This is a genomic window from Selenomonadales bacterium 4137-cl (assembly GCA_032334055.1).
GTDB classification, from domain to species: domain Bacteria; phylum Bacillota; class Negativicutes; order Sporomusales; family UBA7701; genus Anaeroselena; species Anaeroselena agilis.
On the sequence record JAUOZS010000001.1, the window covers coordinates 686,971 to 799,440 of the forward strand.

The following is a 112,470-nucleotide window of genomic DNA, read 5'->3' on the forward strand; positions in this document are numbered from 1 at the left end:
GCTGTCTGGCAGCGGCGTCTTCTTTGAAAAGATTATTTAGCCGGTCAGCATTGACGCGGGCGTTGTCCCGGTTAGCCAGGGCCTGGTTGCGGTTGGCCAGCGATTGATCGATCTGGGCGCGAATTTCCGCGGTCTCAAGCTCGACCAGCGTTTGGCCGGCTGAAACAAAAGTGCCGTCACTTACCCCCAAGAATTGAATACGGCCGGATGTTTTGGCGGCAATGGTGGCTTCCTGGATGCCTTGGACGGTACCGGTGGTGCTGATGCTGGCGGCAATGGGGCCAAGCACGGCTTTTTTCACTTCCACGGTGGTGACGGCTTTGCCCGGTTTGGCCGTATTGGCGTTTGCTTTGGCATAATTGCCGTAAATTCTCCAGCCGATAACGGCAAGCACAAGTAAGGCAACCCCGGCCCACACTAATTTTTTATTGTTCATATCCCTTAATCCTTTCGCTGCTGTCAAGAGTTCCCGCCGCTTTTAACAATTTGGCATAACTGGTATGGTAATCGAACTGCGTCTGGATGAGGCTGTTTTTGGCGTTAAGAAAAGCTACATGAGAATCCAGAACTTCCACGTTTGTGCTAAGTCCTGACTTATAGCGGAGTTGGCTGATACGGAAATCATCATCCGCCTTCGCCGCCGCTTTGCGGGCGGTGGACAGGCGTTTGGCGGCATCTTGGACGTTGAAGTAGGCCTGGGTGACTTCTAGTAAGATGTTGTCCATAAGTTGGCGCTCTTGCGACTGACTGATATTTAGGTTTTTTTGGGCCTGGGTCACCCGGCTGGATGTTATTCCACCGTCAAAAGCGTTCCAGTTTGCGCTGATCATAATGGACCATGAGGTATAACCGGGTGGAAAAGGGTTGCTTTTCGAGTCGCCGTTCCATTCGTAAGCGCCGGTCAGATTAACAGTTGGCAAATTTCCGCTTTGAGCGGTGGTAATCGCCGCTTTCGCTCCGCTTATCTGGGCACTCATGGCTTTAAGTTCGGGGCGGTTTTGGCGGGCGATGCCGAGATAGCGATCCAACTCTTCCAGCTGATAAGTAGCTGACAGAATATTGCTGACGGTGAAACTAGTATTTAAATCAACACCCATCACATTGCAAAGACTTGTTCTGGCCAGTTGGACATTATTTTCGGCCTTGGCCAGGCTTTGTTCGGCAGCGGCCAATTCCACTTCGGCCCGCAGTACGTCGGATTTGGCGACAATGCCGTTTTCGTAATTGAGGGAGGCATTTTTTAGATGGGCCTGCATTTGCTCAAAGGACTGGCGGGCCAGATCAAGTGAGTTATAGCTTTGTAGCAGAGTGAAGTAAGCTGTGGTTGTATCCAAAATCAAGTTTTGTCGGGTTTTTAGTGTATTGGCCTTGCTTTGTTCAATGTTTTGAGCAGCCTGTTCCCGGTTGGCTTCCAGACGTTGCCCGGAATACAACGGTAATTGCAAGGAAAGTTTGGTGCCATAACTGTTTTGCAGCTTTTCATTGGTAGAAACTGTTTGCCACTTGTTGGAACTAAAGTTATAGGCTTTTGTCTGATTGCTTTCAACATACTGGCGACCGGTTGTTTCGGATATCGCCAATTGCGGGTTAAAGGCGTTTTGGGCTTCTTGATAGCGGGCGGAGGCAAAATCAACTGACAGCTTGGCCTGGAGGATGCTCTGATTGTTTGCCAGCGCGGTATTGATTGCTTCCGTCAGCGTCAACACGCCAACTGACGTTGGCATATCCGCCGGAGCGGCTTTTACGCCCAGTGGGATGACTGTTAAAAGCAGCAGCTCAAGGAATAGCAGCATAAGTTTTTTTCGCATGGCTTGATCTCCTTCTCGCGGTAGTCGCCAATAACCCTCGCGCTATGCGAGGGTTATTGGTTTATGGTTTACTGATTAGCTGGCTGCTGTTGCTGCCACCTGGGGCCGTAACCAGGGCCTCTGCCTTGACCGGGACCCATCATGCCAGGGCCTCTGCCCATGCCCGGACCGCCGACAATACCGTTTTGCATGCGGTAGTTCATACGCTCCTGCATCCAGGCGGCGCGCTGGTCGGCGTCGGTCTGCGTCATCACGCCGTCAGCCACGAATTTTTGCAGAATCTGCTTCTTGATCTCCATCATCTGGTTGAACAGCGGGACTAGTTCCTGTTTCTGCGCATCTGTCAAGTTGACTTGCTGAGCGTAAGGTTGAGTCGGTTGTGGCGTGGGTGCTGCCGCCCAGACCAGCGATGCGGCGAATGTTAGTGCCAGTAGACCCACAACGGTTAAAAGTAAGGCTTTTTTCATTTGTATGACCTCCTAAAATTTTGTATCTGAAGTTGGAGTTTCTCCAACGGTTTTTAGTATAAACGGCAAATGCGCTAAAAGTGTGCCTCAATTGTAACGGAATTGTAAAACTGCGTGGACTAGCAGCAGGGTTTTCCGGACCGCAAATCGTTATACAGCCGGGCCGCGAGCGAGGCGATAAAGTCGCTGGCATAGTCACTGCCTTGGTCGGTCCGCGTATAGATGCTGATGAGGATTTGGCTCTCGCCGTCATCCACCACGCCGACATCACAGAGAATATCATCCAGTTCGCCGATTTTGTGCATCACCGTGCCTGGTAAAAAACGAGGGAGTTCGTCATTAAATATGGTGTTGGCCAGTGCTATTTTGAGGGTTTCGGATTTTTCTCTGTCTAAGAAGGTATCCCGATAAATGCGTTCAAATAGAGCAGCCATTTCATATGGTGTGGTAACACTGGAATATTGGTACTGCTGGAAGGATTCCGAGTTGTGGATTTTCGTTTGCATTAGGCCTAAGTCGGTTACCAAACGGGATAGGGGTTGGCAAGACCGGGCATCGATTTCGTCCAGCAGTTCATAAAAGGATTCATTGTCGCTGATGCGCATCATGCGGTCAATCGCTTCGTCATACCTATTTTTGGCGGCTGCGTCCGCATAGGGGTACAAGTATTTATAGGTAGCCAGGGCGACAGCCAGTTTGCTGGTGGACGCGGTGGGGAAGATCAGTGTTTGGTTATAGCCAATCGTCTGGCCGGTCTTTAAGTTTTTGGCAAAGAAGCCGACAGTACCATCAAAATCAGAGGCTGGGGTGGATTGAGGAGTATATTGAGACTCAGGAAAAGGTTTTGAAAGTGTGGGCGCTTCCGGCTGATGGAGACTAGCCTGGATATAATCATTTGTTTGATTTTTCATCGCCGGCGACAAGGGATTGGATAATGCTGTACTAGCGGCGATATAGAAAACGAAAGCCATGGATAACAACAGTAGTCGTTTTCTTTTCATTTCTATTTTTGTGATCATCTCTATCATCCATCCTTAACTAGAAAATGGTGTATTCCACTCAATACTGCTAACATACGGCGAAACAAATTGCTGTTGCTGAGACTGTCAACGCAGTAAACTTTTTGCCGGACAACAGGTGAGCCGTAGGTTTATACCGGAAGAATGCAATCAAAGAGAGGAACAGCGCGGCGTAATAAAAAACCAAAAGATATGTCGCCTCGGCAGGAGTTGCAATGAACCCGGCTGACTTATATAAACTGGGGACCGACAGAAGACGTAACCCTATGGCTGCATATATGGAAATAGTGATCACAGTCGCGATGTCCAAGAGCAAATCCATACTGTACCAACGCATGCCATTTACCTCCTTGTTTGTATGTTGAGGCTTGTTTGTATGAGGCCTGCAGCCCCGCCCATACGCTAAAGTGCTTACTTCTCGTTATATTGTTTGTTGATTATATTATAATATTATAATATAATCAACAAACTTTAAGTGATTTTTCTAAAAGGATACGGATGCGAAAGCCGAAGGGTGTGACGATTCCGGTTGAATTATATACACTGCTGTTTATAATCGTGCATGCCATTGATTTTAGGATAGGATAAAAGTTTCGCGAAAGTATGGCAAAATTGTAACAAAAGTGTAAATTTATCAATCTGCAGACAAAAAAGAAGAAGGCTTAGCCTCCTTTAAAAAATACCATTATTTACAAATTAAACAAAAGCTAACCAACCGGAAAAAGGATAGTAAAGGTGGTGCCCTGGCCGGGGTTGCTGTCCACGGAAGCTGTTGCCTTGTGCCGGTCGATAATTTGCTTGGCGATGGCCAGACCTAAACCGGCTCCGTTTTCTGTCCGGCTATGGGATTTGTCTACTTTGTAAAAACGGTCCCAGATATATGGAAGGTCTTCCGCCGGGATACCGCTGCCAGAGTCGGTTACCGCAAGTATAACGTTACCTTGGCCTTGGGTTACCGAGATCATAATATGGCCGCCAGCAGGGGTATATTTGAGCGCATTATCCAAGAGGATGAGCAATAGCTGTGTTAGCCGGTCTCCGTTTCCCAGAATATTGGATACGGTATCTTCGCCTGAAAGGCACAGGGTGATACTTTTTTGCGTAGCGGCTTGTTTTAGCATATGAATGACACTATCGGCAATTGCCGGCAACGGAATGAATTCCACATTCCAGGCCACTGTCTCACTTTGCAGGCGGCTCAAGTCCAGTAAATCTTTTACCAAATGTTCGAGGCGCACCGTCTCATCCCGCATAATACGGAGATATTTTGTTGCCTGCCCGGGGTCATCGACAGTTCCGTCCAGAAGCGCTTCAGTGTAGCTTCGCATGATGGTGAGCGGGGTCCTTAGTTCATGGGATACGTTGGCGACAAAGTCGCGCCGCAGCTTCTCCGTCTTTTCCATTTCGGCCATATAGCAGCCCAAGTCTTGCGCCAGCGCGTTAAAAGCGTGACCGAGGCGGCCGACTTCATCGCCGCTCGTCACCGCTACCCGAGCGGTATAATCTCCTGTGGCCATCGTACCGGCCGCTTCCTGCATCGCTTTCAGCGGTTTTACTATGGCACGGGTGAGACGATTTACCACCAGCAGGGCAAGGAGCAGGGCAGCGATACCGCCGCCGCCGACATAATAATAAATACGCTGCATGAATGCGTTGATGCCTGTCACCGGCGAGTTGAGCAATACTGCGCCGCTTACAGTGCCGTCGACCTGCTTGATGGGAACGGCCACCACCACCATTTTTTCGCCGTAGTAAGGCTGTTCCATGGTTTTCGTCACGACCTGACCGTTATATACCGGGTCCAGTTCGTTAATCAGCGAGCGCATGCCGCCGATGGGCTGCAGGCCCATGCCGCCACCCATCGGCCCATGGCTTCCCGGTCCGAAGCCGGGACCGTACGGATGGTTTCCGGCCATGCGCCGTCCGGACATGGCCACGATTTGGCGGGAATCGTCCAATACCCATATCCGGGCATCCAGATATTGATCGGCATTGGCGAGATAGTCGCCAAGTCGGTCCAGGCCGCCGGATTCATCCTGGAAAGTCTGTACCGTGTGGGCCAGCTCCGTTCCTTTCTTAAGCAGTTCCTGCTGTTTGCCGGACAGTATCTGGTCCTTGATAAACAGCGAGATACCGCATAGAACAATCCCTAGCGTCACCGTAATGACCAGCATAAAACCGGCCAGCAATTTTAACTGCAGGGTGTTTCTCATGATTTCACCTCGAAACGGTATCCGATTCCCCATACTGTTTTTATATCCCACGGCGTAGTTTCATTGGCTTCCATTTTTTGCCGCAGACGGCGGATGTGGTTGTCTACCGTGCGGGTTTCACCGCAATAGGTATAACCCCAGACTTTTTCCAGCAGTATTTCGCGGGAAAAAGTCCGTCCCGGCTTGGACGCCAGGCACCACAACAGTTCCATTTCCTTGGCCGTCAGCGGAACGGACCGGCCAAAGGCAGTAAGGGTGTAATCGGCGATGTTGATGTCAAGGCTTGGGAAATGCAGCCAGTCGGCGGAGGCAAACTCGGTATTCGGCACCCGCCGCAGCACGGCGTTGACTCTGGCGACCACTTCACGGGGGTTGAAGGGTTTGGCGATGTAATCGTCGGCTCCCAGGTCCAGCCCTATAATCCGGTCTTCATCTTCCGCCCGGGCCGACAGCATAATGATGGGCACTTGTGAGTACTTGCGGACCTGGCGGCAAACCTCAATACCGTCGAGTACCGGCATCATAATGTCCAGGATGATTACCCCCGGTTTGACTTGTTCCACTTTCCGGATGGCTTCCACGCCGTCCGCCGCTTCTTCCACCTGAAAGCCTGCTTTAGTAAAATACGATCTCATGACTTCGCGGATTTTATCGTCATCATCTACGACGAGTATAGTCTGACTGCTCATGGCATACCCTCCTTGACTGGTTTCCTTTGACCTCAAGTGTAAAAGGAGAAAATACACGATTTTGTGCCCTAACTGTAAAAAATATGTGAAATTTATTATTTTGTCGGATTTACACATTGCCGGAAGAAGGGCGTTAAGTGTTCTAGGTTACAAGTTAGGGAAGAAGCAGGCCAGCAAGTTGTCCAGAGCTATGTCGTGGATGGGGTGTTCAGCCAGCCATGCCGCAATAATTTTACCGAGGGACTCTCGGGAATAGGCTGTGCCACTGAGCGCCGCTTCCAGGTCATCTATGTCGCCGGTGGCGAAAAAATCCCCGAATATTTTGCAGTGCTGAATGGTTTCATTTTGTATGTTAAGCAACACTTGCACAGTACCACCGGCAAATTTTTTCTTGGAGGAACGGTTATAGGGAGGGAGTGTGCCGTAATTCCAGGCGGGGTCCTGATAGCGGCTGCGGGCGAGAGCCTCAATAGACTGGCAGTCGGCAACCGAAAGTGCGTATTTGCGATAGTCGGTTCCGGCGTGTCGAAAGACGGCCTTGAGTAAGATGTCCTCAAACTCCGTTATGGTGATAGGCTGCTTTAGATAGGGGCGAATGGTTGTAACTCGGCTGCGCACGGACGGAACAGCGGGGGGGCTATATTTCGCTTCAGGGCCGGCCAAGGCTTGGGCCAATATTGTCAGGTCGGTATCAAATAGCAAAGTGCCGTGGTGCAACAAGCGGCCATGATGTAGGTACTGCGCGTTGCCGGAAAACTTTTGTCCGTCGATGGTCAGATCATTGCGGCCGGAAAACTTGGCCTTTACGCCCAGAGTAGCCAGGGCATCGATAACTGGAACGCTGAAGCGGAAAAAGTCCTTGTTTCGGTTGCCGGAAGCAGCAGTGATGAAGGTAAAGTTCAAGTTGCCCAAATCGTGATACACCGCGCCGCCGCCCGAGAGGCGGCGTACGACTTGGATGTGTCGGTCGGCGATAAAGGGCTGATTGATTTCGGCAGCGGTATTTTGGTTTCGGCCGACGACCACCGTCGGAGCGTTGCGCCATAGAATGACCAGGTCATTGGCGGCAGGCTCGTTTTTAAGAAAATATTCCTCCAGGGCCAGATTGAAATAGGGATCAGTGCAAGGGTTGACAATATGCAGCATAGGGGTTAGCCTCCTCCGTACGCAAAAAAATGTGTTAAAAAATAGACAAAGTGAATTGACAGAGAAACGATTTCGGCATATTATGATGTTGAATATATTATAATTTTATAAAATAATAATATAATAAGCAAGTTGTATTTTGTGGTGAGAGGTGAGTGAAATATGGCGCAAGTATATGAAGTGAAGCTGGCTATTTTAGGCGGAGGGCCGGCTGGCTATCTGGCGGCCGTTCGGGCCGCGCAGCTCGGAGCCGATGTCGCCATTGTCGAGCGCGACCAATTCGGCGGCGTGTGTTTAAATCGTGGCTGCATTCCCACCAAAGCGCTGTTGCGTACGGTGGAACTGGCGGCCCTCGGCGGCAGGGGGCAGGAATTTGGCGTTACGGGCCAACCATCTGCAGTGTCCTGGTCTGCAGCGCACAGCCGGAAGAGCCGGGTAGTTAAGAGTTTACGACTGGGTGTTGAGCATTTGTTAGGAAAGGAACAGATTCATATCTTCAGGGGCCAGGGGAGCATTGTAAATTCCGCGAGGCTGGCAGTTGAAACGGATGAAGGTACGGTAACCATAAACTGCAGGAACATGCTGGTGGCTACCGGATCTGTGCCGGCGCGGCCCAATATTCCCGGTGTACCATCGGCGGCAGTGTTGACTAGCGATGAACTGTTGTCCCTGGAAGAAGTACCAAAGCGTCTGGCGATTATCGGCGGCGGAGTAATTGGCCTGGAGTTTGCCCAGATGTTTAACGGACTGGGAACTAAGGTCTCCATCATCGAAATGGCGGAGCAGGTGCTGCCGCAGGAAGATGCGGAGATGGCCGGAGAAGTGCTTAAAAGCTTGAAGCGGCAAGGCATGCAGGTCCATTTATCAAGTGCTGTCACCGAAATCATTACCGCCGAGACGGGGACGAAGGTCAAGTTTAAGACAAAAGACAAGGATAACCAGGTAGAGGCCGATTATGTACTGCTGGCGACTGGGCGCAAACCGGCTGTGCCGACGGAATTGGTCGCTCTTGGCGCGGCTACCGGTGCGCAAGGGGCGCTGGTCGTGAATGCGCAGATGGCGACCACCATCCCAGGAATCTACGCGGCAGGCGATGTGACCGGTGGCAAACTGCTGGCCCACAAAGCTTACGCCGAGGGCCGGGCGGCAGTGGAGAATGCGTTGGGCTCTTCTTGTGGCGTGAATTATCAAGCAGTTCCGTCCTGCGTGTATATCCAGCCGGAACTGGCAACCGTCGGACTCAATGAAAACGAGGCTGCCCAGCAGGGGCGTGAGGTAAAGCTGGGGCGGTTTTATTTCCGCAACAATGGTCGGGCGTTATGTCTTGGTGAGAGGGACGGGCTGGTGAAGGTAGTCGCCGACAGCCGGACCCATGGTATTCTGGGTGCGCAAATCTTTGGCCCGCAGGCGACTGAGCTGATATCCGAACTAACCTTGGCGGTGGCAATGGGCATTAAAGCCGAGGTGTTGGCCGACCTTGTGCATCCGCATCCCACATTAAGCGAGGCGGTGATGGAGGCCTGCGCCGATGTCGTTGGCCGGGCTATTCATAAAGGATAAAAACGAATAAAGCGGAGGTGAGAAGATGTCGGTCCAATGTTTGCAGTGTGGGATAGCTTCTAAAAGAGAGAGTGGGCTTTGGTGTGAGAAATATCAGTTTTCGGTAACAGAGGTTGACCAAAATGCCAAAAGCGACTGCCGTTACTTTATGGAGGTTGTCATAGAAGATGGCGAGCCGCTAAGCGCCCGACAGCATCTGATGCTGAAAGAAAACGAACTGGCGTCGCGCAAAATGCGCGGTACGGTTTAATTTATGGAGGGATGACATTATGGGAGAAGAAGAAAAAAAACTACCTGGTTTTATTATGTGCGTTTGCACCGGCAAGTGCCCCGGCTTCAGCCAGATGGATATCTGGGACTTTATCAACCAGGTACGGGTCGAACTGCCGGTGGAATACGGTTTTATTCACCCACAGCTGTGCGAGGAGGATGGGGACCGCTTTTTGGCCGACATGCTGCAAGCCGACCGGCCCATGGTTATCGGGGCCTGCGCCAAAAACATGCAAATCAAAATGTTCCGGGATGCCTTTAAAGCGGCAGGCCTTGATGTCAACAAAGATTTGGTGGCTCTAGACATTCGGGACATGACAACCGAGAAAGCCGTCCAAAAGGTATCCGAGGCTTTGGAAGCGATGGGGGGAGAGGTATGAGCGAAGAGACTTTCATGGGGGTGCCAAGAGACAAGATCGACTGGAAGCCCACGATTGACTACTCAAAATGTAACTATTGCATGGAATGTGTTAAGTTCTGTCCCCACAAGGTTTATCAGGTGCAGGAAGAAGCAGAAATCAAGCTGATTGTGGCTAACCCGACCAACTGTGTTGTCTTTTGCCGGGCCTGCGGCAAGACCTGCGGCCTGGATGCATTGTCCTTTCCTAATAAAGCGGAAGTATCCAAAAAGATTAAAGAAATGCGCACGGGAGGAAATGGCAATGACTAAGAAATATGCCGTACTCCCCTGCAACGGGCTGGATAAATGTGCCGGTCAAATGGCCAGGGAAATCGCCCTGACCGTATGCGAAAAAACGGACAGCCAGCTCATCTGTCCGGTCTTCTACCGGGTGGCCGACGCAAGATATAACAAGATCGCCAACGAGAATCCGCTATTGGTGATCGACGGCTGCGCAACCCGTTGCGCGAGCAAACTTGCGGCGGAAAAGAACTTGAAAATTTACCGAAAAATGACTGTAACCGATGAAACGCAAAAACATGGCGTAACACTGGCGATAGAACCCTTACGGCTTTGGGAGGATGAAATAAACTTGTGTGCGGCACTGGCCGCCGAACTGATCAAAGAAGAGGACGTTGCGGAAAGCATGGCGGCTGCCGTTATCTATCCGGTTCCCGGCGATTATCTCATCCATACCAAAGATAAATTTATGTTTCGCATTCCTCCGGAAGGCTTCTACTTTACCGAGAATGACTGTTGGGTACAGCCTGTCGGCAACCGTGCAAGAATTGGCGTCGCGGATTATGTGCAGCAGAGCCTGTCTGACATCATGTTTTTCACGCCGCCGCCGGTCGGGGTCGAGGTAGAGCAGTTCGGTGAAGCGGGCGCCATCGAGTCCGGTAAGGCAGTGTTCGAACTAGTCTGCCCGGTCAGCGGCAAGATTGTGGCAATCAATAAGGAACTGCTGAATTCCCCGGAGAAGATCAACGAGAACCCTTACGAGCAGGGCTGGATAGCCGAATTGGAATTGACCAATTTTGATGAAGAGAAGGACTTTCTGCTAGATGCGGATGGTTACTTACAAGTACTAAAACGAAAGGTGGATGAGTTTCATGTCAATCAACGAAAAGGTTAAAGTCATACCCTGTAGCGGAATGGGCAAAGTTTTCGGCTTGATGGCCAGGGAGGCGGCACTGCGGACTGTTGGCCAGCTATGTCCGGATAAGGCGGAGACCATGTGCCTGGCATATGTCGTGACCGGGGACGCCGAAGCGGAGGCCGGCATTGACGGAAAACCCTGTATTACGATTGACGGTTGTCCCAAGATGTGTTCGGCTAAAAGCGTAGCGATCATCGGCGGTGATATCAAGGAGGAGTTCAAGGTCTTGGACATCATGAAAGAGCACAAAGGCGCCCAGCCGGGCACTGCTACCGAATTGACAACGGACGGCTGGACGATTGTAGATAAGATTGCAGCCACATTGCACGAGCGCGTACAGCAAATTCATGGAGAGGGGAGATAGGAAGATGGCGGAGGAACTGAAAATCGGCGTGGTATCTTGCAGCGGGGAAGATTGCCTGGGAGGGACGATTTCACGTCTGGCCACGCGCAAGATGCTGGATGAAGTACGTCCGGACAAAACGGTCACTATATGCTTGCCGCTCTTTTTGGCCGGCGGGCAGGAGGAAAGGATGTTTGCCAAGACATTTCCGACAATCGCCGTGGATGGCTGCAACAAGGCGTGCGCCAAGCGAGCGACGGAGAAATATAGCGGTAAGGTTAACGGTACAATACTTGTATCGGATATTATCGGCGATACGGTTTCCGAGTCCGCGGCTCTATCTACGAGGGACGTAACGGCCGAGCATCAAACCATGGTGGATAAAGTGGCGGCGGAAATTACCAAGCAGTTTGACGCAATATTGAATGCAAACAGTAAAAACCAAGCCGGCTCGACAGCTACTTCCTGCGGTTGCAGCTGCAGTGGCGGTTGTGGTTAAAGAACGGTAGTATTGCTATATAAATTGATGCGAATAGAACAATCGGGTAATAGTGCAAATATATCGTAAGGGAAGGATGAGCTAATGATACAATTCAGCACAAGAAAACGGATGGCTATAACCGTGGTAATTGGCCTGGTAATGGTATTCACTTTTTGGGTTGTTGATAACGGAAATAAGGCCCAAGGCATGGAACAATTTGAACAGGTTTTACATAACGGCCAACCTACGGTGCTTGATTTAGGCTCTGGCACTTGTGTGCCTTGTAAGATGATGAAACCCATTCTTGACGAACTGGGTCAGGAATATGAAAACAGAGTCAATGTGGTTGTACTGGAAATTGGCGATTATCAATATTTAGCCCGCCAGTATCGGATAAGGGTAATTCCTACCCAAATCTTTTTTGATAAAGACGGAAACGAATATTGGCGGCATGAAGGATTTTTACCGAAAGAAGTGATAAAGACAAAACTTAGGGAATTAGGAATCGATTGATGGAAACAATTTTGACGTTTCTTTCGGGCTTACTATATTCGGCGCCGATCGTCGCTTTGGCGGCGGCTTTTGCCTGGGGTATTTTAAGCGTTGTTTTAAGCCCCTGCCATATGGCCAGCATTCCGCTGGTTGTCGGCTTTGTTAGTCAGAAAAACGGTAAATCACCAGGCAAAGCTTTTCGCATATCCTTTCTATTCGCTATTGGCATCTTAGTTGCAATCGCCGTTCTTGGTGCGATAACGGCCGCCATGGGACGGTTAATGGGGGATATCGGAAGCTGGATTAATTATTTGGTGGCAGCGGTATTTCTGTTTGTTGGTCTGTATTTGTTGGAATGGATTGAATGGCCTTGGGCAGGTAGGGAAATGAAGTCAGACATCGGGGCAGGATATATGGCTGTCTTGGGTATGGGACTGTTGTTCGGGATGAGTTTGGGTCCCTGCACTTTCGCCTTTATGGCGCCTATATTGGGGATTGTCTTCGGAGTGTCGGCGGCCCAGCCTGTTTTTGCCATGGCAATGCTGGCCGCTTTCGCTCTGGGGCATTGTTCCGTAATTTTGTTAGCCGGTATGCTAACCGATCAAGTTCAGAGGTATTTGAATTGGACGGCGCGAACCAAGGCAGCGATAGCAATACGGAAGGTTTCGGGACTGCTGGTGATTGTGGTTGCCGGTTATCTTATTTATCTCGCTCTTTGACTGTTCGGCCAACTGTCCTAAGTCACAGCCACCCGTTAAACGGATGGCTGTGACTGTATTGGGGGGAACACTTTAATATGCTATCAAGAATCACATTGTGTTTTTTGATAGCATATATTATAATATGATAAAAAGCTAATATATTTAATTTGAAGATTAGTAGATGAGGAGGAGATGTTTATGCACAATCACGGACAGGATCATCGCGATCACGACCACGACCACGGTCATACTCACGGCATGCGGCGTGAAGGCAACAAAAAAGGTCTAACTATTGCGTTGTGTATTACCTTTGGAATTATGATCGCTGAGGCGATAGGCGGGTGGATGACCAATAGCCTTGCGCTACTTTCGGATTCAGGCCATATGCTTAGTGATGTAGGGTCGCTGGCATTAAGTCTCATGGCGGTCTGGTTCGCCGCGAAGCCGGCGTCGCCCAGCAAAAGTTATGGCTACCACCGATTTGAAATTTTGACAGCTTTCTTGAATGGCTTGGCCCTATTCGCCATTGCCGTAGTGATTATTTGGGAATCATACAGCCGGTTTATGGAGCCGCCGGTGGTTGATAGCGGTCCCATGATGATTATCGCCTTCATCGGGTTGGTAGCGAACATGGTCAGCGCCTGGGTGCTTTTACGCCAGGGTGATGTAAAAGGAAACATCAACCTTCGTAGTGCCTATTTGCATATGATCAGTGACGCTCTCGGCGCAGTCGGGGCTATTCTGGCCGGCTTTTTCATGTATCAATTCGGCTGGTATATCGCCGACCCCATCATCAGTGTAGTGGTATCACTGATGATTTTGAAAGGAGCCTGGTCAGTGGTCCGGCAGTCTATCCATATTTTGATGGAAGGTACGCCGGGCAAGACCGATATTGCTGAGATTACCGCCGTGCTCGCCGCCATTGACGGGGTGGTCAATGTCCATGATGTCCATGTATGGACGGTGACCTCCGGTTATGAAGTATTCAGTTGTCATATGCTAATCCGCAAAGGATTCAGTCCGTCAAAGGTATTGGCCCAAGCTGTGCCGCTAATGGAACAGCAGTTTGGTATCCGCCATACGACAATTCAAGTGGTGGAGGAGGATGCCGACGTGAGCTGCTGGGGCTGCCAAGGCGGAGTTTGCACCTTCTCGGTGGCGCAGTAAACTGATCGAGGTTTGAGGTGGAAGTCAGTGGATATTTTGTTCTTTTATGGGCTGGCCGCAGTCGGGGTATTGTGGTCCTATACGAAAGACCGGCAGAAAACGAAGCAGTCACTAAAAAAAGCATGGAAAGCTTTTGATACGATCCTGCCGGCTTTTGCCGTAATATTGTTGTTAATTGGCATAATCCTAGCCGTGGTTTCGCCTGCTGTCGTGACGGCGTTATTAGGAGCTAATTCTGGCATTTACGGCATGATTATTGCTGCTATAGTCGGGTCGATCGCTTTGATTCCAGGCTTTATCATTTTTCCTTTGGCTAAAACGGTACTGGGAATGGGAGCAGGCATTATGCAGGTGGCAGTATTCATATCAACGCTGATGATGGTCAGTGTCGTAACTGCACCAATGGAAGCGCAGCTATTCAATCGCAAGGTTGTGCTGCTACGTAATGGGTTGAGCCTGCTATTTTCCTTTGTGGTCGCAATTGTCCTGGGGAAGGTGGTGGGATAACATGGCCATATTGAAACGCTATAAGTGGGCATTGTTATTGCTGATAGCTGACGGAGCGATATATGCTTGGAACCACTCGCTGGGGATGAATATTTTCATGCAGACGTCCGATAGTTTTGTTCAGATGTTAAGTTTCATCCCACCGGTTTTTATTATATTAGGATTACTCGATACTTGGGTGCCCCGGGAACAGGTGGTCAGTCACCTGGGGCCTGGCACGGGCATCAAAGGTATGGCGCTTGCTATATTGTTGGGAGTTGCTAATGCCGGCCCTTTATACGCTGCCTTTCCAGTAGCGGCAGTGATGCTGAAAAAAGGCACCAGTTTGTTCAATGTAATTGTGTTTATCGGTGCGTGGGCAACCCTAAAAGTCCCGATGTTCCTGTTTGAAACCCAATTTCTCGGTGGATTGTTTTCGGTAACCCGTTGGATATGCAGTTTGACCGGTATTATATTGATCGCTTTTGTCATTGACAGACTGTTGTCTGACGCTGAAAAACAAGCAATCTATGCTAAACATTAGCAATCATAAAGCGAGTTTCTGAACCGCATAATAATATTAGAAGATTATCAAGCTGTAAATCCGGGTCATAGAACCCAGAAATATAAGGAGGCAATATTTATCATGATGCAGGCAAAAGACTATTTCGAGGTAGGGCTCAAATTCCACGGGCATAAATGCCCGGCTATGCCGCTGGGACTTCGGGCAGGGGCGGCGGCCATGAACGCCCTTGGCGTGGAACGCTCTCAAGACAAGGAACTGGTAATGGTGGTGGAGACTGGCAATGATCACGCCGCCGGTTGCTTTGTCGACGGGCTGATGACCGTTACTGGCTGTACTTACGGGAAAAGCAACATCAAGAAAACTTATGTTGGAAAAATGGCGTTCACCTTGATTGACACCAAACGGCAAAAAGCAGTACGCGTCCAGCTTAAACCGGAGTTTTTCGGCAAGATGCTGCAGTCGCCCTTTGTTCAACAACGCAAGCAGGGTGTGCTGCCGCAAGACGTGCCGGCAACGATCACCGACCCATTGGTTGACGGGGTTATGAAACGGGCCGAAGAAGAATTTTTGGATATCAGTCCTGTATTTGATTATGTGTTTGAAAAAACCAAAGGCACATTTGACACCGAATTGTGCGAGGCATGCGGTGAGCGCGTATTTGTGCACAAACTGCAAAATGCAAATGGGAAAAAAGTCTGTATCCCCTGCGCGGAAAAACTGAAATAAACATAGATATGATAAGGTCGCCAGTTACGCTGGCGGCCTGTAATGGCGGTGAATGACAATGATTGAATTATGGGCTGGCCTAGTCACTTTTACGGCGACCACAGTATTGACGGTCGCCGGGGTAGGAGCCGCATTTATTTTGGTTCCGATTTATCTGGCGTTGGGTATTGAACTCCATACGGCCATGAGCACGGCGCTGTTACTCAATGGTATTTCCATGATTTTTGCTTCGATCACTTTTGCCAGGGAAAAGCTGATTTTATGGCGGCTTGCTCTACCTATTATACTTGCGGCCACGGTATTGTCGCCGGTCGGTGCTTACGCCAGCCAGTATGTTCCGCGCAGTAACCTGTTGCTATTATTTATTGCATTTCTTATATTTGCCGCATCGATGATGCTGTTTTATAAACCGGGTGGTAATAAAGGTAATAAAAAGGATGAGCAAGCTGTAGCGCTTATCAGCCGCAATGTTAGCAGCAATGAGACAGAAGGCGTAAAAGGCATGTGGACCATAGGCGCGCCGGTGGGTGGCGTAGCTGGCTTTATCGGTGGACTCCTGGGGGTGGGCGGCGGCAACATCATCGTGCCGGCATTAGTTTGGCTGGGTATCCCCGCCAAGAAAGCTTCGGCCACCAGCTCGTTTATTGTTATCTTTTCGTCGCTGGCGGGGTTTGCCGGGCGGGCCTCTCTTGGCAATCTGGACGGCGGGCTCTTGGCCTATACAGTGGCCGGTTCAGTGGCTGGGGCGCTGCTCGGCTCCTGGCTGATGAGCAAAAAACTGCAGAATAAACACGTTAAGGTTATTATCGGTATCTTGCTGTATGCGATTGCCGGTAAAATGCTGTTTGACCTATGGCGCTGAAATAAAACCAAGTTTGGGAGGAATGAGGCATGGAACTTCGTATTGAGCCAGCGGCTCGGGAATATATTAAGGCGAAGTCGTCAGACAGTATAATCATGCTGGATGTGGTGGAACGTCCGGGCGGGGTTTGAAGCGGCGGCAATTGCGGGCAAGCACCCCGCTACCCGTCCGTGCGACTGGGTAAGCCGAAGAATCCGGAAAACTATGACAGGATTGAAATCGAAGGGATTAACATATATTTCAAGGCAAGTTTGACTGATTTATTTAGCAAGATAACAATAAAGCTGGAAAAACTGCTATTCATTAAATACCTGGTGGCAAAAGGCGATAAGTAAGGCCGCAGAGATTCTACTATACACTTGGGGGTATTTTTGTGTTACAAGATTTTGCAAATATATTGGTATATCAATGGATAGGACTTGTACCCGGAACAACACTAGGGGAAGCGTTAAACTTCTTCGTTTATGACACTTTGAAAATTTTTATTATGTTGACGGTGATTATTTTTGCTGTTTCGATCCTTCGTACTTATTTCCCGCCGGAAAAAACCAAGAAGATTTTAAGCCACAAAAGTGAGTTCTTTGGAAACATTGTCGCTGCGTTACTCGGTATTGTCACACCGTTTTGCTCTTGCTCTGCCGTGCCAGTATTCATTGGGTTTATCGAGTCCGGAGTACCGCTGGGCATTACATTTTCCTTTTTGATTTCAGCGCCAATGGTAAATGAAGTAGCTTTAATCATGCTGTGGGGCTTGTTGGGATGGAAAATTGCAGCAATCTATATTGCCAGTGGTGTTACAATTGCCATTGTCGGGGGATATGTTATCGGCCGTTTCAAATTGGAACACTTGGTTGAAGATTATGTATATCAGATTAAAATGGGTGACACTGAAATTATCGAGCAAACCTTTGCTGATAGATTGTACTATGCACGGGACTATACAAAAGAAATTCTGAAGAAGGTCTGGCCGTACATTATTGTGGCAATTGCCATTGGTGGAGTCATTCACGGCTACGCCCCGGAAGATTTTCTTGCTAAGTACGCGGGGAAAGATAATCTCTTTGCCGTTCCGCTCGCCGTCTTGATCGGCGTGCCGCTATATTCTAATGCCGCAGGTGTAATTCCAATTGTTACTGCTCTTATCCAAAAAGGAATGAGTTTGGGAACTGCTTTGGCTTTTATGATGTCGGTTACAGCGCTTAGTTTTCCTGAAATGGTTATTCTGCGAAATGTGCTAAAGCCAAAACTACTTGTTGTTTTTATTGCAATTCTAGCAGTCGCTATTGTCTTTACTGGGTATTTATTTAATATTATAATATAATCATACTTTAAAATTATGGTGTAATGGTAAAGACGTTTTCTGTTAGTATCAGATACCAGTCCTTAAGGTTGCCAATACTGCAAAGTTTATTTTTGGTAGCGATTGGTGCTAATCATTGATATCGGTTATTTATTGAACCTTAATATTACAGGAGGATATTATAATGGCTGAAGAGATTGTTACTAAGCTAACTGCGGATTTTTTCAAAACGCTTTCCCATCCGGTACGGGTTAACATTCTGCGTATTCTGAAAGATGGCGAACGCTGCGTGTGTGAGATAATTGATGAACTGGACATCGAGCAGTCGAACCTGTCGCAGCACCTGGGAGTAATGAAAAAACAAGGTCTGCTGGAATCAAGGAAAGATGGTCAAAAGGTAATGTACCGTGTTGTATACCCTTCAGTATTTGAAGTAGTCAGCGCGGTGGAGAAGACGCTAAGTGAGCAGATTTCCCACAGTCAAAGTTTCCTTAAGTTTTTAAAGTAAGGTAACTGCAAGGTATTGATTTGTTGCAGTAAAATAAAAATATAAACTGGAGGTAATGTAATGAAAATCGAAATATTAGGTATGGGCTGTCAAAAGTGTAATAATCTTTACGAAAATGCAAAGCAAGCAGCGGTTGAATTGGGTCTAACACCGGAAATCGTCAAGGTGGAAGACATTAAAGAAATCATGAAATATGGAGTCATGACAACACCAGCACTTGTTGTGGATGGCATCGTGAAGGTTGCCGGTAAAGTGCCCGGGAAGGAAGAAATCAAAGGTTATCTTAAGTAAGAAGGTGTATGTTGTGGAAAGTTGCAATTGTTCAATAAAACTTCCATTGTTTTCCACCTGTTCCGGTTGCTTCAACATTCAGATAAATTGCCAATCTCGCCTGTAGGCAACTAGAGTTTGAAGGTCAAGGCAAACTATATTTGCCTTGACGGTATCGGCGGCTGCGTCAGCGGCATTGTTGAAATTGCCAAAGCATTGCAGAAGGTAGTGGCTATCGACGTGGGTGTGGCGTGAAGTGCGCGCTTAAAGCCTTGGAATCGGCATGTTCCATTTATGCATCACACATTGTCTTGACGGATTCGGGAATTAAGAAAAATCCTTCGCTTTTCCCCGATCGGGAAATTATCGCTAAACCCAAAGGTAGGATTGTTGCGATAGTTGAAGAATGACCTTGGTTATAGCAGTGTCTGGCTTTAGGGGCAAGCTAGTCTGGATTGATAAAAAGGAGGAGAAAGAATGGCTAAGATAGTGGCTGTAAAAGCATTGGAAATTCTTGATTCTCGTGGCAATCCGACAGTAAGGGTCAAAGTTCAACTGGATAACGGCATAATCGCTTCGGCTTCCGTACCTTCTGGAGCATCAACCGGGGAAAATGAAGCACTTGAACTAAGGGACGGAGATAAGCGCCGTTATGGTGGGAAAGGTGTATTAAAGGCCGTAGCAAATGTAAATGACAAGATTGCACCTCGAGTAATTGGCGAAGTTGTAACAGAGCAAGGTAAGATTGATAAAATTATGATTGAACTTGATGGGACACCGACCAAGGCAAACTTAGGTGCGAATGCTATACTGGGCGTTTCCATGGCTGTAGCCAAAGCGGCTGCTTTGAATGAAGGATTGCCGCTTTATACTTATTTGGGTGGCAAGGGCGCTAGCCGATTGCCAGTACCCATGATGAATATTTTAAATGGCGGTAAGCACGCCGATAACAGTGTTGATTTCCAAGAATTCATGGTCATGCCGATAGGCGCGCCCACGTTTGCCGAAGCCCTGCGGTATGGGGCCGAAACTTTTCATGCCTTGAAGAAAATCCTTGGGCAAAAAGAATATGTTACTAGTGTTGGGGATGAAGGCGGTTTCGCCCCGAACCTAAAAAGTAATGATGAAGCCTGCGAGGTTATCATCGAAGCTATTGAAGCAGCAGGCTATAAGCCTGGAAAAGATATTGCCCTGGCGCTTGATCCAGCAGCTAGTTCCTTTTTTGAAGGTGGCATGTATAACCTAGTAAAGTCAGGGCAAGGCAAAAAGACCAGCGCCGAAATGACTCAGTTCTATATGGCATGGGTTGAGAAATATCCTATATTATCTATCGAAGATGGCCTGGATGAAAATGATTGGGCCGGGTTTCGTGGACATACAAAAGTTCTAGGAGACAAAATTCAGATAGTCGGCGACGATATTTATGTGACCAATACCAAGTTTATCGCCCGAGGAATTGAAGAAAAAAGCACCAACGCAGTGCTGATTAAACTCAATCAGATTGGTACGGTGACCGAGACTATCGAGGCTATAAACTTGTGCCGGAAAGCCAACTGGGGCTATGTGATTTCCCACCGCTCCGGAGAAACGGAAGACACTTTCTTAGCGGATTTCGCAGTGGCGATGGGAGGCGGTCAAATCAAGACTGGCTCGGCCTGCCGTAGCGAGCGGGTAGCGAAATACAACCGGTTACTCGAAATTGAGGCGGATTTGGGGACGGCCACCGTATTTCAAAATCCTTTTAAATAGTAATTGCTAGTTGACGGTGTAGGCTGGTTACTGTTATAATTTGATCATAATTTCATGTCTGGGGCGATGGAGTTCGCCATAACCTCGCGAAGAAGCGGTAATGACTCCTACCAATAAATTTTGGTAGGAGTTTGTTTATTGCTTAGAACTGAGCAATAAACAAAGACTAGGAGGTAATGATGGAACAGAACTTTGCTATTGCTGCTGAGTGGGTTTTCCTGGCCCTCATAGCCACGGTGATATCGATTCGCTTGGGGATATCAGTGGCGCTCATTGAAATTGCAGTTGGTGTTGTTGGCGGAAATGCCATGCACATCGAAATCACATCATGGGTAAACTTTCTTGCCGGGTTCGGTGCGGTTGTCTTAACTTTTTTGGCGGGGGCCGAAATTAACCCTGACAGTTTGAAAGACAATATGAAGGAAAGCCTAGCAATTGGATTTTTCTCATTCCTGTTGCCATTCCTGGCTGGTATGGCTTTCGCTTACTATGGTTTTGGCTGGAGTATTAACGCCTCGAAGATAGCGGGTATCGCCTTATCAACTACTTCGGTTGCCGTGGTTTATGCTGTTATGGTTGAGACGGGATTGGCTTCAAGCCGTCTCGGACAGGGTATTCTAGCCGCTTGTTTTGTAACAGACCTCGGGACCGTACTGGCGTTGGGCCTATTGTTTACTGGTTTTTCTATGAAGGTAGTATGGTTTACCGGAATTATGATTGTGGCCGTTTTATTGATATCACCAATAGCGGCCAGAGTTTTTAAGTGGTATGGCGGACGGGTAAGCGAGCCGGAAATTAAGTTTATCTTTCTCGTTCTATTGGCTCTGGCCTATTTGGCAGTTATCAGCGGCAGCGAGGCGGTGCTGCCCGCTTACATCATCGGTATGGCTATGGCCCGATTTTTCCTTCAATATAAGGAAACGCTGCACAAGATGCGGGCAATTGTTTTCGCCGTTTTCACACCTTTTTACTTCATAAAGGCAGGGGCCTTGGTATCGGTTTCCGCTCTGTATACCATGTCAGGAGCGATCATGATCTTTTTAATCATAAAGGTTGCGGCCAAATTTATCGGGGTTCTGCCCGTAACAAGGTTCTTCCGTTACGATAGCCGGACGGGGATTTATACAACTTTATTAATGAGTACGGGCTTAACCTTTGGCAGTATTTCGGCTTTGTACGGACTGGCGAATAATCACATCGATGCCAACCAGTACAGCGTATTGATCGCCGCTGTTATCCTCAGTGCCGTGATTCCAACCGTCATCGCCCAAAAATGGTTTTTCCCGCTTTGGGCGGAGAGAGAAAATTATGTTGAAAATGAAGAAAAATTGGTGGAGAGAGGTGCGGAGCATGGAAATTAAAAAAATTTTAGTGGCGTACGACGGATCGGCAGGTAGTCAGAAAGCATTGGAATGGAGCATTATGCTGGCGGGTAAACATGAGAGCGAAATTGTTGTTGTTGCGGTTGTGAAGCCTCCCGAATTCAGCCCGAGCATTGATGAAGTTGATGAATTTTATGCTGACGGGGAGAAGCATATCCGGCCACTGCTAGATAAAGCCGTTCAATTTTGCGGAGAGCAAGGCGTTTCGATCCGAGCCGAAGTCCTACGGGGCCATCCGGCGGAAAGTATTGTTCGTCACGCCTATGACCAATGTTTTGACGTCATTATAATGGGAACGCGCGGTATCGGTGGATTTAAAAGCCTTGTGATTGGAAGTGTTGCGCAAAAAGTTGTTACTTACTCCAAAGTTCCGGTTTTAGTCGTCAAATAATCTGGAATTACGCGTGTGAGGAGAAAAGGATAAAATGAAAGAATTAGACGAACTACGAGAATGCCTGGACCAACTGGAAGAAGGGTATTGTTCCCTTGCTCGCGACAAGGTAGATTGTTTTATAGCAGACGCAGCGCTGATAAACACTAGGGCTAGGCTTGAAGATGTGTTGACGAGAATAGAAACTATTGTTAGAATGGCTCAGAATCTTGACGCTTAAAATATAGAACTAAAAGGAGAATCTATGGAACATCTTTGGCTAGTTTTTGGTCTTCTATCAGCTTTAACCGCTTCATTAGTTGCAGTGTTTGGAAAGATCGGGCTGCAGTCAGTTGATGCGAATACTGCGACTGCGGTTAGATCAATAATTATGGCTGCATTTTTAGTTATAGTCGTCGCAGCCCAAGGAAACTTGAGTCAAATACCATCAATTATTTCGGATAAAAAGGCAATTGCTTTTATTGCTCTTAGCGGAATAGCCGGAGCCTTGTCATGGCTATTTTACTTTTTGGCTCTTAAGTTTGGCAAAGTATCTCAGGTAGCTCCGATCGATAAGCTGAGTGTTGTTATCGCTACAATAATAGCGGTTACAATACTTGGCGAGAAGATTAGTATGTTAGGTGGCATCGGTGTTGCTCTTATCGCGTTAGGAGCTATACTAGTCGCGATAGGTTAATGAAGTGCTAGGCACGGTCATCAAATAATAGAATTACGGAGGTACTTATATGCCTAAAATAGCAAGCTCGGCTAAAAGACTAAGAATCTACATCGGGGAAACCGACCATTGGAAAGGCAAGTCTCTATATCATGCCATTGTTCTTAAAGCTAAAGAATTGGATTTAGCCGGAGCCACTGTTTTTCGGGGAGTGATGGGCTATGGCGCAAATAGCCGGATACATACGGCAAAAATAGTTGATCTATCCAGCGATTTGCCTATCCTAGTAGAGATTATTGACAGTGAGGAGTATATTGCCAAGATAATGCCCTTCTTGGACGAGGTGGTTCAGGAAGGCTTGGTAACCATTGATGATATAGAGATTATCAAATATGGCAACAAGCCTCCAAGAAAATAAGTTGATCTAGTGAGAGGTGCAGTATATGCTGAAAGTATTTGCAGTAGCTTTGGGAGGAAGTATTGGAGCGGCTACAAGGTATCTTGTTTCAACTTGGTCGGCGGAGCGCTTTGGCAGTGACTTTCCCTATGGTACTTTAATTGTAAATGTTGTCGGTTGCTTTATAATCGGGGCTTTTCTGGTACTTGTGACAGAGCGGGTTATAGCCAATCCCTATTGGCGGCTTATAGTAGCTGTCGGATTTGTCGGTGGGTTGACTACTTTTTCTTCTTTTGGCTATGAAACGTTGAAACTGCTGGAAGATGCTCAGTTGCAGTGGGCAGCTTACAACGTTATAGCTAATATGGTTTTAGGTTTTTTTGCTACGTGGCTGGGAATGACCATCGCAAGGGCTATATAACAGACCTGATTTATTTTCGAGGAGTTAACTTATGTATTTGCTATTATTCATAGGAGGGTTTATTGCGGCGGCAATTTCCGGGGCGGCTGGTTTTGGCGGAGCCTTGCTGTTATTGCCGCTTCTAACGCAAACAATCGGTCCGACCATGGCGGTACCTGTACTTACAATCGCTCAGCTTATCGGTAATCTTTCCAGGGTATATTTTGGTTATAAGGAAATAAAATGGCGACCTGTGGCTCTGTTTATTATTGGAGCAATTCCAATGAGTGTGATCGGGGCACTTTCGTTTGTCAACATTCCCAAAGAAATCGTCACGAAAATAATTGGCGTCGCGGTAATATGCTTTGTCATACTTAAGCACTATCAAATTATCAAGTTTGAGGGTAACAAGCGAACCATGATAATTGGTGGCAGCTTTGTTGGTCTTTTCTCCGGATTAGTCGGTAGTGCTGGCCCTCTTGGAGCCGCACTTTTCCTGGCACTCAATTTATCGCCGGTATCATATATATCAAGCGAAGCGGTTACTGCTGTAACAATGCATATCGTCAAAACGATAGTATATCAAAAATATCTAGATATAGGTTTGGAAGCATTAGAACTAGGCCTTTTTATTGGAGTGGCAATGGTCGCGGGAACTTGGGCCGGGAAAAAAGTTATTGAAAAATTGCCGAAAGAAATATTTGTAAAAGGGGTAACGATACTTTTGCTTATCATAGGGTTAGAATTGGTTTTATATGGATAAAAACTTATAAAGAGTCATTTGTGGCTTGTGAGGGGTCAGTTTTTTGGCTTGCACCATAAGCAGAAAACAAGCCGGTTGGGGTGGGTTATATCACCTTGACCGGCTTGTTTTCATGTCGGCATAGATTTTGGGACTGTGTTAAATGGTGAAGCTAATTTGAAAGAAAAAGCATTTTCTTTATCGGCTGTTTTTGCCTTAATCAACGAACAAAAAAAGTTGTTCCGCTGGTAGCGATATCAATAGTTCTTGTCCAACAAAAAATGCAGGTATTTTGCCAAAACTATCACCGGCAATGTCTGCTTCCAATAAAATTTCCATTTTCGTCCCCTTAGATGGCTGCAACAATAGAATCTTGCCCTTTCTTTTTTGATATATGTGCTTTACCGTGCAAAAAAACTGATTAGCACCAACTAAATGGTCGCTTTCGTCGACGGACGATTCGGCCTTAAGGACAATATTTTCCGCTCGTATCCCTACGGTAACAGCGGATTTTTTTTGCAATTGTTCGGAACTGGTATTTGTTACATGTAGAGTTGTTCCAAGACTAGGACAGAAGAGCTTCACCTTATCAGCCATTAGATCAACAACTTCGGCGGAAAATAAGTTCTGTACTCCGAAGAATTTAGCGGCTTCTGTATTTTTAGGACATTGATAAACGTGATGCTTGTTGCCCGATTGAACAACTGAGCCGCGGGAAATAAAAGTGACTGAGTCGGCAAGAAAGAACGCTTCCTCCATATCGTGGGTTACAATGAGGATGGTGATTCCGTATTGCTGCTGCAACGTTTTTAGTAATAACCATAGTTCTCTGCGCATGGCCTCATGTAGTGCTGAAAAAGGTTCATCCAATAGTAGCAGCTTATTGCCCGGAGCCAAAGCTCTGGACAAAGCAGTGCGTTGACGTTCACCACCGCTCAAATTCTTAGTGGAACGATCCAAAAGATGGCTAATTCCCAAAGAGTGGGCAAGTTTATCGATTTCAGCATGCTTGCCTGAAGAAAGGTTCTTCTGCATCCGCAGTCCGTACTCAATGTTCTCCCGAACCGTCATGTGAGGAAAGAGTGCCAAATCTTGGGGAACATAGGCCAGTTTTCTTTGTTCCGGCGGCAATGTCGTAATATCTTGACCAAACCAGTAAATTCTGCCGGATTGTGCTTTGCGCAGTCCGGCGATTGTTTCCAATACAAGCGTTTTCCCGCTGCCGGTCGCACCTACCAACGCGTGGCAACCACCCACTGGGACCGAAAAACTTATCTGTTTGGCCTCGAAACTGCCAGCTCGTAAACACAATGTCTGAATATCAAGCATAAGTTCCCCTCTTTACGATAAGCCTGGCTGCATACAATACGCTGAACCCGATAAACAGCAAAATACAAATCGAAATGACAGCACCTTCAATGTCGGATATTGCCAGTCGCATATAGACGGATATCGGTAATGTTTCCGTACGCATGGCCATTGTACCGGCAACCGTTATAGTAGCGCCGAATTCTCCGATTGCCTTCGACCAGGTAAGAATGGCAGCAGCAAAAATACCTCGTCGACAAAGTGGCAGTGTCGTCGTGCGGAAAGCGGCAAAGGACGAAGCTCCCAGTGTCCTGGCTACAGCTTCGTAACGGGGAGGGATTTCATCCAAGGCGGCCTTGACCATGCGTGCGGCCACGCCTACTACGGTTATAAACTGGGCCAGAACAATGCCGTAGACAGTAAATACAAATTGCTGGAGGTTGGTTTGTATCCACTCGCCAATGGGGGTATTAAAAAATATTAACAACATCGCGCCAATGGCGGCGGGAGAAACAATCATCGGCAATTCCAGCATTGTGTCAATCAGTGTTTTGCCGAAAAACTCATAGCGCGAGAGGGCATACGCAGTCGGAACCGCTAACAGCATTGCCAGCCCCATGGAAACTGTCGCAGCGAGAATACTTAGCTGGATAGAGAATACCATCCGCTCCGACAGCAGAACCTCCCAAAAGCGAGTCCCGGAAAAGAAATATGCTAAGGACACCGTCAATACAAAATATAAAAGGAAGGTAGCAGAAACTGCTACCATACAAAGTTGTTTTAGTTTCACTTCTTTAACCACTCTTTAGGCAACGTGTATTCTCCTCCGACCGGACGGTCTTCGCCGATGTAGGCGACTGCTTCAGCAGGAGTCATAAAGTATTGGTACTTTTTAAAGGCAGCTTTGCCTTCTTCCGATTGCAGGAAATCAATAAACTGCTGAGCCAATTCCCGGTTTTCCGTGTATTTGGAAATTGCAATGGGGATATAGCCAATGCGCAGGGTTTCAGACTGCTTTAGCTTAATAGTTTCAATTTTTTCCGGGTCCCAATACTGAAATACGCTCCAGCCGATAACCGCATCTACGGTCTTTAAAGAGACTGCGGTAGCTGTTTTTTCGCAGCTTTCGGTATAATTGGCGATGTTATCGCGAAAAGCTTGTTTCTCTTCCGGTGTAAAGGTTTTTTCAATAATCTCCACAGCATATAGCCCAACACAGACACCTTCGGGATTGGCAATGGCCACCCTTATACCAGGCCGCGTTAAGTCTTTTAGGGTCTGAATGTTCTTGGGATTTCCCTTTTGCACATTAATGGAATTAACCAGATAAACGATTTTTTGCTCTGTTTCCGGATAAACAACGCCATCCCTTTTAGCAGTCTCCATAAAGTCCGAGGAACCTGGGAAATACAGGTCGCCTTTTTTTCCAAGCTTCATTTGCGACAGCACATAACCTGAGCCGCCGAATACGGTATCAACCTTTACGCCGGTTTTTTGCTCAAACGCCTTGGCGGCAAGTTCCAGTGGTGGCTGACTGGCAGCCCCGGCGAAGACCATCAGGTGTTTTCCGGTAAGCGGAGCATTGTTAGGTGCCGGATTAGACGATTGCTTGCCGCCTGAGCAGCCGCTCATTACCAGTAGCGCCATACTCATCATTATGGCAGCGATGATTGTCGACCAATGAGATTTCAATTTAATCATACTATGCATCTCCTTGCGATAAAATTATGGATTTTTTATTCCTGATAGACCGACTGATGTTGCAGTCCGCACCTCCCTTTTCGAAATTCAGGACCATTTATGAAAGTTTCGCAAAATACTGGGTAGTTTTAACCATCTGGCTTACGTATGAGTTCTCGTTGTCAAACCACGCTGTGATTTGTATTTGATATGTATCATCTTCAATCTTATTAACCATCGTTTGGGTAGCATCAAACAGTGCGCCATATGTGATGCCAATTATATCGGACGAGACGAATTCTTCTTCCGTATAGCCGAATGAATCTGACGAGCATGCCTTCATAGCTGCGTTGATACTTTCGACCGTTATGTCCTTTCCATTAACGACTGCGATAAAAATAATCAAGCAACCTGCAGCCACCGGAACTCGCTGGGCTGAACCGCTAAGCTTGCCAGCAAGCTCCGGGATCACAAGCCCGATGGCTTTGGCAGCTTCTGCGGTGGTAGGGACGATGTTAATCGGTGCGGAACGCGATCTTCTTAAGTTGCCTTTTCTTTGCGGATCATCAACGATCATTTGCGTTGCTGTAAAGGCGTGGATCGTAGTCGAGATGCCGCTTTGGATTGGTGCATAGTCATTCAGCGATTTAGCCATTAGCGCCAGGCAGTTCGTCGAACACGAAGCGGCCGAAATGATTTTGTCGTCCGGTGACAATGACTTCTCATTAATACCGAATACAATGGTAGGTATGTCCTTCCCGGCTGGGTTAGAGATAACAACCTTCTTCGCACCGGCATCAATATGAGCCTGCGACTTAGCTTTTGACAAATAGGCACCTGAACATTCAAGTACAACATCCACGCCAAGCTGCCCCCAGGGAAGTTTTGAGGCGTCTGCTTCTTTATAGATGTTAATCTTTTTTTGGCTAACGCTGATATAGTCTTCGCCGGCTTCTACCTCGTCAGCCAGTTTATATCTCCCTTGCGTAGAATCATGCTTTAAAAGATACGCCAACATGGTAGCGTCTGTTAAATCGTTTATTGCGACTACTTCATAGCCGTCTGAATCGAAAATTTGCCTAAATGCAAGACGGCCTACCCGGCCAAAACCATTGATTGCAACTTTAATACTCATATCTCAAATCCTCCTAGAGTCCGTTTTATTTGAAAAAGGTACAGATCAAACTAATGATTTGAGGAAAAAACGTCATTACTACAACGGCACGGATAATCTGCATAACGACGATATCGGTGTTTTGCACTCCCATATCCGAGGAAATCAAGGCCATATCAGAGGCACCGGCGGGAGTGGTAATCAACATTGCTTCTTTCTCGGTAATCCCATGCATTTTGCTTATAATCTTTCCTGTAATAAAACAATTTGCAGCATATCCGATAACAATGACCAAAATAGGCAATAGGAGATAGCGCATATCCAAGATGTCTGCCATCATAATGCTGCTTCCAATATACGCGCCGCTTAAAACCTGCGCTCCTTGTTTGGCCCAGCGCGGCAGATAAGCAAAATCAAATGTAAGCTTTAGAATGAGAACAGATATAATCGAAAAGACAAACGCCCCTGCAGGTAGGCCTGAATATTTCCCCGCAACCCCAAAAATAATTGCTACTACCATTGTTGCCGCAAACGCTGCCCAGGATTTGGTTTTTGATTTTTCCCGTTTCCCGGTAAAGGCTTCTCGTCTATCATCGCTTTCTACAGTTTTTTTTCTGCTATGGTAAGCCATAATCATCGACGGAAATATGCCAATCCCCAATACTTGACGCACGATTTGCATGACCGCAACTTTCGGGGCATCGGCTCCCATGACCGCTGCGATAATCGGTGTGTCGCTGATTCCTCCGGGAACGGCTGACATAAGCGATGTTACCAAATCTAAAGGACCGATCCAGTAAATAATTGTGCCTGTAACTAAATTCAGCACCAGAAACGTAACAAGCATAACGATAGTCGGTTTCGCTATGTAGGGGAGGCGCTTTAGATCACTTTTCTCTACAGTACCGCCAATGAACGCTCCGGCGATAATCAGCGTTACGGTCTTGGTTTCACTTGGCATATAAGCGGCCCCGAATAAAATATTGATCGCAGCTACGCCGATCACAGCACCAATCATGAGTCCGCCAGGGACTTTCATTTTGTAAAAAGCGTAACCTACAATTCCTCCTGCCAGGAGTGTAAGTAATAAATTGACCATCAACACGTCTCCTCCCAATCCGGAAATGCACGAAATGATACGAAACAGCACATGATTTATAAAAAGCATGATTTAACAGGCTGTTTTAGAATGGATTATAGCACGCGAATGCGCGAAAGACAATTATTAAGTCGATAAAATTAGCCGACCATTGGAATAAATGTGCGAAATGATATATAATGGTGTAAAACAATATATAAAAATGGGACGGATGGTTGGCGATGGATCATAATAAAGGGCTGTCCACACAGCAGGTGGCAGATATTCTACATGTGAGCAAAAGCACAATCTATGATTTGATTAAAAAAGGCGAAATCACATCCTATAAAGTGGGGCGTAAGGTTCGCTTTACCCAGGAAGATGTAGATGACTATATCGCAAGGGCAAGGAGTCTGCAGGCAGCATCAGCAGCGAAAACTTATCTTCCAAATGATTTGATGGTTGGAGCCAATCAAAGTAGCCAAAATTTTATTATTTGTGGACAAGATGTTATCTTAGATGTTCTGTCAAACTATCTGCGGCTAAACGGCATATCTGCACTGCGTGCGTATATCGGCAGCTATGATAGCCTAGTCTCCCTATATCAGGGGAAGGTTCAGGTTACTGCGTCTCATCTTTGGGATGGCGACACAGACGAATATAATGTTCCTTATGTTCGGAGGCTGCTCCCTGGGATTCCGGCAGTTGTAATCCATTTGACTTGTAGGGTGCAGGGATTCTATGTTGCAAAAGGGAACCCCAAAAATATTAGGACGTGGAGCGATCTGGCACGAGATGATGTTGCTATGATTAACAGGGAAAAAGGAGCAGGCTCCAGGGTGCTGTTAGATGAAAATCTTCGACTGCTTGGCCTTAGTGGCGCTCAAATCAACGGGTACTACAATGAAACTTCATCGCATTTGACAGTAGCTAGTGCGGTGAGTAGCGGAGAAGCAGATGTTGCAATCGGAAACGAAAAAATCGCAAGGCAAGTGGATAATATTGATTTTATTCCAGTAAAAAAAGAACGTTATCAACTTATTGTAAAAAAAGAAGACCTCAATTCACATGAGGTCATGACCATGCTAAAGATTATCCGTTCCGCAACATTCAAGAAAGAATTTGCCAACATTGGGGGGTACGACACAACTGACATTGGGCAAATTGTGGCTGAAACATAAGTAATATTCTTAAGATAGAGCTGTTGTTTTTTGGTCAATTCGCCAGAGTTGATATCCTTGACAAGCATCATTTTTTGAGTGATGAATGCTTGTCAAGGAGGATAAGCGCATGACAAATGGACAAAGACAAAAGATTAAAATGTTGCGGTACCAAGGTGTTGGGTATGGAAAAATAGCAAAGGCTACAGGGCTATCAAGAGATTCGGTTAGGAATTATTGTATTAGAGAAGGCTTAAATGGCTATGCATCAGAGTTGGTGACGGAATACCGCGAAGTATTGAAAGAGGAAATGCTTTTTGTTGTTTGCCTTAATTGCGGCATGAAGCTTGAACAAAAAAGTTGCGGGCGGAAACGCAAATATTGTTCATTAAGTTGTAAAAGAGAATGGGAAAAGGACCACCGAACGGCATATGTTCTTAACTGTGAATATTGCGGGAAAGAATTCAAAGCGTTAGGGGTCAGCTGGCGCAAGTTTTGTAGCCAAGAATGTTATCGTAGAGATCGCTTTTGGCGGGAGGAAGATGCCGCAGAGGTTGCTCAGAAAATTTTACAGTTTAAAAAGATAAATCATTTGCCGGTGTGGCTTAGAGAGTTGTTGCTATCGGATGCTGAGGAATGAGTGGGTATCCTCTATTATGGAAAAGCGTGGAAACACGGTATGGTGGGTATGCGCTAATTGATTTGAAACAGTATGTGTTTAGCTGTTTTTTGTAAAACGGGCAGTTTTCGGCTATGAAGCGGCATAGTGTAAAAATGTGGTTTTTGGTGCACCCCCTTATTACCCCCGGAGCGTATATGTAGTAATAGTTATGCCGTTTTGTATCACTTATCTATCAAAACACACGTGGAGTCGGTAGTTTTGCTGCAAAGAAAACACAACCATTGAAGCCTTGCGTAGCAAGGTTTCAATGGTTGTGGGAAAATATAGTATATGCTTCCCCAGACGTAGTTAGAAAACATCGGATTTTCAGGTTTGGCGTTTTACATATTAAACAGTATGAAAATCGACTCGACAGGATGGAAATGGGAAGGGCCTATGAATCCTTGATTTATAAGGGGTTATAGGCCGTTCTATCATATCAGCCCTGAATTTACTTTCCTTTACCGGAAAGACAAGCTCGGGGTTTTTTCTTTCTGTCAATGGTCTGGATTGCCAGTTTCATTGGATGTCCTTCTAGGATGTACATTGAATTCATGATAATCGAATGAATATGAACTGCGTCTAGATGTAATTTGCAGGAAAATATGAATTAATGAAAAATCAGATTAGTAGGGAGATTGCTAGTGTGGAGGCAACTGATGTTCAATAACAATATATTTCGTTATCTAGAAACTATCGAGAGAATAAATAGATTCAGCCAAATGAGCTATTCATCTTCAGCTTATCAATATTTAAGCGGGCAATATGTAAAACAAGCCACAGAAATATTTCGAGCTTGGACCGAAAACGGTGTTTTTAGAATTACGGAAATGATGAACCAATTCCACAGAAATATAAATGAATTTGGGAATATTAATCAGCAATATTCTGCTATTATGGTCGAATTAGGATGGCCTCCTTATGGAGGACTATATATTCCAGAGATGAAGAAGATCATTAAAGCGTATAACCGATTTGGTCCAGAAGCAATACGAGAAAAGGTTGATCAATTATTCATTGAGAGATTTGATGCGGATGAAATTGAAAAGCTCTCAGGCGAGTGGGGAAAGAAAAAATGGCTTGCAAAACGTATGCCTATTATAAGACAAGCTGTTACTGCACATAACGCAGGGAATTACTATCTTTCTGTACCAGCCATTTTACCGCAGATTGAAGGTATTATTGTCGATGGATATTGTCATAATGGCAGAATGCCTGGAAAAATGCTGAAAGAATATTATAAAAAACTACTGGATGAGTCTTATCGATATTCATTTGATCAAAAGATACAAGAGTTTCTTTTTCATATCATTCTGGTTGACTTTGAACATGGCATAACACCTAAATCTTTCTTAAGTCGTCATGCAATTCTTCATGGTGGTGATACTGACTATGGTACCGTTACCAATTCCCTGAAATTAATACTGCTCTTTGATTATCTGCAGGGTAAGCTTGGTATTGTGACGCTGCCTTCCTCTCATTGCTATCATTTAGTGGGGTGTCCAGTAGTCCGGCGTTTCAAAAATAGAAATCCCCAATTGGAAATAAAACCATATGGAGAAACGTACGCAGTTGAGAAAAGGAATAAGCCATGTAAAATTTGTAAGCCCAATATCGCTATGGGATAATGTCTGTCCGATATTAGGGAGGCTATAGCTTTATAGTGATCATAGCTGCGCCTTCCGGGATTTCGTATTGGCGGGACGCTGTTTTAGGTTCTTCGATCAACTCCAGTTCTGCGGCAAGACGATAAATATGTTTGCACGGAAATTGGCGCTCATGAAAGTCCGGGCATGAACATGATTCGAGTGAAACTGAATACCCATTAATCTTGGCGAACTGATTCTCCTTCGAAAAGTCAGCAATATCGAATTCTTCTTCAAATGCTCTATGATATCGGGCTTTTTGACTCCAGACCTTGTGTACGCCAGGGTCCCATTTGCCCCAATCATCGGTCGGTTCATATGCTCGCAGTAATACCATGCTCTCATCATATTCAGTTTCTGGCTTATAAAGTTCAATATACCCAAGATAGTTTGCAAGGCTGTATATATGCTTGCAGGGCAACTTTCTTTTCACAAAATCATTACAGTTACACTTGCTTAAAGTTGTTGAATAGGGCTTTTTGCCGGAACCAGCAAAGGTACCCGTCTGTGTCTCCATATTAACTTCTAATGGTTGATGCTTAGCCTTGTTCGCGGAAATCTGTCTCTTTATTTGTTCGGGTTTGTTATGCAAATCTGTAGGCCACTGTGCCCAATGCTTAACTTTTACCAAAGTATCTATACCGGTTGTGCTCATCTTTACTCCCCTCTAACAATTAACATTTGTTGGTTGTTTTCTCCAGAATGATAAATTTACCTTTTTCTTTATAGAACAACATTGTATATTTGAAATGGCAGTATGATCAGGCATAAGAAAAAGCTTTTTAGTAATTATATGGAGGATGAAGTATTATGAGTCGTGACAATTTTGACATGACTACAAAGGAAACGCTTGCTAAACGAGTCGGTTTTAGATGCTCCAACCCTAATTGTAGAAAATTAACTAGCGGTCCGCAAATAGATTCAGCAGGATCAATTAATATTGGCGTTGCGGCACATATAAGCGCAGCATCTTTAGGTGGTCCAAGATATGATTCTCAGCTAACCTCAGAAGAAAGAAAATCAATTGACAATGGCATATGGCTTTGCCAAAATTGTGCCAAACTGATTGATAATGATTCAGTACTATATTCCAGTGATATTTTGCTTGAATGGAAGCATCTCTCAGAAAAAGCTGCTCTGTTAGAAATACAAAATAATGGCGTGATTAATCTTGTAGATGATCGAGAAATAATTAAATTTTTTGCGCAATGTTTTGACCGTCCAGCGTTTCAAGATCCATTTGATCAAGAAGGGTCAATGGAGAATTTTGATAAAGCTATAGAAGATACTATCACTGCTATTAATACAGGGGCACTAAGAGCAAGGGATGGGGGAGTACTTCAAAAATCAAAGGGGAAAGCCTATTTATCTAATCCATTATGGCGCAGGAAAATGGACGCCATTGGCGATTTACTACGCGCATTACGCGAAAGGTATGAACTAGCTGTAAGGACTAATGATATCCATCTGGGTTCGACAAGTGATGAACGACAGTTTTACTGTATTAACGACAGGCAATTAGGTGCTTGGTTTGATTTGACGCGTGCTGAAATACTAAAAATATTTTCGGAAATATGCGGTGAAGCCGGGATTTCTAGTGAGTTTCAATTCCCACGGCATAGGCGATTTTGGCGGGATAGGTAATAGATTTATTAATGCCCCAATAGTAGCAGCCACAGCGGCTGGGGTCTCTACGTATTGACCTTTTTAAAGTTCATCCTGACTTCAAAATAGTGAATGACACATTGGAAATTAACCTGAAAAGATGAAGGAAAGATAGATATGCTTCTAGCGGTAGATAAAGCCTTTCTGCGAGAGTTTGTCAGCCTTCCATATATGGGGAAACCAGTTACTGCCATAGGGCTGTATCGCGCGGGGTGTGAATGTGATGATACGGCGGTGTTAGTACATAAAAATGTTTTGCTACTGGATGAAGACAAGGCAGCCAAGAAAGCCAAAAAAGAAGGCGACTCGCCCAGAGTTCAAATCGTTGTCATTGCCAAGTTGCTAGCCGAATTTGTAGGTGGGCTAGAGGATCTAGGTGCATTATGTTTTGCGATAAAACACAGAAATAAACAAAGCATTTTTAAACGGTATGTCCTAAGTGAAACAGAACATGGGCAATTCCATCGGTTTATAATAGATTCCATTGATCAGGGCATTGAGTTGTCTGAAATGCTCAATATTCCTCATGTGGATGACTTAAAACGACAATTCGCCCACGACCCGGAAAAATACAATGGTTTTTCTCAGCTATATCAGCAATCTGCTATACAAATTATAGAAGCAGCAAAGAGATATAAAAATCTTGGAACTCATGTCGGGGATATTCCTAACCCTAGGGATTATGCCTATGTGATTTGCGATGCTCTGGATACTTTAAAACCTCAAAAGCGGGAAACGCGGGGGGTGTTGGTACGAGCCTACAATAAAATAAAACATCGATTTTTAGTTTTTGAAGATAGAGAGAGTCTACTACAAGCAATGGAGAAGCAAGATTTAGGTTTAGAAATAGGGTGGTATATGTTATCTAGAAAACCTGAAGATGTTTGGGATCTTTACAAAATGACTATGGGAGTTTCGCAGTGTTTATTTACAGTTGCTGGTTTACTGATAATCCTTGAAGATAATGGGGTAGATTTATAAAAGTGAAGAGAAGTTGATGATTCTGTATTTTAACTGCTGAAAAGTGAAAAGTTGGAGGAGAACTTTATGAATTGCAGGGGTGAGCGACGTAGACAACAAATTGTAAATAATTATTATGTTAAACCAATAGCTCATTTGAGATTATTAAATGGACAAACAAAAAGAAGTGATGCCGAAGCAAACCTTAGTGATACGTATTATATTTTTGAGTGTAAACTAAAATCTAATGTTAATAATATTGAAACTATTATCTGCGGGAGTGGTGCTGGAAAGCATTTCTTACAGTTGTTAAGTCAAGAAAGCCCAGCACTTTTTGATCCACTAAAGTTTCATGGAATGGGAGAAAGTGGTGCAGGCGGAGGAGATACTATCGAGGACAAATGGAACAGTACAGCTAAACAGTTATACAATGCAATTCAATGGTTAATTATTTGTTGGGATATTATACCTAGAGGACCAATGATAGCAATTAAAGAAGAGGTGGTTAGGCTTCACAGCCAGAAACCTACCTTTTCTCAAATTAAGGCAATAAATACTATACTATCCAAAGATCATCAAAGAAGAAAATTGACTGAGATGATTAATGAATTTCGTAAAACAAATGAAATAAAAAGATATGAGTTTGATTTGTTAACTCAAGAGTTGGAAGAGAAAAGGATTGACTCATATTTTTAACGAGAATAACGCCTAATCAGCGACTGATTTTGATTTAATGAAATGAGTTGATCTACTATCTGACTTGGGGAAAATAGTCCTTGATAGGCGGAAATGGAGTGTGCAATATGGGGTTAGTTATTCATAGCTTAGAAATGTTATCTCCTCAAGCTGACCGTGAGTATTATGTTTATATACTTGATTATGGTTGGGATGAACCTTTGTGTAATATTATTAGGGACAACTTTTATAAACTATCAGCTTTAGCATGCAAGACTAAGTCTGCGGTTATTATAGGTACTGGGGAAGATATGGGACATTTTGATGACGAAGTACTGTCTTGGCATAGTATTAATGGAGAAGATGCAACGGACTTACTACCTGCTATTTTGATTACTAAAACAAATCCACATCAATTTAAGAACCGTTCCAGAAGGGCAAGGAACTTAAGTGATAATGATGAACAGTTTAAGTTTGTTTTGATTCCTTTGAGAAAATGTTGCAAGAGTACGACTGATGTAATGCCTTTAATAACTTCAATTTTTAAGGACATACAAAACAAAAAGGATTTAAGCAGATTTCAAATAACCCAAGAACAGAAACACGGAGTGGGAAGAGCCATAGTAGATTCAATTATTTTGGAACCTAATTTCCATGGGATAGGTTTTAGTTTTAAGAAATTCAGAGAGTTTATGGGATAGGCCCTTACGTATAAGGCTAAGACAACTCCAGAAGTCGTACCTGCAAGTGGTTGGCAACCAAAAAAAGCTTGGTGCTACTTTGAATTCTTGTGATTGAATAATACCTCAAGTAGGAAATAATGGATATAACGAGAATACTTATGTACAGAATCACATAGGAGGTAAAACTATGGAATTCAAATTTACGACTTATGAGCCGAAGAAGAGAACTAAGGCTAAACAAGTTGAACCTTTGGCCGAAGTAAAGACGAATGGTCGCATCGTATTTAATAAACTTGCCGCAGCTTTATTGGAAAATAAACCTTATTGTATGCTGGCTTACGACAAAGAAAACAAAGCAATCGGGATTTTACCTATTGATGCCAAGGAACTAAATGCTTTTGCTATCCGGCATACTAACAGTGGAGCTTATGTCGGGGCCAAGAAGTTTTTAAAGGACACCGGCCTGTTGCCGAGTGCCAATGTTGCTCACACCCCGGTAAAAGCAGGACAGTACATAGCCGTAAAGCTATAGGGCGGGGCGGGAGAGATCCCGCCCCCTATCAATTATCGGATAGTAGCGGGATTTTATCGAGCAGTCCAGAAATCCACCAGCGGACCATCATAGTTTTTTGGCACTATTTCCCATGCATGCCATTAATAAGCTCTTTTTTCAGGCTACAAAGAACATTTGAAAGGTCGACTTTGACGGGATGCGGGTTAACCAGCCTGCGGGATTCGTCCCAGAGAGTTTTCAGTTCACGCGCGGTATATGCCTGAATAGCGGCGAGGTTAGCAACCGGGATGAGCCGTCTACCGCCTTGCATGACAAGGGACAGCATTTCTCGTTTTTCATAACTCCCCGCCCTTAAAGTCATCTTTTTCCATGGGTGGGTTTCGTCAGCCACTGTCAAGGTTTCTATCTCGCTAAGCGACTCCTGTCTCAGAGTAATTAGTTCAACCTTAATTTTCCCTGTTGCCTTGTCATAAATCCGATAGACGGCTTTTGTCCCCGGATTGGTAACCTTTTCAGGGTTTTCCGAGATCTTCAGTTTGGGGATTTCGTTGCCTGCCTTATCATATTCGGCGGCAAGCTTGTATACCCCGCCGAGGGCCGCACAACCATCGCCGGTAATAAGCTTGGTACCGACGCCCCATTCTGTAATTTTGGCCCCCTGAGTTTTAAGTTCTTGAACGAGATGCTCGTCAAGGTCATTGGAAGCACTGATAATCGCATTGGTAAACCCTTCGGAGTCCAACATACGCCGGGCTTCGCCGGAAAGGTAGGCGAGATCCCCGCTGTCTAAACGAATTCCGTAACGCAACAGCTTAATGCCGCGGCTCTTAGCGAGTTGGAACGCTTTTATTGCGTTCGGCACACCCGATGTTAGCGTGTCAAAGGTGTCAACAACCAGTATGGCGTTTTCGGGATAAAGCTCGATAAACCGTTCAAAAGCTTCAAATTCGCTGGCGAACGACATGACCCAGCTGTGGGCCATCGTCCCGACGACCTTTGCGCCGAACATTTTCCCGGCGAGTACGTTGGATGTAGCGTCACACCCGCCGATTATCGCCGCTCGGGCGCCAAACACACCTGCGTCCATACCTTGGGCCCTGCGAAGGCCAAATTCCAGCACAGGGTCGTCCTTGGCGGCCCAACGAACCCGGCTCGCTTTCGTAGCAATAAGGCTTTCATGATTGAGAAAGGTTGAGAGCGCTGTTTCCACCAATTGCGCTTCGATACGACGCGCCTTTACAATAAAGAGCGGTTCACCGGGAAAGGCCACCGATCCTTCCGGCATCGCATAGACATCACCAGTAAATCGAAACGACTGCAGATAGCGCAGAAAATCTTCCTGAAAGCCTCCCAGTGTTTTGAGATAGGCGATATCATCGGCGGTAAAAGAGAGGTTTTCCAAATAATCCAGGGCATGATCGACACCGGCAACGATCGTGTATGCACTCCCATAAGGATTTATGCGGTAAAACCGTTCGAACACCGTGATATCGTCGGCTTTACCGGTTTTATAATACCCCTGCATCATCCTGAGCTGATAGAGATCGGTTAAAAGCCCCAGGTTGTTAGATATTGGTCACACCTCCAGCTCGAAATTTATAACTTCCAAACCACATTCATCAGCGATAGTTTTGGGATGGTTTAGCCTGTTGGTCATTTTCTAAATAAGCAAAGTCCTTTTTACAGTTACGAAAAATTGCGTTTACCACTTCTTGCGAGGATTTTCCACTTGTTCTTTTGGCCCAAATGAGTGTCTGTATAAGCCGGTAAAATCTTATACTTTCTTCTAGGCTTCTCATGGTCAGCATACCTCACTGATCAGAAAATATGAAGTTTTTTGAATACTGCACGCCTTAAAGGCCTTTAGCCATAGCGGCCGGTAAAATTACAACAAGCGGGGCAGCAAGCGCCTGCCCCGCAATAAATAATCAAAAATATATTAGTCTACATCATCCCGTCCATGCCGCCGCTAGGCATAGGTGGCGGTTCTTTTTTCGGCTTGTCGGCAACCAAGGTCTCGGTGGTAAGAACCATGGCGGCGATGCTGGCCGCATTTTGCAGGGCAGAGCGGGTTACCTTGACCGGATCGACGATACCGGCGGCAATCATGTCGGTGTATTCTTCCGTCAGAGCATTGAACCCAATTCCCTTGCCTGCTTTTTTGGCGTTTTCAACAATGACTGAACCTTCAAGGCCGGCGTTGTTGGCGATCTGCCGCAGCGGCTCTTCTACGGCGCGTTTTACGATGGCTACGCCGGTCGCTTCGTCACCGGAAGCCGCCACCTTGTCGAGAACAGGCAAAGCATCGATAAGGGCCGTGCCGCCGCCGGGGACAATTCCTTCCTCAACCGCGGCGCGGGTCGCGTTGAGCGCGTCTTCAATACGGAGTTTCTTTTCTTTCAGTTCCACCTCGGTAGCGGCGCCGACACGGATAACGGCTACGCCGCCGGCCAATTTAGCCAGACGCTCCTGCAGCTTTTCCTTATCGTAGTCGGAGGTAGTTTCTTCGATCTGCGCTTTGATCTGGTTGACACGGCCCTTGATTTTATCAGCGGAACCGGAGCCTTCGACAATCGTGGTTTCTTCCTTGGCCACGCGAACCAGACGGGCCTTGCCAAGGTCGCTGATTTCGACACTGTCCAGCTTGCGGCCGAGTTCCTCGGTGATCACGTTGCCGCCGGTCAGGATAGCGATATCTTCCAACATGGCCTTGCGGCGATCGCCAAATCCGGGGGCCTTTACGGCAACGGCCCGGAAAGTGCCGCGGAGTTTATTGACGACAAGGGTGGCGAGCGCTTCGCCTTCGACATCTTCGGCAATGATCAAAAGTTCTTTGCCTTGTTTGACGACTTTTTCCAGCAGGGGAAGCAAGTCGGCGACCGCACCGATCTTGCGGTCGGTGATAAGGATGTAAGGCTCGTTGAGCACAGCCTCCATCTTGTCGATATCAGTAATCATGTGCGGCGATATGTAGCCGCGGTCGAACTGCATGCCTTCCACGACCTCGAGGTCGGTACCCATCGTCTTGGATTCTTCAACGGTGATAACTCCGTCTTTGCCGACTTTCTCCATAGCTTCGGCAATCAACTTGCCGATTTCCGTATCGGACGCTGAAATCGAAGCAACCTGGGCAATGGCTTCCTGGGTCTCGACTTTTTTGGCGTCCTTCTTAATCTCGTCTACCAGCGAATTGACTGCACGCTCAATACCTTTCTTAATGATCATCGGGTTGGCGCCTGCGGCCACATTGCGCATACCTTCGTGAATCATGGCCTGAGCCAGCAAGGTGGCGGTGGTGGTTCCGTCCCCGGCAACGTCGTTCGTTTTTGTGGCAACGACTTTAACGAGTTGCGCTCCCATATTCTCGAAAGGGTCTTCCAGGTCGATCTCCTTGGCGATGGTTACGCCGTCGTTAGTGATAGTAGGCGCCCCGAATTTTTTGTCGAGCACGACGTTGCGACCTTTGGGGCCCAAAGTGACTTTTACGGTGTTCGCCAGCGCATTGACGCCTCTTTCCAGCGCCCGGCGCGCTTCTTCGTCAAAAATAATCTGCTTCGCCATATTGCTTTGCCCCCCCTTATCTATTCAACAATAGCCAGGACATCCCGCTCGCTGAGGATTAAATAGTCCTGTCCATCGATTTTGATTTCGGTTCCTCCGTACTTAGAGAAAACAACCTTGTCGCCTTCTTTTACGTCGAGGGGCACGCGCTGCCCGTTTTCCAAAAGTTTGCCGGTACCTACCGCGACAATCTTGCCTTCCTGGGGCTTCTCCTTGGCAGTATCGGGAAGGACGATACCACTCTTGGTTTTTTCTTCTCTTTCCAAAGCTTTGACAACAACTCTGTCGCCCAACGGCTTGATCATATTCAGAACCTCCTTAGTATAATTTGTGTTAGCACTCCGGGCTGTTGAGTGCTAACAATTTTAATTATAAAAATTTGCCACCGCAAATCAAGAACGAAATTGCTCAAAAAGTTGGATTTAGAGCGGGTTTAGCGAAAAAAATCCACTATTTCTTCAACACGCAGACTGTGGCTAAGGAAAATTACCTCGCGCTTTTTCGTAATAAATCATATGGGACAGTACCATTTATACTGTTATCGTGGCTGTAGCCTGGTCTGCCAGAACTAGAAAGAGAGTCAATGAGGTATCCTGCGTCACGAGTTGAGAAAAATAAATTTTGTTATAAAATTAGTTTTTCTTGCTCTTGACAGGTATATTTTGGGTCGCTAAAATAGAGTTAAAATTACGTTAGCACTCACATAGCCAGAGTGCTAACACACCTCCACTGATTTTTTGTGTGATCCATTTGCATTCAAAATTGGAAGGGGTTTTTTTATTGACGACGCATTTTCAATCAAGACTGCAATGTGTTAGTAGTAATTGCAACGATAATAGTTATAGGGAATTGTTCAGGCGCTACCCCCAGAATCCTATTTTGACGATAAAAGACTGGCCGTATGCTGCAAACACCGTGTTTAACCCGGCGGCAACCAAGTATAATGGAAAGACTTTGCTTCTTGTGCGGGTGGAAGACAGACGAGGCTTTTCCCACTTCACAAAGGCTGTTAGCGAAAACGGGATTGACAACTGGCAGATAGACAGCATACCCACCTTGGAACCGGACCCGGCAAATTACCCGGAAGAAATATGGGGGATTGAGGACCCCAGAATTACCTGGCTGGAAGAGCTTAAAAAATGGTCGGTAGCCTATACGGCGTATTCCACGGGCGGTCCGCTGGTTTCGCTTGCGTTGACGGAGGACTTCACGCACTTTGAGCGTTTAGGGCCCATTGTACCGCCGGACGACAAAGACGCGGCGCTCTTTCCCCGCCGTTTCAACGGCAAGTGGTATTTGATTCACCGGCCCATTCCGGGACATTATGGCGCCATTGGCCATATCTGGGTTTCTTGTTCTCCCGACCTAAAGTATTGGGGCGATCATCATATCCTCTTGAAAGCCCGGAACGGAGGCTGGTGGGATTCCCAAAAAATTGGCCTGTCAGCTCAACCGCTCGAGACTCCGGATGGTTGGCTGATGCTTTACCACGGGGTGCGGCAGACGGCGGCCGGTGCAATTTACAGGCTGGGCTTGGCGCTGCTGGATTTGGAAAATCCATCCCGTGTCCTGAGACGAAGCGACGAGTGGGTCTTTGGCCCGTCGGCACCTTATGAGCGCGAGGGAGATGTTGACGATGTGGTCTTTCCGTGCGGATGGGTGCTGGACGACGACGGCACCGTAAAGATGTATTACGGAGGCGCCGATACGTGCGTTGCTCTGGCAACAGCGTCACTGAGCGACTTGCTCGATTACATAAAGAGCTGCCCTGAATTTGATGCCGAAGGCTTTTAACTGGATAGGGCTTTCGCGGCAGCGTTGCAAGGAGGGATTTTAAGTTGAAAGCACTTTTACTGGCTGGGGGGCTGGGGACGCGCCTAAGGCCCCTCACAGACCATATTCCTAAACCGATGGTACCAATTTTGGGGCAACCCCACCTGAAGCGGCTAATCAGTTATCTTTCCCCAAGCGGGATTGATGAGGTTGTCGTGACTGCGGGTTATCGCGGAAAGGATATAGAACTTGCGTTGGGAGACGGTTCGAATCTAGGTGTCGCGATTCGCTATGTGCATGAAAATACGCCGCTGGGAACTGGGGGTGCCATCAAAAATGCCGAAAAACATTTTGATGGTACTTTCCTTATTTTCAACGCCGACATACTGAGCGAAATCGATGTACAAGCCATGCTAAGGCATCATAAAAAGCACGATGCGGCTGTGACGATTGCCGTGAAACAGGTGAATAACCCCTCCCAATATGGGGTGATCGAATATGATGCCGATTACAGAATCCGTTCCTTCAAGGAAAAGCCGCCGCCCGGCGAGGCGAGCTCAAACTGGATTAACGCCGGCGTTTATGTCTTTGAGCCCGCGGTCCTGCGGGAAATTCCGGCCGGCCTGACCGTATCGGTCGAGCGGGAAACCTTTCCGGCTTTACTATCCCAAAACCACAAATTAGTCGCTTACCGGTATGAAGGTTACTGGTTGGATATAGGCACAACGGACAAATACCTTCTTGCCCACCGGGATATACTGGACGGCAAGTGCAGAACCATCGCCGGACACAGCGGGAGTTATATAAGCCCTACCGCGACCGTCAGCCCCGAGGCTACTGTTGTCGAGCCGGTGTATATCGGCGACAAGGCCATCGTCGACGACAAGGCTGTAATAGGCCCTCATGCGGTTTTAGGTTGCAGCGCTTATGTGGGTTATGGAAGCATGGTCATCGACAGTATTTTGCTGGACGGTGTAAAGGTTGGGCAAAACCTTAAGGTCATAAATTCAGTTGCGGGAAATAACTGCCGCGTTTACGACAATCTAATTAGCGATACATGTTGTGAATTCTGAAAAACCAATAGCTATTTAATAAATAAAACAAAGGAGGCATTGTTTGGATGGGTACCGCCAATCGTATCCGCAACGTAGCCTTTCTGAGCACTTATCCTCCGAGAGAGTGCGGACTGGCTACCTTTACGCAGGACCTGGTACAGGCATTGGACGCTTTTGACGATCTGATCAAGACAAAAGTCATTGCCGTCAGTAACGGGGACTATTATAACGACCCGAGGGTAATGACGGTGTTGTCCCAGTATGACAAATGGAGCTACCTGGACCTTGCGAAAAAAATCAATGAGTCAGATATAGACCTGTTGGTAATCGAACACGAATACGGCATTTTCGGCGGATTCTGCGGCGATTACATTCTGGAACTGATTAAGAACCTCCGGGTTCCCTTCATTACCACCCTTCATACGGTGTTGCCCAATCCCACCTTTAAGCAAAAACAGGTACTGACCACATTGGGTGCGGCCAGTGTCAAGGTTGTCACCATGGCCAGAAACACCGTGAAAATCCTCCAGAATGTTTATGGAATTGATAGCAGCAAGATCGAGGTCATCCATCACGGTGTGCCGTTCCGCCTGCTTGAGTCAAGGGATAAGTTAAAGAAGAAGCACGGCTATGCCAATTTAAACATTATTGCCACCTTCGGTCTTATCAGTCCGGGGAAAGGACTGGAATACGGGATCGAAGCGATCGCGCAGGTCGTGAAAGATCACCCCAATACGCTATATCTGATTCTCGGGAAAACACATCCGGGCGTCAAGAGTGAACAAGGGGAAAATTATCGGCAAAAACTGGCTGCCATCACCGGGTGGCTAGGCATCGAAAACCATGTGCGATTCATTGATAAATACCTTACAAAGGAAGAAATCATCTACTACCTACGGCTATGCGACATTTACCTAACCCCGTATCTATCAAAGGACCAGGCGGTCAGCGGCACTCTCGCCTATGCCGTCGGCTCCGGCAGGGTAGTGATCTCTACGCCGTACTTATACGCGCAGGAGCTATTAGGAGAAGGCCGGGGTCTTCTGGCCGAATTCCGCGATGCCAATTCCATCGCAAAGTGTATCAAGTATGTGTTGGACAACCCCGACAAAAAAAGTGAAATGGAGCGCAGGACGGCGAAGCTGGGCCAAAACATGCTGTGGAACGCCGTGGCTTCCGAGTATTTCGAGTTATTCCTTAAGCTGACGGGTGACAGCAAAGACACCGGAACTAAGGTGAGCTGATAATGGGAAACATTTCAGCGCCACCTTTCAATAGCGACCACATTTTTCGGCTGACGGACGATACCGGAATGTTCCAGCACGCAAAGTTCAGCGTTCCCGATCCCGCTCACGGATATACCACGGATGACAACGCCAGGGCGCTGATCGTGGCGATGCTGTTATGGACGGTATATGAGCAGGAAGAATACCTCGATCTGGCTTACCGATACCTATCCTTTCTCATAAACGCTCAAACTAAAAACGGAAAGTATCGAAACTTTATGTCTTACGGCCGCCTATTTCTAGAGGAGGAAGGCTCGGAAGACTGCTTTGGCCGGTGCCTTTGGGCACTGGGGTATGTCGCGGCGAACCCCAAGACGCCTGATGGCATGAAGGAAGCTTGCAAGATGCTTCTATCAAAAAGTATGCCTAATGTGCCGAACTTACAGTGGCTTAGGTCTAAGGCCTACAGCATTATCGGTCTGAGGTATGTAGCAACCACCCAAGCCTACGACTGTATTCGGGATTTAGCCGGGTCCCTGGCCGACAGCTACAAAAAGCACGCAATAAAAAAATGGCATTGGTTCGAGGACGTTATGACATACAGCAATGCCGTTTTGCCCTGGGCGATGTTTATTGCCGGCAAGGTAGTGGACAACAGGGAGTGGCTGTCGATTGCCGAAGAAAGCCTGGCATTTCTGGAAAAGGTAACCTTTTCCAATGGGTATTTCAAACCTGTCGGGTGTCACGGCTGGTACTCGAAAGACGGTATTCCGGCAAAATATGACGAGCAGCCGCTTGAAGCTTGCGAGACGGCGCTGGCTTATCTTGAAGGATATTCCGTCATCCGCAGGATCGATTATTTATCGAAAGCCAAAAAATGCCGGAATTGGTATCTGGGGCAAAATTCCCTGCAAAAAAGCCTGATTGACCCACAGACCGGCGGCTGCTGCGACGGAATTACGCCGACCGGCTTAAACCTGAATCAAGGGGCGGAAAGTATTATCTCCTATTGCATGTGCAGCTTAATTATTGATGAGATGAATTATGAAGGGGGAGTGAGTAATGGGTTTAGCCAGTCCGGGAATTTTCCGGCAGTATGACATACGAGGAGTACATGGCCATGATTTAACAACTCACGATGCCGAATTGATCGGGAGAGCGTTTGGCACGTTTTTACGCAACAAAGGGGAGAAAGCGGCGATTGTCGGACGGGATAACCGAGCTTCTTCCCCGGAGCTTCGCGAGCAAATTGTAAAAGGGCTGCGGGAAAGCGGAATTGACGTAATAGATATCGGGGTTGTCATATCGCCCGTCTTTTATTACTCAACCCATTTATTCGATATATCCGGCGGCGTGATGATCACCGCCAGTCACAACCCTTCGGAATATAACGGGTTTAAAATCCAGTACGACGGCCGGACGCTATACGGCGATGAATTGCTGGATTTGAAACAAATTATCGATAAAGGAGAGTTTGCCCATGGCGAAGGCAGCATTTCTCTGGCCTATCCGGAAGACGACTACATAAGCCATTTAAAAGAGAAGCTTTTACTCGGGGATAAACGGCTAAAAGTCGTTGTTGACTGCGGCAACGGAACCGCCAGCCTATTCGCACCCAGGCTCCTTTACGAATTGGGTTGCGACGTGATTCCCCTGTACTGCGAGTCCGACAGCTCCTTTCCCAACCACTTTCCCGACCCGGTCAAGATCGAAAATCTTCAGCAGCTTATAAAGGCGGTACGGGAAAACCGGGCGGACGTCGGACTTGGCTTCGACGGCGACGGGGACCGGCTAGGAGTAGTGGACGACCGGGGAAATATCATCTGGGGCGATATGCTGATGATCCTGTTCTGGCGGGAAATACTGCCTAAGTACCCGGGGGCCGACGCACTGGTGGAAGTGAAATGTTCGAATCTGTTGTTCGACGAAATAAAACGCCTCGGCGGCAACCCCTTCTTTTACAAAACAGGGCATTCCCTGATTAAGGCCAAAATGAAAGAAATCAAGGCGGTCTTCGCCGGCGAAATGTCGGGGCACATGTTTTTTGCCGACGAATATTACGGCTTCGACGATGCCCTATATGCCGCGGGCCGGCTGCTGAGGATACTATCGCATAGCGCGGTTCCCTTGAGCCAATTATTGGCCGATGTCCCCAAAACATTTATAACGCCGGAACTGAGGGTGAAATGCTCGGATGCGGATAAGTTCAAGTACGTTGAAAATGCCAAGCGTTATTTTTCAAAAACCGGCCATAAATTTATTGATATTGACGGAGTAAGAGCAATCTTTGAAAAAGGTTGGGGACTGGTCCGCGCTTCGAATACCGGCCCGGAAGTAATCATGCGCTGCGAAGCGGATTCGGAGCTTGAGTTCACGCGGATTAAGGATGAGCTGTTCAAGGCGATAAACTATGTTTAAATATGTTCAAAAATGGCATTATGCTTTTTTCACTCTGAAAAAATAGACTTTTTGCAGAAGGAGGTAATATGCCATGAGTGAATGCATAAGGGCAATTCCCCGCACGGAAAAAGTGAATAAGGTAAGAAAAGACGGATTTGTACCAGGAGTAGTATACGGCGGGAACTTGGCTGGTTCTCAGCCGGTAAAGTTCGAAGAAAAGCGGCTGAAAAAACTGCTGCGACATACCTATGATCCCAGGCTTCAGGTAAAAATTAATAATGAAATTACGCCGTGCGTTATCCAAGAGGTCCAAAGAGACTCGATAACCGGCAAGTTAATCCATATAGCCTTGCAGGTTATAAATGACAAAACCCCCTTGAAAATAAACGTTCCTGTCATATTCAGCGGTCAAGATGTCCTGCAAAGGAGAAGGCTCGCATTACAGATAACAAGACCGGAAATCATGATCCGGGGAAGACAGGAAACGCTGCCGGAATACGTGGAAATCGATGTTAGCACCAAGCGGCTAGGAGATAAAATAACGGTTGCCGACGTACCTCTTAAGAGCAACATAAGGGTAATAAATGCCGCTAATGAAATCCTGGCAGTAGTAACCATAGCCAAATTGGGATTGGCAAGTTAACTTTTAGGGGGATAAATCTACGAGCTTTATTTCAAGGCTCAGAGTTAGACACCTTTTTCATAATATTTTGGAGGAAGGATCATGTTATATCCGTTAAAATTGACGCCGATATATAAACATTCACTCTGGGGCGGCCGCGCGCTGGAAAAGCTCGGACGCAGGTTGCCCAAGGGCCAGGTTGGCGAAAGTTGGGAAGTATCCTGCCATCCTGACGGAGTAAACGTTATTGCCAACGGCAAGTATATAGGCATACCGCTCACCGATTGGATCAAAGCATATAAGGACAAAGCAGTGGGGCGCGATATCTATCTCAAATATGAAGCCCGTTTTCCCATACTGATCAAACTTATCGATGCCAGCGACAAGTTGTCGGTGCAAGTGCATCCTTCCGACGAGATGGCCAAGCAATTGGAAAACGAATTCTACGGAAAGAATGAAATGTGGTATATTCTCTCGGCAAAACCCGACGCCAAGGTTATATGTGATTTCAAGCCGGGATTTAAGCGGGCGGCGGTTAATCGGTATATTGAGGAAAATCGTTTGGAAAAATGGCTGAACTATATTGATATTGAAGCAACCGACGTTATATACGTGCCTGCTGGCACGGTGCACTCCTTGGGCGCGGGAATCGTGGCTTTGGAAATTCAGCAGAATTCGAACATAACATATCGCATCTACGATTATAACCGGGTGACCCAATCCGGAAAGCAGCGCCAGTTGCATATAGAAAAAGCACTGAAGGCCATGAACGATCAACCTAGTACTTTGCAGGGAAAAATACATGGGTTGCGGCGGCTGGATGATTCAAGCTTGTCGGTGACATTTTTAGTGGCAAATGACCATTTCGCCGTAGAACTTTATGAGCTTCACGGCAATATGGAAGAAACCACCGACGGCGAGTTTTTCATTTTTTCAATAGTCGAGGGGGAAGGTGAACTTGTTTTTAATAAAGATTCCTTACCAGTTCAAGCTGTCGAGACGGTTTTAATACCGGCGGCATTAGGCAAATACCAGTTTTGCGGTAAACTAACCATGTTAAAGACATATGTTCCAAAAATCAAGGCACATATCGTAGAGCCGCTGACACGTGCCGGCTACACCTATGCTGAGATAATGAGGAATGTTCATGGTTGCAAGCTATCGGCTTAGCAAGGTCAGTTCCTAAGCCAAAAACAATCAACTACAGGAGGTTGTCCCGTTGAGACTCCTTCCACGGTTGCCCGCCAAAACAATTGTTTTGTTTGTTATATTCCTGCTTGCCCTACAAACTGGTGTGCAGGCAGAAATGGTAGAACTTTCGCTGGACGAATGTGTTGCCCTCGCATTAAAGAATAATCCGGCCGTCAAAATTGCCGAGGCCGATAAGGAGAAAGCTTTCTGGGCCGTCAAAGAAGCCGCGGCCGGTAAAGGGTTTAACTTCACATATATACACAGCGATACACGGGGAAAATACCCGCCTTCGACGCTTAGACCATATTATTATTTTAGTACGACATTTGATAATAACTTCGCGCTTAGCTTGCCGTTATATAGCGGCGGCAGATTGGAAGGATTAATCGAGAAGGCGAAAATCAATGCACAAATTGCTGATCAAGAAGTTAGCAAAACAAGACAGCAGATCAGGCTCAATGCCATCACTGCCTACTATAACGTTTTGCAAGCCCGTAACATGCTGCAAGTTAACCAGGAATCGGTAGACAGCCTGGCAGCCCATCTCAAAAATGTTGAACTCCAGTACGACGTCGGTACAGTGGCTAAATCCGATGTGCTGCGATCCCAGGTGGAACTGGCCAATGCCCAACAAAATCTCATCAAAGCTCAGAACACCTATGATCTGTCACTGGCAAATCTCAATAATGTCATTGGATTGCCGCTGGATAGCCAGGTTAAAGTCAAGGAGGCGCTGACTCACGAACCATATACGCTGTCTTTAGATCAAAGCGTGGAATATGCGCTGGCAAACCGCCCGGAATTTTTTCAAGCTAAAGCCACAATCGACAGCGCCCGTCAGGGCGTGAGGGTCGCCAAGAGCGGATTTTTGCCATCCCTTACACTGAGCGGCTCTATGGATTGGAACGACCACGATTTTCCCGGTGCGAAAAATAATAACTGGTCGGTAGTTTTGGCCGTTTCATTGAATGTTTTTGACAGTGGGCTTACCAGGGCAAAGATAAACGAAGCGCAGATGGATGTTGATAAGGCAAGAGAGCAGGCAAGACAGACCAAGGATGCTATCGCTCTTGAAGTGCGCCAGGCATATCTCAACATGAAAGAAGCGGAAAAGCGTATCGACACCAGCGGGGTAGCAGTAACCAAGGCGGAAGAAGACTTCAAAATTGCCCAGATTCGTTACAGTGCCGGAGTCGGAACCAATCTTGACGTTATTGATGCACAGGTGGCGCTAACACAGGCTAAGACCAATTATATCCAGTCACTTTATGATTACAATACAAGCAGAGCAAATTTAAACAAGGCGATGGGGACCAGTATGAGAAAATAGAATGGACGGTTGTTGCTGCATCATTAGGCAGGAATTTACAACAAATACAAAAAGGGCAAGGGGCCTGGTACTTATTCCAGGCCCCTTGCCCTTTTGCCTATTGCTATTTTTCGCCAGCCGCTGCCATCAGGGCGGCAACCTTGTTCGCGAAACCGACGGGATCTTCCGGGGCAAGCCCTTCCATTAATAGAGCCTGGCCGTACAGCAGTTCGCAGTAATCTTTGAAGGCTTCGGAAGCGGGATTTTTTTCGTGCAGTCCTTTTAGCACTGCGAAAACTTCATGATGAGGGTTCAGCTCCAGAATCCGCCGGGCCTTGAACGGGGCTTTGTCCATCTCGGCTAAGATTTGTTCCATGGAAAGGCTGATGCCGGTTTCGCCGCTGACCAGGCAAACGGGGCTGGACTTCAGGCGGTTCGAGATCTTGACCTCGGCGATCCTGCCGGATAGCTTCTCCTTGACGGCGTTCAGCAGCGACTCGTTTTCCTTAGCCAGTTTTTCGGTCTCCTGCTTGGTTTCCGGAACGTCGATGCCGTCCAGTTTCAGGTCGCCGCGACTAATGGACTGGAACTTCTTGTCTTTATATTCGCGCAAGGCGTCGATGGCGAACTCGTCGACCCGGTCGAGGAGGTAAAGAACCTCGATTCCCTTTTCCCGCAGGAGCTCCATCTGCGGCAGGCGCTCCGCGGCTAAGCGGTCCTTGCCGGTAGCATAATAGATAACCGTCTGACCTTCCCGCATCCGGGAAACGTAATCCGCCAAGGTTGTTAAAGCATCCTCGGAATTGGAGGAGGGAAAGAGCAGGAGGTCCTGCAGCTTGTCGCGGCTCTGGAAATCGGAATAGACGCCGCTCTTGATGGCCTTGCCGTATTCTTTCCAGAAGGTTTCGTACTTGGACCGCTCTTTGGACAACAGGTTTTCCAGCGTTTTCAGCACGCTTTTTTCCAGGTTCTTGCCGACCTTTTGCAACTGACTGCTGTGCTGCAGCAGTTCCCGGGAGATGTTGAGGGAAAAATCGGGCGAGTCGACAAGGCCACGGACGAAACGCAGGTAATCCGGCAAAAGGTCTTTGTAGTTGTCCATGACGAAAACGTTCCGCGAATAGAGCCGGATGCCGGAAGTGGCTTCCCGCTGATAGAAATCGAAGGGGGCGTGGGCGGGGATGAAAAGCACCGTGGTGTATTCCACCGCACCCTCGACCTTGGAGTGGATGATCTCCAGGGGGTCTTCCCAGTCATGGAAGAGGTTTTTGTACAGCTGGTGATACTCTTCCTTGGTGATTTCGTTTTTGTTTTTCGTCCACAGGGGCGCCATGGAGTTTAAGGTCCGGACCTCAACGGTCTGGGTGGCGGGGGCGTCTTCAATGATTTTGCCGTCGGCGTCGCGCGGCTTTTCTTCCTTGACGAAGTTCATTTTGACGGGATAACGGATGTAGTCGGAATACTTCTTAACCAGACTTTGCAGCGTGTAGCGGTTCAGGAAGTTTTCCGCTGGGTGATCGGCGGCGCAGTGTTCATCGTGCAGGGTCAGGATTATCGTTGTGCCCCGCGCATCCTTTTCGCACTCTTCAATGGTGTAGGTGCCGTCGCCGGCCGATTCCCAGCGCACGCCTTTGGCCTGACCGGGAGCGCGGGTAATCAGGGTCACCTTTTTCGCCACCATGAAGGCGGAGTAAAAGCCGACGCCGAACTGGCCGATAAGGTCGCTGGCGGAGCCGCTCTCTTTCATTTTCTCCAGAAAGGCTTTGGTGCCCGACTTGGCGATGGTGCCGATGTTTTCAACGACTTCGTCATACGTCATGCCCATGCCATTGTCCGAGATGGTCAGGGTTTTCGTACCTTCGTCGGGGAGAAGGAAGATTTCGAAGTCGGCATTGCCTTCGAGCAGATCCTGGTTGGTCAGGGAGGCAAACCGTATCTTGTCGATGGCGTCGGAAGCGTTGGAAATAAGCTCCCGCAAAAATATCTCCCGGTTGGTGTAGATGGAATGAATCATCAAATCCAGCAGTTGTTTGGTCTCCGTTTGGAATTCGCGCGTTTCCTTGACGGGGGGTGATTGGGTCATGGGAAACCTCCTTTTTATTGAATCAATTCCTAAGCAGCCGTCAGTTCGGCATCTCCGCGACCACCGCGCTGATAGTGCGTTTTTGACCGTCGCGGATAATTACTAAATTTACTCGGTTGCCAACGGAAACGATATCAAGCGCTGCCCGCAAGTCGGCAACGCTGTTGACCTCCGTGCCGTTGACCTGAATGATTACGTCTCCCTCGTGAATATTAGCCTGATCGGCCGGCCCGCCTTTTTCAACGCGGGCCACATAGACTCCCTGGTCTACGTCCAGGTTATAGCCATACAAAGCGGCCGATTTACTGTCAAGTACGCCGACGCCGAGATAAGCCCTGACTACCTTGCCCTTGTCTATAAGTGATTGCAGAATCGGTCGTGCGGCATTAATGGGGATGGCGAAACCCATACCTTCAACACCGGTAGCGGCAATCTTGACGCTGTTAATGCCAATAACCTGTCCATCGGCGTTGACGAGCGCTCCGCCGGAGTTGCCGGGATTGATGGCGGCATCGGTCTGAATCAGTTTGAACTTGCGGTCGCCGACTTCAATTGTCCGGTTTAAGGCGCTTACGACGCCGGCCGTAACGGTGCCGCGAAATTCGAGGCCCAGCGGATTGCCGATGGCAATCGCAGGTTCACCGACCAATAACGAATCGGAATCGCCGAATGTAACTGTCGGCAGGCCGGAAGCTTCCACTTTGACAACCGCCAAATCGGTCGCCGCGTCCGCCCCAAGCACTTTTCCGCTCATTGTCCGGCCGTCTGGAAGCGACACGACAATTTCCTGCGCCCCCTCGACAACGTGGTTGTTTGTCGCTATATACCCGTTGGAATCAAAAATTATTCCAGAACCTACCCCTTTTTCGATAAGTACTTTCTGATTAAAAAAATCCCGCACATAGGCCTTGTTGGTAATACCGACAACAGCCGGGCCGACGTTTTTGACAGCTTGCACGACAAACGTATTGCGGGCGGTTGAAGGAACATTATCTTGGATTGGTGGTGGTGACAGATTAGCTACTGATGCCGCATTCCCATTGTTAACCATCGCCGTTGCGAAAGCCGCAAGTGTGATAAGAATGACTGGCAAGAAAAACTTTTGTTTCACCATTTTTCCTCCTTTACTCAGTAATAGGAATCTAAAAAAAAACCTGGAGATAATTCCAGATCGTAAAATGGTCAGTTTATATACTGTTTTTGGAAACATCAATTATCTGGTGCGACTCAAGGTTCGATTCAGAAAGCGTAAATCTATATCAAACTTCCGGAAGTGTTGTTTTAGCACTCGGGCTCCTGGAGTGCTAATAATTTTATATTATTCATCTTCGGCGATTTAATCAACCGTGGAAAAAAGCGATTATAAAATAATTTTTGACGGCTTGGACGATGACGGTGAAATTTCTTGATTATACACAATAAGATGCGCTTTTTCTTTGGTATTGTTACGATCTTGATCTTGAGCTGCCTGTACGGTGAATAGCCGGCTTTATTCGCATAGGGAGTATGTGTTTTTACTTTCTCCCAAATAGTCAGAAGCAGGTACAAATGGAATGTTGAGGTTGTACCCCTGCCTGTTCAAGATAATGCCCTTGATAATTACAAGCTCTTCATGAACTTTCAGTTCGGCGGCAATCTGGGCATAGGTATACTGCTTACTCGCGCAATCTAAAAAGGCGCTGCTGTCAATAAGCAGCTGGGCGGCGAAATAATTTGCCTCAAGCTCGTAAACATCTATTGTATTATATATATCGTAATCACTCATCAAGCCGGCTTTGGCTTGGCTACGGTGCAACTGATCGTGGCCTAACTCATGGGAACAAACTATTTTTTGCTCGGTTTCGTCCGAGCGGGAACTGATGGCGATAAACCTGTTTCTGCAAATATATTTGTAAAACCCCTTAAGATGTTCAAAATCGCCATATCTTACTAAAACATTAAGATTATCGGCGATTTCAAAAGGGTTTCGTGTTTTAAACCGGCGGACTAGACCATCGGCGTGCCTGATTATGTTATCCATAATGCAATTGCCCAAAAGCTCAACACTTATCAGTGTTTCAACTTTCTGCGCCCGTACTTCTTATTACTTTTCTTGGCTTCAAAGTACATTTCGGTAACTGTCCGGAAAAAATCGTCCTTGTCCGCCTCGGGAAGTTCGCCACCGGCAAATAATGCTTTTACATCGCTTAATATTTCCTGAGCCTGGCGCTTTCCAGAATAACCATACTGCTCGTCGGCCTTTTGGATGAAACGGCCATCCGTTCCGACCAGATAATCAACGGATACGTTAAAAACTTCGGAGATTTTGCGGAGCGTCTCCTGTTTTCTGGGAAACCGGGTATTGGCTTCATAATAGCCGATAACCCGGTCCGAAACGCCAATTAAACTACCCAGTTCAACCTGAGTCATATTAGCCGTCTCACGAAGATTTTTCAGCCTATCTCCGAACAGCACATTCGCACACCTCCTTAGAATGGCTGATTTGAGTATAACAAATTGTTCGATAATGGTCAACAAAATTCGAACAAAAAGTTCGATTGACGGGATATGTCATGTTCGCTAGAATAATTTATAGAACAAAACATTCGGAGGTGAAAGCAAATATGCGCGTGAAAAATGCCAAATTTAAAGAACTTAGAAAAAAAGCCGGGTACAATCAAGCTGAATTAGGGAGGGAGCTTGGCATAACCAAAGATTACGTCAACGCTATTGAGAACGGAAGGCAGTCGCCGGGATTTGCCTTGGCCAAACGTATCGCCGATTTTTTCAGTGTTACGGTGGACGAACTCTTTTTTTGCCAATTTACCGAACAAAACGTTCGACAAGAGATGGACGATTTTTGCGCGAATGGGAGGTGAGGTCATGCTGCGTCTGAGGTCAGAAGCTGTAATCGCGCTGACGAATCATCGCGGTTGGTCGCAAAATGAACTGGCCCGCCGAATGGGAGTATCCAAAAGCGCGCTCAGCCGTGCCTTGAGCGGCAAGTCTGGCGCGGGAAGAAAAATAATCGGCGGTCTTTTGCGCATCTTTCCCGGTGAGCCGCTAGAAAGCTTTGTCGCCAAGGAGAAGAAGCCGGGAGATAATTATGCGGGCAGTTATTGAAAGCGGGCTAATCTACATATTTGATGCCTATCTCTACCGCGAAGCCATCAAAGAAATTCCCGGCCATCACTGGGACCAGAACAAAAAGGCGTGGCTGGTGCCGGAAAGCACTGAAAACATTGCGCTGCTAAAAATTATCGGCTGCCAATTCATGAACGAGTCCGACGTACAAGTTAATAGTCGCGAGTACCCAGATATTGATGGCTGGATTCCGGCTGAGCCGATTGAGTCCATGCCAATCCGGATAAAACCATATCGGCATCAGGTACAAGCCTATAACTTTGTCGGGCAAATTTTAGGCCTGTTTAAACGAGGTAACGATATATGTCCGGCGCGGGGCTTTTAATGGAAATGGGTACCGGCAAGACGCTTACCGCTATCGGTATAGCTGGCAGGGGCTATCTCAACGGACTGATCAACCGGGTACTTATTGTCGCGCCCAAATCGGTGGTGGCCGTTTGGCAGGAAGAGTTTACTAAATTTGCCGCTTTTGATTATGTGCTGGCGGTCCTGGAAGGCGACGGCAAAAAGAAAGCCGGCGTCTTGCAGCAGCTCAAAGGAACCGGTCTTCAGGTTGCCGTTGTCAATTATGAAAGCTCTTGGCGGCTGGAGCCGGAGTTGGCAAAATGGCAGCCGGATTTCATTATCTGTGATGAATCCTCCCGCATAAAAAATCCTCAGGCGAAACAGTCCAAGGCACTGCACCGGCTGGCCAAGACGGCAAAATATCGGCTGATATTGACCGGCACGCCGATTCCCAATAACCCGCTGGACTTTTTCAGCCAGTATAAATTCATTGATGAACAAATCTTCGGGCCGAGCTACTATGCTTTCCGTGCCAGGTATGCGGTCATGGGCGGCTATGGCAACCACCAGATAAAAGGCTATAAAAATCTTGCCGAACTGGTGCGAAAAGCGCACTCGATAGCGTTTCGGGTCACTAAGGCTGAGGCGCTCGAGCTTCCTGAAACCGTGGACGAAATCCGCTATATTACGCTGGAAAACCGGGCCGCAAAGGTCTACACCGAGCTTGAGAGAGATTCCTATACCGAACTTGCCAAAGGCGAAGTGACGACGCGAAATATCTTGACCAGGCTTTTACGGCTGCAGCAGGTTACCGGCGGCTTTATCCGCGACGATGCGGGCTGTGCGGTGGAACAGGTGTCCGACAGTAAACTGCTGACGCTTGAAGATGTTATTGATGATATATTGGATGCCGGTAAAAAAGTAGTCGTTTTTGCAAGGTTTATTCCCGAGATCGACGCTATCTGCCGGAAGCTAGAAAGGAAAGGCTTGCAGGGGGCTGTCATTACCGGTGCGGTTAAAAACCGCGCCGAACAAGTGCGGCGGTTTCAGGAGGAGGCCGATTGCCGGGTGTTCATCGCCCAGATACAGACGGCAGGGCTGGGGATAACTCTTACCGCGGCGGATACGGCAGTATTTTATTCCCTTGATTTTAATTACGCCAATTATTCGCAGGCGCGCGCCCGAATCCATCGCATCGGCCAGCGCAATAACTGCCTGTATATCCACCTGGTGGCCAAAAACACAATTGACGAACAAATTCTTCGCGCTTTGCAGCGTAAGGAGGATATTGCCAAAACGCTGGTTGACAATTGGAAAACACTGTTTGCGAAAGAGGATGTTGAGGTTGGATAACAACGAGATTTTCGAGTTGGCCGATCGCCTGAAGGTTTTCAAAGATAAGAAAAGTAGCCTGGAAGCTGAGATCAAAGCTGTCAATAAAGAAATTGAACAAGTCGAAGTCCGAATGATTGAACTCATGACTGAGGATGAGCTGCAGTCCTTCAAAAGGGCCGGCAACCTGTTCTATCTTATGGTCAGCGAATATCCGTCTGCCGTCCCGGAACGTAAAGACGAATTGTACCGCGCGCTGAAAGCAAAAGGCTATGACTATCTGTTTACCATCAATGCGCGGACATTGGCTGCCAGCATAAAAGAAATGACCGAGCAAAACGAGGGCATATTGCCCGCGTGGCTGGAAGGCTTGATTCAGGTTTACGAAAAAACATCGATCGGCATACGCAGAGCTTAGAAAACTGGAGGAAGGGAACATGAAAAATCAGGAACAGGGAAATAAAGAACTGGTTAAGGCTGGCAAAGGATACATGGCAGCATTGAATGCGGAGATCCATGAACTGATGAAGGAAGAGCTTGAAGGCCTAAATGTCCGGTTCGACAGAGTAAAAATTCCCGCCGGGGGCGGGTTGCTATTCGAAATGCCCGGCGAAGACCCGGAACAGCCTGACAGCGTCAAGGAAATTACCGGCGTAATACTGTACCATCATGCCGTAAACAGCTATTACCGCGAACGGTACGCGGGCGGTAACTGTCCGCCCGACTGCGGCAGTATTGACGGCAAGATCGGCCAGGGCAGCCCCGGCGGCGACTGCCACGTCTGTCCGCTCAACCAGTTTGGCAGCGGCGAAAACGGCAGCAAGGCCTGCCGAAACAAGCGGCGCATATACCTTCTCAGGGAAGGCGAGGTCTTTCCGCTGCTCCTCACGCTGCCGACCGGTTCGGTAAAGGTTTTCACCGATTACATCGCCAAACGCATCGTTGGCCGAGGCAGGCATTCGTATGACGTGGTTACCCGCATCACGCTAAAAAAGGCGACTAATTCCACCGGCATTGTTTTCAGCCAGGCTGTTTTTGCTGTTGACCGCGAGCTTGACGCGCCGGAGCACGAGGGAATGAAGCTGCTGGCCGGCAGGCTCAAGGAGGCTAGTCAACGGGTAGCGGTGGAATTTGACGCCGATGACCCGATGTAAGGGGTTGAGAAACCGAAAGGGGCCGGTAAAACGCCGGCCCCGCCATTTAGATTTTTTTAATAGTTGGAGATGGAAGCATGCAGGATAAAAAACTCATTTATATCGCATCGCCTTTGAAGGGAGACATAGAAAGAAACATCCGCCGAGCCATCGGATACTGCCGCTATGTATATGCGCAGGGCGGCATTCCCCTAGCCCCGCACGTCATCTTCACACAGTTTCTGGAGGACGGCATTCCCGCCGACCGCGAAGCCGGCAGGGCCATGGGCTTGACGCTTCTAGCGAAATGCCAGGAACTGTGGGCATTTGGCGAACCCTTGAGTGAAGGCATGAAGGCAGAAATAGCGGCAGCCGAGGCCAAAGGCATCAAAGTAAGGCGGTTTAACGACAGGTGTGAGCCATTGGAGATGTGATCGCCGTGCGGCCAGACATCGATCGTCTCATAGATTGGGAGAGTTTTTATCAAAAGTTTATTCCCAGCCTTAAGACCAAAGGGCAGGAGCTCATCGGCCTTTGCCCGTTCCATAACGACCGCAGTCCGTCGCTATATATCAACAGGAAGACCGGCCAGTACGACTGCAAAGCCTGCTCGGCCACCGGCAACGCCTGGACCTTCCTCGAAGAACACGCGGGGCTGAGTAAGGACGAGGCCAAGGCCTATTTATTGAATGCGGCGGGCGCTTCGGCCGGGAAGAAACGGAAAATAACGCAGTTAACCCTTGAAGAATACGCCGCCGCAAAAAAACTGCCGATGGAGGAACTCAAAAAGCACGGCCTTGTAAACGAAAAGAACAAGCTTGTTATTCCCTACAAAGACGAGACAGGGCTGGAGGTTGCCAAACGGTTCCGCCACTCGATGCGGGGCAGCGTGAAATTCTCCTGGGTCAAAGGCGCCAGTGTGCTGCCGTACGGGCTGTGGCGGTTGAGCGTCGCCAGGGAAAAGGGCTACATCGTATTGGTCGAAGGCGAGAGCGACTGCCACACGCTCTGGCATTACGACATTCCGGCGCTGGGAGCTCCGGGCGCCGATACCTTTGCGGCCAAACACGCGGCGTTGCTTGGCGGTCTTACCGTCTATGTCTTTAAGGAACCCGATGCCGGCGGCGAGACTTTTGTGAAAAAAGTATGCAGCTCGCTGCTTGCCGTCGCCTTTTCCGGGAAGGCCTACTGTATGCAGCTTCCAGGGGTTAAGGACCCGAGCGAACTGCACATCAGAGATGAGAGCGGTTTTTTGGATAAATGGAACACCGCACTAAAAATGGCCACCCTGCTTGATTTAGAGGCGCTCGGCGCGGTGGCCGGTGAAGTGATTCCCGGCCAGCCGTTTATTCCGCGCAAACCGGACAACTGGTATTATTCCGCCGACGGTGTTTTTGGCTACGATTCCGAGGGCAGTGAAAAAAAGATCTGCCCCGTGCCGGTCATCCTTACAAAGCTGCTGCTTGACGTTGACAACGAAACGGAAAAGGTTGAACTGGCGTTTCGGCGCAGCGGCGGCTGGCGAAAGGTCATCACCGAGCGCAGCACACTGTTTCAGAGAACTAAAATTACTGGTCTGGCGGATACCGGGCTGCCGGTCTCCAGCGAGAACGCCAAGGATTTGGTCCGCTACCTGTTCGACATGGAAGCGGCCAACATGGGATTTCTGCCGATGGCACAATCGGTGTCGAGGCTTGGCTGGATCGGCAAGGATAAGTTTTTGCCGGGAGTCGGCGAAGGTATCGTGCTGGATATCGACTCGAAAAGGAGTATGGCCAAACTGGCAAATGGTTTTAGTGAAAATGGGAACTTTGAAGACTGGAAAACCGCCATTGCCCGGCATATACGAAGAAACCCGATAGCAAGGCTGATGCTGGCGGGGAGCTTTGCCTCGCCGCTCTTGTCGCTCATAGGGCACAGGAACTTTATCCTCCATGTGTGGGGCGCCAGCCGGGGCGGAAAGACTGCGGCGCTGAAAGCGGCCTTGTCGGCCTGGGGTCATCCCGACAGCATCATGGTTTCGTTTAATACCACCATGGTGGGACTGGAGAGAACCTGCGAATTCATGTCCGCCTTGCCTGTCGGCGTGGACGAAAGACAGCTCGCCGGCGACCGGCAGGAGTATCTCGACAAGCTGACCTACGCAGTCGCCTGCGGCCAGGGCAAGGTAAGGGGCGCCAAGTCCGGCGGCATACAGAACCGGGGCAACTGGAACCTCATCGTCTTAACAACAGGCGAAGAATCCCTGTCAGGCGATACGTCGCATGCCGGGGTCAAAACCAGGGCTTTGGAGCTATACGGCGTGCCGATACCGGACGAACGCTGCGCCAGGGAAGTCCACACGCTGGTCAGTGAGCACTATGGCTTCGCCGGGCCGGAGTTTATCCGGCGGTTCATTGCCTTGCTTAAAATAAAGCCGCAGGTTTTGGAGCAGGACTTTAAACACGTGCTTGGCGTGTTGGAAAAGTCCTACCCGCAGATTATCCACAGCCACCTGTCGTATTTTGCCGTGTGCGCCGTGGCCGATTTCTACGCCAGCCAGTGGTTATGGGGCTGCAGCGAGGAGCAGGCGAAGCTGGAAATGACCGAAATGATCATGGCTGGCATCAAAAGCGCGTCGACATCGCAGGAGGAAGCAGATTACGCGCAAAAAGCCCTTGACTTTACTCTGGGCTGGATTGCTTCAAACTCCGAGTATTTCAAGGATAATGGTTCGACGACGCAGCAATACGGTTTTTTCAAGCCTTCGGGGGAATGCTGCATCGTGCCGGAAGTGTTTAAGGACGCGCTCCGGAAAGCCGGCTTAAGCGTTAGCCTGGTGCTCAAGGAATTCGCGGAGCGGGGATGGATTGAGACGGAAACGGCCGGCAGCGGCAAGGCGACTTATTCCGTTCGCTGCTATTGGAAAAATAGCCGTGTACGGATGATCGTTTTTACAAATTGTCGGGAGTTTGAAGATGCATTTTGAGGTGAAAGTTGTCCCGTTGTCCCAAATGGGACAACTTCAAAAATAGCTCAAAGCCGCGTGATATATGGATTTGGCCAACCAGGACAACTTGGACAACCAAAAATCAGCAATGTTATATATGCATCAATATAAATCCCTGGGTTTCTAAATCTTGGCGCCTATATAAAGTATATATTTAAAATAGTTGTCCTAGTTGTCCCATAAGGGTTCTAAGCCGCGGATTTATTGGATTTTTACCGGGACAACTTATGGGACAACTTTGGGACAACGGGACAACTTTTTTGAGAAGGAATGATATGCAAATGGGTTTAGCCTCACAGGGCAAATTGTTTAATGCAGGAGAATCGGCCGAACCCCGAAGAGAGCAAAGCTCGCGGCAAAATAAGCCGCTGGATACTCCGCTGACCGTGCTGCAGCGTGTCGAACAGCAGGCCCTGAAGCAGCTGAAAATGGAAACTCCCGAACTGGCAAAGCTCGCGTCGAAGGTCATTATTGATCCCGGCGCGGACATTTCGCCGGAAGACAGCGAACTGTGGCTGTGGCTCCTAACGGCCGCAGAGAAGAGGGATACTGAACTGCACGCCAGGCTGTTCTATATCCGGGGCGCCGGCGCAAAGCTTGAAAGACACGCGACATACGGCTATTCGATCAAGCCGATCATCGACCCGGAAGGCAAGAAGGGCTGGACAAGCCTGGACGAATACCAGCGGGAGCGACAGTGCCTTGTGGCGTACCGGATGAAGCTTATCGAACTGCTGCAAGAGCTTTGGGCATGGCGGAAAAGAGAATCGTAAAAGGCATTCTGGATTACCTAAAGACGCTGGATGACTGCTTTGCCTGGAAAGAGCACGGCGGCATGTACGGCACCGCCGGGATTCCCGATATTATCTGCTGCTATAAGGGGCGCTTCATCGCCATCGAGGTGAAGCAGCCCGGCGGAAAGCTGACAAAACTTCAGGAGATTACGCTCCGGGATGTTAAGCGGGCCGGCGGCGTGGCGATGGTCGTCTATTCAGTGGCTGAGGTGAAAGCGGGATTTGAGAAAATGGGTGAATGATGGCATCGGGGAAGGGGACAAATCATGAACATGCTGCCGATTAATGCCGAATGGAAACGCCGACTGAGGTGGGAGGAGAAACGGAGAAAACGGCAAAAATCGGCCAAAGCCGTAGTCAAGAGGGATTCGCGTGAAAAGTGATGGCATGGCAGTGAATCAAAAACATTACCAATTCGCGCCAGTGGAACCAATAGAGATTCTGCAGATGTATCTGGACCCGAAGGAATTCCAAGGGTTTTTACTCGGCAATGTCTTAAAGTATCTGCTCCGGCTTGGCCGCAAGGATGAGGCCGGGAAAGAAGTTGACAAAGCCTTTCAGTATCTTTTGTGGCTCCGGCAGGCAGTTAACGGTGAAAACATAAATCCGAGAGAGAAATGAAGCAGTTGGGGGAGGGGACTATGAGTATGGACGATATCGGAGCCAGAAGGCTCATTGCCAGTATTCTGAAAAAAGCGTGTGATGATTATGCGAATAATAGAGGCTGCCCCGACTGGTGTCCGTTTAAAGAAACTTGTGAAAAAAACGTGACCGATGCGGTACATTGTGATGCCAGGAGGTTTATCCATTCTGCGTGGTGCGCGACGCTTTGCGACGGGCTGAATATTGACCATGAAGAGTATGTGGCGGTGTGCATTAAAAAGCAAAGGCTGAGTAAGAACACTTTCAAGTATATCGAGCAAGAAATTCGCCAGTATAAAAGCAACCTCAAGGAACTTAACCGCCTGAAGGACGATATTATCCTGGCAACTCCTGAAAAGCAAGAAGGAAGGAGCAATTCCATCGGCAATACCACGGCCAGCAAAGCGGTGAAACTGAGCATGGACAAGAAAATCATCGAGCTTGAAAAAACGAAGAAAGCGATTGAGACCACATATCATCGCTTATGCCAGGAAAAGAAAGCCGTAATGGAAGAGTACTGGCAAGGCAGATACACGACTGCCGGGTTAGCTTGCCGGGTCGGGGTCAATGAACGCACGATTCGGAGATGGAGGCAGTATATCGTTTATTCTGTGGCGGTAGAGTTGAATTATTTGTAAAATGTCCGCCAATGTCCGTTTTGAGGGGTTTTTATAATTTACAATATTATCGTGGGACAGTAACACAACCGCCAACGCCGAAGGTAGACTTAGAACTTATCGTGAAAGCCGCTCTCAATTCGGGGCGGCTTTCAACTCGAGAGGGATATTATGCCTGTTGTAGTATGTAGCAGGAAAGATTGTCTTAACAATGGTATACAGGTTTGCACGGCAAATCGGATTGAATGGTATAGCGGCCGCTGCAGCGGCTACATCACCAGCCGGGAGGCGATGAAAGCCAACGTGACTCCGGTCGAGCGGAAAAACGGAACTATAACGCAGAAGCACGGCAGGTTGGTGCGATAGCGAGGTAGGCTCGGATTTCTTGGATTTTCCATTGGTTTGGTAATTTATTGCGGTTATATTTGAAGTAGTGATGTTTATATGGTACTTTGTAAGCTCGATAACGAGCAGTCGCACGAGGGGGACTTGAAGTGGAAACTAAAGAAGATTCCATAGCCGCGGTGATAAAAGAGATGTACGGCATAGCCGGCGAGCTGACTATATCAAGGGATAAGGAAACCAAGGTGCTGGGGATGCAGCTCAGGAAACTGATCGAACAGCTGGAACAAAAAATCGGATAACGAGATGATCCTGATGAACTCCTGGATAACCGGGAGTTTTCTTTTTGAGATCAAGAATCTGGTTGAGTAGTGGTAACAAGAATCGCAGCACTTTAAAAAGTTAGCCGGCAGGGGTAAACCTGCGGTTAACCTTCCGGAAAAATAATCACAGGTTGTTCAATACATTATTACCTCTTATCCACAGGAAAAACCAAGTGATTATAGATTGATAACAAGTTTATCCACAATATCCACAGGGCATTTCGCGAGGCCCCCCGGGGTCGTTAGTGGCAAGTGCCAAGATCTGGACCGGAGGCGGGCCACAAATTTTGCGCGTCATATTATTCACGGGTTTTTTGGAAAGGGGAAAGGCGAATGAAAATTAAAAACATGAAGATTACCGACTTAAAGCCGGCAAAATATAACCCGCGCAAGGATTTAAAACCTGGCGATGTGGAATACGAACAGCTCAAAAAGTCCATCCTCGCCTTCGGTTATGTGGACCCCATCATTGTCAACTGCAGGAATAACGTGGTGATTGGCGGCCACCAGCGACTCAAGGTATTGGCTGAACTCGGAAACACGACAGTGGATGTCAGCGTTGTCGATCTGGACGAAAAAAACGAGAAAGCATTGAATGTGGCGCTCAACAAAATAAGCGGCGAGTGGGACATGCCGCTTCTCCAGGATATTTTGTTTGAACTGAACACCGACGGCTTTGAGCTGGATTCGATTGGCTTTAGTCTGGACGAATTAGCACAGTTTCACTTGGAAGAAGATGAAAGCGAAAGCGAAGCGTCGGAAGATGATTTTGACGTTGCCAAAGCTGTTGAGAATAGTAAAGAGCCGGTCAGCAAGCCCGGCGATCTATGGCTGCTCGGCCGGCATCGCCTTCTCTGCGGCGACGCCACCAGGGCGGAAGACGTCCGGCGCCTCATGGACGGCAAGCGGGCTTCCATGATTTGGACCGATCCGCCTTGGAACGTGGATTATGGCGCGAGCAAACACCCCTCCTGGAAACCGAGGCAAATATTGAACGACAGTATGACGCCAGAAAAGTTTCACGACTTTTTGCTGGCGTCTTTTCGTAATATGCGGGCCGTCAGCGAAGCTGGGTGTATGACTTATGTCGCAATGAGCGCCCAGGAATGGGGAAATCTCATGTCGGTTATGCACGAAGCCGGTTATCACTGGTCGTCAACAATAATTTGGGTAAAAGACTCGCTGGTGCTTTCCCGCAAGGACTATCATACTCAATATGAACCGATTTGGTACGGCTGGGTGGAAGGAACACGGCTTTGCCCATTGGAGGACAGAAAGCAAAGCGATGTGTGGGAAATTACCCGGCCGAAACGAAGCGACGAGCATCCGACCATGAAGCCGATATCCTTGGTAGCTCGGGCTATTCAGAACAGCAGCCGGGCCGGGGATATCGTGATTGACTTCTTTGGCGGTTCCGGTTCCACGCTAATCGCCGCCGAACAGACCGGGCGCGTCTGTTACACCTCGGAACTCGACCCGAAATACTGTGATGTGATTGTCGCCCGATATATAGCCCAGGCCGGCGACGACAGAGGCGTGTTTTTACTGCGGGACGGGGTAAAGAAGAGCCATGCGGATGTTGCTGAGGAGAACTCAGCGGCATGATGACGGTCCTCGATCTTTGTTCCGGCATCGGCGGCTTCCGGCTGGGGCTTGAACTCGCCGGTCATAAATGCGTCGGTTACTGTGATAACGACAAGGCCGCCGTGCGGTCCTACCGGGCGATGTACAACACTGAAGGGGAGTGGTACGGCGATGACGTTACAAAACTCAAACCGGGAGACATCCCCCGTGCGGATATCTGGTGCTTTGGCTTCCCCTGCCAGGACGTCAGTTGTGCAAATGCGAACCGAAGAGGCCTCGCCGGTGAACGAAGTGGAATCTATTATTCGATTATTAACCTCGTCAAAGGCAAAGACGAAGAGGATAAGCCCACATACCTTCTCATTGAAAACGTTAAAAATTTGCTGCACATTCATGACGGCCGGGACTTTGCCGAAGTTCTCGCTGAACTGGACGAGGCGGGGTATGATGCAATCTGGCAGGTTCTTAATTCTAAAGACTTTGGAGTCCCCCAAAGCAGAGAACGTGTGTTCATTATCGCAAATCTTAGAAGCCGAGGTCGACGAGAAATACTACCTGTCGCCGGAGAGAACGGCAATGCTCTTAAGCAAATTGTCGCCGGAATGCAAGGATACCGGGTCTATGACCCAAGCGGGGTAAGCGCTACTGTGACGAATGCCGGCGGCGGCCTTGACAAAGGGGCGGGACTGTATTTGGTCAGGCCGGTTATAGGCATTAACCGGCCTGGAAAACGCCAAAACGGGAGACTGTTTAAAAATCCGGACGAACCGATGTTCACTCTTACCGGGCAGGATACCCACGGTGTGGCGATAGCGAATCCGGATTTCAGAATAAGGCGGCTTACGCCCAAAGAATGCTGGCGGCTGCAGGGCTTCCCGGATGAATTGTTCGAAAAGGCGCGGACCGTAAATCCGGAATCGCAGCTTCGCAAGCAGGCTGGAAACGCGGTGACGGTGAACGTCGCCTATGCAATCGCAAAAACTCTTCCTGAAGCACACAATTGACTTGCTTTCTGCGTGCGTGTCGATCTAACATGTCACTGACAAACGCACAAGGAGGGATTTTACATGAAAAAACACAGTTTTAAGTTTCAAATGCAGGTTGCCGGACGGGAAAGAAAAGAGGTTGCCGGAATTATCGCCGGCCACTTTGGTGCCCAAGCTGCCTACAAGGGCGCGCCGGGGTTCGAGTATCTGATAGCAGAACCAACGGGTCGTGAATGGCTTGTCGACAAAGCCGGAATGATTATTACTCAAGGCGCGGAAGAAGATCATGTGACGGAAATGTTTGCAGTGCTCAAAGCACTCGAAGAGAACGGCGTGACGGTTGTAGGCCAGGCGGCGGTTAACATACCCACGGAGGGCCACAGCGGCGTGACACTCCGTAACCTCGTCAATATCCTGGCAAGCAAGGAGCGACTAATCGCCAAAGCGATGGGTACTCCCGGCATGGTCTTTATCACGCGGGAAATGGTCGAGGCGGTTAATACGGTGCGGTTGAAAACCGTCGAGGATTTTCTTGAAGCGGCAGGAAGTGAAGCCTTGCCGGGCTTTGTGATTACCAAGGACACCATCGCCTTACGCTGTTTCGCCGCCACGCTGAATCCGGAGGCTATTCAGGCATATATCCAGTTTGTCTTTGCGGTGAATAAAATGGCAATGGCCCAGAAACATTCCTCGCCACACGAGATGGAGCCGGATAATGAAAAGTACCATTTTCGCGTCTGGCTGCTGAGGCTGGGCTTTATTGGCGACGAATACCGCGTTGCCAGGAAACTGTTTTTGGACAGGTTATCCGGCAATGGGTCCTTCAAAACGGTTGAACAAGCCGAGGAAGCAGTCAAAAAGCGTAAGCTGCGGCGGACGAAGAGCTCCATAGGGGAGGTGGCGGGATGAAGTACGCCAAGGGAACGATTTTTGGGGCTAACGACGAGACATACATGCTGGTCGGCAAAATGTATTGCGGTCTCGGGGTTGACGGGTATGTACTGGCCCCTCAAGACGCTAAAAACACCGAGGTTCTGGTTTACACAGCAGAAGAGATCGAAGAAGGAATTGAAGCAGGCTGGTTAACGATAAAATGCTAAGTAATACAAAGCAACACTAGGAAGCCGAACGGCTTCCTAGTGTTGCTTTGTATTGCCGGGAAAAAAGGCGGCGTGAAGAAATGCAACAAAAAAGATTAAATTTAAACGAGCAGGCGGCTGAGATTCTGCGTATTGCCGAGAAACGCGGCGTCGAGCAGAATTTCTTTTTCATAACCACGTTTAAGCGTTATCAGGTGCAGCTTAAGATTCTGAACGAACTGGAAAAAACGATCAACGAGGATGGCGTGCTGGTGACTAAGGAGTATGTGAAAGGCCGTGAAAACGTCTATAGTCACCCGGCCATCGCCGACTATAACAAAACGGTTGACAGCTCGAACCGGACGGTGGCCACGCTGGTTAAAATCATCACCACGCTCCGGCATGGCGATAAAGAGGAAGAGGACGAACTGCTCGCGTTCTTGCGTAAACATTAAAGGTGGTCGCCTATGACCTACTTGGAGGAATATGCAAGAAAGGTTTTGTCAGGTGAAATCGTCGCCTGCCACCGAATCAAACAGGTCTATAGGCTGCTGCTGGACAAGCTGCTCCAGCCGGAAAAATACGATCCCTGGGTTTTTAATGAAAAGCTGACCGAGAAGCCGATCGACTTTATCGAAACCTTTTGCAAGCAGGCCCAGGGGAAGATGGGAACGCCGATCAAGCTGGAACTGTTCCAGAAGGCAAAGCTTCAGGCCATCTTCGGCTTTGTCCATAAAGAAACCCGGTTCCGTCAATATAACGAATGCCTGACGATTGAGGGACGGAAAAACGGTAAATCATCGGAATGCGCGGCCGTCAACCTATACCTATTGATGGCCGACGGCGAAGGCGCTCCGGAAATCTACAACATCGCCACCATGCTGGACCAGGCCAAGATCGGTTTTGAATACTCCTATAAAATGGTAAAACAGTCGCCCATGCTGCGGAAGCATATCCGCAAGCGCATCAGCGACCTTTATTTTCCCCACAACATGGGGATCATCAAGCCCCTGGCCAGCAACTCGAACAGCCTGGACGGCCTGAACGCCCACGGCGTCACGATCGACGAACTGTCGGCCATCAAGAACCGCGACATTTACGACCTTATGAAGCAGTCCATGTCGGCCCGCCAGCAGCCGCTGCTTTTTTGCATAACGACCAACGGCTTTGTCCGGGACGGCATTTTTGATGCCCAGTATGACTACGCCTGCAATGTCCTTGACGGGAAGGTTGAGGATGACCGGTTTCTGCCGTTCATCTACGAGCTTGACAGCAAGGATGAATGGGATAAAGAGGAATGCTGGATCAAGGCCAATCCGGGACTGGGCACCATCAAGTCCATTCAGTTTCTTCGCGAGTGTGTTGCCAAGGCGAAAAATGATCCTGCATTCAAGCCCACGGTCATGGTTAAGGACTTCAACATGAAGGAGAACTCCTCCTCGGCATGGCTGACCTGGGATGAGATCGACAGCCAGGAAGAGTTCGATTTTCGCGGCATGGGATTCCGTTACGGTGTTGGCGGATTCGACGCTTCCGAGACGACCGACCTGACGGCGGCCAAGGTTTTGTGCATGCGGCCCGGCGACAACAAGATCTATGTGAAATCAATGTACTGGATTCCGGAAGAAGTCCTCCGCCAAATGGATGCGGACGGAAACCGGCGCGAACGCGACAACGTCCCCTACCTGCTCTGGGAAAAGCAGGGCCTGCTCCGGACGACGCCGGGCAATAAAATCGACAAGCATTGTATTCTGGAATGGTTTATGGAACTGCGGGACAAGGATGACGTCTACGTTCCGTGGATTGGCTACGACCCGTGGCACATTGAGGATGCGCTCCTGAATGAATTCATAGCCGAGTTCGGGCGGGAAAGCATGATCAAAATCCGGCAGGGCGTGCAGACCTTGTCCTATCCGATGAAGTCGCTTAAGGGCGACCTGGCGGCTAAAAAGATAGTGTTTAATAAAAATCCCATCGATATGTGGAATCTTTCGAACCTGGAAATCAGGACCGACATAAACGGAAACATCCAGCCGGTGAAAGGCAAGGACAACCGCAAAAGAATCGACGGCGCCATGGCACTTATCGATGCCTATATTGTGCTGCACGACAAGATGGACGAATACAGCAATCTGATTTGAGGTGATGTTTATGTGTGATGAACTGATCAACCGTTGGGCCAGGCACATCTCTTTTTCGTATGGCCGGATCTCGGCATATGTCGCGCGCACCGGGGCCGGTACTCCGGAAGAGGTGCTGGTCTATAACATTATAGAAGCTGCCGCAGTGAATATTGACCCGGATATCCTGGGGGCTGCGCAACCGGTCCTGGAGGACTTCTGTGGCACAGGAGTTCTCTAGGGCTTTTTATCGGTCGGCAGCCTGGCTGAAATGTCGCGCGGCCTACATCGCGTCGGTGTTTTATTGCTGCGAGCTTTGTAAAGAGGCGGTTGGAACAAGCGGAATTTTACACCATAAGATTAGCCTCTGCCCTGAAAATATAAACGACCCCAATATCACGCTTAACTGGGATCATCTTGAGTATTTATGCGTTCGGTGTCACAACCAAACCCACTCCGACAACCTTCCCGTCCGGAACGACGTCAAATTCGACGGCCAGGGGAATTTAGTGAGGCGGTGATGAATCGGGAATGCAATTGAGGAATATGTTCAACGCTGTTTTTGGGAAAAAGCAGCCGCCCACGAATGTGACCCAATACAGATTCTTGAATGACTTTTCGCCGCTCTTTTCGTCCGTCAACGGCAATTTTTACGATAATGATGTTGTCCGGACCTGTATTGACGCCATTGCCAGAAACGCGGCGAAGCTGAAGCCTAAACACATCAGGCGCGTGAGCGGCCAGGTCCTGCAGGTATCGGACGATCTGCAATGGCTTCTGGAGATCCGGCCTAACCCCTATATGTCGTCTTACGACTTCATTTACAAAGTGGTTAGCCAGCTCTACACCAACAACAACTCGTTCGTCTACATTCAAACGGATGCAATAGGTAAAATAACCGGCCTATACCCGCTGTCGTATTCCTCGATTGAGTTCGTGGAGTATGAAGGGGAGTTATTCTGCCGGTTTTATTTTTTGACGGGCTTTAGGATGACGGTGCCATATACTGATCTGATCCATCTCAGGCGCCATTTCAACTCTGATGACATCTTCGGGGAGAGCAACCAAAGACCTTTCAAGCCGACCCTTTCGCTGATCCAGACGGTCAACGAGGGGATCATCAACGCGATAAAATCCAGCGCCCGGCTGAGAGGATTTTTGAAGTTTACGCAAACGCTCCGGCCGGAAGATTTGAAGGCCCAGCGGGACAAGTTCGTCGCCGACTACCTGTCGATCAACAATGACGGCGGCATCGGCGCCATAGACGCCAAGGCCGACTTTACGCCGGTCGAAATGAACGGCAAAATGGTGGACGACAAGCAGATGGCCGTGATTCGCGACAATGCCTACAGGTATTTCGGGGTAAACGAGAACATCATCAAGGCCGATTATACCGAAGACCAATGGAACGCCTTTTATGAGAGCGTCCTGGAGCCGATCGCCGTCCAGCTTTCGCTGGAATTTACGGAGAAGTGCTTCACCGACCGGGAGAAGGGGTTCGGCAACGAGATCATTTTTGAGGCCAACCGGCTCCAGTACGCCAGCAACACCACTAAAATCAATCTATTGCAGTACCTGATGCCGATGGGCATCTTTTCTATCAACGATGCTCTCGAAATGTTCAGCATGCCGCCGGTGGAAGACGGCGACCGAAGGATTTTTTCTTTGAACTACGTCAACGCCAGGCTGGCCGACACCTACCAAACGGGAGCGCCGGCACCTGCAGCAAACCAGGATAAAGACACAGGAGGCGATACGAATGGGGGAAAAACGCAAGAAGGAGATGCGCCTGGCGGAGATGCGGGCGATTCCGCAGACTGAGGAACAGCAGGACATGATTGTCGACGGTTATGCGATCGTCTTTGAGCAGCCGACGATCCTGTGGACCGACCCGGATACCGGCAAGGAATATAAAGAGATTATTTCACGCGGGGCGCTGGACGGGGTGGACTTGTCGGATGTTCCGTTCAAGTACAACCACAGCGATTCCCTGATGATTATGGCCCGGTCCCGGAATAAAACGCTGACGCTGACACCTGATGATTACGGTCTCCGGGTAAGCGCCATCCTGGCGCCGACCACGGCCGGCAAAGACCTATATACATTAATCCAACGGGGCGACATCAACAAGATGTCGTTTGCTTTTTATGTGGCGGACGACGAATACGACCGGAACACTTCCACCCGGCGGATCAATAAGTTTGCCGCCATCGGCGACGTTTCGGCAGTGGACGCGCCGGCGTACGAACAGACAACACTCTCGGCCCGGTCGTATTGCGAGGGTCGGAAAGCCGCGGACGAACTGCTGGAAAAGGAACAACAGGCGGCTGAAAAAAAGAAGCTGCTATTCCAGAAGTATTTCGAGAGCCACCGCGCCATTCCGTATGTGAAAACCGGGACCGTGGATGAACCATGGGATGGGGCGAAAATGCGGGCGAACCTCAAAGCCGGCCCGGACGTGAAAGCTGATTATTACCGGCAGGCATTCGCCTGGGTAGACCAGGATGCGAATCCGGACGCCAAGGGTTCCTATAAATTCATTCACCATGATGTTTCGGACGGCGGCGCCATCGGTCCGGCCAACATCAAAGGCTGTCAGACCGGCATCGCGGTCCTGAACGGCAGTATGGGCGGTTCGAAAATCCCCGACGAGGACCGTCAGGGAGTCTATGAACACCTGGCCGCACACCTTCGGGACGCCAAGGTCGAACCTGACGAACTCAGGAGTACGGGCAATTGCAATAACGAAGACGAGGACATGAACATGGACCTTCGCCGGAAATTGTTGATTATAAAAACCTATTTGTAAAACTGCGGCCGGATGGCTGCTTTTTTAATGCCTTAAACCGCGAAGCTGGATAGCCTAGCGGGCGCGCTGGACAGGGCGTGGCGGATTCGATCCGATTCGATAACAAAATCGCAACTTGGAGGTAAGCACTCAATATGGACAAGAGAATGAAAGAGATTCTCGCCCGTAAAACTGAAATCCGCAATCTGCTTCAAACCGGCGACGAGTGCGACCTGGATGCCATCCAGGCCGAACTGGAGGCCCTGGAGCAAGAGGAACGCGGCATTCAAAAGCGGCTGGACATCGCCAGCAAACTGAATACCGGCGATGTTCGCGGCAGAATTATCCTGCCTCCGGGCGCCAAAGTCGCCCCGGAAGAAGAACAGCAGCGCTCCGGCTTTGACACTACTTCCATGGAGTATAGAACCGCCTTTATGAACTATGTTCTGCGCGGCACTCCGCTTCCGCAGGAGTTCCGGGCCGACGCCACCACCATGACCACTGGTGCTCCGATTCCGGAGAATGTCCTCAATACAGTTGTGGACAAAATGCTGGCCAGCGGCATGATTCTGCCGATCATCACCCAAACCAACTACCGGGGCGGCGTGGCCATTCCGAATTCCAACGTCAAGCCGGTAGCTACCTGGGTGTCCGAAGGTCAGGGCAGCAGCAAGCAGGCCAAGACCACCGGCTCCATCATTTTCGGTTACTATAAACTGCGCTGTGCCGTTGCCGTCAGCCTGGAAGTTGATACCATGGCCGTGCCCGCGTTCGAGGCCATTCTGATCAACAATGTTTCCCAGGCCATGGTCATTGCGCTGGAGCAGGCGATCATTTCCGGCTCCGGCAGCGGCCAACCTACCGGGATTATTTCGGCCGGCACACCGGTCAACGCCGGCCAGGTAATTACCGGCACCCCTTCGCGGAAGTCCTTTATCGCCGCCGAAGGCGCTTTGGATATCGCCTACGAGGCAACCGCGAAATGGTGCATGACTAAGCAGACCTGGAACGCCATGCTGGGTGAAACCGATACCGCCGGTCAGCCGATCGCCCGCGTGAACGAAGGTATTCCCGGCAAAACTCCCCGTACTCTGCTCGGTCGCGAGGTTGTGCTGTGCAACTACCTTCCGGCCTTCTCCACCAGCCTGACCGCCGGCACCGTGTGGGCGTTTTTGTTTGATTTCAGCGACTATGTGCTGAACACCAACTACAATATCAACGTCCAGCGCTATCAGGAGATCTGGGTTGGCGACGACTGGGTTACCAGGGCGGTTATGATCGCCGACGGCAAAGTCGTCGACCCCAATTCCCTGGTCACTCTGGTTAAGTAATGACGGGGCGGCATAGTCCGCCTCTACTTTTTCAAGGCGGTGAAACACAGATGAGAAAAATTGACCGTGTGGCAGCGGTCTTTGCCGAGCTGAACCACAAAATCATCACCGATATTCTTGCGCGGGGTTATTCACCGACCGATGCGGAAACTCTGGCCACGGTCCGGGAGAATCTCAAAGTCTTGAAGGACTTCGATATTGAGTCCGATCCGGCGCTGGAAGTTCCCGCCGAGGCCCAGGCAAAAGCCAAGGCTGGTGACTAATCATGGCCACGGCTCTCTTGCTTGACGACGTCAAGCTCTACATTCGGGTCGACAGCAATGACGAGGACGCGCTCATCCAGGACCTTATGGAAGGCGCCATCGGGTATTTGCAGCGCATGACCGGCAAGGTCTACGACCCGACCGACGGCGTTTGGAAGATGGCGATCAAGTACCTCTGCGCGCATTGGTATGAAAATCGGGACGACACGGTTGTCGGCCGTGACGCCAAAGTGGACCACACCATTGATGCGCTCATAAGCCACATTTCACTTTGCACGGATTATGCGGACCTTCCCGCCGGTGACCCGGACAATCCGCCAGTTTCGCCGGTGTCGCCATGATTATCGGCCGGATGAAATGGCGGATTACCCTGCTTCAGCCTGTTAAAACTCCGGACGGAATGGGCGGCTCGAAAACGACTTACCAACCTGTCGGTAAGGTGTGGGCGGAGTTCCGGAATCCAAACGTCAAAGAGATTCCAGCCGTCGGTACGGTCGTCGGCGATTTGGTCAGGCTGATGTCCATCCGGCGTCGGACGGACATCAAACGCGGCTGGCGTGTCCAGAATGACGGACGAACCTACGACGTGCTGCACACCTATGACATCGATCGGGAAACCACAGTGATTGTTTGCCGGGAGGTTGTGTACTGAGATGGCTGTTTTCACGGTAAATCTGGGCATCAACGATCTCCAACGGTCCCTCGGAGCTTTCAAAACTTACGACGCACAGACCCAGGCAAAACTGCGTTCGGCAGTTCAAACCTCAACGTCGAACATCATGCTGGGCGCTAAACGGCGGGCGAAGGTGAAGTCCGGAGGGTTGGTAAAAGGCATTTCCATGTCCTACGACGGCATTCGAAACATCGGCATTGTCCGGGCAAAATCTTCGCACGCCCACCTGGTGGAGTACGGCGCCAGGACCGCGAAAGAGCGGCCAAAAAACAAGAGGGCCCTGCACAGCAGTGCATTGACAGGAAGCGGTTTTGCCGCTGCCGCGAACATTCCGGCTCGGAGGGAATTTCCTTTTATGCGACCTGCATTCGAGGACGAAAAACCGAACCTGGTCAGGTCGGCTGAGGCGGCGATCAAACCATGATTATCATGCGGCGCATACCCATGACAGCCCTGCAGACAGGGCTGTTTAGCTTATTGTCTGCCGGGCAGACAACGCCGGTATATGACGACGTCCCGGAGAATGCCGTTCTCCCGTATATCACGATCGGCGCTTTCACCTGCAAGCGGCTGCCTGACAAAACATCGGATATCTGGGAGTCGTCGCTCCAGATACACATCTGGTCGGATTACAACGGCAAGGCGGAGATCAACGCGGTCGCCAACGACATTGCCACGGTGGTTTCGTCGGCCTCGATCGAGGCGCCTGGCTTTTTTGTCATCAGCCAGGACGTCGATTTCTTCGAGGCGTTTGCCGAGGAAGAGTTCGGCTATCACGGCGTTCTCACCGTCGTCATAACCATTCAAAACACTGGAGGCTGATAACATGTCCGTGAATCTACCGACTAATCCGTCACCGGCCCAGGCTACGGTCGGCAAGGATTATCTGCTTTATATCAACACCGGCACCGCTACGGTTCCGATCTGGACGCTCATCGGCGGACAGCGGGCAGGCACTCTGACCCGGAAAGGCGACACCATCGACGCCTCTGACAAGACCACCGGCGGCTGGAAAGCTTCGCTGATCGGGCTTCTGTCCTGGTCCATCTCTCTGGACGGCCTGGTGCTGCTCCAGGACGCGGGCATTACCGCCTTGGAAACCGCTTTCAACGCCGGCAAGCAGGTCAACATTCAGTTCGTTTATCCGGACGGAAAGTATCGTACCGGCTGGGGTTCCATCTCCGAGTTGACCATCGACAACCAATACAACCAAGCCGCCACGCTGAAGGGCACCATTGACGGCGTAGGCCCGCTCTCCGATCTTACCGACCCTTCCTAAGGCGGAATAAAGAAAGGCCGGCCGGGGTCGCGCTATGCGAGCCTGGGCATATGACAACTCCCACCGCCTATAGGCGATGGGAGTTGTTACCCTTAAGGTCTTTTGAGAGTCATGTCATGTTCCCCAATATTCCGCAAATAAACCGTATCAGGCTTGATGTATTGGAAAGACACACGGATACTCATGTTCACCGAAGCCTCAAAAATGTCCGCAGTCCCCTGAATCTTTTTGATGCGTAATGAAGGATGCCGTGGATTCTCTTCGATGAGCCGTAGGAACTTTTCGACCTGTTCGATGGTGAGAACACCCTTGCCGACCAATTTCTGGAGTTCTTTTATGAACCTGTCACTGCGGCTAATCTTGGGCACGTTTGATTTCCTCCAGGAGTTCGCCCGCCGAGTATTCTTTGCCGTGCCCTTTTTCGGCTATTTCCTGTTCCACTTCCTTCTCAGCGGCCTGCCATTCCTTCGACCAATACCATGCTTGCTCCTTAGGAACAAGGGTCTTCGGTGTGATGATGATTTTGCCGTTCTCGATAGTGTACTCCAGTATGTCGCCCTCACGGATTGCCAGGGTCTTGGTTAGTGATTTGGGCAGGGTCACTTGGTTCCGGCTGCGTACCTCAATGTGGCCTGTCATTTTGACGCCCTCCGTTTTTGTGAATTTCTTACTTTCAGTATATCCGAATTTCACACAAAAAGAAACCCTTCATCCATAATTATTAATCAAGGAGGAAATTATGAAAAAGATCATTCCCTTTGACCACTTTGAGGCCGGGCAAACCATTTACTTCGACATCGTTCGCCTTGCCGAGCTGGAGAAAGTGCTGGGCGATTCCATCATAAACGTGGTTCGGCGCCAGGACGCCGGCATTAACTTCTGCATCGCGGGCTGCCTGGTCGGCCTAAAGCACCACTATAAGCGGCCGACAGCGGCGCTCATGGCTGAGAAGATCGAGGAATATCTCGACAAGGGCGGCAACCTGGACGAGCTGGCGCTACCGATCGTGCAGGCCATCCTGGCCACCGGCATCTTCGGAAAGGTGGATCAGGAAAGAAAAAACGCGGAAGAGCCCAAGGCGTAACCTTCGAGTCTTTTGCGGAGTGGGTTGAATGGGCGGAGCCTTTGGCCTATGGGCAACTGGAGTTGAAACCTTGGGAGTTCGGCCGATTGCAGCCACAAGAATTCATCTTGCTCCTGGAAGGCTACTCTTGGCGCCGGAGACAGCAGGAAAACATGATCGCCTACTTCGTCTGCCAGTTGATGAACATCGAGGGCAAATACCTGGCCCAGCCGATCGGCGTTGCCGATCTTCTTGAGCCGATCCGGGGCGAGCGCAAGCAAAAACGCAGCGACGATGAGGAATATCTGCGCGAGCAGTTCAAGGATATCCTAAGAAAGGAAAGGGTGTGAGGATTGTCGACTATCGCTGAACTCTTAGTCAAAATCGGGGGCGACAACTCCGGGCTGAAGAAAACTCTGGACGACAGTCAGTCCAGTGTACAAACCGCCTTCTCCACAATCCCCATCACGAACTTCACCGGCGCGATCAGCGGGGCGGCGGACGGCATCGGCGGCATGATCGGCAAGCTTACAGGGTTGGCCACACTTGCCGCCGGCGGCTTCGGCCTGGGCGCCATCGTCGATAGTGCCGTCAACGCCGGCGAGGCTGTTTATCAACTTAGCACCCGGCTCGGCGTGGGCACACAGGAGGCCGCAAACCTATCCAGGATTCTAAAACTGACTGGCGCCGACGGCGATTCATTCGCGGGCGCCATGCTGCGGCTCGATAAGAATTTTAATGCGTCAGGGCAGGCTGGGGAAAAAACCCGCGCCACCCTGGCGCTTTTTGGTGTATCTCTTACTGACAGTGCCGGTAAACTGTTGCCGTTGAACCAGCAGTTGGAGAACCTGAGCAAGGGCTACAAACTGGCTGAAGCCAACGGTCTTCAGCAAGAATTCATCATGGAAACGCTGGGCGTGCGTGGCATGGCGCTCGTCAAAACGCTAAAAGACTACGGCGAGGCTGCCGAAAAAGCCGCCCAAATCCAGGGTATCGGCCTCGACCCTCAAAAACTGCATGATCTGAAACTGAATATGGAAGTCGTGTCGATGCAGGCCGGCCAGGTCGGGCTGGCGCTTGCCGGCGCCCTAACGCCGGTAGCGCAGGAGGTGTTTCCACCGATCATGTCTGGCCTGCAGACGACGGCTGCCTTCCTGAGTGAGAATAAAACCCAAATCGTTGAACTGACAAAGGACGCCCTGGAACTGCTTGCCGCGTATAAAGGCATCCAGCTGGCAGGCGGCGCCGCCAGTGCCATCGCCTCCTTATGGCAGACCGCAGCTGCACAGGCAGCCGCGTCGGCTGCCACGCAGGCTGCCGCTGCCGATGGACTTTCCGCTGCACAGGAAAGAGCTATCGCCCGGGCCGTTGCTGCGAGCGATAAAATGTATGCCAAGATGCAGGCCGACGCGGTAAGAACCGCGCAGCAGGCGGGCCTGAGCGCGGAGGAAACCGCTGCGGTTATCTCCGAGAAGTGCGTCGAGATCGCCAATGCCGGCGCGATCGCGGCCGCGAAAATCCGGGCGGATATGACCGCCGCCTTTACGGCTCAGGCCGAAGCAGCCCGAATCGCCGCAGCCGAGTCTGTTGCTGCTAATGAAATGAGCGCCGCTTCCGCGAGAGTGGCCGCAACAGCCGAGGCGGAGCTGACAACCGCGACGGCTGCACAGGGCGCCGCTGCGGTGGCCGCTGGCGAGCAAACGGTCGGCGCCATGGCGACGGCCAAAGTGGCCGCCGGCAACTTCCTATCAAGCCTTTGGGCCTTGGCCGGCGGCTGGGTCGGCGTGGCTGTGGCCACAGGCTTCGCTATAAAAGCCCTGGTCGAGTATCTGGATGGGCTTCATAAGGTTCAGAGCTACAACCCCAGGGCGGAGGTTTGGGACGACCCTAGTCGGCCTGGAAAGCACCTGGTCGGCCGCACCGTGGCCGGCCACTGGGAAGAGGCTCCCGGCACCGAAATGGGCGGCTATTGGGTGCCCGAACATACCGAGCGGGTTGTCATGACGGACGCCGAGGAAGAAGAACATGCCGCCTACACCGCCTGGCGACAGAAACAGGAAAATAACAAGCCCTGGCTCCAGGACGGCAGCAATATTGATCCCACTCTGGCCGCCCAGATGGCCGCCATTGAGGCGGCCGGCCGGAAAAACCCGACCCATTCCGTTCACGACCACCTGGCGCAAATCCAGCGGGCCAACGAGCAGGCGGCCCAGCTCATGGCCGATCTGAATAAACGGATCGCCCAAAGCACCAGCATTGCCTACGAGGCCGGGATGGCGAACATCGCCGATGAAGTCCAGCGCATGAACAACCAGGTCGCCGAGATCACCAAGAACGGCGGCGACGCCTCGGGCCTCTCTGAGAAAATCACCCAATACCAGAAGGTCGCGGTGGAAAAAGTCAAGCGGGTTTGGCGTGAAGCGTGGCAGGATGTCAAGGATCAGGCGGCTCTGATGAACGCTCAGTTGCTGAATGATAAGAATGCGGAAGCTGATGCCGAGTATCAGATCGCGCTGACCCGAATCGAGAAGGAACGTCAGGCCGAAATCAACGCCATCGCTCAGAATGGCAACGATCAAGAAGCTATAAGCCAGGCGAACGCAGACGCCGAGGCCAAGAAAAAGCTGGCCGCCCGAAAGCGGGATTACGCCAAGGGCGACAATTTGCTCCAGCAGGACCGCGACGCCCTGGAAAGCGCCCAGTTGCAAGTCGCCATTGCCGGCAAAACGCAGGCCGAGATAGACGCCATCCGTCAGCAGGGACTCAATCAGTACATTGCGGATCTAAATGGCCAGTATGCAGCCGCGGCCGGCGATGCGGCGCGCCAGCTCGCAATTCAGCGCCAGCTCGCCGATGCGATTTCACAGCAGCACCAAATGGCCGCCACCAATGCAAAGACGGCCTGGGAAGTCGCTTTCACGGAAATCCGGGATGAACAAACCAACTATGCCGACATTATCGTCGATGCCTGGCACGATATTAAAAGCACCACGACGGACACCTTCACGAAGATGGTCACAGAGGGAATGTCCGCCACCACGGCGCTCCGGAACATTTTCCAGTCCGTCGTTCAAGACATCGAGAAAATGTTCGTCAAAATGTGGGCGGAGCAATACATTCTGGGTCCGCTGCAGCAACTGATCGGCGGTATGGTCGGGACGCCGGCCGCCGGCGCCGCCAAAACCGCGACGACCGGCGGCGCGGGATTAACTTCCATCCCGAGCCCGTCGGAAGCTTCCGGCCTGGGCTTTGCCGCTCTGGGCGGCGACGTTTCCGGCTGGACAATCGTCGGCGAGGAAGGCCCGGAACTGGCGTACTTCGGCGACTCGGCTCACGTTTATACGGCGGGCGAGTCGGTGGTCATGGCCAACTCGGCAAGTGCCTCGGCCACCCCCAATATTAACGTGAATGTCGTTAACCGCAGTGGCCAGCAACTCACCGTCACGCAGCAGGCCCAATACGATCCGGCTACCCATACCACCTTGATGCAGATGTTCGTCGACGGCGTGAACAAAAACCTCGCGGGGTCCCGCGACCTGCTGTTCGGGAGGGGTTAATATATGGACTATCCTTTTTTTCCGGCTATCGCGCCGCCGTCGCTGTCGCCCTCCGGGCCGCAGGAGGATGTCTTTCAAGATAACAGGATCAGCTCGCCGGTGGACGGCGGCTACATGGTTAGCCGCCCTCGCTATACCCGGAACGTCATGGGCAAGAACTTCACCTGGGTCGCGATGACGAACGCAGATTACGCGCTGTTCAAAGCCTTTGCGTTGGCGAACTACGCCAACATTTTTATTTGGATCGACCAGGACACCGGGCAGCCGGTGAACATGCAGTTCGTTTCTCCGCCTAAAGCCGCGAAGACGCTGCTGGGCTACTGGCATGTGGAAATATCGATTGTGGAGGCCTAACTTATGCCGTTACCATTTTCGAGCGCCGGTCTGATCGAAAAAAATAAACTTGCCAATGACAAGCCGTGGATTGTGCTGTTCGAAATTCAGCTGCCTGATGGGACAAGCGCCTATCTGGCGAAAAACAACGAGGTTGTGACCTGGCGGAATATTGTCTGGGAGCCGATTCCAATGCTGCTTTCGGACAACAGTCAGGACATGAAGTCGATGTCAACATTCACCGTTCAAGTATCGAACGTTTCCGGCGTCGTCCAGGCGTACCTTGAGGAATATAACGGCCTGGTTGATTGCGTGATTGTCATTAGGCTGGTCCATGCGGCGCATTTGGACAATACGAATCCGGAGATTGAGGAATCGTTCAATGTGCAAAGCACCTCCTACGATGAAGAGTGGGTCACCTTTACCCTGGGGTCGGATTTCTGGATGTACTACCGGGCTTTGGCGGACAGGTATTTGCCGGACTTCTGCTGCTGGAAGTACGGTTCGATCAAATGCGGCATACCGGCGGCAACACTGGCGCAGTACCCGACCTGCAGTCACACCCTGGCCGACTGCAAGCTGCGCGGCAACACGACGCGGTTCGGCGGCTGTCCGGGAATGGGAGGTTTCTATGCATCGAATATCTGACCTGGTTGGAAGGCGTTTCAAAGAAGGTGCAACCGGACCTGAAGAGTGGGATTGCTGGGGGCTTGCCGTGGAGATATTCCGCCGTTTTGGCATTGAATTGCCGGACTACCGGCTAAACTGCGAGACGGTTGCCGGCGGGTTCGCAGAAAACCGAGGGGAGTGGTTACGGTGTGCCGGGGAGATTCCGGTCCCCGCGCTCCTTGTTTTTACAACGCAGGGGATATGTGACCATATCGGCGTTTACCTCGGCGCCGGCAAGTTTATTCATGCTCATGAATCAGCTGGTGTGGTGATCGCCCGGACCGACCATATTTTCTGGAAAAAACGGATCGAAGGCTATTATGTGCCGGGGTGGCTGCCGTGAAGTTGATTTTCGTCCGTAATCCGGTCACGCCGGACAAGCGGGAAATTAAATACGTGGACGCCGGACCAACCATTGCCGAACATATCGCGCCCATCATCCGTCTGTGGCCGGATACCGACTTTTCCGTCAGCGTCAACGGCCACCGGCTGGAAAAAGAGGAATGGGACACTTTAGTTCCCGGCGATGAGGACAGTGTGGTTGTGCACCCTGTGCTTGCCAAGGGGTTATCCAACTTTTTCCGGGCTGTTTTCGACATCGCTGTGATGACCTGGTTCGGCAATCTGTTGGCCCCTCTCGGCGGCGGCAGTACGTTCATGCAGGGTTTGTGGCGGGCTGTCGGCACATATATCGGCGGTCGCATCGCCAACGCCATTCTGCCGCCGCCGAAACAGCAGGAACAACAGCAGTCCACCACCTACGGCTGGAACGGCCCGCAGCCGACCGCCAAGCCGGGAACGCCGGTGGCGAAAACCTACGGGACGGTCCGGATATCGCCTGTTTTGCTGTGCAGGTTCGTTACGTCCGACGGGAATAGCCAGTTCCTGAACCTGCTCTACTCGGGCGGCGAAGGGCCGGTTGACTCCATCGACAACATCCTGATTGACGGCAACCCTATCGGAAACTACACAAACGTTACCTACGACATCCGGTTTGGCACCAATGATCAAACGCCGATCCCCAACTTCAACGACACAGTCACCGATTACGAGCTTGGCTATGAACTGGATACCGCCGGCGACTGGTCGACTCAGCAGACGATAGGGAACACGGTGCAAGGTTTGCAGATTACGGTCGAGTTCCCCTATGGCCTTGCCCACATCAACGACGACGGCGGCCTGGGAACGGCTTCGGTAACGGTAGAGGCGCAGTACAGGCTGATTGGCACGACAACCTGGACCGAGTGGCCGCTGACAAACGGCGGCACAACTTCTAACTCAAAAAACACCTCCCTTTGGACGGCCTACAGAATAGATAATCTGACGCCAGGGCAGTATGTCGTCCGGGTGCGCTGTGCAGGGAAATCCGGCACATCAACAAGGGACTTGACCCGCGTCTTCTGGATTACCCTGTCCGAGATTATTTATGACGATTTCGCCTATCCCAACAGGGTTTTAGTCGGCATAAGGGCGCTGGCGACAAACCAGCTGTCAAGCTCCGATCCCACCGTAACCTGGGAGCAGACTCGTTCTACTGTTTATGTTTTGAATCCCAATACCGGCCAATATGAGCAGAAGCGGGCTTCAAACCCGTATTGGGCCTGCTACGACCTGATTCACGGCTGCAAGTATTTGAAAAACATCCACACCGGCAAGTACGAGTATTGCATTGACGGCAACCCGGCCAGCCGAATTGATTACAACGCCTTCACAGCCGCTGCCGTCTATGCCGACGGGAAGGTGAACGGGGATTACCGTTTTAGTCTCAATATTTATCTTTCCGAGGACCTCTCCTTCTGGGACGCCTTGGCGCGGCTGGCGATTGTGGGCCGGGGCGCGGTCATTCCCAAGGGCACGCTGTACAGCTGTATTTGCGACATGCCCGGCACGTCAACCCAGCTCTTCACCGTGGGCAATATCACGCAGAAATCGTTCAAGGGCCAGTTCGAATCCACCAAGGACCGGGCTACCAGCGTCGAGGTGACTTTTTACAACAAGGAGAAAAACTACGCGGCCGACGAGGCGGTTTACTACGGTCCGGGCTATGAGTCGTCAGCCGTGGTCAGCAACCCGGTGCGGACGACCTACTATGGCATCACCGACTACCGACATGCCTACGCCGAGGCGGCGTATTTGTCACGATGCAACCAGTACCTTGTAAGAACCGAGAACTGGGAAGCCGATATTGACGCCATAGCCTGCACCCTGGGCGATATTGTCGACGTGCAGCATGATATACCTAAATGGGGTGACGCCGGGGGCCGGATCGTTTCGGCGACGGAAACCACGGTTACGTTGGATAAAGAGGTCACGCTGCTTGCTAATCAGCCCTACGCTATCAAGATTCGGCTGTACACCGACGAGATTATCGATGCGCCGGTAAGCATCTGCGGTGAAGATATGACCACGGACAAACTTACAGTAGTGACGCCGTTCGCGACAATTCCGCGGCGGTACGATGTCTATGCTTTCGGTCCGGTCGGGAGGGAAACCAAGCCGTTTAAAGTCGTCGGCATCGCTAAAAGCGGCGATCAAAAGGTCAAGATCACCGGAGTGGAGTACGTCGCGGCGGTTTACGATGAGAAAATTGGCGCGCCGGTTGTTAACTACAGCTCGTTTGACACCTCCCCTGTTGAAGTCACCGGTCTGAGCGGCGGCGAGGAAACGTACATGCAAACGGATGGAACCATCGTCTCCGTTCTCCATGTTTCCTGGGCCGCGCCGAAGAACAGCTTCGTCGCGGGATATTCCGTCTGGTATAGCAGCGATAACGGCGGTTCCTGGCTTTTATGGGCGGCTGGAATCCGGTCGGCTAATACAACGATACTCAACGTGAAAGCCCTTGCCACTTACCTTGTGAAGGTCTCAACCGTAAACGGCATCGGCGTTGTATCACCCGGCGTTATCTCCGAACCCTTCCACATCGCCGGCAAAATTACTCCGCCGGCGAGTGTAGAGGGGTTCACGTATCAGGAAGTAACGGGCGGCTTCTTGCTCTCGTGGCAGGCGAATAGCGAAATTGATCTCGCCGGCTACAATGTTTATCAGGGCGCAAACAACGTCTCAATGGACGCCAGTGTATTGATCGCCGATAAAATCATGAATACCTGTCTGTTTGTGCCGGTTGCTCAGGCGGGTCAATATGCTTTTCACATTGTAGCCATAGACACCAGCGGCAACGTGTCGCCAGCGCCGGCCACCATCCTGGCCTCGTTTAGCGTACCGCCCGATGTGCAGGGGTTTGATGTGGTTCGCATCGGCGACGATTTGGATTTCAGATGGCAGCCGGTTTCCGGGGCCAATATCACCTACGAAATCCGCCGGGGCGCAAGCTGGGAACTGGGCCAGCGTATCGGCAGGACGACGAGTCCTTACTACCGGTGTCTGTTCCCGACGCCGGGTGATCACAGCTTCTGGATCAAGGCCATCGACAGCTACGGCAATTACAGCGTAAACGCGCAAAATAACAGCGTGGTCATTGTGGATTCCGGGAACCGCAATGCCGTGATCACCATCGACCAGGCGGCGAATGGCTGGACTGGGGCGTCGCTGAATACTTATGTCCATGACGGCGGCCTGCAACTCGCCGACGGGGCCATACGCGGCCAGCATATTGTCGAGGTGGATATCGGAAAATCCTTCACCGCCAGAAGCACGATATTGGCCGACATGATTGGCGTGAAGGACACCGGTATTACCTGGGGCAGCGCCAATTTTACCTGGGACGACGCCGAGGCGCAAACCCCCTGGGAACCGGACGGCGACATTACCGGCATTACGCTGGACCATCAGATTTCGCTATTTAAAGGCATCCCTTTGAATATCATCGAGTCCCTTTCCCTTGACGGCACAGCAGATGGCGACCTTGGCACACCTGCGCAGGAGGCCGTGCAAGTTACTTACGCGAGCGGCCGTTTTCGGCAGGGAGCATTTGTTCAAGACTTGACGAAGCTTTCCTGGGGAATAAACATACCGGCGATATATAATGTAGTTTTTTATGTAAGCGTTACTCAGCCAATTGTTGACAACGTGGTCTATATGACCTTCGAAGGGGCGGGCGGCCGCCTGCTGGTCGGCTACGACGCGAGTAAGGGAGTTTTTTATCTTGCGGACCATCTGGGAAATCGAAATGAGGCGAGGGTAGAATTCAAAAGCACCGACTGGCTGACGTTTGGAATTGTGCAAACCCAGACCACGAGAAAATTATATGTGTATTCGTTCAGTGCGAATGCGGCAGGAAACTCCGAGGCGGCTTACGGGCCGGTCGGCAATTTCACAGCCGTTTTTTTGTATCCGAAATTAAACTGATGGAGGCAGATCACGTGGAGAAAAGCGATGTAAAAGTCAAAGGCAGCCTGTGCCTAACCTTAAAAAAAGAAGACGGCACAGTGGAAGTCCGCCGAAAAGATAACATCATTGTAGCCGGCGGCTTTGATTTTATCTGCCAGCAGATCGCCGGCACGCCGGCCAACGTCATGAATGCCATCGCCTTGGGAACCGGCACGAATACCCCGGTGGCTTCGCAAACCGCGCTGACGGCGGAAGTCGCCCGCCAGGCCGCAACCTATTCTCATACCGCCGGGACGCAGGTATTTACCCTGAGTGCGACCTTTAACCCCGGCGTAGCCACCGCTGCCATCACTGAGGCCGGCGTGTTCAACAGCGCAACCGCCAGTTCCGGCACGATGCTGGACAGGGTTGTTTTTTCGGTAATCAATAAAGGGGAAAACGACACCCTGACGGCCCAGTTCCAGTTCACTTTAAGTTGAGGAAATAGCAATGGCGACAACGGTTAACGTGACTTCATCGCCAGGAGGCGCCTACACCTGGGGAACCGCCAGCTTTGCCTGGAACGATCCCGATGGCGGGAAAACCTGGGATACCGTTTATCCTGTCGGTTATACCTTGAGTGTGGGCGAAGGCTGGGCGACAGCGGATGCCTGGAACCAAGGATACACCCTCAATCCGCGTGAGGGCTGGCATGCGGCGGAACTGTGGTCACAGGCTTTTGCTCACAACATCGGCGAGGCATGGCGAACCAACGAGGGCTGGGCCGATATCTGGCTGCCCATGCTGCATATCTTTGAAGGCTGGACAACGGTGGAAGCGCCTGTGAAATCCATGTCCATGCCCTTGGCCGAAGGCTGGATGACAGCGGAAACGGCTTGGCGGATGCCTAAAATCCTTAAAGCCGGGGGCTGGGCGGCAGATGAGGCCATGAGCAGTGAGGTGATAAAGGTGAACCGCGAAGGATGGGCAACAGCGGAATTGGCTTCCCGGCTGACAGCGAAGATCAGCCGGGAAGCCTTCCAAGCTACCGACAACCAGCCGGTATGGAGCGTAATTCTTGCTGCGCTTGAGGCATGGAGCGCCGCCGAGACCTATCATGAAATCACCGAATTCAATTACCGGGCGATAGAGCATATCGCCTGCGGGGAAACGTCGATGAATAACAGCAACAAACCATTTTCCGAGTCTTTCACCACGGCCGATTCCTATGCCCAGAACGCAAGGAAAGGGCTCGGGGAATTGCTTGCGATCACGGAAGTTCAGAAAAACACCGCTCAGTTCCAGCGAATGTATTTAGAAGCCTTACATACTGTGGACGCCATCGCCAGCGTGTACCACCTTACGCAAGCGGAGGCGGTTTTTGTTGTCGAGGCCTATTTGCGAAACGCCAACGCCGTTCTTAGCGACATTGCCTTCGGTACAGGCGACCTTTCCCTGGAGGCCTTTCTGCACCTGAATTCGCCTGTCGGCTATACCCCGTTCACCAAGTTCGTTCCCGGCGAGCTGGAATACCAAAAAGCGCTCATTGCCCTTGTTCTCACAGGACCTTTGACCACCGGCAGGCCGCAGATTACCAACTGGCAGCTTACCGTGGACGTGCCTGACCAGAGAGACAACGGAACATGCGCCATCCCGGCGGAAAACACCTTCGTTCCGTATAACGTGCGGTTTTTTGCACCTCCCGAGGTACTGGTCCAGCTTCGGGGCGGCAGCACCGGGACGCCGGATATTACCCGAATTACAGACGAAGGGTTTTACGTGCAGATTCAAGACAGCGACGGCCAGCTTGTGGCCGGGACGATTGTCTGGTCTGCCGACGGCTATTAAAAGGGGAGATGCGAATGCAGCAATTTGTGAATATCCAGAGTACGGAAACGCTGACCAACAGCCGCCAGGAAATACTGAATAATGATTTCACAATCATGTCCTGCAATTCCGGCACTTCTTTCCCGACCACGAATCTTCAGGTCGGGATGCTTTGTTTTCGGACCGATTTAAACCAGATATTTGAGTTGAAAGATTTAACACCGACCTGGGTCTTAATTGCCGACCTGACTAAAACCTATACCAATAAGGAATATGTTGACGCCCAGGCTGCTGCCCGCCTTGCTCTGAGTGGCGGCACGATGACTGGGAATATGTATTTTGATGTCACGGGTGCCGAAAAAGACATTATCTTTAGCGTAAGCGGCGCAAATAAGTGGGGCATTTACGGGAACAACGGCGGTATCGGTCTGTATGACTGGCTTAACAACCGGAACGTTCTGCAATATAACCCCGTAAACAATAGTTTAAACACTGTCTCTGCGCTCCAGGTTTCCGGAAATACCGTTTGGCACGCCGGTAACATGGGGACAGGAAGTGGTCTAAACGCCGACACTTTACAGGGATTAAATCCGACAAACTTTCTTACCGCAGGCGTTCCTATCGGCGGTATTATTCCATGGACCACAAGCGCTTCAATTCCTACTGGCTATTTGGAATGCAACGGGCAGGCGTTAAGCCGCACCGTTTATTCGGAATTGTTCGCGGTGATCGGCACGAATTACGGGGCCGGCGACGGTTCGACTACCTTTAACCTACCCGACCTGCGGGGCGAGTTTTTAAGAGGTTTTGATAACAATCGAGGCATTGACGCAGGGCGTGCTATGGGAAGCTGGCAGGCCGACCTGTTCAAGAGCCATAACCACATTATGCCGTGGGGTGAAACGAAAAACGTAACTACCCCTCCCTGGGGTTGGGCCGCTGGTTATGACGGAGACAATCAAAGGGGCTCCGGCAGTACGGATGCGAATAACTCCTGGTATTATACGTCTTCCACCGGCGGCGCGGAGACCCGCCCCCGCAACGTCGCCCTGATGTTCATCATCAAGGTGAAAAATGTGGTTGGGTCCGATCCAGCCGTGCTGAACGGCAACGCCAACTATTTAGGCGGCGTTGCCGCTGACGGATACGCGCTGGCCAATCACACCCACCCGACGGGCGTGGTGACGATTCTTACCGGCACCATCGCCCACGGCGGCACGATTCCGCTGCCCACCGGCTACACCCAGGCGCAATGCGCCTGGATTGTTTCGCCCTATAACTTCAATACGGCGGCATTTGACGTAAACGAAGGCGGTACTTGGCCGGGTTTCACCTTTCAGTGCTACGCCGACCCGACAACGAGGGTCGTGACGGCGACGCACGGCTTCAACGTACAGAGCGCGCAGGCTTGCACCGCCTACTACATGATTATTGGGGTGAAATAATTTGAAATACTTCTTCGACGCCAACGGCCTTTGCAAAGGCGGGGCCATTATCATTCAGAACCCTCAAAATGACGATCCGCCGCTAGGAACATTTGCCTGGGGCAGCAACCCCTTTGCTGCCAAAATAGACGGTTCGGCCGGTTATGATCCCTACAATGTGGTGAATGAAAGCGGCGCGCTCCGCAACAGGAATGCGCTTACCCTTGTTGGCGACAGCACGACCAATACAGGAGCAGTCAAGTTTCACGTTTCGTCAGTATCGTACTACCCCGCCAGAGTGTTAGTAAATAGCGTCGCTTATGTCCTTAACAGTACAAGTCCCCTGGAAGTCGGGGGCTTTGCAGCGGGGGCCGCGGTTACGGTTGCGCCAAACAGCAACTATTCAACAGGGAATACGTTAACGCTGTATGCGTACGACCCGTGTAGCTGTTCTTGCTGCAACGGGTAATTTTATTTCCGGGAGAAAACAAATGATAAGTGCTCCAAAATATTCATTCAAGGAGGGGCTGTTCTTTGCCCCTTCCTACAGAAAATATACCTTCCTGGTGACGGACGACTGTAACCTAGAGTGTCAATATTGCTATGAAAAATATAAAGCCCCTAATAGCATGTCCTGGGAAGTGGCCAGGAAATTTGTCGACCAAATCTTTGCAAAAGATATTCATACCCATCCTTTTCCCGAGACGACTTTTGACTTTTGCGGCGGCGAAACCTTGCTGAAAGCGGACTTAATCGATCAATGCATTACTTATATCAAAGAAAAAATTGCCGAGGGCGGAGGCGAACAAAACTTCAAACCGATCCGCTACAAGCTGGTAACGAACGGCACCTTGTTTGGCGATGCTAAAGTGAGGAAGCTATTTGAAAACCATCGAATCGAATGCGGCGTTTCTATCGACGGCCTGCCCGCACCCCATAACAAACTGCGCTGCAATTCTTACGACAGGATCGCCCCGCAGGTCGAATGGTGGAAATCGACGCAAAACGGCCGGGCCACGGCGATGGTTACCGTATCGAGCGAAAATGTGAGCGATTTGGCAAAAGGCATCCGGCATTTAGTCGAGGATTTGGGGATTTATAATCTATCGCTATCCATTGTCTTTGACGACGATAACTGGCAGCAGGACCAATATGCCGAGAGCTTTTTCGCTCAGCTCATTGAAATCGCCAACCTTATGCTGCAGCCCGAGTACTTTTCCAAGGTATGGTGCAATGCCTTTGATATTGGTTCGTTCATGCCGGTGCATGACCGCTACCCTGCTTGCCCGTCCACAAAGACAGGACTTTCGGTGGACTATACCGGCAAGCTGTACGTTTGCTTCCGGTTCAAAAATCCCGAAATGCGCCGGGACTTCAGTGTCGGCGACGTGGATAGCTGGATTGATGAAAGCAAGATGGCGGTATTTCAAAACTGTACGACCGGCAACATACAAGGTTTTGAGGAGTGTGCTACGTGCGATATAGGCAGCGGCTGCAAGCGGTGTCCCGCCTTGAACGCTGAAAAGAACGGTGGTTTATACTGCGGAACCATTAACCTTTGTAAAGTACACCATGCCCGTTTCTTTGCGACGAAATACCTGATGGAAAAGAGGGCGGCCATATGGCGGCAAGCATACAAATAATCAATGTCCTGGCCTGTCAGGACAAAGACGGTATTATTCAGTATCTTACCGCTGCCGGGCAGGTACAGGATAATGCCGCAGCACAGAATCAGTGGTTCGACGACATGAACCGGGTGCGACAGACCTTGCCCGTGGTTTTAAGTCTGGATGAATTGCTGGCGATCTGCGAAGCTGTGTTAACGGCTTATCCCAAGGCCAACAACGCCCTTTTTCAAAGAGCCGTTGTTTTGAATGATAAAGGCGAGTATCAGGATGCGTTAGCTATCATCAATCAAATCTATCCTTTAATGGCCGGCGGGAAAAAACCTGCCCTGTTTCTGAAAGTGCAGCTATTGAAGTGCTTGGGCGCTCCTGCATCTGAAATCAATGATGTCTTAACGGAATTGGAGGGGTTGTGATGATTGAAAAAGTTTGCTGGTATATCGTAAAGGACGACAAGGTGATGGCGGTATCGCTTGCCCAGCCTTGTGCCGTAGATGCCGCTGCCAGGGGTGAAACGGTAATCAAAAGCAATTGGTATGAGGATAACTTGCTTCTCATTAAGTCGGTAGACGAGGCGGGTAAGGTACAGTTAAAACATGTTGTGACCGGGGAAATCGAAAAGGTCGCTGCCGATTTAATCAGAGTTCATATTAAGAGTGAAACTTTCACAGGCAGCGCCAAGCTCAATGTCCTGGGCACGCTTGTAGATAAAAAAGTCGGGGAAGTACTGGAAATCGAAACTTTGCCCAATTATCCGCTTGTGGTTAGTTTTGAGCCTTCCCAGGAATATGTCGGAGTGATAAAGGAGGTTCATCGTGCCTAAAGCCATTCTAAACGGCGGAAAAATTGTGATAGTTAAAACGGCGGGAGACGTTATTAACGAATATGCCGATTTGATTATGCAAGTCCGCAATGATTATCTTGACGCTCAGATTTTATTGGAAGGAAAGCCTGAGGAAATCGAAAAAGCACGGCTGGCGTATAAAGAAGTTTTGATGCGACGGCAAAAAGAATTGGATAATGTGGCTGAATGACGATTTATCAGACGCGTAGGCATCCATTTTTATGGAGGTGTAAGTGATGGTACAGCCTGAAAGGTTTTGCATGGAACACAGCGGCCAGTGCAAAGCGATTGCTACTCTGGAGAAGAACGATGAGGACATCTTTACCAGGCTCCGCGCGCTGGAAATAGCCGTTTGGAAGGCAGCCGGGGCGACCGGAGTAATTACAGGCATCGTGGTTGTTGTCATTCAGAAGGTGCTGTTCAAATGATGAAGCGATGGTTTTCTTTCCTGCACGATAACTGGGTGGGTGTTATCCTGACGATGACGCTCGTCTTGTTTTTTGTCTATCTGTATGCCTTCTTCCGCAACGGCCATTACGGCGAGCACTATGACCTCGCGAGCTGCTGGGCCGGTGTGGGCGCGATAGCGGCAGCGGCGGCTACCGGGTATGGAAAGTGGTGGACAGACAGTAAGTACAATAGTGTCGGTGGACAAAAACCGGATTAGTAACCAAAACGCTCCATGAGTTAATAAAATGAAAGCAAAGGGGCTGATAATAAGTGAAAGGTATTGATGTAAGCTATCATAATGGTGATATAGACTGGCAAGCAGTTGTCGCTGCCGGATGCCAATTTGTTATAATCCGGCTCGGCTATGGGATTCGTCACCTTGACCACAAATTTGCGGATAACGTAAATGGGGCTCTGTCGGCCGGGCTTAAAATTGGTGTGTATTACTACAGCTACGCGCTTAATGTTGAAGATGCCAAAGCTGAGGCGCAGTTCGTGCAGGAAGTTTTACAAGAATATGGGGTAAATCCGGAGCTTGGTATTTGGTATGACATGGAGGACGCTGACGGTTATAAGGAACGCAATGGTATGCCAGACAATCAAACCATTACGGATATGTGCTCCGCCTTTATCTGTGCGCTTAATGAAGCAGGTTATTCGCATGTTGGCATTTATGCTTCCTATTCGTGGCTGACAAGCAAAATTGACACTTCCCAGTTAGCCGATTATGTTCCGTATTGGAATGCACAATGGGGGAACAGTAACGATTTTCCGGCCGCAAAAATGTGGCAGTTTACGGATTGCTTAGATATAGGTGGCCAGACTTTTGACGGTAATGAGTATTATGGATAAGGGTTCTATAAAGGCGGCTCAAGAGAGTCGCTTTATTTTTTGAAAAAATGGAGGAATGAAAATGTCGGACGAACAAAACGTACAAGCCCAAGGAACTACCCAGGATGCCGCGCCGACTATAACGACGCCGGTGCAAAACGATGGCGCCAGGTTTAAAACGGCTATTGCGGCTTTGGAGGAAGCCGGTAAAGACCTTTTCCAAGATGAAATTGCGGCTCTCAAACAGAAACTGGTGAGCCTGGAGGAAAAAGCAAAAGCTGAGGCGGCGGTCGCCGCGGCGGAAGCGGTGCAGGCTGAGCAAACGTTTTTGCAAAAATATGGACAAGCTGCTGTGCGTTTGATCGAGATTGTCGCATTGGCCACGATCTTGTTAAAGCTGTTCGGGGTGATATGATCATGATCTCCACCTGGATCGATAAGCACGTCAGGGCGCTTTTTTATATTGCCTTGGCGTTAATGATTGCGATGGCCGGGATATTAGTCTGGGACAAGCTTCATCCCCAAGTGCCGGTGACGTTTGAGAGCCAGGAGGAAGCAACGACGTCGGCCGGAGTGGAAAAGGCGGCCAACGCCGCCCAGGCTCCCATTTCGGCGGCTCAAGCCGCTGCGATAGCGAATGAGATTAAAAAAGATGAAGATAAGCCGCCGGATGTTGTGGTACAGACCACCGGGGCAAAGCTGAAAGATACAATTAAAACGGAATTGCAAAAGGCCGGTGGCCAGTTTGCCATTGTTACCGAACCCAAGAAGGACTCGACTGGTGCGGTGCCGTTTTCAGTGCTTGGTAAAACGCCAACCACCGCGCCGTTAACAACCACCTTGATCACTGGCGGCACAATGCTGCCCAACACGCCAGTGACGTTGAACCAGTACAATATTAAAGCGTATCCTGAGCGATTGATTCAGGTTGGCGGCAGTTATCAAGAAGTGTTCGCCGCCTATAGCTGGAAGGTCAGCATCCCGAAAATCCCGCTCGTCGCACCGCATGGTGATGTCGGGTACCTGGGAGTTTACGGACATGCAAACATTGACCATTCGGACATGTCGAGAATCGGAATCATGCTGACCATACCGAAATAAAAATGAACCAAAGCCCCCGCAGTCATGTCAATCTAACTGCGGGGGCTTTGGTTACTCAAAAACGGAGGAATTGTGATGTTAGTACCTGAAAAAGCAGCCGTGGATTACTTGATTAGCCGCTATCTGCTAAAACAACTCTTGGCTAAAGGGTTGATTACCCATGAGGAGTTTGAGCGGATTGATGCGGAGAACAAGAAAAGTTTTGCCCGGTAACCTACTATTGCTTGCCATACGGCACAAGCAGAGTTATCATATCCAATAATAGGATAGTGACGGTGCAGGCAGACAAGGTTTAAGCATTGCAGTAACGGGAAACGAATCGTACGGCAGGACTTCAAACATTTTTAATGAAGGCCGATCGGGCTTTGTACAAAGCAAAGGAGCGAAAGAACTCGGTTATTACCTTAACCGGCATGTAGAAGGCTTATGTATCGTAAATCACCGGAATATAGAAGAAGAGAAACCGAATTATACGACAAGATCCGGAATTTGTCCGAAAGATTTGACCAAGTGCGTGCGGAAGGAAAAGACACTACTGAAATCCTCAAGCAGCTTGGGGTGGCGCTGGAAGAGTTCTACCTGTTTAGGCGTGAGGGTATTTAAAACCTATGAATTCAGCTCATGATTTTGGCGGCTTGGATGGTGACATCCAAGCCATATTTTTTATCCCGATTAATATGTTTCCGCATCAGAATTGAGTTGCTTTGGGGCGGCAACTGAGCTAACATGTCAACTGATGTTGGGAGGTGCAGCTTTGAAGAGGATTTTGACCATTTCGCCCAAGGCGCAGGCAGAGATAAAAAATGCACCGCAACAGGCGAAGCTAAAGGTATGTGCATACTGCAGAGTGAGTTCAGCGTCCAACGAACAAATGGCCTCCTATGAGGCACAGGTTGAGTATTACAAAAAGTACATCCAGCAAAATCCGGCGTGGGAGTTTGTAGGTATCTACGCCGACAGCGGAGTTTCCGGAACGCGCACAACAGGGCGTACGCAATTCAACCGGATGATTAAAGACGCCGAAGGCGATAAGATCGAGCTAATCGTCACCAAGTCCATTTCCCGCTTTGCGCGCAACACGCTGGATTGTCTGGAGGTTGTACGGTTTCTGAAAACCCTGGGCGTGGCCGTGTATTTCGAGCGGGAAAACATCAACACTTTAAGCGCCGAGAGTGAACTGTTGCTTAGCGTCTTGTCTTCAATCGCCCAGGAGGAAAGCCGCGGCATCTCCGACAACCTCCGCTGGGCCTATCGGAAAAAATTCCGGCAGGGGAAGGTGACTGTGGCCACAAGCAGGCTTCTCGGCTATGACACGGATGACAAAGGCCAATTGATGATTAACCAGCGGGAAGCTGAAGTTGTCAAACGAATATTCTGCGAGTATATTGCAGGCAAGGGCATTAGAACTATCGTTATGGGGCTGGAGGCAGATAACATAACGACTGTAACCGGTCTTGCCCGCTGGCCGGAAAGCACCATCCGCAATATTTTGACAAACGAAAAATATTGTGGCGACGCCGTCCTGCAAAAAACCTATGTCGCCGATTACCTAACGCACAAGAAGAAAAAGAACAGGGGAGAATTGCCGATGTATCGGGTCAGCGGCAATCATCGGCCGATTATCTCGAAAGATGATTTTGACTTAGTGCAACGGCTGATGTCTCAGAGGGCGGCGGAGTATGGCAATCTGCCGGGAGACCGGAGTAAGTATGCCAGGCATTACGCGTTTAGCGGCAAGCTGGTTTGCGGTCGGTGCGGGGCATCCTTCAAGCGCCGGACCTGGAACAGCAAGGAGCCCAGTAAGCAAATTGTCTGGCAATGTAGTACTTATATCAAAAAAGGGAAGGCTGCCTGCTCTATAAAAGCTGTCGATGACATTACGCTCAAGGCGGTATTTATGCGGGTGTTCAATAAATTGTATATAAACAAGGAGTCGGTACTTAAGCAATTCATGGTGAATATTGAAAAGACACTTTGCTATGGCAGAAACCACGAACAGGTGAACAACGTCGAGTTTGAGACAGACAAGATAACCGGGAAAATCAAAGAACTGATCCGAAAGCAAATTAAGGGAATCGTTGAACCGTCAGAGTTTCAGGCGGAATATGGAAAGCTTAAAGCACGGCTGGAGGTACTGCGTAACCAGAAAAGCGGTTTCGTCCAGGATGAAGGCAGGCTGGAAGAGGTTAAAGCCAGGACACGGAAAATAGCCGCTTTTTTGGAAGAACAGGCAAGTGTCCTGACTGAGTTTGATGAAGATATTTTTTGTGCGTTGGTGGAGCGTGTAAAAGTGCTCTCGCCGACGCACTTGGTTTTTGAACTGAAAAATGGGCTGGCTGTGGAGCAGAAGTTCATAAAAAGGAAAGGCATTCACGGGTTGCAGTAAAGGGAGGGAATATTATGAGCAAAGTCGTTTCCGTTATTCCGGCGAAACCGCTGCAAGTTATAAGAGGGCTGCCGGTGGAATCCAAAAAGCGTGTATGCGCTTATTGCCGGGTCAGCACCGATACGGACGAGCAGCTCAGCAGCTATGAGGCGCAGGTCACCTATTACGAAGAATACATCAAAAAGCGTCCGGACTGGGAATTCGCCGGCATCTATGCCGACGAGGGCATTACCGGCACCAACACCAAAAACCGCACGGAATTCAACCGGATGATCGACGACTGCCTGACGGGAAGGATAGACCTGATAGTTACCAAATCCATTTCCCGTTTTGCCAGGAATACACTGGACTGCCTAAAATACGTTCGAATGCTTAAAGATAAGGGCGTGGCGATATTTTTCGAAAAGGAAAACATCGATACGATGGACTCCAAAGGCGAAGTCTTGCTTACCATTTTGAGCTCACTGGCGCAGGACGAGTCCCGCTCGATCAGCGAAAACAGCCGGTGGGGGATTGTCCGGCGTTTCCAGCAGGGCAAGGTCCGCGTAAACCATAAGAAGTTCATTGGCTACGACAAGGATGAAAACGGCGAACTCGTTATCAACAAACAGGAAGCCGCTATTGTCCGGCGGATTTTCGCAGAATATCTTGCGGGCAAGGGCTGCAAGGCAATCGGCAAGGGCCTGGAGCGTGACGGCGTTCTTACCGCGACCGGCAAAAAGGTTTGGCATGAGTCGGTCATCAAGAAGATGCTGCAAAACGAGAAATATGCCGGTGATGCTCTCCTTCAAAAGACGATTACCGTGGATTTCCTGACCCATAAGCGCGTTATCAATAAAGGGTATGTCCCACAGTATTTTGTAGAGAATAACCACCCTGCTATCATAGCTAAAGAAACCTTTAAAGCGGTGCAGACGGAGATGGAGCGCCGAAGTGAGCTTATGGGGGGAAACAAAGGCCGCAGCCGGTATACGAACAAGTACCCTTTTTCCGGGAAGATATTCTGCAATGAATGCGGCGCGGCGTTCAGGAGAAAAAGCTGGGGCACGGGGAAGTATAAAAAATATGTCTGGATTTGCCGAACTCGCGATGAACAAGGGCCGAAAGGCTGCAGCATACAGGCGGTGGATGAGGAAAAGCTGCAGGAAGCGTTTGTGCGGGTTGTGAATCAACTTATATCGGACAGGGATACTTTTATTGCCCGCATGACCGAGAATATCGAGAAGGTTTTTAATGAGCAAGCCAGCAAAGTTGATGTAGTGGCTGTTGACAGGCGGCTTGAGGAGCTACGGACAGAGATGGCAGCACTTGTCAAGTTGAATTTGACTACCGGGATTGATGATGAGATTTATGGCGAGGAATACAGGCGGATAGCCGGCGAGATAGAGGTTTTGCGCAGCAGAAGGGCGGGGATTATGCAGGCGGAAATGATGCGTCAGGAAATGCGCGGTCGGTTACGCGAGATAGCTATGGTTCTGCGGGATATGGACGGTGTTCGGGAATTTGACGAGGAGCTGTTCGGGATGCTGGTTGAGCGGGTAAGGGTAATAAATTTGGTACAGGTTGAGTTTGTATTGCGGTCGGGGGTTGGGGTAGTAGAAATACTTTAAGTAGCAGTATAGTTTGTTTTCATAGATCAAAAACAGCTTTCCGGACGGCTGTGATGTGGTGGCTAAAAAATGGTCAATGCTAGCTTTCCAGAGGGGTTATCAGCTTTTATGGGTTCATGAGTTTCAGATTACATTCAACGCCAAGCAAAATCCTTTGTTGCGCCACCTCTAACAGATTAAGGATTATTTCTGAACCGTACGTCAAAAGAAAATGAAAATTTTGCCGTGTGTCTGCCGATAATGTGGTCTTACGTTTGGGTGGAAATTAGTCGGAAGCCTGGGTATTCTTCCTCTGGAGGTTTTTACTTTTTAGACAAAAACCTAAGGTGCGAGGTTTTTTGTCGAGCAGGACACTAAAGCTTTGAGCGCCAATATATTGGATAATCAAAGCGGGAGGTAACTATGCCGAATCTATATTGCACGCCTTTGGGCGGAACGGTGCGCGACCGATTCATCCGGTCGCTGGCGGAAGCCGTGGTTGCCGGCCGGGGCCGAGAGGAGACTTATTTACTGCCAAGCTCCTATTTGCTAAACGAGGTTAGGCAGCACATGCGGGACATGGGATTGGCTGGCTACGAGCAACCAAATCTATTATCATTTGATGAACTTGTGGACGAAATCCTGCACCTGGCAGGGGTGCGGCGGTGGTTTATGGACCGGATGACCCAGGAACTGTTGGTGAACACGGTGCTGGCCGAGGTTAAAAGCAGTGTGGGTTTGCCGTATTTCAACTCTATCGCCGAATTTCCCGGTTATGTGAGCGCGGTGACCAGCTTGCTGGCTGAGATCAAACGGACAGGCGCATCGCCGGATGAGTTTGCCGCTGCGGCTGCAGCACGGGAATGGGCGGCTAAAGACCAAGAGGTCCATGCCATTTACTGTGCCTATCAGAATAGCCTAGCTAAGCTTGGTCTGACCGACCTTGAGGAAAAGTACTTTCTGGCAATTCAGGCGTTGGACGCGGGCCAAGCTACACTACCATACCGTCGACTTTTCATTAGTGAATTTTATATCCTGACGCCGTTGCAGGTGGAGTTGGTAAGACGGCTGAATAGGACGGTCACTTTAGAGATTGGTATGATCTATGAAAAAAACCGCCCCGAGCTGTTCGCAGCGGTGGAGCCCACCTATTCCGAACTTGTGGGTATGGGTTTTACACCTTACTTTCCTGCCGTCAGCCGGACATCGGCGGCTGGTCTAGATCACGCTAGGCGCTTTCTGTTTACGGCTGATTCGGCATCTGTCGCGGCCGACGGAGCGGTGGAATTTGTTAGCAGCCCCAGCCGCGAAAAGGAAATGGCGGTGATAGCCGCAAAAATCAAAAGTCTACTGCTTACTGGTGTTTACCGCCCGGAGCAGGTGGCGGTGGTCGTTCGGGATATCGGAATATACAAAGATTTCCGCAATATTTGCGGCGAATTCGGTATCCCAGTCAGTCTTCCCCGGGAGGAGCAGCTCAAGGACCAGCCGCTTGTCAGAATGTTGGCTAATGCATGCGCCGCCCGAATGACGAACGGGGCGCGCCATGCGGTCATCAACCTAATGAAGTCGCCTTTCTGTCCGGAACTCGCCGGCTTTGACGCTGACGACCTGGAGCAGCAGGCTCTCGACCATGTTGTTCGGACATGGGATGATTGGTTTAGCCTGTTCGAGCAGCGGCCGGGCGGGGCGGAAAACTCCGCCCGCCGGGCCAGTTTTGACAGGTTGCGTAATTTGGTGGGCAGGCTGCCGAAACAGGGCACCTGCCGCCGGCTGGCGGATGCTTTCAAGGAGTTTGTCGTTGCAATCGCTGTGTCCCAAAGGTTGGGAGAGGCTCGCCGCCTGGGTCTACTGACACAAGAGAGGCTGAAGGCGGGATTGCTGACGCTGCAAATTATCTACGACACGCTGGATGAGATGGAACAGGGATTCGCCATGGTGGGAGAAGAGGAGAAAAAGCTGACACTGTCGGAGTTTCTTGCTTATTTTCACAAGGCATTGGCCGGAAAAACGATGATTCTGGAAAGCTATAACGCTTCCGGCGTACAGGTGGTGAGCCCGTCCGGAGTTAGGGGGACAACCTTCGGGGCGGTGTTTGTCCTCGGGTTGACCGAGGGCGAATTTCCGCTACGAGACCGGGATAATTGGCTGTATAATGAGGGCGATCGCGCTCTTTTCGGAAGCCTCGGGTTGGATTTGATGAACGCCGTTCGCCGCCGGGCGGAAGAAGACTTATACTTCGCAGTAGCGATAGCGCTAGCAGACGACTTTTTGGTGCTGAGCGGTTATGAGGACGCCGAAACAATGCTTTCGCCTTATATGGAAGAGATCGCCCGCCTGTTTATCGCCGGTAGTGTTACTTGGCGAAAATACGGGCCAGGTGAACTGTTTTCTACCGAGTATGACGCGCTTTATTCCGACAGGGAACTGGCCGGCAGGGCTCTCCTGGACTTTTTTACATCGGATGACTGCCGCAAGGAGGCAACCACCGCCGCCATTTATGTACTGGCCAATATTTTGGACAGCGACTTTGAACGGCGGGCGGCGGGTGAACAACAGCGAGCTTGGAATTTTGGCGCCTACGGGGGGATACTGCAGGCACCGGCGACGGTTGCCGCCTGCCGGATGATAACGGAATTCAGCATTTCGGCGCTTGAGGATTACGCCCGTTGCCCCTTCCTATATTTCGCCAAGCGGATTCTGCGTTTGGACGACTGGGAGGAAAAAACCGAAGAAGCCGGTCATGATCTTGTCGGCACGGTTTACCATGAAGTGCTGAGCGTTTTTCTCCGCGCCCACAAGGGCGAGATTCTGCGACCGGACCGGATTGAAGACTATTTGGCCCAACTGCAGGCTGAATTGGAAGCCGTGATGGGGCAACTGACCAGAGCCAAAATCATCATCCCAGGCAAGCTATGGGATTTCCAGCGCCAGCACATCACCCGGGTCTTGCGCCGTTGGCTGGAATTCGAGATCAAGGAACAGAACGGTGACGGCCTTGCCTTTACGCCGGCCTTTCTCGAATGGGGCTTCGGCCTTCCGGTCAAGGAGGGGATGGACGAGGCGTCGGTTACGCCGCCGCTCGTTCTTGCGATGGATAACTGCGAGGTGAAGATTGTCGGTAAAGTAGATCGTATAGACAAAGCGGGAGACTATTTGACGGTGGTGGACTATAAACGTAAATCTTGCCCTTCGTTTCGTGACTTGGCCGAGGGGCGGGATCTTCAGGTGGCCTTATACATCCTGGCGGCGGAGCGATTGTTATGTACCGAAGGCGACATGGTGGCTGGAGGAGGATATTATTCGATTGAAGGAACCAGAAAGGAAGGGGGTATGTGGCGGGCCAAACTGGCGGAGGGCATCCGGCACCGGGCCGCCAAACGAGCCGGCAACCTGACGGAGCAGGAGTGGCAGGCCCTGCAGGCGGAGGTGTGCCGTAAGATATTCGGTTATGTGAAAGGTATTCGGGCCGGAAAATTTCCTGCGGCACCGTCAGGTGATTGCCCGCCTTACTGCGTAGCTCGCACCATTTGCCGTTTCCAGCGGCGAAACGGCAACCACCAGGAGGGGGGTGAGGGCGATGCTTGATTTTACACCTGCGCAAGTCAGGGCTATTGAAAGCCTGGGGACTAACGTCGCTGTGTCGGCCGGAGCCGGAGCCGGCAAGACTAGGGTGCTGGTGGAACGGTATCTTCATATTCTCCGCCAGGGGCGGGCCAAGTGTGACGAAATTCTCGCCGTCACCTTCACTAACAAGGCCGCCAAGGAAATGAAGGAACGTATCCGGGCCAAGGCGGTGGAACTGGCCGAAGGGGCGGCGACGGAAGAAGAGCGCCGCTTATGGCGTGAAGTGAAGGGGCAAATGGAGTATGCAGCCATTGGCACCTTCCACAGCTTCTGCGCCCGAGTGTTGCGGGATAACCCGGTTGAGGCCGCGCTGGACCCCCAGTTTAAAGTCCTGGACGAAACGGCGGCCTCATTGCTATTAGAAAAGGCAATCGATGAGACTTTTGAAACCGGCTTGGCGGACAACGCCGAATGGCTGGGGCGGCTGCTAACCAATTACGATAAAGCGCAATTGACCTCCGTTCTGCCTGACATTTACGAGAAATTAAGCGCGCAGGGAATGCTTGCCGCCGATTTTACAGAACGGTTCACCAGACTTTACCGACAGGCTGTCGCCGAGGCAGGAAAGAACAGGGGCGAGTTGTTTGAACAATGTCAGAAACTGATTGCCTTAAAAAACGAGTTAGACAAAAAAAGCGCGAATTTTGTCCGGTTGGAGCGACTGGAACGGAATTGGGGTGAGATTGTCGCCGCCATCCAGGCGGCCGGCGGTGAGAACGAAAATGCCCTTGCAGTGTTGCATAGCTATTTGGACGGTCTTGACCGGCGCTCCAAGGGAAAGAAAATTATAGCCGCCGTAAAAGAGACGCTGTCAGCCCTTGATCGAGCTCAGGCCGATAGGCTGGCGCTGACCGTGATCCCGGATCTTTGTCGACTGTTGCTGGCTGTTCATTCGGTTATGGATAGTTATAAGCGGGAGCACCGGGTACTGACCTTCGCTGATCTAGAGTTGCGGACCGTCTATCTACTGAAAAACGTTGCCGGGGTGCGGCAAAAGTATTGCCAGAAGATTCGTCAGATCATGGTCGACGAATTTCAGGATACCAACGAGCTTCAGCGACAGATCATTTATCTGCTGGCCGGAGGCGACGCCGAGAGGCTTTATGGCAACAAGCTGTTCGTTGTCGGCGATGCCAAACAGTCCATCTACCGTTTCCGCGGCGCTGACGTCGGTGTGTTCGAACAGGTGCGGCGAGAAATCTCGGCCGGCGGTGGCGATCTTATTGAGCTCGATGTCAATTTTCGTTCGATGGATGATTTGATTGCGCTGTACAATGAATGTTTCGGCGCTCTTATGGGTACGGCGGAGGATGAAACAGCCTTTGCGCCGTTGCGGTCGCACCGTCGCGGAAAAGGTCCGGCACCTGGGGCCGAACTGCTGGTTGTGGCCAAGGATAAAGCGGAAGACTGGCGCAGTGATCGGGAAATTGAAGCCGCCGCCATTGCCCGGCGCATCAGGGCGATGGTCGGGGAAGGTGAGCACCTGATAAACCGAGACGCCGAGCCGCGGACGGTGCAATACGGCGATATAGCCATTTTGTTCCGCACCGCCAAGGACATTGACACTTATGCCGCAGCACTGCAGAACTATGGCATTCCTTATTATATCGTCGGCGGCCGGGGATTTTACGGCTGCCAGGAAATTGTCGATGTACTCAATCTGTTGAAGGTGATAGACAACCATTCGCAGGAAACGGCGCTGGCCGGGGTTTTGCGTTCGCCGATGTTCCTACTGGCCGATGAGACGTTGGTGCGTTTGAAGGAGGGCGGCTACAGCCTTTGGCAGGGCCTGGAGCGACATATGGCCATTCCTGAACTGATTGAAACGGAGCGGTTAGTTGTTGCCAGAGCCTGGCAGGTTCTTAAAAAGCTATACGACTTGCGCGGCATGATGGGGACAGCCGAACTGATACGACTGGCTTTGAAGGAAACCGGCTATTCGAATTTGGTGCTGACTCAGTTCATGGGACAGCAAAAGTACGCCAACCTGACCAAGTTAGTCAGGTTGGCCGACGATTATGAACAACAGGGAATGTTTACGTTGGGAGATTTCTTGCGTTATGTGGATAAACTGGTTAACGGCAATGTCCAGGAGGGTGAAGCGCAACTGGAAAGTGAAGGCGGCGACACCGTAAAGTTAATGACCATACATAAAGCCAAGGGACTGGAGTTCCCGGTTGTATTTTTGCCTGATTTGCACCGAAAATTTAAAGCTGAAATAGCTGCCGTGCTGTTTAACTCTGAACTGGGTATTGGGCTAAAAGTGCCGGACGCCGGAGGCGGGTTGACTGCGTCTTCTGTTTACCGGCGTATTGCGGCTGAGGAGAAGCGCTTGGCTCAGATGGAACTGAAGCGACTGCTTTACGTTGCCTTCACCCGCGCCAAAGACTACCTCGTATTGTCGGCCGAGGCGAATAAGGTGGTTAGCGACAAGGAGTTTAGCAAACTAAACACTTGGCTGGAATGGCTGGGATGGATATACGGGTTCTCAGCGATTGACGATCTGCCGGAGTCACTAAATAACGGTAAAATTCAGGTAGTGGTTAGAGACACAGGAGAAGAAAAAACGCCGCGAATTAACCGTGGCGGATGGCCCAAGAGTACCGAGGTTCAGCCCGAATGGCTAAACCGTATCGAACGCAATATCGCGCCAGTGTTCACAGATACTAACGGCAACAGAACTTTTTCCGCCAGCCATATTCTAAAATTCCGTCAGTGCCCACGGGCGTTTTATTACCTGTTTCACAGCGGATTACCAGAGGTGGCCGACTATGCCGCCAACGTCGCCGGGGACGTTCCGCCTGGCCGTCTGACCGGATCGGTGTTGCACCGCTGCTTGGAATTACTTATGCCTGGAATGCTTTGGCAAGACTGCCTTAGCCGCGCAACCGAGGAAATTGTGCCGCTACGCTGGCGGGGTGCCGTTATAGCTGATGCCGCACCACTGCTGGAACGTTATGTAGATAGTGCTTTTTATCGGGAGAAAGGCAGTCTGCCGTGCCGAAAAGAGTGGCAGTTCCAGTTAAATTTGCCGGGAAGCGCCGCTGGCGGATATTGGTTTACTGGCAGGATCGATTGCCTTGTTGCCTACTCCGACGGCAGCTACGGCATCATCGACTATAAAACCGACAAGGTTGATGATGCCGTAGTAGCCGCAAAAGCAGATGTCTATAAGCCACAGATGGTGTTGTACGCTGCAGCGGTGCAGGCGGCTTTGGGCAAATCGGTAAAAGATGCGCAACTTTATTTTTTGCGCCATGAACGAGTGATGGCGATACCTGTTGATCAGGCGACAGAAGAGGCCGTGTTCAATGAAATCGGGAGAATATGCCACTATGCCCATGAATACGACAGCGAGGCTGCCTATCCATGTAACGCCGATTGGTGCCGGCGCTGCGGCTACGACTCGATTTGTTCGCATACCTAATTATAAAAAAAACTCCATTTTCCTTCAGGATACTTTTTTTATCGAATTTGTTTTTTGTCTTTGCCGATTCCAGGCCATGCGATGCCTTTCCGTAGCATTCACCCTCATATGCCGCCCAGAACTTACAGCCGGACCAGGACCATGCATTAAACAGCAGTACCTATACATGAACTCTCTTCACTCTGATTTATTTATTTGTTACTCAGCCGTCAAAATATGGCAAAGTGATTTACTCCCCAAAGTGGCTTCATCCATGCTTGTTAGTACCTCTTTGCGGACATGCTTTGTTTTGGCTTGGGTATCACTAGAAGTAGTCGTCACTTTTACTTTGAACGGTATGGTTGCCAGAACTGTCACGTGGATGGATTGAACCACTGAGCTGTCTGTCCTTTCGCTTCGTGCCGACTGAGTAACGATGTAATCCAGTATATCCACTTCGAATTTTTGCTTAACACTACGGCAGTAGGTTTTTCCTTGATCCTTATACTTTTTCTTGCTATTTTTCAAAATAAATTCAAGCTTATACATACTTCCACCTTAATGAAAACATGAAAAACTTCACTAAAAATTATAGCATTAGGAGCTTATATGTTCAAGATGCATTTCCATAATAAGTAAAATTATCAAAAGGCCGGATCGATGCCCGCATTCTGGTAATTTAATATTGATTAAAAACCTGGCGGGTATACCATACTATGAATATTAAAGAAGAAAAGGAGGCACATTCATGTTTGGGTTAGTACCGTTCCGAAACAAAAATCTGCCGGCAAGAGACTATTTTGACCAACTTATGCACGGGTTTTTCAACGATGATTTTCCGGCACCGTTTGGAAACATGGCTAACGCTTTCCGGGTAGACCTCCGGGAAACCGAGAACGAATACATCGTCGAAGCCGATTTGCCAGGCGTAAAAAAGGGTGATATTACCCTGCGATATGAAAACCAGTACCTAACTATTTCAGCCAAACGGGATGAGACTCAGGAAGTAAAGGACGAGAGTTATGTCCGCAGGGAGAGACGATACGGGCAATTCCAGAGGAGTATCTATATCGATAATGTCATGGACGACAAGATCGACGCGAAATTTAATGATGGGGTACTTACAGTCACCTTGCCTAAACGGGATAAGACCCAAAGACAGCAAAGTAACATTCAAATACATTAAGCCACAATGAATGCTGTACCAGTTGTTGGTACAGCATTTTTGCGAGTTTTCCCTGCTGCGGTCATAACCGCAGTGGGCAAACATCTTTACTTTAAGTGAGTGGATGCGGTAAAACAGGAATCATTTGAACCGAATAGAAACATTTATGCGAGCATAGAAAACAAACGCGCAGTACTTGTAATACTGATGGTGAGACTTTGCGATGGCTTGCATAATGGGCTTGGGACTTTGGGTCGACTGGCTATGGATGATGTTTCTGGAAGAGCCTTTGCTTGCCCCACGGTTTGCACCAGTGACTGAGAAAGGATGGAAAAAGCTGCGTTACTTTTTGCTGGGTGCAGCGTTTATGGAAATAAATACGGTAGTGAGGCGGCGGAAAGTATGAAGCGAGGCTGGATTACAGGGTTTTTACGGACGGCAATGATTTTGACATTGGCTTATTGGCCCGGTGTGGCGATAGTTAACTGAAATGATTTTATGAAGGAGTGTGCGGGCGGTTCATGTGTTATCAAAGGATTGTTTTGACGCTTGCGATTATATTACTCACGGGGATTGCATTTCCTGCCCTGGGGTTGGCCGGCAATGGGGAAAACACTACGACTGGGCAGAATAGAGTTGTTTCCGGGAACAATGAATTTGCTTTTGAACTTTATAATCAAATCGCCATGGTGGAGAAAGATAAAAATGTATTCCTTTCTCCGTTTAGCATTTCGTCTGCCTTAGCCATGACTTATGCCGGCAGCAGAGGGGAAACTGAAAGGCAGATGGCGCGTACTCTGCATTTTGCTTTGCCTCAGGATGATATCCCCAAGTACTTTTCCTTGCTTTGCGCAAAAGTCTGCGATTCAAAACCCAAACCGTATCAGTTTCGGGTGGCCAATGCGCTGTGGGGGCAGGCGGATTATCCCTTTAGCAAAGACTTTTTGGAGCTTGTCGGCAAGTATTATCAGGGAGGATTTAATACCGTCGATTTTGCGGCAGAAGCAGAAAAAAGCCGACAGATTATTAACCAGTGGGTAGAGGACAATACGGCGGGCGAGATAAAAGATTTGCTGCACAAAAGAGATGTTGACAGCCTGACGCGGCTGGTACTCACGAACGCCATCTATTTCAAAGGCGACTGGGCTGTCAAATTTAAGCCGGAAGAAACGCGGGCAGCAGCTTTTGTCATCGGGCCTGAGAGGACAGTTGACGTGCCGTTTATGCATCAGCAGGGAAAATACGGCTACACGGCAACCGACGAAGTCGAGGTTCTCGAATTGCCTTATGCGGGAAATGATTTGTCCATGCTGGTTCTGCTGCCTGACGATATTGACAAATTCAGCGCGAAGTTAACGCTGCATAAAGTGGAGGAATGGCAGAAACAACTCTACACCCGCAAGGTTGATGTTTTTTTGCCCAAATTCAAGCTGGAAACCAGGTATGGTTTGGCAGAACATTTGGCGGCGCTTGGCATGCCGGCTGCATTTGACGAGAGTACGGCCGACTTTTCGGGCATGACGGGAAATAAAGAGCTCTTTATCAAGAAAGTCATACATCAGGCCATTATAGATGTCAATGAGGACGGCAGCAAGGCTGCGGCATCAACCGCCGTCGGGATGAATATCAAAACCGCGTATGAAATTCCGGCAGTTTTTAAAGCCGATCGTCCGTTTCTGTTTCTGATAATACATAAAGATTCCGGTTCAATCTTGTTTATGGGACGCGTGTCCAATCCGGCGGAAAAATAAAACATCGTCTTTGATTTTGTATGAAAGAGGGTGTACAAAATGCTAAGAAAATTACTCGAACTTAAACGATTGGTATTTATGACGTTAGCCGTGTTTATTCTTACCTGGCCGACGGTGCAAGCCGGGACTATGACCGCCAAAATCGGCGACGACGAATGGATCACAGGAACTGAGCTTTGGTATTCGCCGTCGTTTTTCGCTTCCGCCGATGAAGCTGTGCGTACGATAAAAAGCCTTGAAAACAGATATGTCGGCTGGAAAGGGTATCCCATCCGCGATGTGCAGATCGATTGGGATAGGTTGCGGGTTTACGGGGTCGAAGAAGGTACACATACATATCAGAAATGGGTTTATACCGGCGTGGGCGTGCTCGGCGGCCACAACGTCCCCGTAGTCGAACCGTACCGCTACGAGGAGACTAGTTTGGTTCCTTTTGGACAAGTAAAAGATATTTTGCTGTGGCACTACCCTAAAACATCCCGTGAGAATAAATGGGGCGTGGATATCCGGCTGTCAGGCGAGCAACAGGTTATTCTCCGCGCTAAAAGCCTTGACGATGCCAAAAATATTGCCAATGCTATCGCCACGCTTGCTGTTGCCCAGGGGAAACGTCTGCCGGTGAAGGCAGGGCTGGGCGTCTATGCCGATCCGGCGGCTGAAGGCAAGGAGCGGGCCAATTTAAAGTGGACTCAGAACACCGGCGCCGTGGTAGCGGATGTTATCGATAATAGCCCGGCAGCCGTTGCCGGAATTCAGGTCGGCGATATTATTCTGACTTTGGGCGGTACGGAAGTTACCAACGGCCTGAAACTGCGGGAATTGCTTTCTGTATTGTCGATGGGGTCTGACAAACCGGACTATCCAATGGACTTCTCGTTTGTGCGCAAAGGAGTGGCCGGTTCCGGACAAATCAAACTGGCGAATTCCAATTACAACATCGACCGGATCGCAAAAAACGCAGTTCCGCCTTCGTCGGCTGCCGATAAACCCGGCTTTGGCGTGTCGGTACGCAGCGTGAACGCTGACGACGCCAAAATGCTGAACCTTTCTACAGTGCAGGGCCTGCTGGTCACCGATGTAAGGAAAAACAGCCTGGCGGAAAAAATGAATATTCAATTGAATGATGTTATCATCGAAGTCAACGGCACCACGGTAAATACTACCGACCAACTGAAGCAAGTGCTTACAGCCGGAACAGTAGCCTCGGCAAAAGTTATCCGGGCTGGCAACCCGCTGATTTTGGAAGCGCCGATCAGTTTTTAAAGACAAAACAATATAAACCGATACCTTTATTTAAGACCAGCTATAAAAAGTCAAGGGATAAATGAAAAAGGCAGTAGCCATGAATGAAGTCTGATAATAGGCAACACAAAAAGCGGACGGTGAGGCCGCCCGTGGCGAAGTACCAAAATCAATCAGCAGTTAGGAACGTAAGGCTTGTTGTCGCGCAGGACAGCGTAGATGATGAACGTCAGTTTACGCGCGACAGCGCCAAGAGCTGTAAAGTGGTGTTTACCTTCAGAGCGTTTCTTTTGATAGAACACGGATAGAACCGGGTCGTGCTGTGAGGCGATGTTTGCGGCAAGCCAGATGGCTCGGCGAAGGTGAGGGGAACCGCGTTTGGACATACGGTTCTGTGTCCCGGTGAATTCACCGGATTGGTGGACTGAAGGATCAATGCCGACGAATGCGACAAGCTTTTTCGGCTCCGAAAAACGTGAAATGCTCCCGATTTCCGAGAGGATGACCGCGCCAAGGACATTACCGACGCCTGGGCATGAGGTGATGGGTGTGTCGAGTTTGACAAGATATTGCTTTATCTCGGCCTCCAACTCAAGAAGCTGGCGTTCCAGCAGTTCAATCATCTCCAACAGCTGGCGGAGCTGCATGGTAAATGCCGCCGTTCCGATGGTAATCCCGAATGACGTCTTAGCGGCTGCACGGAGCTCATCCGCTTTCGCCGCTCCAAAGCGCCCCCGGCTGTTTTCACGAAGAATGCGGCACAGCTCGTTGGTGGGGAGCGCGAGAAGCTCTTCCGGTGTAACGACCTGAGACAACAACTCCGTGGAGGTTTTGCCGAACATGTCCGAAAAGAAGCTCTGATACTCTGGGAATACCCGATCCATGACCCCGACAATTTTTCGTTTTTGGTCGGCGATGTAATCCACCAAATCTGTGCGATGGCGACAAAGCTGGCGCAGGGAAAGCATATCCTCGTCAGCAAGGCTGGTATTACTGAACCGTCCAATTCGTATGGTTTCGGCAATCAAGAAACTGTCTTTTGCGTCATTCTTTGTCTTGCGGAGAAACAAATTCCGCACGGCGTCAGATTGGATTGGGTTGATGACGTTAACCTGAAATCCGGCATCGAACAGGAAGCAATAGAGCGATAACCAGTAGTGACCCGTGGCTTCCATGCCGATGACAACGACTTCCCGGTTCCTGTTATGACTTTCTATGTAAGAAAGCAAGGACTGCGCGCCGGGCGTCGAGTTGGCAAAACGTAGCGATTTAGCGAGCAAGCGGCCATCCTGGTCGATGATAGAGGCTTCATGATGATTTTTTCCGATGTCGACTCCGCAGATAAGCATAAAACACCCCATAAAAATTGATTGCGGATAATTTCCTCACAGCGCAATGCGGACTACAACCTCGTTTGACATTCGAAGAATCATCAACATCCAGCTCATTCGTAGACCACCGCAAAGGTAGAGGCGGCACCCTTTTTTACAGGCATAAAAACCCAGGAAGGTGAAGTCCGATCTCTATCCGCTGCTTGCATTGTACCCCAATAGTCACGGATGTGACTACTTAGAATACAAACATTATTATACGAGGAAGGTGAGAAAATGAAAGCCAAAATCTCGCTGATTTTATCGCTGATTGCGCTGACCCTTTTCTTATCTGCCGGGCCGGCGTTTGCGGCGAGTAAATGGATCTATGTGGGAACGCTTACCCTGGCATCAGGGGACAGCCGGGTTGATTATGTCGATGTTGAAAATGTTTTTAAAAATGAGGAAAACAAAGGGGTTGTTTTTTGGGTGATGAGCGAAATGAAAAGCTCCAGATCAACTAATACACTCCGTAAATTAACTAAATATCTTACAAGAGCGAACGACAGTGCCACGAAAACGCTGGAGTGGCACGTATATGATCAGGATAAGGGGGAATTTATGCGGTCGCTTGAACCTGCGAAAAACTGGGATTATCCAGAGGATTTTTCGCTGCTTGCCGAGGCTATCGACATTGCCTGGAACAACGCCAAGTGACGCTATAAGAAGAGGAGCGATAAGTATGAAGCGCCTGAGGGCGCTGTAGAGTTAATTTATAATCCCGGGACAATTGCCGAATGCGTTAAAACAAGTAAATACTTTATCTTTCCACGGCTAAAGACGCAAAATAAAGACGGAAAGGATGGAAAATTATGAAACGGATATGGGTGTCAGCGTTTTTATTTGTTTTCCTTTTAGCCTTCGGTCAATTGTCAGCTAGGGCCAATTGGAGCGATCACTTCAGTTCGCCGCAGATTATTGGGCCGGGAACAAGCGTTACATCCGGGCAGGTTCTGGATACACTGACGCCGGAGTTTGCCTTTAAAGGGGGTAGGATCTGTCAGTTTTATTTATATCTTCGAAGATAATTCCCCGCTTACTTTGGCGGAAGAAGTGTCTCAAAAACGCAATCCAATTTTTGTTTGCCGGGCGCTGTCCACTTCGCTCAAAATTCCCGAAGGTGTTCTAAAACCGGGAAATAGTTATTACTGGTATGTAAAATCAATTCATAATCTGGGAACAAAAAGCGAATGCGCCAAAACAAGTGAAACACTTTATTTCGCTACTGCCAACGATGCCAAGTAGAAGATTGAAATTACCGGTGTGGTGCCGGTGTTTTCTTTTAATCCGTTTTGACCGCTCAATGCACGTTGAGTCGGTAGTTTGGCTGCAAAGAAAACATGACTGATGAAGTCAGAAAATGCCCGTTGCCGGAAGGTAACGGGCATTTAAAAAATTTTCGGCAGGCCTTCCGTATGGTTGAGCTTTCGTAAGGCTTTAAATTTTTGCTGATTTCCCGCACTTTCTTTTCCGGTATTTGCAAGACCAGCAGTACTTTTACAAACTGGCAAGCTCTCTCAAGTAATATTCAGGGAGGTTCGCCTGGTTGGGATCGCCTATATCGGGCAATGCTGGAAAATTTGCT

The 112,470-nt window shown here is 49.6% G+C and carries 125 protein-coding genes and 1 riboswitch (2 of these 126 cut by a window edge); of the genes, 99 read left to right on the forward strand and 26 right to left on the reverse strand.

Annotated features, from left to right (window positions below):
• The 8 genes from Q4T40_03525 to Q4T40_03560 form a co-directional block, all read right to left on the reverse strand.
• Window positions 1-436: the start of an efflux RND transporter periplasmic adaptor subunit gene (locus Q4T40_03525; protein MDT8900309.1), read on the reverse strand. 677 nt of this gene lie to the left of the window's left edge; the window shows 436 of its 1,113 coding nt (coding positions 1-436); it begins with the start codon at window positions 434-436; the stop codon falls past the left edge of the window.
• Window positions 426-1,808 carry a TolC family protein gene (locus Q4T40_03530; protein ID MDT8900310.1) on the reverse strand — a complete coding sequence of 461 codons (1,383 nt, stop codon included), beginning with the start codon at window positions 1,806-1,808 and terminating at the stop codon, window positions 426-428. The genes Q4T40_03525 and Q4T40_03530 overlap by 11 nt, the downstream gene beginning before the upstream one ends.
• Before the next feature lie 68 nt (window positions 1,809-1,876).
• Window positions 1,877-2,275, reverse strand: a complete 399-nt coding sequence (locus tag Q4T40_03535) for a DUF2680 domain-containing protein (protein ID MDT8900311.1) — start codon at window positions 2,273-2,275, stop codon at window positions 1,877-1,879.
• A gap of 119 nt (window positions 2,276-2,394) precedes the next feature.
• Window positions 2,395-3,294, reverse strand: coding sequence for a serine hydrolase (locus Q4T40_03540; protein MDT8900312.1), 900 nt, complete (start codon window positions 3,292-3,294; stop codon window positions 2,395-2,397).
• 49 nt (window positions 3,295-3,343) lie between these two features.
• Window positions 3,344-3,631, reverse strand: a complete 288-nt coding sequence (locus Q4T40_03545) for a hypothetical protein (protein ID MDT8900313.1) — start codon at window positions 3,629-3,631, stop codon at window positions 3,344-3,346.
• 370 nt (window positions 3,632-4,001) lie between these two features.
• Window positions 4,002-5,507: an ATP-binding protein gene (locus Q4T40_03550; protein MDT8900314.1), complete on the reverse strand. Its 1,506-nt coding sequence runs from the start codon at window positions 5,505-5,507 to the stop codon at window positions 4,002-4,004.
• The gene (locus Q4T40_03555; protein MDT8900315.1) at window positions 5,504-6,196 is read right to left on the reverse strand and encodes a response regulator transcription factor; all 693 of its coding nucleotides are present in this window, start codon (window positions 6,194-6,196) and stop codon (window positions 5,504-5,506) included. Before Q4T40_03555 ends, Q4T40_03550 begins: the two co-directional genes overlap by 4 nt.
• 147 nt (window positions 6,197-6,343) lie before the next feature.
• Complete coding sequence (locus Q4T40_03560; GenBank protein MDT8900316.1) at window positions 6,344-7,342, reverse strand: lipoate--protein ligase; 999 nt, start codon at window positions 7,340-7,342, stop codon at window positions 6,344-6,346.
• 162 nt (window positions 7,343-7,504) lie between these two features.
• On the opposite strand from Q4T40_03560, the gene lpdA reads away from it, so the two are divergent.
• From lpdA to Q4T40_03685, 25 genes are all read left to right on the forward strand, one after another.
• Complete coding sequence (gene lpdA, locus Q4T40_03565) at window positions 7,505-8,902, forward strand: dihydrolipoyl dehydrogenase (GenBank protein ID MDT8900317.1); 1,398 nt, start codon at window positions 7,505-7,507, stop codon at window positions 8,900-8,902.
• 25 nt (window positions 8,903-8,927) lie between these two features.
• Window positions 8,928-9,152, forward strand: coding sequence for a hypothetical protein (locus Q4T40_03570; GenBank protein ID MDT8900318.1), 225 nt, complete (start codon window positions 8,928-8,930; stop codon window positions 9,150-9,152).
• Between the two features lie 19 nt (window positions 9,153-9,171).
• Window positions 9,172-9,552 carry a hypothetical protein gene (locus Q4T40_03575; GenBank protein MDT8900319.1) on the forward strand — a complete coding sequence of 127 codons (381 nt, stop codon included), beginning with the start codon at window positions 9,172-9,174 and terminating at the stop codon, window positions 9,550-9,552.
• A complete protein-coding gene (locus Q4T40_03580; protein ID MDT8900320.1) occupies window positions 9,549-9,842 on the forward strand; it encodes a ferredoxin family protein in 294 nt (97 codons plus the stop codon). Before Q4T40_03575 ends, Q4T40_03580 begins: the two co-directional genes overlap by 4 nt.
• Entirely contained in the window at window positions 9,835-10,707 is an 873-nt protein-coding gene (locus tag Q4T40_03585) for a putative zinc-binding protein (GenBank protein ID MDT8900321.1), read from the forward strand. The genes Q4T40_03580 and Q4T40_03585 overlap by 8 nt, the downstream gene beginning before the upstream one ends.
• The gene (locus tag Q4T40_03590; GenBank protein ID MDT8900322.1) at window positions 10,685-11,095 is read left to right on the forward strand and encodes a putative zinc-binding protein; all 411 of its coding nucleotides are present in this window, start codon (window positions 10,685-10,687) and stop codon (window positions 11,093-11,095) included. The genes Q4T40_03585 and Q4T40_03590 overlap by 23 nt, the downstream gene beginning before the upstream one ends.
• A 4-nt stretch (window positions 11,096-11,099) precedes the next feature.
• Complete coding sequence (locus Q4T40_03595) at window positions 11,100-11,573, forward strand: putative zinc-binding protein (GenBank protein ID MDT8900323.1); 474 nt, start codon at window positions 11,100-11,102, stop codon at window positions 11,571-11,573.
• Window positions 11,574-11,657: 84 nt separating this feature from the next.
• Window positions 11,658-12,068, forward strand: a complete 411-nt coding sequence (locus Q4T40_03600; protein MDT8900324.1) for a thioredoxin family protein — start codon at window positions 11,658-11,660, stop codon at window positions 12,066-12,068.
• Window positions 12,068-12,766, forward strand: a complete 699-nt coding sequence (locus Q4T40_03605; GenBank protein MDT8900325.1) for a cytochrome c biogenesis protein CcdA — start codon at window positions 12,068-12,070, stop codon at window positions 12,764-12,766. Before Q4T40_03600 ends, Q4T40_03605 begins: the two co-directional genes overlap by 1 nt.
• Before the next feature lie 180 nt (window positions 12,767-12,946).
• Window positions 12,947-13,915, forward strand: coding sequence for a cation diffusion facilitator family transporter (locus Q4T40_03610; GenBank protein MDT8900326.1), 969 nt, complete (start codon window positions 12,947-12,949; stop codon window positions 13,913-13,915).
• A gap of 27 nt (window positions 13,916-13,942) precedes the next feature.
• Window positions 13,943-14,422: a permease gene (locus Q4T40_03615; GenBank protein MDT8900327.1), complete on the forward strand. Its 480-nt coding sequence runs from the start codon at window positions 13,943-13,945 to the stop codon at window positions 14,420-14,422.
• Window position 14,423: 1 nt separating this feature from the next.
• On the forward strand, window positions 14,424-14,945 hold the full coding sequence (locus Q4T40_03620; GenBank protein MDT8900328.1) for a permease: 522 nt from the start codon (window positions 14,424-14,426) through the stop codon (window positions 14,943-14,945).
• Window positions 14,946-15,047: 102 nt separating this feature from the next.
• Window positions 15,048-15,653 (forward strand): FmdE family protein, encoded by a 606-nt coding sequence (locus tag Q4T40_03625; GenBank protein MDT8900329.1) that lies wholly within the window; start codon window positions 15,048-15,050, stop codon window positions 15,651-15,653.
• 58 nt (window positions 15,654-15,711) lie between these two features.
• The gene (locus Q4T40_03630; GenBank protein MDT8900330.1) at window positions 15,712-16,515 is read left to right on the forward strand and encodes a sulfite exporter TauE/SafE family protein; all 804 of its coding nucleotides are present in this window, start codon (window positions 15,712-15,714) and stop codon (window positions 16,513-16,515) included.
• A 373-nt stretch (window positions 16,516-16,888) separates the two neighbouring features.
• Complete coding sequence (locus Q4T40_03635; protein MDT8900331.1) at window positions 16,889-17,836, forward strand: permease; 948 nt, start codon at window positions 16,889-16,891, stop codon at window positions 17,834-17,836.
• A gap of 163 nt (window positions 17,837-17,999) precedes the next feature.
• Window positions 18,000-18,323: a metalloregulator ArsR/SmtB family transcription factor gene (locus Q4T40_03640; GenBank protein ID MDT8900332.1), complete on the forward strand. Its 324-nt coding sequence runs from the start codon at window positions 18,000-18,002 to the stop codon at window positions 18,321-18,323.
• A 60-nt stretch (window positions 18,324-18,383) separates the two neighbouring features.
• Window positions 18,384-18,614, forward strand: coding sequence for a thioredoxin family protein (locus tag Q4T40_03645; protein ID MDT8900333.1), 231 nt, complete (start codon window positions 18,384-18,386; stop codon window positions 18,612-18,614).
• 456 nt (window positions 18,615-19,070) lie between these two features.
• Window positions 19,071-20,342 carry a phosphopyruvate hydratase gene (gene eno, locus Q4T40_03650; GenBank protein ID MDT8900334.1) on the forward strand — a complete coding sequence of 424 codons (1,272 nt, stop codon included), beginning with the start codon at window positions 19,071-19,073 and terminating at the stop codon, window positions 20,340-20,342.
• Between the two features lie 53 nt (window positions 20,343-20,395).
• A riboswitch (Fluoride riboswitch) is annotated at window positions 20,396-20,459 on the forward strand.
• Between the two features lie 59 nt (window positions 20,460-20,518).
• Window positions 20,519-21,703, forward strand: a complete 1,185-nt coding sequence (locus Q4T40_03655; GenBank protein ID MDT8900335.1) for a cation:proton antiporter — start codon at window positions 20,519-20,521, stop codon at window positions 21,701-21,703.
• The gene (locus Q4T40_03660; GenBank protein ID MDT8900336.1) at window positions 21,693-22,115 is read left to right on the forward strand and encodes a universal stress protein; all 423 of its coding nucleotides are present in this window, start codon (window positions 21,693-21,695) and stop codon (window positions 22,113-22,115) included. Before Q4T40_03655 ends, Q4T40_03660 begins: the two co-directional genes overlap by 11 nt.
• A gap of 34 nt (window positions 22,116-22,149) precedes the next feature.
• A complete protein-coding gene (locus tag Q4T40_03665; GenBank protein ID MDT8900337.1) occupies window positions 22,150-22,335 on the forward strand; it encodes a hypothetical protein in 186 nt (61 codons plus the stop codon).
• 24 nt (window positions 22,336-22,359) lie between these two features.
• Window positions 22,360-22,791, forward strand: coding sequence for an EamA family transporter (locus Q4T40_03670; protein ID MDT8900338.1), 432 nt, complete (start codon window positions 22,360-22,362; stop codon window positions 22,789-22,791).
• 49 nt (window positions 22,792-22,840) lie between these two features.
• Window positions 22,841-23,188, forward strand: coding sequence for a DUF190 domain-containing protein (locus Q4T40_03675; protein MDT8900339.1), 348 nt, complete (start codon window positions 22,841-22,843; stop codon window positions 23,186-23,188).
• 25 nt (window positions 23,189-23,213) lie between these two features.
• Window positions 23,214-23,588 (forward strand): fluoride efflux transporter CrcB, encoded by a 375-nt coding sequence (gene crcB, locus Q4T40_03680; protein ID MDT8900340.1) that lies wholly within the window; start codon window positions 23,214-23,216, stop codon window positions 23,586-23,588.
• A gap of 31 nt (window positions 23,589-23,619) precedes the next feature.
• Window positions 23,620-24,330 (forward strand): sulfite exporter TauE/SafE family protein, encoded by a 711-nt coding sequence (locus Q4T40_03685; protein ID MDT8900341.1) that lies wholly within the window; start codon window positions 23,620-23,622, stop codon window positions 24,328-24,330.
• 195 nt (window positions 24,331-24,525) lie between these two features.
• Here the strand turns inward: Q4T40_03685 and Q4T40_03690 are convergent, their stop codons facing one another.
• The 5 genes from Q4T40_03690 to Q4T40_03710 form a co-directional block, all read right to left on the reverse strand.
• On the reverse strand, window positions 24,526-25,638 hold the full coding sequence (locus Q4T40_03690; GenBank protein MDT8900342.1) for an ABC transporter ATP-binding protein: 1,113 nt from the start codon (window positions 25,636-25,638) through the stop codon (window positions 24,526-24,528).
• Window positions 25,631-26,407 (reverse strand): ABC transporter permease, encoded by a 777-nt coding sequence (locus Q4T40_03695; protein ID MDT8900343.1) that lies wholly within the window; start codon window positions 26,405-26,407, stop codon window positions 25,631-25,633. Before Q4T40_03695 ends, Q4T40_03690 begins: the two co-directional genes overlap by 8 nt.
• A complete protein-coding gene (modA, locus tag Q4T40_03700) occupies window positions 26,404-27,318 on the reverse strand; it encodes a molybdate ABC transporter substrate-binding protein (GenBank protein MDT8900344.1) in 915 nt (304 codons plus the stop codon). Before modA ends, Q4T40_03695 begins: the two co-directional genes overlap by 4 nt.
• A gap of 97 nt (window positions 27,319-27,415) precedes the next feature.
• Entirely contained in the window at window positions 27,416-28,432 is a 1,017-nt protein-coding gene (locus tag Q4T40_03705) for a type I glyceraldehyde-3-phosphate dehydrogenase (protein MDT8900345.1), read from the reverse strand.
• Between the two features lie 25 nt (window positions 28,433-28,457).
• Complete coding sequence (locus Q4T40_03710; protein MDT8900346.1) at window positions 28,458-29,510, reverse strand: AbrB family transcriptional regulator; 1,053 nt, start codon at window positions 29,508-29,510, stop codon at window positions 28,458-28,460.
• Between the two features lie 221 nt (window positions 29,511-29,731).
• On the opposite strand from Q4T40_03710, the gene Q4T40_03715 reads away from it, so the two are divergent.
• From Q4T40_03715 to Q4T40_03725, 3 genes are all read left to right on the forward strand, one after another.
• Window positions 29,732-30,670 carry a helix-turn-helix transcriptional regulator gene (locus Q4T40_03715; GenBank protein ID MDT8900347.1) on the forward strand — a complete coding sequence of 313 codons (939 nt, stop codon included), beginning with the start codon at window positions 29,732-29,734 and terminating at the stop codon, window positions 30,668-30,670.
• Between the two features lie 109 nt (window positions 30,671-30,779).
• On the forward strand, window positions 30,780-31,289 hold the full coding sequence (locus Q4T40_03720; protein ID MDT8900348.1) for an RNA polymerase subunit sigma-24: 510 nt from the start codon (window positions 30,780-30,782) through the stop codon (window positions 31,287-31,289).
• A gap of 680 nt (window positions 31,290-31,969) precedes the next feature.
• Window positions 31,970-32,938 carry a hypothetical protein gene (locus Q4T40_03725; GenBank protein MDT8900349.1) on the forward strand — a complete coding sequence of 323 codons (969 nt, stop codon included), beginning with the start codon at window positions 31,970-31,972 and terminating at the stop codon, window positions 32,936-32,938.
• Window positions 32,939-32,960: 22 nt separating this feature from the next.
• Here Q4T40_03725 and Q4T40_03730 read toward each other — a convergent pair whose 3' ends face one another.
• Window positions 32,961-33,611 carry an SWIM zinc finger family protein gene (locus tag Q4T40_03730; GenBank protein MDT8900350.1) on the reverse strand — a complete coding sequence of 217 codons (651 nt, stop codon included), beginning with the start codon at window positions 33,609-33,611 and terminating at the stop codon, window positions 32,961-32,963.
• 155 nt (window positions 33,612-33,766) lie between these two features.
• Between Q4T40_03730 and Q4T40_03735 the strand changes: the two genes are divergently transcribed.
• The 5 genes from Q4T40_03735 to Q4T40_03755 all read left to right on the forward strand — a co-directional run bounded on the left by Q4T40_03735 (window position 33,767) and on the right by Q4T40_03755 (window position 37,471).
• Window positions 33,767-34,600, forward strand: a complete 834-nt coding sequence (locus Q4T40_03735; protein ID MDT8900351.1) for an HNH endonuclease — start codon at window positions 33,767-33,769, stop codon at window positions 34,598-34,600.
• 138 nt (window positions 34,601-34,738) lie between these two features.
• Complete coding sequence (locus Q4T40_03740) at window positions 34,739-35,602, forward strand: hypothetical protein (GenBank protein MDT8900352.1); 864 nt, start codon at window positions 34,739-34,741, stop codon at window positions 35,600-35,602.
• 66 nt (window positions 35,603-35,668) lie between these two features.
• Window positions 35,669-36,277 (forward strand): hypothetical protein, encoded by a 609-nt coding sequence (locus tag Q4T40_03745; GenBank protein MDT8900353.1) that lies wholly within the window; start codon window positions 35,669-35,671, stop codon window positions 36,275-36,277.
• Window positions 36,278-36,384: 107 nt separating this feature from the next.
• A complete protein-coding gene (locus tag Q4T40_03750; GenBank protein ID MDT8900354.1) occupies window positions 36,385-36,957 on the forward strand; it encodes a hypothetical protein in 573 nt (190 codons plus the stop codon).
• A gap of 169 nt (window positions 36,958-37,126) precedes the next feature.
• Window positions 37,127-37,471, forward strand: coding sequence for a hypothetical protein (locus tag Q4T40_03755; GenBank protein MDT8900355.1), 345 nt, complete (start codon window positions 37,127-37,129; stop codon window positions 37,469-37,471).
• Window positions 37,472-37,574: 103 nt separating this feature from the next.
• On the opposite strand, the gene Q4T40_03760 is transcribed toward Q4T40_03755, so the two are convergent.
• The 3 genes from Q4T40_03760 to groES form a co-directional block, all read right to left on the reverse strand.
• Window positions 37,575-39,014 (reverse strand): nicotinate phosphoribosyltransferase, encoded by a 1,440-nt coding sequence (locus tag Q4T40_03760; GenBank protein ID MDT8900356.1) that lies wholly within the window; start codon window positions 39,012-39,014, stop codon window positions 37,575-37,577.
• A gap of 383 nt (window positions 39,015-39,397) precedes the next feature.
• The gene (groL, locus tag Q4T40_03765) at window positions 39,398-41,014 is read right to left on the reverse strand and encodes a chaperonin GroEL (GenBank protein ID MDT8900357.1); all 1,617 of its coding nucleotides are present in this window, start codon (window positions 41,012-41,014) and stop codon (window positions 39,398-39,400) included.
• A 20-nt stretch (window positions 41,015-41,034) separates the two neighbouring features.
• Window positions 41,035-41,319 (reverse strand): co-chaperone GroES, encoded by a 285-nt coding sequence (gene groES / locus Q4T40_03770; protein ID MDT8900358.1) that lies wholly within the window; start codon window positions 41,317-41,319, stop codon window positions 41,035-41,037.
• 475 nt (window positions 41,320-41,794) lie between these two features.
• On the opposite strand from groES, the gene Q4T40_03775 reads away from it, so the two are divergent.
• From Q4T40_03775 to Q4T40_03810, 8 genes are all read left to right on the forward strand, one after another.
• Complete coding sequence (locus tag Q4T40_03775; GenBank protein ID MDT8900359.1) at window positions 41,795-42,808, forward strand: glycosidase; 1,014 nt, start codon at window positions 41,795-41,797, stop codon at window positions 42,806-42,808.
• A 44-nt stretch (window positions 42,809-42,852) separates the two neighbouring features.
• A complete protein-coding gene (locus tag Q4T40_03780; protein MDT8900360.1) occupies window positions 42,853-43,860 on the forward strand; it encodes an NDP-sugar synthase in 1,008 nt (335 codons plus the stop codon).
• Between the two features lie 47 nt (window positions 43,861-43,907).
• Entirely contained in the window at window positions 43,908-45,086 is a 1,179-nt protein-coding gene (locus tag Q4T40_03785; protein MDT8900361.1) for a glycosyltransferase family 4 protein, read from the forward strand.
• Window positions 45,087-45,088: 2 nt separating this feature from the next.
• The gene (locus tag Q4T40_03790) at window positions 45,089-46,168 is read left to right on the forward strand and encodes a glycosyltransferase (protein ID MDT8900362.1); all 1,080 of its coding nucleotides are present in this window, start codon (window positions 45,089-45,091) and stop codon (window positions 46,166-46,168) included.
• A complete protein-coding gene (locus tag Q4T40_03795) occupies window positions 46,131-47,486 on the forward strand; it encodes a phosphomannomutase/phosphoglucomutase (GenBank protein MDT8900363.1) in 1,356 nt (451 codons plus the stop codon). The genes Q4T40_03790 and Q4T40_03795 overlap by 38 nt, the downstream gene beginning before the upstream one ends.
• Before the next feature lie 73 nt (window positions 47,487-47,559).
• The gene (locus Q4T40_03800; GenBank protein ID MDT8900364.1) at window positions 47,560-48,111 is read left to right on the forward strand and encodes a 50S ribosomal protein L25; all 552 of its coding nucleotides are present in this window, start codon (window positions 47,560-47,562) and stop codon (window positions 48,109-48,111) included.
• A gap of 81 nt (window positions 48,112-48,192) precedes the next feature.
• The gene (locus tag Q4T40_03805) at window positions 48,193-49,260 is read left to right on the forward strand and encodes a class I mannose-6-phosphate isomerase (GenBank protein MDT8900365.1); all 1,068 of its coding nucleotides are present in this window, start codon (window positions 48,193-48,195) and stop codon (window positions 49,258-49,260) included.
• Window positions 49,261-49,309: 49 nt separating this feature from the next.
• Window positions 49,310-50,611, forward strand: a complete 1,302-nt coding sequence (locus tag Q4T40_03810) for a TolC family protein (protein MDT8900366.1) — start codon at window positions 49,310-49,312, stop codon at window positions 50,609-50,611.
• Window positions 50,612-50,714: 103 nt separating this feature from the next.
• On the opposite strand, the gene htpG is transcribed toward Q4T40_03810, so the two are convergent.
• The 4 genes from htpG to Q4T40_03830 all read right to left on the reverse strand — a co-directional run bounded on the left by htpG (window position 50,715) and on the right by Q4T40_03830 (window position 55,127).
• Complete coding sequence (htpG, locus tag Q4T40_03815) at window positions 50,715-52,673, reverse strand: molecular chaperone HtpG (protein MDT8900367.1); 1,959 nt, start codon at window positions 52,671-52,673, stop codon at window positions 50,715-50,717.
• 40 nt (window positions 52,674-52,713) lie between these two features.
• Window positions 52,714-53,787, reverse strand: coding sequence for a trypsin-like peptidase domain-containing protein (locus Q4T40_03820; GenBank protein ID MDT8900368.1), 1,074 nt, complete (start codon window positions 53,785-53,787; stop codon window positions 52,714-52,716).
• Window positions 53,788-54,162: 375 nt separating this feature from the next.
• Window positions 54,163-54,693 carry an ImmA/IrrE family metallo-endopeptidase gene (locus Q4T40_03825; protein ID MDT8900369.1) on the reverse strand — a complete coding sequence of 177 codons (531 nt, stop codon included), beginning with the start codon at window positions 54,691-54,693 and terminating at the stop codon, window positions 54,163-54,165.
• A gap of 29 nt (window positions 54,694-54,722) precedes the next feature.
• Entirely contained in the window at window positions 54,723-55,127 is a 405-nt protein-coding gene (locus Q4T40_03830) for a helix-turn-helix transcriptional regulator (protein MDT8900370.1), read from the reverse strand.
• Window positions 55,128-55,276: 149 nt separating this feature from the next.
• Between Q4T40_03830 and Q4T40_03835 the strand changes: the two genes are divergently transcribed.
• The 29 genes from Q4T40_03835 (at window position 55,277) to Q4T40_03975 (ending at window position 76,356) form a co-directional block, all read left to right on the forward strand.
• Window positions 55,277-55,531 (forward strand): helix-turn-helix transcriptional regulator, encoded by a 255-nt coding sequence (locus tag Q4T40_03835; GenBank protein ID MDT8900371.1) that lies wholly within the window; start codon window positions 55,277-55,279, stop codon window positions 55,529-55,531.
• A gap of 4 nt (window positions 55,532-55,535) precedes the next feature.
• Window positions 55,536-55,775, forward strand: a complete 240-nt coding sequence (locus Q4T40_03840; GenBank protein ID MDT8900372.1) for a helix-turn-helix transcriptional regulator — start codon at window positions 55,536-55,538, stop codon at window positions 55,773-55,775.
• Complete coding sequence (locus Q4T40_03845; protein MDT8900373.1) at window positions 55,759-56,121, forward strand: hypothetical protein; 363 nt, start codon at window positions 55,759-55,761, stop codon at window positions 56,119-56,121. The genes Q4T40_03840 and Q4T40_03845 overlap by 17 nt, the downstream gene beginning before the upstream one ends.
• The gene (locus Q4T40_03850) at window positions 56,100-57,434 is read left to right on the forward strand and encodes a DEAD/DEAH box helicase (protein ID MDT8900374.1); all 1,335 of its coding nucleotides are present in this window, start codon (window positions 56,100-56,102) and stop codon (window positions 57,432-57,434) included. The genes Q4T40_03845 and Q4T40_03850 overlap by 22 nt, the downstream gene beginning before the upstream one ends.
• Window positions 57,427-57,831, forward strand: a complete 405-nt coding sequence (locus Q4T40_03855; protein ID MDT8900375.1) for a hypothetical protein — start codon at window positions 57,427-57,429, stop codon at window positions 57,829-57,831. The genes Q4T40_03850 and Q4T40_03855 overlap by 8 nt, the downstream gene beginning before the upstream one ends.
• Before the next feature lie 19 nt (window positions 57,832-57,850).
• Window positions 57,851-58,567 carry a hypothetical protein gene (locus tag Q4T40_03860; protein ID MDT8900376.1) on the forward strand — a complete coding sequence of 239 codons (717 nt, stop codon included), beginning with the start codon at window positions 57,851-57,853 and terminating at the stop codon, window positions 58,565-58,567.
• A 77-nt stretch (window positions 58,568-58,644) separates the two neighbouring features.
• Window positions 58,645-58,980, forward strand: a complete 336-nt coding sequence (locus tag Q4T40_03865; GenBank protein MDT8900377.1) for a hypothetical protein — start codon at window positions 58,645-58,647, stop codon at window positions 58,978-58,980.
• Window positions 58,981-58,985: 5 nt separating this feature from the next.
• On the forward strand, window positions 58,986-61,514 hold the full coding sequence (locus Q4T40_03870; GenBank protein ID MDT8900378.1) for a DUF927 domain-containing protein: 2,529 nt from the start codon (window positions 58,986-58,988) through the stop codon (window positions 61,512-61,514).
• A gap of 296 nt (window positions 61,515-61,810) precedes the next feature.
• Entirely contained in the window at window positions 61,811-62,308 is a 498-nt protein-coding gene (locus Q4T40_03875; GenBank protein MDT8900379.1) for a hypothetical protein, read from the forward strand.
• Complete coding sequence (locus Q4T40_03880; protein ID MDT8900380.1) at window positions 62,287-62,571, forward strand: VRR-NUC domain-containing protein; 285 nt, start codon at window positions 62,287-62,289, stop codon at window positions 62,569-62,571. Before Q4T40_03875 ends, Q4T40_03880 begins: the two co-directional genes overlap by 22 nt.
• Before the next feature lie 130 nt (window positions 62,572-62,701).
• A complete protein-coding gene (locus Q4T40_03885; protein MDT8900381.1) occupies window positions 62,702-62,950 on the forward strand; it encodes a DUF3310 domain-containing protein in 249 nt (82 codons plus the stop codon).
• A gap of 26 nt (window positions 62,951-62,976) precedes the next feature.
• Window positions 62,977-63,609 (forward strand): hypothetical protein, encoded by a 633-nt coding sequence (locus tag Q4T40_03890; protein MDT8900382.1) that lies wholly within the window; start codon window positions 62,977-62,979, stop codon window positions 63,607-63,609.
• Between the two features lie 473 nt (window positions 63,610-64,082).
• The gene (locus Q4T40_03895; GenBank protein MDT8900383.1) at window positions 64,083-64,232 is read left to right on the forward strand and encodes a hypothetical protein; all 150 of its coding nucleotides are present in this window, start codon (window positions 64,083-64,085) and stop codon (window positions 64,230-64,232) included.
• A gap of 354 nt (window positions 64,233-64,586) precedes the next feature.
• Complete coding sequence (locus Q4T40_03900) at window positions 64,587-65,858, forward strand: site-specific DNA-methyltransferase (protein ID MDT8900384.1); 1,272 nt, start codon at window positions 64,587-64,589, stop codon at window positions 65,856-65,858.
• A complete protein-coding gene (locus Q4T40_03905) occupies window positions 65,855-66,841 on the forward strand; it encodes a DNA cytosine methyltransferase (protein ID MDT8900385.1) in 987 nt (328 codons plus the stop codon). The genes Q4T40_03900 and Q4T40_03905 overlap by 4 nt, the downstream gene beginning before the upstream one ends.
• A gap of 63 nt (window positions 66,842-66,904) precedes the next feature.
• The gene (locus Q4T40_03910; protein MDT8900386.1) at window positions 66,905-67,732 is read left to right on the forward strand and encodes a hypothetical protein; all 828 of its coding nucleotides are present in this window, start codon (window positions 66,905-66,907) and stop codon (window positions 67,730-67,732) included.
• Window positions 67,729-67,923, forward strand: a complete 195-nt coding sequence (locus Q4T40_03915; GenBank protein MDT8900387.1) for a hypothetical protein — start codon at window positions 67,729-67,731, stop codon at window positions 67,921-67,923. Before Q4T40_03910 ends, Q4T40_03915 begins: the two co-directional genes overlap by 4 nt.
• An 80-nt stretch (window positions 67,924-68,003) precedes the next feature.
• Entirely contained in the window at window positions 68,004-68,357 is a 354-nt protein-coding gene (locus Q4T40_03920; GenBank protein ID MDT8900388.1) for a hypothetical protein, read from the forward strand.
• Between the two features lie 12 nt (window positions 68,358-68,369).
• Window positions 68,370-70,043 carry a terminase large subunit gene (locus Q4T40_03925; GenBank protein MDT8900389.1) on the forward strand — a complete coding sequence of 558 codons (1,674 nt, stop codon included), beginning with the start codon at window positions 68,370-68,372 and terminating at the stop codon, window positions 70,041-70,043.
• A gap of 10 nt (window positions 70,044-70,053) precedes the next feature.
• Window positions 70,054-70,263 (forward strand): hypothetical protein, encoded by a 210-nt coding sequence (locus tag Q4T40_03930; GenBank protein MDT8900390.1) that lies wholly within the window; start codon window positions 70,054-70,056, stop codon window positions 70,261-70,263.
• A 290-nt stretch (window positions 70,264-70,553) separates the two neighbouring features.
• Complete coding sequence (locus tag Q4T40_03935) at window positions 70,554-71,843, forward strand: phage portal protein (protein ID MDT8900391.1); 1,290 nt, start codon at window positions 70,554-70,556, stop codon at window positions 71,841-71,843.
• Window positions 71,782-72,831, forward strand: coding sequence for an HK97 family phage prohead protease (locus tag Q4T40_03940; protein ID MDT8900392.1), 1,050 nt, complete (start codon window positions 71,782-71,784; stop codon window positions 72,829-72,831). The genes Q4T40_03935 and Q4T40_03940 overlap by 62 nt, the downstream gene beginning before the upstream one ends.
• Window positions 72,832-72,965: 134 nt before the next feature.
• Complete coding sequence (locus tag Q4T40_03945) at window positions 72,966-74,141, forward strand: phage major capsid protein (GenBank protein ID MDT8900393.1); 1,176 nt, start codon at window positions 72,966-72,968, stop codon at window positions 74,139-74,141.
• Between the two features lie 50 nt (window positions 74,142-74,191).
• Window positions 74,192-74,404, forward strand: coding sequence for a hypothetical protein (locus Q4T40_03950; protein MDT8900394.1), 213 nt, complete (start codon window positions 74,192-74,194; stop codon window positions 74,402-74,404).
• 2 nt (window positions 74,405-74,406) lie between these two features.
• Window positions 74,407-74,745 (forward strand): head-tail connector protein, encoded by a 339-nt coding sequence (locus Q4T40_03955; GenBank protein ID MDT8900395.1) that lies wholly within the window; start codon window positions 74,407-74,409, stop codon window positions 74,743-74,745.
• Window positions 74,742-75,056 carry a phage head closure protein gene (locus tag Q4T40_03960; GenBank protein ID MDT8900396.1) on the forward strand — a complete coding sequence of 105 codons (315 nt, stop codon included), beginning with the start codon at window positions 74,742-74,744 and terminating at the stop codon, window positions 75,054-75,056. The genes Q4T40_03955 and Q4T40_03960 overlap by 4 nt, the downstream gene beginning before the upstream one ends.
• A 1-nt stretch (window position 75,057) precedes the next feature.
• Complete coding sequence (locus tag Q4T40_03965; protein ID MDT8900397.1) at window positions 75,058-75,501, forward strand: hypothetical protein; 444 nt, start codon at window positions 75,058-75,060, stop codon at window positions 75,499-75,501.
• The gene (locus tag Q4T40_03970) at window positions 75,498-75,899 is read left to right on the forward strand and encodes a DUF3168 domain-containing protein (protein MDT8900398.1); all 402 of its coding nucleotides are present in this window, start codon (window positions 75,498-75,500) and stop codon (window positions 75,897-75,899) included. The genes Q4T40_03965 and Q4T40_03970 overlap by 4 nt, the downstream gene beginning before the upstream one ends.
• A gap of 4 nt (window positions 75,900-75,903) precedes the next feature.
• A complete protein-coding gene (locus Q4T40_03975; protein MDT8900399.1) occupies window positions 75,904-76,356 on the forward strand; it encodes a phage tail tube protein in 453 nt (150 codons plus the stop codon).
• Window positions 76,357-76,448: 92 nt separating this feature from the next.
• Here the strand turns inward: Q4T40_03975 and Q4T40_03980 are convergent, their stop codons facing one another.
• Both Q4T40_03980 and Q4T40_03985 read right to left on the reverse strand, forming a co-directional pair.
• Window positions 76,449-76,724, reverse strand: coding sequence for a cytotoxin (locus Q4T40_03980; protein ID MDT8900400.1), 276 nt, complete (start codon window positions 76,722-76,724; stop codon window positions 76,449-76,451).
• Window positions 76,711-76,995: an AbrB/MazE/SpoVT family DNA-binding domain-containing protein gene (locus Q4T40_03985; protein ID MDT8900401.1), complete on the reverse strand. Its 285-nt coding sequence runs from the start codon at window positions 76,993-76,995 to the stop codon at window positions 76,711-76,713. Before Q4T40_03985 ends, Q4T40_03980 begins: the two co-directional genes overlap by 14 nt.
• A 100-nt stretch (window positions 76,996-77,095) precedes the next feature.
• On the opposite strand from Q4T40_03985, the gene Q4T40_03990 reads away from it, so the two are divergent.
• The 25 genes from Q4T40_03990 to Q4T40_04110 all read left to right on the forward strand — a co-directional run bounded on the left by Q4T40_03990 (window position 77,096) and on the right by Q4T40_04110 (window position 105,378).
• On the forward strand, window positions 77,096-77,440 hold the full coding sequence (locus Q4T40_03990) for a hypothetical protein (GenBank protein MDT8900402.1): 345 nt from the start codon (window positions 77,096-77,098) through the stop codon (window positions 77,438-77,440).
• Window positions 77,441-77,526: 86 nt separating this feature from the next.
• The gene (locus Q4T40_03995) at window positions 77,527-77,769 is read left to right on the forward strand and encodes a hypothetical protein (GenBank protein MDT8900403.1); all 243 of its coding nucleotides are present in this window, start codon (window positions 77,527-77,529) and stop codon (window positions 77,767-77,769) included.
• Between the two features lie 3 nt (window positions 77,770-77,772).
• A complete protein-coding gene (locus Q4T40_04000; GenBank protein MDT8900404.1) occupies window positions 77,773-80,976 on the forward strand; it encodes a hypothetical protein in 3,204 nt (1,067 codons plus the stop codon).
• Window positions 80,977-80,979: 3 nt separating this feature from the next.
• On the forward strand, window positions 80,980-81,330 hold the full coding sequence (locus Q4T40_04005; GenBank protein MDT8900405.1) for a hypothetical protein: 351 nt from the start codon (window positions 80,980-80,982) through the stop codon (window positions 81,328-81,330).
• 3 nt (window positions 81,331-81,333) lie between these two features.
• Window positions 81,334-81,957, forward strand: coding sequence for a hypothetical protein (locus tag Q4T40_04010; protein ID MDT8900406.1), 624 nt, complete (start codon window positions 81,334-81,336; stop codon window positions 81,955-81,957).
• Window positions 81,941-82,321, forward strand: coding sequence for an NlpC/P60 family protein (locus Q4T40_04015; protein MDT8900407.1), 381 nt, complete (start codon window positions 81,941-81,943; stop codon window positions 82,319-82,321). Before Q4T40_04010 ends, Q4T40_04015 begins: the two co-directional genes overlap by 17 nt.
• The gene (locus Q4T40_04020) at window positions 82,309-86,286 is read left to right on the forward strand and encodes a host specificity factor TipJ family phage tail protein (GenBank protein MDT8900408.1); all 3,978 of its coding nucleotides are present in this window, start codon (window positions 82,309-82,311) and stop codon (window positions 86,284-86,286) included. Before Q4T40_04015 ends, Q4T40_04020 begins: the two co-directional genes overlap by 13 nt.
• Before the next feature lie 14 nt (window positions 86,287-86,300).
• The gene (locus Q4T40_04025; GenBank protein ID MDT8900409.1) at window positions 86,301-86,747 is read left to right on the forward strand and encodes a hypothetical protein; all 447 of its coding nucleotides are present in this window, start codon (window positions 86,301-86,303) and stop codon (window positions 86,745-86,747) included.
• 10 nt (window positions 86,748-86,757) lie between these two features.
• Complete coding sequence (locus Q4T40_04030) at window positions 86,758-88,095, forward strand: hypothetical protein (protein ID MDT8900410.1); 1,338 nt, start codon at window positions 86,758-86,760, stop codon at window positions 88,093-88,095.
• A gap of 14 nt (window positions 88,096-88,109) precedes the next feature.
• Window positions 88,110-89,519: a phage tail protein gene (locus tag Q4T40_04035; GenBank protein ID MDT8900411.1), complete on the forward strand. Its 1,410-nt coding sequence runs from the start codon at window positions 88,110-88,112 to the stop codon at window positions 89,517-89,519.
• 1 nt (window position 89,520) lies between these two features.
• The gene (locus tag Q4T40_04040; GenBank protein ID MDT8900412.1) at window positions 89,521-89,967 is read left to right on the forward strand and encodes a hypothetical protein; all 447 of its coding nucleotides are present in this window, start codon (window positions 89,521-89,523) and stop codon (window positions 89,965-89,967) included.
• A 22-nt stretch (window positions 89,968-89,989) separates the two neighbouring features.
• Window positions 89,990-91,141 carry a 4Fe-4S cluster-binding domain-containing protein gene (locus Q4T40_04045; protein ID MDT8900413.1) on the forward strand — a complete coding sequence of 384 codons (1,152 nt, stop codon included), beginning with the start codon at window positions 89,990-89,992 and terminating at the stop codon, window positions 91,139-91,141.
• Window positions 91,120-91,539, forward strand: coding sequence for a hypothetical protein (locus Q4T40_04050; GenBank protein ID MDT8900414.1), 420 nt, complete (start codon window positions 91,120-91,122; stop codon window positions 91,537-91,539). Before Q4T40_04045 ends, Q4T40_04050 begins: the two co-directional genes overlap by 22 nt.
• On the forward strand, window positions 91,539-91,946 hold the full coding sequence (locus Q4T40_04055; GenBank protein ID MDT8900415.1) for a hypothetical protein: 408 nt from the start codon (window positions 91,539-91,541) through the stop codon (window positions 91,944-91,946). The genes Q4T40_04050 and Q4T40_04055 overlap by 1 nt, the downstream gene beginning before the upstream one ends.
• Window positions 91,939-92,157 carry a hypothetical protein gene (locus Q4T40_04060; GenBank protein ID MDT8900416.1) on the forward strand — a complete coding sequence of 73 codons (219 nt, stop codon included), beginning with the start codon at window positions 91,939-91,941 and terminating at the stop codon, window positions 92,155-92,157. Before Q4T40_04055 ends, Q4T40_04060 begins: the two co-directional genes overlap by 8 nt.
• A 46-nt stretch (window positions 92,158-92,203) precedes the next feature.
• Entirely contained in the window at window positions 92,204-92,395 is a 192-nt protein-coding gene (locus Q4T40_04065) for a hypothetical protein (GenBank protein ID MDT8900417.1), read from the forward strand.
• Window positions 92,392-92,634, forward strand: coding sequence for a hypothetical protein (locus tag Q4T40_04070; protein MDT8900418.1), 243 nt, complete (start codon window positions 92,392-92,394; stop codon window positions 92,632-92,634). Before Q4T40_04065 ends, Q4T40_04070 begins: the two co-directional genes overlap by 4 nt.
• Window positions 92,635-92,687: 53 nt before the next feature.
• Window positions 92,688-93,269, forward strand: a complete 582-nt coding sequence (locus tag Q4T40_04075) for a GH25 family lysozyme (protein ID MDT8900419.1) — start codon at window positions 92,688-92,690, stop codon at window positions 93,267-93,269.
• 61 nt (window positions 93,270-93,330) lie between these two features.
• On the forward strand, window positions 93,331-93,663 hold the full coding sequence (locus Q4T40_04080) for a hypothetical protein (protein MDT8900420.1): 333 nt from the start codon (window positions 93,331-93,333) through the stop codon (window positions 93,661-93,663).
• Between the two features lie 2 nt (window positions 93,664-93,665).
• Window positions 93,666-94,349, forward strand: a complete 684-nt coding sequence (locus Q4T40_04085; protein MDT8900421.1) for a hypothetical protein — start codon at window positions 93,666-93,668, stop codon at window positions 94,347-94,349.
• A gap of 75 nt (window positions 94,350-94,424) precedes the next feature.
• The gene (locus Q4T40_04090) at window positions 94,425-94,562 is read left to right on the forward strand and encodes an SHOCT domain-containing protein (protein MDT8900422.1); all 138 of its coding nucleotides are present in this window, start codon (window positions 94,425-94,427) and stop codon (window positions 94,560-94,562) included.
• A 541-nt stretch (window positions 94,563-95,103) separates the two neighbouring features.
• Entirely contained in the window at window positions 95,104-96,735 is a 1,632-nt protein-coding gene (locus Q4T40_04095; protein MDT8900423.1) for a recombinase family protein, read from the forward strand.
• A gap of 14 nt (window positions 96,736-96,749) precedes the next feature.
• Window positions 96,750-98,345, forward strand: coding sequence for a recombinase family protein (locus Q4T40_04100; GenBank protein ID MDT8900424.1), 1,596 nt, complete (start codon window positions 96,750-96,752; stop codon window positions 98,343-98,345).
• Window positions 98,346-98,894: 549 nt separating this feature from the next.
• A complete protein-coding gene (locus tag Q4T40_04105) occupies window positions 98,895-101,912 on the forward strand; it encodes a PD-(D/E)XK nuclease family protein (GenBank protein MDT8900425.1) in 3,018 nt (1,005 codons plus the stop codon).
• Complete coding sequence (locus tag Q4T40_04110) at window positions 101,905-105,378, forward strand: UvrD-helicase domain-containing protein (GenBank protein MDT8900426.1); 3,474 nt, start codon at window positions 101,905-101,907, stop codon at window positions 105,376-105,378. The genes Q4T40_04105 and Q4T40_04110 overlap by 8 nt, the downstream gene beginning before the upstream one ends.
• 198 nt (window positions 105,379-105,576) lie before the next feature.
• On the opposite strand, the gene Q4T40_04115 is transcribed toward Q4T40_04110, so the two are convergent.
• Entirely contained in the window at window positions 105,577-105,906 is a 330-nt protein-coding gene (locus tag Q4T40_04115; GenBank protein MDT8900427.1) for a hypothetical protein, read from the reverse strand.
• A 199-nt stretch (window positions 105,907-106,105) separates the two neighbouring features.
• Between Q4T40_04115 and Q4T40_04120 the strand changes: the two genes are divergently transcribed.
• The 3 genes from Q4T40_04120 to Q4T40_04130 all read left to right on the forward strand — a co-directional run bounded on the left by Q4T40_04120 (window position 106,106) and on the right by Q4T40_04130 (window position 109,536).
• Entirely contained in the window at window positions 106,106-106,543 is a 438-nt protein-coding gene (locus Q4T40_04120) for an Hsp20/alpha crystallin family protein (GenBank protein MDT8900428.1), read from the forward strand.
• A gap of 500 nt (window positions 106,544-107,043) precedes the next feature.
• Window positions 107,044-108,273, forward strand: coding sequence for a serpin family protein (locus tag Q4T40_04125; protein MDT8900429.1), 1,230 nt, complete (start codon window positions 107,044-107,046; stop codon window positions 108,271-108,273).
• 39 nt (window positions 108,274-108,312) lie between these two features.
• Window positions 108,313-109,536 carry a PDZ domain-containing protein gene (locus Q4T40_04130; GenBank protein ID MDT8900430.1) on the forward strand — a complete coding sequence of 408 codons (1,224 nt, stop codon included), beginning with the start codon at window positions 108,313-108,315 and terminating at the stop codon, window positions 109,534-109,536.
• Between the two features lie 152 nt (window positions 109,537-109,688).
• Here the strand turns inward: Q4T40_04130 and Q4T40_04135 are convergent, their stop codons facing one another.
• Window positions 109,689-110,864, reverse strand: coding sequence for an IS110 family transposase (locus tag Q4T40_04135; GenBank protein ID MDT8900431.1), 1,176 nt, complete (start codon window positions 110,862-110,864; stop codon window positions 109,689-109,691).
• A 258-nt stretch (window positions 110,865-111,122) separates the two neighbouring features.
• Between Q4T40_04135 and Q4T40_04140 the strand changes: the two genes are divergently transcribed.
• Window positions 111,123-111,542, forward strand: coding sequence for a hypothetical protein (locus Q4T40_04140; protein ID MDT8900432.1), 420 nt, complete (start codon window positions 111,123-111,125; stop codon window positions 111,540-111,542).
• An 840-nt stretch (window positions 111,543-112,382) separates the two neighbouring features.
• Here the strand turns inward: Q4T40_04140 and Q4T40_04145 are convergent.
• Window positions 112,383-112,470, reverse strand: the 3' end of a protein-coding gene (locus Q4T40_04145; GenBank protein ID MDT8900433.1) for a hypothetical protein. The gene runs 119 nt beyond the window's last position; only the last 88 of its 207 coding nucleotides appear in the window; the start codon falls outside the window, past its right edge — the gene reads right to left on this strand; it ends in the stop codon at window positions 112,383-112,385.

What these genes read in the sequence shown, in the direction of transcription:
- eno (MDT8900334.1), top strand. Translation starts at nt 19,071, where the DNA reads ATGGCTAAGATAGTGGCTGTAAAAGCATTGGAAATTCTTGATTCTCGT.
- Q4T40_03745 (MDT8900353.1), top strand. Translation starts at nt 35,669, where the DNA reads ATGAATTGCAGGGGTGAGCGACGTAGACAACAAATTGTAAATAATTAT.
- Q4T40_03970 (MDT8900398.1), top strand. Translation starts at nt 75,498, where the DNA reads ATGATTATCATGCGGCGCATACCCATGACAGCCCTGCAGACAGGGCTG.
- Q4T40_03820 (MDT8900368.1), bottom strand. Translation starts at nt 53,787, where the DNA reads ATGGTGAAACAAAAGTTTTTCTTGCCAGTCATTCTTATCACACTTGCG.
- Q4T40_04125 (MDT8900429.1), top strand. Translation starts at nt 107,044, where the DNA reads ATGTGTTATCAAAGGATTGTTTTGACGCTTGCGATTATATTACTCACG.
- Q4T40_03910 (MDT8900386.1), top strand. Translation starts at nt 66,905, where the DNA reads ATGAAAAAACACAGTTTTAAGTTTCAAATGCAGGTTGCCGGACGGGAA.
- crcB (MDT8900340.1), top strand. Translation starts at nt 23,214, where the DNA reads ATGCTGAAAGTATTTGCAGTAGCTTTGGGAGGAAGTATTGGAGCGGCT.
- Q4T40_03880 (MDT8900380.1), top strand. Translation starts at nt 62,287, where the DNA reads ATGGCGGAAAAGAGAATCGTAAAAGGCATTCTGGATTACCTAAAGACG.
- Q4T40_03660 (MDT8900336.1), top strand. Translation starts at nt 21,693, where the DNA reads ATGGAAATTAAAAAAATTTTAGTGGCGTACGACGGATCGGCAGGTAGT.
- Q4T40_03625 (MDT8900329.1), top strand. Translation starts at nt 15,048, where the DNA reads ATGATGCAGGCAAAAGACTATTTCGAGGTAGGGCTCAAATTCCACGGG.
- Q4T40_03740 (MDT8900352.1), top strand. Translation starts at nt 34,739, where the DNA reads ATGCTTCTAGCGGTAGATAAAGCCTTTCTGCGAGAGTTTGTCAGCCTT.
- Q4T40_03675 (MDT8900339.1), top strand. Translation starts at nt 22,841, where the DNA reads ATGCCTAAAATAGCAAGCTCGGCTAAAAGACTAAGAATCTACATCGGG.
- Q4T40_03610 (MDT8900326.1), top strand. Translation starts at nt 12,947, where the DNA reads ATGCACAATCACGGACAGGATCATCGCGATCACGACCACGACCACGGT.
- Q4T40_03730 (MDT8900350.1), bottom strand. Translation starts at nt 33,611, where the DNA reads ATGAGCACAACCGGTATAGATACTTTGGTAAAAGTTAAGCATTGGGCA.
- Q4T40_03540 (MDT8900312.1), bottom strand. Translation starts at nt 3,294, where the DNA reads ATGATCACAAAAATAGAAATGAAAAGAAAACGACTACTGTTGTTATCC.
- Q4T40_04005 (MDT8900405.1), top strand. Translation starts at nt 80,980, where the DNA reads ATGGACTATCCTTTTTTTCCGGCTATCGCGCCGCCGTCGCTGTCGCCC.
- Q4T40_03665 (MDT8900337.1), top strand. Translation starts at nt 22,150, where the DNA reads ATGAAAGAATTAGACGAACTACGAGAATGCCTGGACCAACTGGAAGAA.
- Q4T40_03595 (MDT8900323.1), top strand. Translation starts at nt 11,100, where the DNA reads ATGGCGGAGGAACTGAAAATCGGCGTGGTATCTTGCAGCGGGGAAGAT.
- Q4T40_03715 (MDT8900347.1), top strand. Translation starts at nt 29,732, where the DNA reads ATGGATCATAATAAAGGGCTGTCCACACAGCAGGTGGCAGATATTCTA.
- Q4T40_03915 (MDT8900387.1), top strand. Translation starts at nt 67,729, where the DNA reads ATGAAGTACGCCAAGGGAACGATTTTTGGGGCTAACGACGAGACATAC.
- Q4T40_03840 (MDT8900372.1), top strand. Translation starts at nt 55,536, where the DNA reads ATGCTGCGTCTGAGGTCAGAAGCTGTAATCGCGCTGACGAATCATCGC.
- Q4T40_03860 (MDT8900376.1), top strand. Translation starts at nt 57,851, where the DNA reads ATGAAAAATCAGGAACAGGGAAATAAAGAACTGGTTAAGGCTGGCAAA.
- groES (MDT8900358.1), bottom strand. Translation starts at nt 41,319, where the DNA reads ATGATCAAGCCGTTGGGCGACAGAGTTGTTGTCAAAGCTTTGGAAAGA.
- Q4T40_04130 (MDT8900430.1), top strand. Translation starts at nt 108,313, where the DNA reads ATGCTAAGAAAATTACTCGAACTTAAACGATTGGTATTTATGACGTTA.
- Q4T40_03755 (MDT8900355.1), top strand. Translation starts at nt 37,127, where the DNA reads ATGGAATTCAAATTTACGACTTATGAGCCGAAGAAGAGAACTAAGGCT.
- Q4T40_03935 (MDT8900391.1), top strand. Translation starts at nt 70,554, where the DNA reads ATGCAATTGAGGAATATGTTCAACGCTGTTTTTGGGAAAAAGCAGCCG.
- Q4T40_03985 (MDT8900401.1), bottom strand. Translation starts at nt 76,995, where the DNA reads ATGACAGGCCACATTGAGGTACGCAGCCGGAACCAAGTGACCCTGCCC.
- Q4T40_04065 (MDT8900417.1), top strand. Translation starts at nt 92,204, where the DNA reads ATGGTACAGCCTGAAAGGTTTTGCATGGAACACAGCGGCCAGTGCAAA.
- Q4T40_03690 (MDT8900342.1), bottom strand. Translation starts at nt 25,638, where the DNA reads ATGCTTGATATTCAGACATTGTGTTTACGAGCTGGCAGTTTCGAGGCC.
- Q4T40_03560 (MDT8900316.1), bottom strand. Translation starts at nt 7,342, where the DNA reads ATGCTGCATATTGTCAACCCTTGCACTGATCCCTATTTCAATCTGGCC.
- Q4T40_04135 (MDT8900431.1), bottom strand. Translation starts at nt 110,864, where the DNA reads ATGCTTATCTGCGGAGTCGACATCGGAAAAAATCATCATGAAGCCTCT.
- Q4T40_03685 (MDT8900341.1), top strand. Translation starts at nt 23,620, where the DNA reads ATGTATTTGCTATTATTCATAGGAGGGTTTATTGCGGCGGCAATTTCC.
- lpdA (MDT8900317.1), top strand. Translation starts at nt 7,505, where the DNA reads ATGGCGCAAGTATATGAAGTGAAGCTGGCTATTTTAGGCGGAGGGCCG.
- Q4T40_03640 (MDT8900332.1), top strand. Translation starts at nt 18,000, where the DNA reads ATGGCTGAAGAGATTGTTACTAAGCTAACTGCGGATTTTTTCAAAACG.
- Q4T40_03725 (MDT8900349.1), top strand. Translation starts at nt 31,970, where the DNA reads ATGTTCAATAACAATATATTTCGTTATCTAGAAACTATCGAGAGAATA.
- Q4T40_03750 (MDT8900354.1), top strand. Translation starts at nt 36,385, where the DNA reads ATGGGGTTAGTTATTCATAGCTTAGAAATGTTATCTCCTCAAGCTGAC.
- Q4T40_03630 (MDT8900330.1), top strand. Translation starts at nt 15,712, where the DNA reads ATGATTGAATTATGGGCTGGCCTAGTCACTTTTACGGCGACCACAGTA.
- Q4T40_03905 (MDT8900385.1), top strand. Translation starts at nt 65,855, where the DNA reads ATGATGACGGTCCTCGATCTTTGTTCCGGCATCGGCGGCTTCCGGCTG.
- groL (MDT8900357.1), bottom strand. Translation starts at nt 41,014, where the DNA reads ATGGCGAAGCAGATTATTTTTGACGAAGAAGCGCGCCGGGCGCTGGAA.
- Q4T40_03990 (MDT8900402.1), top strand. Translation starts at nt 77,096, where the DNA reads ATGAAAAAGATCATTCCCTTTGACCACTTTGAGGCCGGGCAAACCATT.
- Q4T40_03530 (MDT8900310.1), bottom strand. Translation starts at nt 1,808, where the DNA reads ATGCGAAAAAAACTTATGCTGCTATTCCTTGAGCTGCTGCTTTTAACA.
- Q4T40_03785 (MDT8900361.1), top strand. Translation starts at nt 43,908, where the DNA reads ATGGGTACCGCCAATCGTATCCGCAACGTAGCCTTTCTGAGCACTTAT.
- Q4T40_03645 (MDT8900333.1), top strand. Translation starts at nt 18,384, where the DNA reads ATGAAAATCGAAATATTAGGTATGGGCTGTCAAAAGTGTAATAATCTT.
- Q4T40_03900 (MDT8900384.1), top strand. Translation starts at nt 64,587, where the DNA reads ATGAAAATTAAAAACATGAAGATTACCGACTTAAAGCCGGCAAAATAT.
- Q4T40_04085 (MDT8900421.1), top strand. Translation starts at nt 93,666, where the DNA reads ATGATCTCCACCTGGATCGATAAGCACGTCAGGGCGCTTTTTTATATT.
- Q4T40_04015 (MDT8900407.1), top strand. Translation starts at nt 81,941, where the DNA reads ATGCATCGAATATCTGACCTGGTTGGAAGGCGTTTCAAAGAAGGTGCA.
- Q4T40_03945 (MDT8900393.1), top strand. Translation starts at nt 72,966, where the DNA reads ATGGACAAGAGAATGAAAGAGATTCTCGCCCGTAAAACTGAAATCCGC.
- Q4T40_03550 (MDT8900314.1), bottom strand. Translation starts at nt 5,507, where the DNA reads ATGAGAAACACCCTGCAGTTAAAATTGCTGGCCGGTTTTATGCTGGTC.
- Q4T40_03875 (MDT8900379.1), top strand. Translation starts at nt 61,811, where the DNA reads ATGCAAATGGGTTTAGCCTCACAGGGCAAATTGTTTAATGCAGGAGAA.
- Q4T40_04140 (MDT8900432.1), top strand. Translation starts at nt 111,123, where the DNA reads ATGAAAGCCAAAATCTCGCTGATTTTATCGCTGATTGCGCTGACCCTT.
- Q4T40_04110 (MDT8900426.1), top strand. Translation starts at nt 101,905, where the DNA reads ATGCTTGATTTTACACCTGCGCAAGTCAGGGCTATTGAAAGCCTGGGG.
- Q4T40_03720 (MDT8900348.1), top strand. Translation starts at nt 30,780, where the DNA reads ATGACAAATGGACAAAGACAAAAGATTAAAATGTTGCGGTACCAAGGT.
- Q4T40_03655 (MDT8900335.1), top strand. Translation starts at nt 20,519, where the DNA reads ATGATGGAACAGAACTTTGCTATTGCTGCTGAGTGGGTTTTCCTGGCC.
- Q4T40_04010 (MDT8900406.1), top strand. Translation starts at nt 81,334, where the DNA reads ATGCCGTTACCATTTTCGAGCGCCGGTCTGATCGAAAAAAATAAACTT.
- Q4T40_03835 (MDT8900371.1), top strand. Translation starts at nt 55,277, where the DNA reads ATGCGCGTGAAAAATGCCAAATTTAAAGAACTTAGAAAAAAAGCCGGG.
- Q4T40_03960 (MDT8900396.1), top strand. Translation starts at nt 74,742, where the DNA reads ATGATTATCGGCCGGATGAAATGGCGGATTACCCTGCTTCAGCCTGTT.
- Q4T40_04100 (MDT8900424.1), top strand. Translation starts at nt 96,750, where the DNA reads ATGAGCAAAGTCGTTTCCGTTATTCCGGCGAAACCGCTGCAAGTTATA.
- Q4T40_03930 (MDT8900390.1), top strand. Translation starts at nt 70,054, where the DNA reads ATGTGTGATGAACTGATCAACCGTTGGGCCAGGCACATCTCTTTTTCG.
- Q4T40_03585 (MDT8900321.1), top strand. Translation starts at nt 9,835, where the DNA reads ATGACTAAGAAATATGCCGTACTCCCCTGCAACGGGCTGGATAAATGT.
- htpG (MDT8900367.1), bottom strand. Translation starts at nt 52,673, where the DNA reads ATGACCCAATCACCCCCCGTCAAGGAAACGCGCGAATTCCAAACGGAG.
- Q4T40_04055 (MDT8900415.1), top strand. Translation starts at nt 91,539, where the DNA reads ATGATTGAAAAAGTTTGCTGGTATATCGTAAAGGACGACAAGGTGATG.
- Q4T40_03850 (MDT8900374.1), top strand. Translation starts at nt 56,100, where the DNA reads ATGTCCGGCGCGGGGCTTTTAATGGAAATGGGTACCGGCAAGACGCTT.
- Q4T40_03670 (MDT8900338.1), top strand. Translation starts at nt 22,360, where the DNA reads ATGGAACATCTTTGGCTAGTTTTTGGTCTTCTATCAGCTTTAACCGCT.
- Q4T40_03940 (MDT8900392.1), top strand. Translation starts at nt 71,782, where the DNA reads ATGGGGGAAAAACGCAAGAAGGAGATGCGCCTGGCGGAGATGCGGGCG.
- Q4T40_03620 (MDT8900328.1), top strand. Translation starts at nt 14,424, where the DNA reads ATGGCCATATTGAAACGCTATAAGTGGGCATTGTTATTGCTGATAGCT.
- Q4T40_04080 (MDT8900420.1), top strand. Translation starts at nt 93,331, where the DNA reads ATGTCGGACGAACAAAACGTACAAGCCCAAGGAACTACCCAGGATGCC.
- Q4T40_03795 (MDT8900363.1), top strand. Translation starts at nt 46,131, where the DNA reads ATGGGTTTAGCCAGTCCGGGAATTTTCCGGCAGTATGACATACGAGGA.
- Q4T40_03800 (MDT8900364.1), top strand. Translation starts at nt 47,560, where the DNA reads ATGAGTGAATGCATAAGGGCAATTCCCCGCACGGAAAAAGTGAATAAG.
- Q4T40_03735 (MDT8900351.1), top strand. Translation starts at nt 33,767, where the DNA reads ATGAGTCGTGACAATTTTGACATGACTACAAAGGAAACGCTTGCTAAA.
- Q4T40_03965 (MDT8900397.1), top strand. Translation starts at nt 75,058, where the DNA reads ATGGCTGTTTTCACGGTAAATCTGGGCATCAACGATCTCCAACGGTCC.
- Q4T40_03975 (MDT8900399.1), top strand. Translation starts at nt 75,904, where the DNA reads ATGTCCGTGAATCTACCGACTAATCCGTCACCGGCCCAGGCTACGGTC.
- Q4T40_04105 (MDT8900425.1), top strand. Translation starts at nt 98,895, where the DNA reads ATGCGGGACATGGGATTGGCTGGCTACGAGCAACCAAATCTATTATCA.
- Q4T40_03600 (MDT8900324.1), top strand. Translation starts at nt 11,658, where the DNA reads ATGATACAATTCAGCACAAGAAAACGGATGGCTATAACCGTGGTAATT.
- Q4T40_03710 (MDT8900346.1), bottom strand. Translation starts at nt 29,510, where the DNA reads ATGGTCAATTTATTACTTACACTCCTGGCAGGAGGAATTGTAGGTTAC.
- Q4T40_03950 (MDT8900394.1), top strand. Translation starts at nt 74,192, where the DNA reads ATGAGAAAAATTGACCGTGTGGCAGCGGTCTTTGCCGAGCTGAACCAC.
- Q4T40_03590 (MDT8900322.1), top strand. Translation starts at nt 10,685, where the DNA reads ATGTCAATCAACGAAAAGGTTAAAGTCATACCCTGTAGCGGAATGGGC.
- Q4T40_03570 (MDT8900318.1), top strand. Translation starts at nt 8,928, where the DNA reads ATGTCGGTCCAATGTTTGCAGTGTGGGATAGCTTCTAAAAGAGAGAGT.
- Q4T40_03890 (MDT8900382.1), top strand. Translation starts at nt 62,977, where the DNA reads ATGGACGATATCGGAGCCAGAAGGCTCATTGCCAGTATTCTGAAAAAA.
- Q4T40_03575 (MDT8900319.1), top strand. Translation starts at nt 9,172, where the DNA reads ATGGGAGAAGAAGAAAAAAAACTACCTGGTTTTATTATGTGCGTTTGC.
- Q4T40_03805 (MDT8900365.1), top strand. Translation starts at nt 48,193, where the DNA reads ATGTTATATCCGTTAAAATTGACGCCGATATATAAACATTCACTCTGG.
- Q4T40_03605 (MDT8900325.1), top strand. Translation starts at nt 12,068, where the DNA reads ATGGAAACAATTTTGACGTTTCTTTCGGGCTTACTATATTCGGCGCCG.
- Q4T40_03545 (MDT8900313.1), bottom strand. Translation starts at nt 3,631, where the DNA reads ATGCGTTGGTACAGTATGGATTTGCTCTTGGACATCGCGACTGTGATC.
- Q4T40_04070 (MDT8900418.1), top strand. Translation starts at nt 92,392, where the DNA reads ATGATGAAGCGATGGTTTTCTTTCCTGCACGATAACTGGGTGGGTGTT.
- Q4T40_03790 (MDT8900362.1), top strand. Translation starts at nt 45,089, where the DNA reads ATGGGAAACATTTCAGCGCCACCTTTCAATAGCGACCACATTTTTCGG.
- Q4T40_04090 (MDT8900422.1), top strand. Translation starts at nt 94,425, where the DNA reads ATGTTAGTACCTGAAAAAGCAGCCGTGGATTACTTGATTAGCCGCTAT.
- modA (MDT8900344.1), bottom strand. Translation starts at nt 27,318, where the DNA reads ATGATTAAATTGAAATCTCATTGGTCGACAATCATCGCTGCCATAATG.
- Q4T40_03705 (MDT8900345.1), bottom strand. Translation starts at nt 28,432, where the DNA reads ATGAGTATTAAAGTTGCAATCAATGGTTTTGGCCGGGTAGGCCGTCTT.
- Q4T40_03845 (MDT8900373.1), top strand. Translation starts at nt 55,759, where the DNA reads ATGCGGGCAGTTATTGAAAGCGGGCTAATCTACATATTTGATGCCTAT.
- Q4T40_03580 (MDT8900320.1), top strand. Translation starts at nt 9,549, where the DNA reads ATGAGCGAAGAGACTTTCATGGGGGTGCCAAGAGACAAGATCGACTGG.
- Q4T40_03925 (MDT8900389.1), top strand. Translation starts at nt 68,370, where the DNA reads ATGACCTACTTGGAGGAATATGCAAGAAAGGTTTTGTCAGGTGAAATC.
- Q4T40_04030 (MDT8900410.1), top strand. Translation starts at nt 86,758, where the DNA reads ATGGCGACAACGGTTAACGTGACTTCATCGCCAGGAGGCGCCTACACC.
- Q4T40_04120 (MDT8900428.1), top strand. Translation starts at nt 106,106, where the DNA reads ATGTTTGGGTTAGTACCGTTCCGAAACAAAAATCTGCCGGCAAGAGAC.
- Q4T40_03535 (MDT8900311.1), bottom strand. Translation starts at nt 2,275, where the DNA reads ATGAAAAAAGCCTTACTTTTAACCGTTGTGGGTCTACTGGCACTAACA.
- Q4T40_03955 (MDT8900395.1), top strand. Translation starts at nt 74,407, where the DNA reads ATGGCCACGGCTCTCTTGCTTGACGACGTCAAGCTCTACATTCGGGTC.
- Q4T40_04045 (MDT8900413.1), top strand. Translation starts at nt 89,990, where the DNA reads ATGATAAGTGCTCCAAAATATTCATTCAAGGAGGGGCTGTTCTTTGCC.
- Q4T40_03555 (MDT8900315.1), bottom strand. Translation starts at nt 6,196, where the DNA reads ATGAGCAGTCAGACTATACTCGTCGTAGATGATGACGATAAAATCCGC.
- Q4T40_04035 (MDT8900411.1), top strand. Translation starts at nt 88,110, where the DNA reads ATGCAGCAATTTGTGAATATCCAGAGTACGGAAACGCTGACCAACAGC.
- Q4T40_03920 (MDT8900388.1), top strand. Translation starts at nt 68,004, where the DNA reads ATGCAACAAAAAAGATTAAATTTAAACGAGCAGGCGGCTGAGATTCTG.
- Q4T40_04115 (MDT8900427.1), bottom strand. Translation starts at nt 105,906, where the DNA reads ATGTATAAGCTTGAATTTATTTTGAAAAATAGCAAGAAAAAGTATAAG.
- Q4T40_03865 (MDT8900377.1), top strand. Translation starts at nt 58,645, where the DNA reads ATGCAGGATAAAAAACTCATTTATATCGCATCGCCTTTGAAGGGAGAC.
- Q4T40_03825 (MDT8900369.1), bottom strand. Translation starts at nt 54,693, where the DNA reads ATGGATAACATAATCAGGCACGCCGATGGTCTAGTCCGCCGGTTTAAA.
- Q4T40_04050 (MDT8900414.1), top strand. Translation starts at nt 91,120, where the DNA reads ATGGCGGCAAGCATACAAATAATCAATGTCCTGGCCTGTCAGGACAAA.